General features: G+C 70.1%; 89 protein-coding genes and 1 pseudogene (1 of these 90 only partly in view). 51 read left to right on the top strand and 39 right to left on the bottom strand.

Translation table 11 applies throughout. The annotated features are described in order from the left end of the window. A partial coding sequence (locus tag DFR72_RS33380) for a hypothetical protein (protein ID WP_211335625.1) occupies window positions 1-244 on the bottom strand: 244 nt, incomplete at its 3' end. Between the two features lie 43 nt (window positions 245-287). Next, window positions 288-1,160: an Rv0361 family membrane protein gene (locus DFR72_RS45885; protein ID WP_170176511.1), complete on the bottom strand. Its 873-nt coding sequence runs from the start codon at window positions 1,158-1,160 to the stop codon at window positions 288-290. 713 nt (window positions 1,161-1,873) lie between these two features. Between DFR72_RS45885 and arc the strand changes: the two genes are divergently transcribed. Further along, window positions 1,874-3,673: a proteasome ATPase gene (arc, locus tag DFR72_RS33370; protein WP_090070210.1), complete on the top strand. Its 1,800-nt coding sequence runs from the start codon at window positions 1,874-1,876 to the stop codon at window positions 3,671-3,673. A gap of 63 nt (window positions 3,674-3,736) precedes the next feature. Here arc and DFR72_RS33365 read toward each other — a convergent pair whose 3' ends face one another. From DFR72_RS33365 to DFR72_RS33355, 3 genes are all read right to left on the bottom strand, one after another. Continuing rightward, the gene (locus tag DFR72_RS33365; protein ID WP_143086902.1) at window positions 3,737-4,609 is read right to left on the bottom strand and encodes a hypothetical protein; all 873 of its coding nucleotides are present in this window, start codon (window positions 4,607-4,609) and stop codon (window positions 3,737-3,739) included. A 263-nt stretch (window positions 4,610-4,872) separates the two neighbouring features. Beyond that, window positions 4,873-5,499 carry a response regulator gene (locus DFR72_RS33360; RefSeq protein WP_090070213.1) on the bottom strand — a complete coding sequence of 209 codons (627 nt, stop codon included), beginning with the start codon at window positions 5,497-5,499 and terminating at the stop codon, window positions 4,873-4,875. Beyond that, window positions 5,496-6,563, bottom strand: coding sequence for a sensor histidine kinase (locus DFR72_RS33355; RefSeq protein ID WP_211335624.1), 1,068 nt, complete (start codon window positions 6,561-6,563; stop codon window positions 5,496-5,498). Before DFR72_RS33355 ends, DFR72_RS33360 begins: the two co-directional genes overlap by 4 nt. Window positions 6,564-6,674: 111 nt before the next feature. On the opposite strand from DFR72_RS33355, the pseudogene DFR72_RS33350 reads away from it, so the two are divergent. The 5 genes and pseudogenes from DFR72_RS33350 to DFR72_RS33330 all read left to right on the top strand — a co-directional run. After that, window positions 6,675-7,316 (top strand): annotated as a pseudogene (locus tag DFR72_RS33350) (ABC transporter ATP-binding protein); the annotation flags it as partial. Window positions 7,317-7,372: 56 nt separating this feature from the next. Then, window positions 7,373-8,128, top strand: a complete 756-nt coding sequence (locus tag DFR72_RS33345; RefSeq protein WP_090070215.1) for a hypothetical protein — start codon at window positions 7,373-7,375, stop codon at window positions 8,126-8,128. 96 nt (window positions 8,129-8,224) lie between these two features. Beyond that, window positions 8,225-9,280, top strand: a complete 1,056-nt coding sequence (locus DFR72_RS33340; protein ID WP_090070217.1) for a glycoside hydrolase family 5 protein — start codon at window positions 8,225-8,227, stop codon at window positions 9,278-9,280. Window positions 9,281-9,353: 73 nt separating this feature from the next. Then, window positions 9,354-10,232, top strand: coding sequence for an aldo/keto reductase (locus DFR72_RS33335; RefSeq protein ID WP_090070218.1), 879 nt, complete (start codon window positions 9,354-9,356; stop codon window positions 10,230-10,232). A 13-nt stretch (window positions 10,233-10,245) separates the two neighbouring features. Next, on the top strand, window positions 10,246-10,581 hold the full coding sequence (locus DFR72_RS33330; RefSeq protein ID WP_090070220.1) for an antibiotic biosynthesis monooxygenase family protein: 336 nt from the start codon (window positions 10,246-10,248) through the stop codon (window positions 10,579-10,581). On the opposite strand, the gene DFR72_RS33325 is transcribed toward DFR72_RS33330, so the two are convergent. Next, a complete protein-coding gene (locus DFR72_RS33325; protein WP_090070222.1) occupies window positions 10,568-11,059 on the bottom strand; it encodes an NUDIX hydrolase in 492 nt (163 codons plus the stop codon). The two genes, DFR72_RS33330 and DFR72_RS33325, sit on opposite strands and share 14 nt — an antisense overlap. 107 nt (window positions 11,060-11,166) lie before the next feature. Between DFR72_RS33325 and DFR72_RS33320 the strand changes: the two genes are divergently transcribed. The 5 genes from DFR72_RS33320 (at window position 11,167) to prcA (ending at window position 17,128) form a co-directional block, all read left to right on the top strand. Further along, a complete protein-coding gene (locus DFR72_RS33320; protein WP_090070224.1) occupies window positions 11,167-13,566 on the top strand; it encodes an FtsX-like permease family protein in 2,400 nt (799 codons plus the stop codon). A gap of 97 nt (window positions 13,567-13,663) precedes the next feature. Then, window positions 13,664-15,157, top strand: a complete 1,494-nt coding sequence (gene dop / locus DFR72_RS33315) for a depupylase/deamidase Dop (RefSeq protein ID WP_090070226.1) — start codon at window positions 13,664-13,666, stop codon at window positions 15,155-15,157. Between the two features lie 79 nt (window positions 15,158-15,236). Next, a complete protein-coding gene (locus DFR72_RS33310) occupies window positions 15,237-15,431 on the top strand; it encodes a ubiquitin-like protein Pup (protein ID WP_030471529.1) in 195 nt (64 codons plus the stop codon). Between the two features lie 49 nt (window positions 15,432-15,480). Beyond that, window positions 15,481-16,329: a proteasome subunit beta gene (gene prcB / locus DFR72_RS33305; protein WP_030477125.1), complete on the top strand. Its 849-nt coding sequence runs from the start codon at window positions 15,481-15,483 to the stop codon at window positions 16,327-16,329. Window positions 16,330-16,363: 34 nt separating this feature from the next. Next, the gene (gene prcA, locus DFR72_RS33300) at window positions 16,364-17,128 is read left to right on the top strand and encodes a proteasome subunit alpha (RefSeq protein WP_090070228.1); all 765 of its coding nucleotides are present in this window, start codon (window positions 16,364-16,366) and stop codon (window positions 17,126-17,128) included. Window positions 17,129-17,547: 419 nt separating this feature from the next. On the opposite strand, the gene DFR72_RS33295 is transcribed toward prcA, so the two are convergent. After that, window positions 17,548-18,180, bottom strand: a complete 633-nt coding sequence (locus tag DFR72_RS33295; protein WP_090070230.1) for an alpha/beta fold hydrolase — start codon at window positions 18,178-18,180, stop codon at window positions 17,548-17,550. Window positions 18,181-18,424: 244 nt separating this feature from the next. On the opposite strand from DFR72_RS33295, the gene DFR72_RS33290 reads away from it, so the two are divergent. Further along, window positions 18,425-19,012, top strand: a complete 588-nt coding sequence (locus tag DFR72_RS33290) for a GNAT family N-acetyltransferase (RefSeq protein ID WP_211335623.1) — start codon at window positions 18,425-18,427, stop codon at window positions 19,010-19,012. Here DFR72_RS33290 and DFR72_RS33285 read toward each other — a convergent pair. Continuing rightward, a complete protein-coding gene (locus DFR72_RS33285; protein ID WP_090070231.1) occupies window positions 19,002-19,610 on the bottom strand; it encodes a maleylpyruvate isomerase family mycothiol-dependent enzyme in 609 nt (202 codons plus the stop codon). The genes DFR72_RS33290 and DFR72_RS33285 overlap by 11 nt on opposite strands. Before the next feature lie 78 nt (window positions 19,611-19,688). Here DFR72_RS33285 and DFR72_RS33280 point away from each other — a divergent pair, with 78 nt between their 5' ends. Both DFR72_RS33280 and DFR72_RS33275 read left to right on the top strand, forming a co-directional pair. Then, window positions 19,689-20,108, top strand: a complete 420-nt coding sequence (locus tag DFR72_RS33280; protein WP_090070233.1) for a MarR family winged helix-turn-helix transcriptional regulator — start codon at window positions 19,689-19,691, stop codon at window positions 20,106-20,108. 5 nt (window positions 20,109-20,113) lie between these two features. Further along, a complete protein-coding gene (locus DFR72_RS33275) occupies window positions 20,114-20,941 on the top strand; it encodes a hypothetical protein (protein ID WP_211335622.1) in 828 nt (275 codons plus the stop codon). A 161-nt stretch (window positions 20,942-21,102) separates the two neighbouring features. Here DFR72_RS33275 and DFR72_RS33270 read toward each other — a convergent pair whose 3' ends face one another. The 4 genes from DFR72_RS33270 to DFR72_RS33255 are packed head-to-tail and all read right to left on the bottom strand — an operon-like array spanning window position 21,103 to window position 26,316. Beyond that, window positions 21,103-22,623: a glycerol-3-phosphate dehydrogenase/oxidase gene (locus tag DFR72_RS33270; protein WP_090070235.1), complete on the bottom strand. Its 1,521-nt coding sequence runs from the start codon at window positions 22,621-22,623 to the stop codon at window positions 21,103-21,105. Continuing rightward, entirely contained in the window at window positions 22,616-24,106 is a 1,491-nt protein-coding gene (gene glpK / locus DFR72_RS33265; RefSeq protein WP_090070237.1) for a glycerol kinase GlpK, read from the bottom strand. Before glpK ends, DFR72_RS33270 begins: the two co-directional genes overlap by 8 nt. 46 nt (window positions 24,107-24,152) lie before the next feature. After that, window positions 24,153-24,911, bottom strand: a complete 759-nt coding sequence (locus DFR72_RS33260; RefSeq protein ID WP_090070239.1) for an IclR family transcriptional regulator — start codon at window positions 24,909-24,911, stop codon at window positions 24,153-24,155. Between the two features lie 40 nt (window positions 24,912-24,951). Next, window positions 24,952-26,316 (bottom strand): bifunctional phosphatase PAP2/diacylglycerol kinase family protein, encoded by a 1,365-nt coding sequence (locus DFR72_RS33255; RefSeq protein WP_090070498.1) that lies wholly within the window; start codon window positions 26,314-26,316, stop codon window positions 24,952-24,954. A gap of 116 nt (window positions 26,317-26,432) precedes the next feature. Here DFR72_RS33255 and pafA point away from each other — a divergent pair, with 116 nt between their 5' ends. The 14 genes from pafA (at window position 26,433) to DFR72_RS33185 (ending at window position 42,231) form a co-directional block, all read left to right on the top strand. Continuing rightward, complete coding sequence (pafA, locus tag DFR72_RS33250; RefSeq protein WP_090070241.1) at window positions 26,433-27,791, top strand: Pup--protein ligase; 1,359 nt, start codon at window positions 26,433-26,435, stop codon at window positions 27,789-27,791. 157 nt (window positions 27,792-27,948) lie between these two features. Then, complete coding sequence (locus DFR72_RS33245) at window positions 27,949-28,950, top strand: beta propeller repeat protein (protein ID WP_090070243.1); 1,002 nt, start codon at window positions 27,949-27,951, stop codon at window positions 28,948-28,950. Between the two features lie 13 nt (window positions 28,951-28,963). Beyond that, complete coding sequence (locus DFR72_RS33240; protein ID WP_090070244.1) at window positions 28,964-29,602, top strand: uridine kinase family protein; 639 nt, start codon at window positions 28,964-28,966, stop codon at window positions 29,600-29,602. Between the two features lie 58 nt (window positions 29,603-29,660). After that, a complete protein-coding gene (locus DFR72_RS33235) occupies window positions 29,661-30,512 on the top strand; it encodes an alpha/beta fold hydrolase (protein ID WP_342768697.1) in 852 nt (283 codons plus the stop codon). A 61-nt stretch (window positions 30,513-30,573) separates the two neighbouring features. Next, window positions 30,574-31,539 carry a helix-turn-helix transcriptional regulator gene (locus DFR72_RS33230; protein WP_090070246.1) on the top strand — a complete coding sequence of 322 codons (966 nt, stop codon included), beginning with the start codon at window positions 30,574-30,576 and terminating at the stop codon, window positions 31,537-31,539. Beyond that, window positions 31,536-32,516 carry a helix-turn-helix transcriptional regulator gene (locus DFR72_RS33225; protein ID WP_090070247.1) on the top strand — a complete coding sequence of 327 codons (981 nt, stop codon included), beginning with the start codon at window positions 31,536-31,538 and terminating at the stop codon, window positions 32,514-32,516. The genes DFR72_RS33230 and DFR72_RS33225 overlap by 4 nt, the downstream gene beginning before the upstream one ends. 9 nt (window positions 32,517-32,525) lie before the next feature. After that, window positions 32,526-32,798, top strand: coding sequence for a bacteriophage holin (locus DFR72_RS33220; protein ID WP_143086903.1), 273 nt, complete (start codon window positions 32,526-32,528; stop codon window positions 32,796-32,798). Continuing rightward, complete coding sequence (tatA, locus tag DFR72_RS33215; protein ID WP_090070250.1) at window positions 32,791-33,078, top strand: Sec-independent protein translocase subunit TatA; 288 nt, start codon at window positions 32,791-32,793, stop codon at window positions 33,076-33,078. The genes DFR72_RS33220 and tatA overlap by 8 nt, the downstream gene beginning before the upstream one ends. 112 nt (window positions 33,079-33,190) lie before the next feature. Continuing rightward, entirely contained in the window at window positions 33,191-34,099 is a 909-nt protein-coding gene (gene tatC / locus DFR72_RS33210) for a twin-arginine translocase subunit TatC (protein WP_090070502.1), read from the top strand. Beyond that, window positions 34,096-34,956, top strand: coding sequence for a diacylglycerol/lipid kinase family protein (locus DFR72_RS33205; RefSeq protein ID WP_090070252.1), 861 nt, complete (start codon window positions 34,096-34,098; stop codon window positions 34,954-34,956). Before tatC ends, DFR72_RS33205 begins: the two co-directional genes overlap by 4 nt. A 45-nt stretch (window positions 34,957-35,001) precedes the next feature. Then, entirely contained in the window at window positions 35,002-36,846 is a 1,845-nt protein-coding gene (htpG, locus tag DFR72_RS33200; RefSeq protein WP_090070254.1) for a molecular chaperone HtpG, read from the top strand. A gap of 560 nt (window positions 36,847-37,406) precedes the next feature. Continuing rightward, entirely contained in the window at window positions 37,407-40,148 is a 2,742-nt protein-coding gene (locus tag DFR72_RS33195; RefSeq protein ID WP_090070256.1) for a DEAD/DEAH box helicase, read from the top strand. A 109-nt stretch (window positions 40,149-40,257) separates the two neighbouring features. Then, window positions 40,258-40,953 (top strand): DUF4333 domain-containing protein, encoded by a 696-nt coding sequence (locus DFR72_RS33190; RefSeq protein ID WP_090070258.1) that lies wholly within the window; start codon window positions 40,258-40,260, stop codon window positions 40,951-40,953. Window positions 40,954-41,061: 108 nt separating this feature from the next. Beyond that, the gene (locus tag DFR72_RS33185; protein ID WP_170176525.1) at window positions 41,062-42,231 is read left to right on the top strand and encodes a GNAT family N-acetyltransferase; all 1,170 of its coding nucleotides are present in this window, start codon (window positions 41,062-41,064) and stop codon (window positions 42,229-42,231) included. On the opposite strand, the gene DFR72_RS33180 is transcribed toward DFR72_RS33185, so the two are convergent. Then, entirely contained in the window at window positions 42,228-43,172 is a 945-nt protein-coding gene (locus DFR72_RS33180; RefSeq protein ID WP_090070262.1) for a 5'-3' exonuclease, read from the bottom strand. The two genes, DFR72_RS33185 and DFR72_RS33180, sit on opposite strands and share 4 nt — an antisense overlap. A gap of 127 nt (window positions 43,173-43,299) precedes the next feature. Between DFR72_RS33180 and DFR72_RS33175 the strand changes: the two genes are divergently transcribed. Both DFR72_RS33175 and DFR72_RS33170 read left to right on the top strand, forming a co-directional pair. Beyond that, on the top strand, window positions 43,300-44,421 hold the full coding sequence (locus DFR72_RS33175; RefSeq protein ID WP_090070264.1) for a M24 family metallopeptidase: 1,122 nt from the start codon (window positions 43,300-43,302) through the stop codon (window positions 44,419-44,421). Next, window positions 44,418-44,864 (top strand): Lrp/AsnC family transcriptional regulator, encoded by a 447-nt coding sequence (locus tag DFR72_RS33170; RefSeq protein ID WP_090070266.1) that lies wholly within the window; start codon window positions 44,418-44,420, stop codon window positions 44,862-44,864. The genes DFR72_RS33175 and DFR72_RS33170 overlap by 4 nt, the downstream gene beginning before the upstream one ends. A gap of 55 nt (window positions 44,865-44,919) precedes the next feature. On the opposite strand, the gene DFR72_RS33165 is transcribed toward DFR72_RS33170, so the two are convergent. Genes DFR72_RS33165 through DFR72_RS33120 form a run of 11 tightly spaced genes read right to left on the bottom strand, consistent with a single transcriptional unit; the run spans window position 44,920 to window position 55,037 of the window. After that, window positions 44,920-45,516: an ABC transporter ATP-binding protein gene (locus DFR72_RS33165; RefSeq protein ID WP_090070504.1), complete on the bottom strand. Its 597-nt coding sequence runs from the start codon at window positions 45,514-45,516 to the stop codon at window positions 44,920-44,922. After that, window positions 45,513-46,088, bottom strand: coding sequence for an ATP-binding cassette domain-containing protein (locus DFR72_RS33160; protein ID WP_245983725.1), 576 nt, complete (start codon window positions 46,086-46,088; stop codon window positions 45,513-45,515). The genes DFR72_RS33165 and DFR72_RS33160 overlap by 4 nt, the downstream gene beginning before the upstream one ends. A 20-nt stretch (window positions 46,089-46,108) precedes the next feature. Beyond that, on the bottom strand, window positions 46,109-48,553 hold the full coding sequence (locus tag DFR72_RS45880) for an ABC transporter permease (protein ID WP_170176523.1): 2,445 nt from the start codon (window positions 48,551-48,553) through the stop codon (window positions 46,109-46,111). A gap of 39 nt (window positions 48,554-48,592) precedes the next feature. Further along, window positions 48,593-49,237, bottom strand: coding sequence for a VOC family protein (locus DFR72_RS33155; protein WP_090070268.1), 645 nt, complete (start codon window positions 49,235-49,237; stop codon window positions 48,593-48,595). Further along, on the bottom strand, window positions 49,238-50,104 hold the full coding sequence (locus DFR72_RS33150; RefSeq protein WP_090070270.1) for a hypothetical protein: 867 nt from the start codon (window positions 50,102-50,104) through the stop codon (window positions 49,238-49,240). It lies immediately after the preceding gene. A 35-nt stretch (window positions 50,105-50,139) separates the two neighbouring features. Continuing rightward, entirely contained in the window at window positions 50,140-51,132 is a 993-nt protein-coding gene (locus DFR72_RS33145; protein ID WP_090070272.1) for a proline racemase family protein, read from the bottom strand. After that, window positions 51,129-52,022, bottom strand: coding sequence for a dihydrodipicolinate synthase family protein (locus DFR72_RS33140; protein ID WP_090070273.1), 894 nt, complete (start codon window positions 52,020-52,022; stop codon window positions 51,129-51,131). Before DFR72_RS33140 ends, DFR72_RS33145 begins: the two co-directional genes overlap by 4 nt. Further along, a complete protein-coding gene (locus tag DFR72_RS33135; protein WP_090070275.1) occupies window positions 52,019-53,209 on the bottom strand; it encodes an NAD(P)/FAD-dependent oxidoreductase in 1,191 nt (396 codons plus the stop codon). The genes DFR72_RS33140 and DFR72_RS33135 overlap by 4 nt, the downstream gene beginning before the upstream one ends. Then, window positions 53,206-53,388 carry a 2Fe-2S iron-sulfur cluster-binding protein gene (locus tag DFR72_RS33130; RefSeq protein ID WP_090070276.1) on the bottom strand — a complete coding sequence of 61 codons (183 nt, stop codon included), beginning with the start codon at window positions 53,386-53,388 and terminating at the stop codon, window positions 53,206-53,208. The genes DFR72_RS33135 and DFR72_RS33130 overlap by 4 nt, the downstream gene beginning before the upstream one ends. After that, window positions 53,385-54,464: an NAD(P)/FAD-dependent oxidoreductase gene (locus DFR72_RS33125; protein WP_090070508.1), complete on the bottom strand. Its 1,080-nt coding sequence runs from the start codon at window positions 54,462-54,464 to the stop codon at window positions 53,385-53,387. Before DFR72_RS33125 ends, DFR72_RS33130 begins: the two co-directional genes overlap by 4 nt. A gap of 27 nt (window positions 54,465-54,491) precedes the next feature. Next, window positions 54,492-55,037 carry a helix-turn-helix domain-containing protein gene (locus DFR72_RS33120; RefSeq protein WP_090070278.1) on the bottom strand — a complete coding sequence of 182 codons (546 nt, stop codon included), beginning with the start codon at window positions 55,035-55,037 and terminating at the stop codon, window positions 54,492-54,494. A gap of 30 nt (window positions 55,038-55,067) precedes the next feature. Here DFR72_RS33120 and DFR72_RS33115 point away from each other — a divergent pair, with 30 nt between their 5' ends. After that, on the top strand, window positions 55,068-55,454 hold the full coding sequence (locus DFR72_RS33115) for a hypothetical protein (protein ID WP_090070280.1): 387 nt from the start codon (window positions 55,068-55,070) through the stop codon (window positions 55,452-55,454). Between the two features lie 13 nt (window positions 55,455-55,467). On the opposite strand, the gene DFR72_RS33110 is transcribed toward DFR72_RS33115, so the two are convergent. Next, complete coding sequence (locus tag DFR72_RS33110) at window positions 55,468-56,337, bottom strand: DUF4231 domain-containing protein (protein WP_090070282.1); 870 nt, start codon at window positions 56,335-56,337, stop codon at window positions 55,468-55,470. Between the two features lie 183 nt (window positions 56,338-56,520). On the opposite strand from DFR72_RS33110, the gene DFR72_RS33105 reads away from it, so the two are divergent. Continuing rightward, complete coding sequence (locus DFR72_RS33105; RefSeq protein ID WP_245983724.1) at window positions 56,521-57,351, top strand: oxygenase MpaB family protein; 831 nt, start codon at window positions 56,521-56,523, stop codon at window positions 57,349-57,351. Here the strand turns inward: DFR72_RS33105 and DFR72_RS33100 are convergent. Further along, entirely contained in the window at window positions 57,341-58,105 is a 765-nt protein-coding gene (locus tag DFR72_RS33100; protein ID WP_090070286.1) for an alpha/beta fold hydrolase, read from the bottom strand. The genes DFR72_RS33105 and DFR72_RS33100 overlap by 11 nt on opposite strands. Before the next feature lie 94 nt (window positions 58,106-58,199). Here DFR72_RS33100 and DFR72_RS33095 point away from each other — a divergent pair, with 94 nt between their 5' ends. After that, window positions 58,200-59,696 carry a chitinase gene (locus DFR72_RS33095; RefSeq protein ID WP_425459926.1) on the top strand — a complete coding sequence of 499 codons (1,497 nt, stop codon included), beginning with the start codon at window positions 58,200-58,202 and terminating at the stop codon, window positions 59,694-59,696. 36 nt (window positions 59,697-59,732) lie between these two features. Here the strand turns inward: DFR72_RS33095 and DFR72_RS33090 are convergent, their stop codons facing one another. Then, entirely contained in the window at window positions 59,733-60,374 is a 642-nt protein-coding gene (locus DFR72_RS33090; protein WP_090070289.1) for a thiaminase II/PqqC family protein, read from the bottom strand. A gap of 69 nt (window positions 60,375-60,443) precedes the next feature. Between DFR72_RS33090 and DFR72_RS33085 the strand changes: the two genes are divergently transcribed. Next, on the top strand, window positions 60,444-60,770 hold the full coding sequence (locus DFR72_RS33085; RefSeq protein WP_090070291.1) for a DUF6204 family protein: 327 nt from the start codon (window positions 60,444-60,446) through the stop codon (window positions 60,768-60,770). Window positions 60,771-60,837: 67 nt separating this feature from the next. Here the strand turns inward: DFR72_RS33085 and DFR72_RS33080 are convergent, their stop codons facing one another. After that, window positions 60,838-62,967, bottom strand: a complete 2,130-nt coding sequence (locus DFR72_RS33080) for an RICIN domain-containing protein (protein WP_090070293.1) — start codon at window positions 62,965-62,967, stop codon at window positions 60,838-60,840. A gap of 104 nt (window positions 62,968-63,071) precedes the next feature. Here DFR72_RS33080 and DFR72_RS33075 point away from each other — a divergent pair, with 104 nt between their 5' ends. Together DFR72_RS33075 and DFR72_RS33070 are read left to right on the top strand one after the other, a co-directional pair. Further along, window positions 63,072-63,569: a winged helix-turn-helix domain-containing protein gene (locus DFR72_RS33075; protein ID WP_211335620.1), complete on the top strand. Its 498-nt coding sequence runs from the start codon at window positions 63,072-63,074 to the stop codon at window positions 63,567-63,569. After that, window positions 63,562-64,143 carry an SRPBCC family protein gene (locus tag DFR72_RS33070; protein ID WP_090070297.1) on the top strand — a complete coding sequence of 194 codons (582 nt, stop codon included), beginning with the start codon at window positions 63,562-63,564 and terminating at the stop codon, window positions 64,141-64,143. The genes DFR72_RS33075 and DFR72_RS33070 overlap by 8 nt, the downstream gene beginning before the upstream one ends. Here DFR72_RS33070 and DFR72_RS33065 read toward each other — a convergent pair. Beyond that, window positions 64,107-65,318: an FAD-binding protein gene (locus tag DFR72_RS33065; protein ID WP_090070299.1), complete on the bottom strand. Its 1,212-nt coding sequence runs from the start codon at window positions 65,316-65,318 to the stop codon at window positions 64,107-64,109. The two genes, DFR72_RS33070 and DFR72_RS33065, sit on opposite strands and share 37 nt — an antisense overlap. Window positions 65,319-65,397: 79 nt before the next feature. Here DFR72_RS33065 and DFR72_RS33060 point away from each other — a divergent pair, with 79 nt between their 5' ends. Beyond that, window positions 65,398-66,384: a methyltransferase gene (locus tag DFR72_RS33060; RefSeq protein ID WP_245983723.1), complete on the top strand. Its 987-nt coding sequence runs from the start codon at window positions 65,398-65,400 to the stop codon at window positions 66,382-66,384. Here the strand turns inward: DFR72_RS33060 and DFR72_RS33055 are convergent. Then, window positions 66,374-67,156 carry a siderophore-interacting protein gene (locus DFR72_RS33055; RefSeq protein WP_211335619.1) on the bottom strand — a complete coding sequence of 261 codons (783 nt, stop codon included), beginning with the start codon at window positions 67,154-67,156 and terminating at the stop codon, window positions 66,374-66,376. The genes DFR72_RS33060 and DFR72_RS33055 overlap by 11 nt on opposite strands. Further along, on the bottom strand, window positions 67,153-69,411 hold the full coding sequence (locus tag DFR72_RS33050) for an ATP-binding cassette domain-containing protein (protein ID WP_090070302.1): 2,259 nt from the start codon (window positions 69,409-69,411) through the stop codon (window positions 67,153-67,155). Before DFR72_RS33050 ends, DFR72_RS33055 begins: the two co-directional genes overlap by 4 nt. Window positions 69,412-69,503: 92 nt before the next feature. Between DFR72_RS33050 and DFR72_RS33045 the strand changes: the two genes are divergently transcribed. The 4 genes from DFR72_RS33045 to DFR72_RS33030 all read left to right on the top strand — a co-directional run bounded on the left by DFR72_RS33045 (window position 69,504) and on the right by DFR72_RS33030 (window position 73,389). Then, complete coding sequence (locus tag DFR72_RS33045) at window positions 69,504-70,277, top strand: TetR/AcrR family transcriptional regulator (RefSeq protein WP_090070304.1); 774 nt, start codon at window positions 69,504-69,506, stop codon at window positions 70,275-70,277. A 46-nt stretch (window positions 70,278-70,323) separates the two neighbouring features. Further along, window positions 70,324-70,686, top strand: coding sequence for a hypothetical protein (locus DFR72_RS33040; protein WP_143086904.1), 363 nt, complete (start codon window positions 70,324-70,326; stop codon window positions 70,684-70,686). A gap of 45 nt (window positions 70,687-70,731) precedes the next feature. Beyond that, complete coding sequence (locus tag DFR72_RS33035) at window positions 70,732-71,766, top strand: alpha/beta hydrolase (protein WP_090070308.1); 1,035 nt, start codon at window positions 70,732-70,734, stop codon at window positions 71,764-71,766. Window positions 71,767-71,841: 75 nt separating this feature from the next. Next, on the top strand, window positions 71,842-73,389 hold the full coding sequence (locus DFR72_RS33030) for an outer membrane protein assembly factor BamB family protein (protein ID WP_090070310.1): 1,548 nt from the start codon (window positions 71,842-71,844) through the stop codon (window positions 73,387-73,389). On the opposite strand, the gene DFR72_RS33025 is transcribed toward DFR72_RS33030, so the two are convergent. Together DFR72_RS33025 and DFR72_RS33020 are read right to left on the bottom strand one after the other, a co-directional pair. After that, on the bottom strand, window positions 73,369-75,948 hold the full coding sequence (locus tag DFR72_RS33025; RefSeq protein ID WP_143086905.1) for an AfsR/SARP family transcriptional regulator: 2,580 nt from the start codon (window positions 75,946-75,948) through the stop codon (window positions 73,369-73,371). The genes DFR72_RS33030 and DFR72_RS33025 overlap by 21 nt on opposite strands. A 31-nt stretch (window positions 75,949-75,979) precedes the next feature. Continuing rightward, window positions 75,980-77,056: an epoxide hydrolase family protein gene (locus DFR72_RS33020; protein WP_090070313.1), complete on the bottom strand. Its 1,077-nt coding sequence runs from the start codon at window positions 77,054-77,056 to the stop codon at window positions 75,980-75,982. A gap of 43 nt (window positions 77,057-77,099) precedes the next feature. On the opposite strand from DFR72_RS33020, the gene DFR72_RS33015 reads away from it, so the two are divergent. Both DFR72_RS33015 and DFR72_RS33010 read left to right on the top strand, forming a co-directional pair. Further along, on the top strand, window positions 77,100-78,038 hold the full coding sequence (locus tag DFR72_RS33015; protein WP_090070315.1) for a helix-turn-helix transcriptional regulator: 939 nt from the start codon (window positions 77,100-77,102) through the stop codon (window positions 78,036-78,038). A 70-nt stretch (window positions 78,039-78,108) separates the two neighbouring features. Further along, window positions 78,109-78,768, top strand: a complete 660-nt coding sequence (locus DFR72_RS33010; RefSeq protein WP_090070316.1) for a PP2C family protein-serine/threonine phosphatase — start codon at window positions 78,109-78,111, stop codon at window positions 78,766-78,768. Here DFR72_RS33010 and ku read toward each other — a convergent pair. Continuing rightward, entirely contained in the window at window positions 78,761-79,564 is an 804-nt protein-coding gene (gene ku / locus DFR72_RS33005; protein ID WP_090070317.1) for a non-homologous end joining protein Ku, read from the bottom strand. The two genes, DFR72_RS33010 and ku, sit on opposite strands and share 8 nt — an antisense overlap. 71 nt (window positions 79,565-79,635) lie before the next feature. Here ku and DFR72_RS33000 point away from each other — a divergent pair, with 71 nt between their 5' ends. Continuing rightward, entirely contained in the window at window positions 79,636-80,133 is a 498-nt protein-coding gene (locus DFR72_RS33000) for a metallophosphoesterase family protein (protein ID WP_245983722.1), read from the top strand. On the opposite strand, the gene DFR72_RS32995 is transcribed toward DFR72_RS33000, so the two are convergent. The 3 genes from DFR72_RS32995 to DFR72_RS32985 are packed head-to-tail and all read right to left on the bottom strand — an operon-like array spanning window position 80,055 to window position 86,313. Further along, window positions 80,055-80,843, bottom strand: coding sequence for an alpha/beta hydrolase (locus DFR72_RS32995; protein ID WP_090070514.1), 789 nt, complete (start codon window positions 80,841-80,843; stop codon window positions 80,055-80,057). The two genes, DFR72_RS33000 and DFR72_RS32995, sit on opposite strands and share 79 nt — an antisense overlap. 50 nt (window positions 80,844-80,893) lie before the next feature. After that, entirely contained in the window at window positions 80,894-83,767 is a 2,874-nt protein-coding gene (locus tag DFR72_RS32990) for a discoidin domain-containing protein (protein ID WP_090070318.1), read from the bottom strand. After that, a complete protein-coding gene (locus DFR72_RS32985; protein ID WP_090070319.1) occupies window positions 83,761-86,313 on the bottom strand; it encodes an NPCBM/NEW2 domain-containing protein in 2,553 nt (850 codons plus the stop codon). The genes DFR72_RS32990 and DFR72_RS32985 overlap by 7 nt, the downstream gene beginning before the upstream one ends. A 119-nt stretch (window positions 86,314-86,432) precedes the next feature. Between DFR72_RS32985 and DFR72_RS32980 the strand changes: the two genes are divergently transcribed. From DFR72_RS32980 to DFR72_RS32960, 5 genes are all read left to right on the top strand, one after another. Next, window positions 86,433-86,723, top strand: a complete 291-nt coding sequence (locus DFR72_RS32980; protein WP_090070321.1) for a hypothetical protein — start codon at window positions 86,433-86,435, stop codon at window positions 86,721-86,723. A gap of 1 nt (window position 86,724) precedes the next feature. Next, window positions 86,725-88,020 carry a sensor histidine kinase gene (locus DFR72_RS32975; RefSeq protein ID WP_245983721.1) on the top strand — a complete coding sequence of 432 codons (1,296 nt, stop codon included), beginning with the start codon at window positions 86,725-86,727 and terminating at the stop codon, window positions 88,018-88,020. After that, window positions 88,017-88,670, top strand: coding sequence for a response regulator transcription factor (locus tag DFR72_RS32970; protein WP_090070322.1), 654 nt, complete (start codon window positions 88,017-88,019; stop codon window positions 88,668-88,670). The genes DFR72_RS32975 and DFR72_RS32970 overlap by 4 nt, the downstream gene beginning before the upstream one ends. Window positions 88,671-88,731: 61 nt before the next feature. Then, entirely contained in the window at window positions 88,732-90,096 is a 1,365-nt protein-coding gene (locus DFR72_RS32965) for an SLC13 family permease (RefSeq protein WP_245983720.1), read from the top strand. 8 nt (window positions 90,097-90,104) lie between these two features. Then, on the top strand, window positions 90,105-91,241 hold the full coding sequence (locus tag DFR72_RS32960; protein ID WP_090070325.1) for a glycerate kinase family protein: 1,137 nt from the start codon (window positions 90,105-90,107) through the stop codon (window positions 91,239-91,241). On the opposite strand, the gene DFR72_RS32955 is transcribed toward DFR72_RS32960, so the two are convergent. Continuing rightward, window positions 91,231-91,842 (bottom strand): hypothetical protein, encoded by a 612-nt coding sequence (locus DFR72_RS32955; RefSeq protein ID WP_090070326.1) that lies wholly within the window; start codon window positions 91,840-91,842, stop codon window positions 91,231-91,233. The genes DFR72_RS32960 and DFR72_RS32955 overlap by 11 nt on opposite strands. 19 nt (window positions 91,843-91,861) lie before the next feature. On the opposite strand from DFR72_RS32955, the gene DFR72_RS45875 reads away from it, so the two are divergent. Continuing rightward, window positions 91,862-92,026, top strand: a complete 165-nt coding sequence (locus DFR72_RS45875) for a hypothetical protein (protein ID WP_169745998.1) — start codon at window positions 91,862-91,864, stop codon at window positions 92,024-92,026. On the opposite strand, the gene DFR72_RS32950 is transcribed toward DFR72_RS45875, so the two are convergent. Further along, window positions 91,971-93,344 carry an MFS transporter gene (locus tag DFR72_RS32950; RefSeq protein ID WP_090070519.1) on the bottom strand — a complete coding sequence of 458 codons (1,374 nt, stop codon included), beginning with the start codon at window positions 93,342-93,344 and terminating at the stop codon, window positions 91,971-91,973. The genes DFR72_RS45875 and DFR72_RS32950 overlap by 56 nt on opposite strands. An 84-nt stretch (window positions 93,345-93,428) precedes the next feature. Between DFR72_RS32950 and DFR72_RS32945 the strand changes: the two genes are divergently transcribed. Then, window positions 93,429-93,713: the 5' portion of a TetR/AcrR family transcriptional regulator gene (locus tag DFR72_RS32945; protein WP_114773847.1), read on the top strand. It continues 270 nt past the right edge of the window; only the first 285 of its 555 coding nucleotides appear in the window; it begins with the start codon at window positions 93,429-93,431; its stop codon lies off the right edge, out of view.

Here is a 93,713-nt window from a genome sequence, read left to right as displayed (position 1 = left end):
GCTGGCCGTACTGACCCTGCTGCTGCCCGTACTGGCCCTGCTGCTGGAAGCCGCCGCTGGGCGGTCCCTGCTGGCCGAACGGGTCCTGCTGCGGCTGGCCGTACTGGCCCGGCTGCTGCCCGTACCCGGGAGGCGGCTGCTGGGCGTACCCCGGCTGCTGCCCCGGCGGCGGCTGCTGGCCGTAGCCGGGCTGCTGCGGCGGCTGCTGGCCGTAGGGGCCCGGCTGCTGTGGCGGGTAAGTCATGGAGTTCCCCCGAAGTGGATGAAGCGGACCGGCCGGCTGACGACTAGCGCGTCGTCGGGATCTTGATGTCCTTGGCCAGCGTGCAGACCTTCCAGTCGCCCGACTCCTTCTTGAACTTCAGCTCGGAGTCGATGGTCTGGGGCGTGCCACCGTAGTCGCCGCTGATGGTGAGCTTGACGGTCGCCTCGTCACCGGAGACGGTCGCGCCCTTGTAGGTCATCTTCGGCACCGGCAGCTTCTTGGCGTCCTCGGCCAGCTTCCGCTGCTCGGGGGTCAGCTTCTTCTCGAGCTCGGCCGCCTCGTCGAGCATGGCCTTGCAGGCCATCGACTTGGCCTTGCTCTCGTTCTTCGAGGTCACGACGGCGATGTACTCCTCGACGGCCTCCTTGACGTCGGCCTCGTCGCCGCCGCTGTTGTTGCCGTTGTTGCTCGAACCGGGTTCCGGCGACGAGCTGCTGGAGCTGTTGCCGGTGAGCATGACGGCCGCCGTGATGCCACCGCCGAGGAGCACCAGCACGCCGACGATGACGCCGACGACCAGGCCGGTGTTGCTCTTCTTGGGCGGAGGACCGCCGAACCCGCCGGGCTGGCCGTACGGCTGCTGACCGTAGGGCTGCTGGCCGTACGGACCGGGCTGGCCGTACTGACCCTGCTGCTGCCCGTACTGGCCCTGCTGCTGGAAGCCGCCGCTGGGCGGTCCCTGCTGGCCGAACGGGTCCTGCTGCGGCTGGCCGTACTGACCGGGCTGCTGCCCGTACCCGGGAGGCGGCTGCTGGCCGTATCCGGGCTGCTGCGGCTGGCCGTGACCCGGCTGGGGCTGCTGGCCCTGACCCGGCTGCTGCGGCTGCTGCCCGTACGGCCCACCGGGCTGCGGCTGCTGCCCGTAGGGACCGGGCTGCTGCGGCGGGTAGGTCATCGAAACTCCCCCGATGGGATGAGGTGATCTTTCTCTGGACATTGTGGTGCTTCGCCGTGCGACTCGCGGGCGAAAGGCGTCTATCGACACCCGTGAGTGGTCATGCACACGCCCCGAAGTCGCGATCTGGTCGCGCGAAGGTCGTGTCTGATAACGATTGTGGCAACTCCACCGGGAATCGAGTGCGATGCACTGCGCTGTCGGGGTGGTGCGCCGGACGCGTCGGTGGAACCACCCGGTTGGCGGCACGCCGGCCGGTCGCACCGGAGCCCCGCTCGCGCGGGTCCTCCGACCGACACGAACGAGGTGGGTAGCGGTGCGTGACCACCGAACGGATCAACCGCTGGTCCACCTGGTGGGACGACGGCGGATCGCCGCCTGTCGCCGGGCTGTGAGCTATACCAGGTGTGTCCGTGGTCGCCCGAGGGGGGTCGCGGACCGTAGGGACCGGGCTGCCGCCCTGGTGCTCCCATGACCCTCTCCTCGGACTTCTCGCAGGTCGTTTGGCGTGTCGAGACACGAAACGCCGGTCGTGGTTTCTGGGACGCACCGTAGCGGTTGGGCGGTCGAACCGGACACCGAGATGGACCAGTTGACCTCTGTTGGAGGCCTCACCGTTGCACCACACGAGCGAAGATGATGTTGTGAGTACCCCATTTTGTCGGTGATCGCCGGTACCGTAATCGGTACGAACACGGGAGGAGGGTGCCGACATGCAGCACGGTCATCCCGGCAGCCAACCCGATGAGGGTGGCGAGCTGAACCAAGGCAACATTTCTGCTGAGCTGACTGCGCAGATCAGGTTCCTCGAGGACGAGATCGCGTCGTTGCGTCGCAAGCTGACCGAGTCCCCGCGGCACACGCGGTTGCTCGAGCAGCGCTTGGCTGAGGCGACAGAGCGCGTCAGCCAGCTGACCGAGCGAAACACGAAGCTCATAGACACCCTCCGCGAAGCACGAAGCCAGTTGCTCGCGCTGCGTGAGGAAGTCGACCGGCTGGCGCAACCGCCCAGCGGGTACGGCGTCTTCATGGCACGTTTCGACGACGGGACCGTGGACGTCTTCACGTCCGGCCGCAGGATGCGCGTAGCCGTGTCCCCCGCGGTCGAGCCGGAGAAGATCGCCTACGGCCAGTCCGTGCGCCTCAACGAGGCGCTGACGGTCGTCGAGGCCGGCGGGTTCGAGCGTTCCGGCGAGGTCTGCTCTCTGCGGGAGGTGCTGACCGACGACGACGGTCTGGACACCATTTCTCGCGCGCTGGTCGTCGGCCACGCGGACGAGGAGAGGGTGGTCTGGCTCGCCCAGCCGCTGCTCGACTCGCCGCTGAAGCCCGGCGACTCGCTGCTGGTCGACTCGAAGGCGGGTTTCGCCTACGAACGGGTCCCCAAGGCCGAGGTCGAGGACCTCGTGCTCGAGGAGGTCCCGGACATCGACTACAGCGACATCGGTGGCCTCTCCAGGCAGATCGAGCAGATCCGCGACGCCGTGGAGCTGCCGTTCCTGCACGCCGACCTGTTCCGCGAGTACGAGCTGCGCCCGCCCAAGGGCGTTCTGCTCTACGGCCCTCCCGGCTGCGGCAAGACGCTCATCGCCAAGGCGGTGGCGAACTCGCTGGCCAAGAAGGTGCGGGAGATCCGCGGCGAGACCGACAAGCAGGCCAAGTCCTACTTCCTCAACATCAAGGGCCCCGAGCTCCTCAACAAGTTCGTCGGTGAGACCGAGCGGCACATCCGCCTGATCTTCCAGCGGGCTCGTGAGAAGGCGTCCGACGGCACCCCCGTGATCGTGTTCTTCGACGAGATGGACTCGATCTTCCGCACCCGTGGTTCGGGCGTGTCGTCCGACGTCGAGACGACGATCGTGCCCCAGCTCCTCGCCGAGATCGACGGCGTCGAGGGCCTGGAGAACGTCATCGTCATCGGCGCCTCCAACCGTGAAGACATGATCGACCCGGCGATCCTCCGCCCCGGCCGACTCGACGTGAAGATCAAGATCGAGCGACCGGACGCCGAGGGCGCGAAGGACATCTTCAACAAGTACCTGACGCCCAACCTCCCGCTGCACGCCGACGACCTCGCCGAGTTCGGCGGGGACCCGAAGGCCTGCATCGAGGGCATGGTGCAGCACACCGTGGAGCGCATGTACGAGGAGTCCGAGGACAACCGGTTCCTGGAGGTCACCTACGCCAACGGTGACAAGGAGGTCCTGTACTTCCGGGACTTCAACTCCGGCGCCATGATCCAGAACATCGTCGACAGGGCGAAGAAGGCGGCGATCAAGTCGCTGCTGGACACCAAGCAGCCCGGACTCTCCGTCCGGCACCTGCAGGCCGCCATCCTCGACGAGTTCGCCGAGAACGAGGACCTGCCGAACACGACGAACCCGGACGACTGGGCTCGCATCTCGGGCAAGAAGGGCGAGCGGATCGTCTACATCCGCACGCTCGTCACCGGGAAGAACCAGGACGCCGGCCGCGCGATCGACACGGCCACGAACACCGGCACGTACCTGTAGCACCGCTCGACACGAATCGCCCCGGCCGCTCAGCGGCCGGGGCGATTCGTGTTCCGAGGGAGGTCAGCGGTAGCCGTACCGCGCCGCCATTTCTCGTCGTTTCGCGAGTGCCTCCTCGCGGTCCCCACAAAGCCAGGCCTGCCAAGTAGTCCAAGTCAGCCCTCCGTTGTGCAAGCGCTTCACGTGAGTCCTGAAGTGATAGGTCATCCCGACGTGCACCGGTTTCCCGGCGCCATCGAACAAGGCGTATGCGACGTGGATTCCTCGGGCGGGCAGCACTGAGCTGTCCAAGCGGTCCCAGCCCGTGTCACCCCGCCACATTCCATCAGTGTTGCGCGGCGTGGTCTGTGCGAACCGGAGCAACGTCCGCCGGTCGTGTCCGATCAGCTCCCGCCAGTCGGAGAAACCCCTGAAGTTCCAGGACATCACCTGGTCGTATGCCTCCAGCAGGCGCCACCAGTCGGGTGGTCGGGAGTTGAGCAGAGCAGCCGCTCGGCGGATGAACTCCCGTTGTGCCGCCTTCTGCTGTTCCATCAGGGCCAGACGCTGCGTGTGCAGCGACTGCGTGGTCCTGGCGGCGGCATCGATTCCTGGATCGCCCGAGGTGAAGACTTCGTCGTCGGCGGTGCGAGCCTCTTGCCACAGACGATCGAAGTCGTCCAGACCTAGGTAGAGTTGCTGGCCCCTGGTGGAACTAGTCAGAACCAACGCGATCGCCATGACGTGGGAGAGCTTGGGAAGTTTCGGATCGCTCAACGCGGCGCGAACGCTCGTGTGTGAGATGGGGTCGCAGTCGGACCTTGCCGCGATCTCGTCGGCGATCTTCCTGCAGCTCAACCGCCCTGATCTGGCATGGAGGTCGTGTAGGGCGTCATTCAGGTCGCGCAGCGGGCCCTGAGGAAGCGGCGGCTTTCGCCAGCCTGGTCCAGGCTTCACAGTTCAAGTGTAAGAAACTGTAAAGCAGCAGTTCAGGGCAGGTGCAGACTGTTTGTTGTGAAGATCTTCGACCTGGTGCTCGGCAAGTACTTCTGGCGCCTCTACCTGGTGCTGGTAACTCTCGTGGCCACAGTGGTGGCTCTCAGCGCGTCGCTGGGGCCACTCGCGACCCTGGGTATGGGTGCGGTTGCTGGCGGAAGCGCGTTGCCAGCCGCGCGCCGGTGGTCACGCAGGACGAGGCGTCGGCGCGCGGCAGGTGCGATTCAGACCAGACCGGACTCGTAGGCCGCGATCACGAGCTGCGCGCGGTCGCGGGCGTGCAGCTTCGCCAGCAGGTTCCCGACGTGCGTCTTCACGGTGCCGGTGCTGACGTGCAGCTCCGCCATGATCTCCGCGTTGGACCGCCCGCGGGCGATCAGCAGCAGCACCTCCTTCTCCCGCTCGGTCAGGCGCTCCAGCCCGCGCACCGCGGGTGCGGCGGGGTGCCGGACGAACTCCGAGATGAGGCGGCGCGTGACCGTCGGCGAGAGCAGCGACTCGCCGGACGCCACGACGCGGATCGCGGCCAGCAGTTCGGCGGGGGGCGTGTCCTTGAGCAGGAAGCCCGAGGCGCCGGCCCGCAGCGCGCCGAAGACGTACTCGTCGAGGTCGAACGTCGTCAGCACGAGCACGCGCGGTCCGTCGAGCAGCCGGGTGGCCTCGATGCCGTCCATCTCGGGCATGCGGATGTCCATCAGCACGACGTCCGGCGCCAGTTCGGACGCCAGAGCGACGGCCTCGGCGCCGGTGCCGGCCTCGCCCACGACGGCGAGGTCCGGTTCGTGGTCGACCAGCATCCGGAAGCTGGCGCGCAGCAACGCCTGGTCGTCGGCGATCAGCACGCGGATCATCGCTGGGGGAGTTCCGCGACGACCCGGAAACCGCCCTCGGAACCGGGGCCCGCGCTGAACGTGCCGCCGTAGACGGCCACGCGTTCGCGCATGCCGATCAACCCGTGCCCCACTCCGAGCTCCTTCACCCCAGGCCCGTCGTCCGCCACCTCGACGCGGACGGCTTCCGGTGTCACGTCCACCAGCACCTTGCACGACGCGGGTGCCGCGTGCTTCACGACGTTCGTCAGCGCCTCCTGCACGATCCGGTACGCCGACAGCCCCAGACCTTCCGGCACAGCGGCGTCGCCGCGCACGTCCAGCGTGACGCGCACGCCCGCGAGTGACGCGCGGTCGGCCAGACCGGCGAGCCCGCCGAGGCCGGGGGAGGGTGCCAGGCCGGCGTCGGAGCGCAGCACGCCCAGCAGCCCGCGCATCTCGGTCAGCGCCGCCCGGCTCGTCTCCGAGATCACCCGCAACGCCTCGTACGCGTGCTCGGGTGATCGCACGTGTGCGGCGTTGGCGGCCTGCACGGTGATCAGGGAAAGGTTGTGCGCCACCACGTCGTGCAGTTCGCGGGCGATGCGCATGCGTTCGTCGGCGAGTGCCTGCTCGGTCCGCTGGGCGGTCTCGCGATCCAGGAACGAACGACGCAACCGCGTCGTGTAGCCGATCACCCACACCGCCCCGAGCACGGCGATGCCGACCAGCACGGTCTCGGCCTCTCCTCCCGACACACCGGAGCTGGCGACGACGGTGACCACGAGGCCCGTCAGGGACCACGAACGCGGGCGCTCGACCGCCACCGTGTAGAGCGCGAAGCAGATCGCGCCCATCGGGGCTCCGAGCGCCTGGACCGGGAGCACCTGGCCGATCACCACGGCCACCGTCGCCAGCGTGGTGACCACCAGCGTGGCCACCGGCCACAAACGGCGCACCGCGACGGGCAGGGCGACGAGCGCTGCTCCCGGCAGGACCAGCCACCACGGCTTGTCCTGGTTCTCCACCATGGCGTAGGCGACGAGCACGCCGATCACCAGTGCGGCGGTCAGGTCGACCAGGTAGAGGTGCAGTCTCGCGATCACGGCTCCGACGGTATCGAGTGCGCAGCGCGGGTGCCTCGGACCACGGGCCGATTCCGGAGCTCGGACCTGCGGCCGATCCGCCCGAGGTCTCCCGGCGCGACTCTCTTCCCCATGATCGAGGTGCGGAACCTGACGAAGAGATACGGGGACACGACGGCGGTCCGGGACCTGTCGTTCACCGTCCACCCCGGACTGGTGACGGGCTTCCTCGGCCCGAACGGCGCCGGAAAGTCCACGGCCATGCGGATGATCCTCGGCCTGGACCGCCCCACGGGTGGTGAGGCCCTGATCGCCGGCCGGCGCTACCAGGACCTGGACCGGCCGTTGCGGCACGTCGGCGCGTTGCTCGACCCCGCCGCCGTGCACCACGGACGCAAGGCGCTCGACCACCTGCGCTGGCTCGCCGCGAGCAACGGCATCGGCGAGAAGCGCGCGGTCGAGCTGCTGGAACAGGTCGGCCTGGGAGGCGTGCGGCACAAGAGGATCAGGGCGTTGTCGCTCGGCATGAAGCAACGACTGGGTGTCGCGGCGGCCCTGCTCGGCGACCCCGGGGTCCTGATGTTCGACGAGCCGGTGAACGGGCTCGACCCCGAGGGGGTGCGGTGGATCCGCGACCTGATGCGCGGGCTCGCGAAGGAGGGCCGCACGGTCTTCGTCTCCAGCCACCTGATGAGCGAGATGGCGCTGACCGCGGACCACGTCGTGATCGTCGCAAGAGGACAGCTGGTCAGGGAGACGCCGATGGAGGCGTTGACCCGCAACGGTTCGCTGGAGGACGCCTACCTCGAACTCACCTCCGGGAGGGGACTGTGAAGAACGCGCTCGCCGCGGAGTGGCTGAAACTCCGGACCGTCCGCGCTTCGTACGGACTGGTGGGCACCGTCGGCCTGATGGTGGTCGCGGGCGCGCTGCTGTCGTGGCTGATCGTGCAGGACTACGACACGTCCCCGGCCGCCGAGCAGGCGCGGTTCGCGTCCGCCGACAACAGCGTGGTGATCACGCCGGTCGTCCAGTTCCTCGTGGCCGCGCTCGGCGCCCTGGTCGCCACGTCCGACCCGAGGCTGACCGCGCTGACCGCGGTGCCGGACCGCACACGGCTGCTGGCCGCCAAGACCGTGCTCGTGGCCGCCGCGGCCGTGGTGATCGGTGTCGTCACGCTCGCCCTCAGCGTGGGCGGCAGCTGGCTGATCATGGGGGACCGGCCGCCGCCGATCGCGCCCTGGGACGGCCTGGGCGACGTGCTGCCGTGGGCCGGTGCCGCCGTGCTGTCGATCCTGGTGACAGGTCTGGCCGGCCTCGGGATCGGTCTCGCGGTGAGGTCGACGGCCGTCACGATCGTCGTGGTGGGCGTGCTGCTGTGGGGTCTGCCCGCGATCACGCCCATGCTGCCGGAGCCCTGGAACGTGGACGCGTCCGCGGTGATGGTGCCGTACCTGGTGTGGGAGGTCGCGGGTGTTGTCGACGACGCACCGCTGGGCCCGCCGGCCGCCGTCGCAGTTTTGGCCCTTTACGTACTGGTGACTCTGGGTACCGGAACAGTGACCCTTCTGCGACGAGATGCTTGACTCGCCCTGGGGGCGGCCCTATGGTCGTCTATACCTTTAACGGTAAGGAAACTTACCTAACTAATCCGCCGCCAGCAGTCCGAGAGGAGACGCTGTATGTCTTGGCAGAAGTCTGTGGTGGCGTTCGCCGCGGCAGTTGTGCTCCCGCTGACCGGTGCGATGGCGGGCAGTTCCGTCGCCGCCGCTCCCGAGGGCGACTTCGCCGCTGCCGCGCTGCCGCCGGGTTCGCCCGCGGCGGTCAACGGTCAGCTCAAGGTCTGCGGCGTCAAGCTGTGCAACAAGAACGGCAAGCAGATCCAGTTGCGCGGCATGAGCACGCACGGCATCCAGTGGTACTCCCAGTGCGTGAAGACCGCGTCCCTGGACGCGCTCTCCAACGACTGGAAGGCGGACGTGCTCCGCATCTCGATGTACATCCAGGAGGGTGGCTACGAGAGCAACCCCCGCAAGTTCACCGACATGGTGCACGGGTACATCGAGGAGGCCACGAAGCGCGGCCTGTACGCGCTCGTCGACTGGCACCAGCTCTCGCCGGGCGACCCGAACCACAACACCGCGCGCGCCAAGACCTTCTTCAAGGAGATCGCGCAGCGGCACAAGGACAAGACGAACATCATCTACGACATCGCCAACGAACCGAACGGCGTGACGTGGTCGCGGGTCAAGACCTACGCGGAGGCCGTCATCCCGACGATCCGCGCGGAGGACCCGGACAGCCTCGTGCTCGTCGGCACGCACGGCTGGTCGACGTTCGGCCTGTCCGACGGCAGGAACATCAACGAGGTCAGCCAGAACAAGGTCAACGCCTCGAACCTGATGTACACGTTCCACTTCTACGCGAAGGACCACCGCGACTCGTACCTCAACGCGTTGCGCACGGTCTCGAGCCAGGTGCCGGTCTTCGTCACCGAGTTCGGTTCGCAGGAGGCCTCCGGTGATGGTCCCAACGACTTCACCATGGCGAACAAGTTCATCGCGTTCATGAAGGAGGCGAAGATCTCCTGGACGAACTGGAACTTCTCCGACGACCACCGCACGGGTGCGGTGTTCAACAGCGGTACCTGCTCCGGCAGCAACTTCTCCGGTGAGGCTCCGCTGAAGGAGGCCGGCAAGTGGGTGCGCAACCACATCCGCACGGCTGACGACTTCTGATCTGCCTGAACGACCGGCCCCGGCGGGTCACGTGAGCGGCGGTCCTCCGGGGCCGCCGTTTACCGTTGTCGGCATGGCTCAACTCGCACTCGGTCTCGCTTCGCTCGGTCGCCCCGCCTACATCAATCTCGGGCGTGAGGGCGCGCTACCCGCCGTGCGCGATGTCGAGTCCATGCGAGCGCAATGCCATCGCGTCCTCGACGCGGCCTACGAGCTGGGGATCCGCTGGGTCGACGCGGCCCGTTCGTACGGGCTGTCGGAGGACTTCCTGTCGTCGTGGCTGCCCGGCCACGACGACGTGACCGTCTCCAGCAAGTGGGGCTACGCCTACACCGCGGACTGGCGCCCGGACGCCGAGGTGCACGAGGTCAAGGAGCACTCGCTCGCGCGGTTCAGCCTGCAGTGGCAGGAGACCTCGGCTCTCCTGCCCCAGGTCGCGCTCTACCAGGTGCACTCGCTGACGGCAGACAGCCCGCTGTTCGCCGACCGCGCGCTGCAGGAGGCGATGGCCGGGATCGGCGTGCCGCTGGGGTTCTCGACCTCCGGGCCGCACCAGGCCGACGCGATCCGCAAGGCACTGGAGCTCGGGATCTTCCAGTCCGTCCAGTCCACCTGGAACCTGCTGGAGACGTCGGCGGGGGAGGCCCTGCGGGAGGCGCACGACGCCGGGCTGCGGGTGATCGTCAAGGAGGGCGTGGCCAACGGACGGCTCGTCGTGGAGCCTCCGCAAGCGGTTGCGGCACAGGCGAAGGCGCTGGGCGTCGGACCGGACGCGGTCGCCCTGGCGGCGATCGTGCGGCAGCCGTGGGCGGACGTCGTGCTGTCCGGCGCGGCGAGCCCGGAGCAGCTGCGGTCCAATGTGGATGCCTTGCGCGTCGACGTGGACCTGCCGGACCTGGCCGAACCCGCCGGGCAGTACTGGAAAATCCGTTCCGGGCTCACCTGGAACTAGTTACGGTGACGCCGTGAGCGATGTGCCCTTCGAGGCTTGTGAACCTCCGTACTACGCGGTCGTCTTCACCACCGTGCGGACGCAGGAGCAGAACGGCTACCCCGAGACCAACGCGCGCATGGAGGAGCTGGTGCAGGACGTCCCCGGTTACCTGGGGATGGACCACGCGCAGAACCCCGGCGGGCTCGGCATCACCGTCGCGTACTTCCGCGACGCCGACGCCCTCACGCAGTGGCGGACCAACGCCGAGCACCGGGCGGCGCAGAACCGCGGCCGGGCCGAGTGGTACCAGAACTACACCCTGCACGTGGCGAAGGTGGAGCGCAGCCACACGTTCAAGCGCTCCTAGACAGCCACTCCCGGCCGATCGCCCTGCCGTCCGGCACGAGCGGCCAGCCGGGGTCCTCGATCTTGCCGCGCAGCTCGGCCACGTCCATCCACCCGCCCCACGCGACCTCCTCGGGCTGGTGGGTGAACGGGCCGTCGCTGCGCGTCTCGTAGACCCACGCGTGGTAGCGCGTCAGCTCGTCGACGTAGGTGGTCCGGAAGAGCGGGGTCAGCGGCGCCTCGACGCCGAGCTCCTCGCGCAGCTCGCGCACCGCCGCCTCGTCCGGGGTCTCGCCCGCGTCGATCACGCCGCCCGCCGAGAAGTCGTACAGGCCGGGGAAGATGTCCTTGGTGTCCGTGCGGCGGTGCACGTAGATCCGGTCGCCGTCGCCGGAGAACACGACGGTCAGGACGCAGCCGTGCCAGAGGTTCTCCGCGCGCATCCGCTCGCGGGACACCTCGCCGATCACGTTCGCGGCCTCGTCGTAGAGGTTGATCATCCCCGTGTCCTCCTGTGGTCGTACGCGAGCTTGCTACCCCAGTCCGACGCCCGCTGATCGCCCTCCTTCCTACCTTCGTGAACGTCAGACGTCACCGAGGAGGATTCGTGTCCACTTCCCTGCGGCTCGGCGTCGCCGAGTTCCGCGCCCGGCCGGGCCGCGCGCTGCTGCCCGGCGTCGCGCTCGTCGTCGGCGTGGCCTGCCTGCTGGCCGCCCTGGTGCTGAGCGACGCGCTCACCCGGTCGGTCGACGAGGGCGCGCCCCTCACACCGTCGTCGGTGAGCCACGTGGTGGACACCAAACCCGCCGAGTACGGCACCACCGAGGCGAACCGGCCGAAGCTGGACGACGCGGTGCTGGCCAAGCTCTCCGCCGTCGGCAGGGCGGTGCCGGTGCAGGTGGCACAGGCCGACCTGCTCGACGCCAACGGCCGTGCGGGACAGCACCGGGCCGAGGTGCACGTCCAGCAGCCGGACCTGGTGCGCTGGCCGCTGGCCGAGGGCAAGGCCCCGGCGGCGAACGGCGAGGTCGCCGTCGACAAGATCACCGCCTACGAACGTGGCCTGAAGCCCGGCGACAGGATCAAGCTCGCCGCCGCGGACGGCAAACCGGTCGAGGTGACCGTCAGCGGGGTCATGAAGAAGGGCGGCATGGACGCGCGGCCGATCCTGGTCGCCGGTCCGGACCTGGCACGCGCTCTCGACCCGGAGCCGTTCACCAAGGAGATCTGGGTGCTCGGCGGTGGCCGTGACGCCGTCAAGGCCGCGGCGGGTGCCTCGTACGTCGTGTGGGACCCGGCGCCGGACGCCGACAGCATCGGCAACGACCTGACGTTCATCCTGCTGCCGTTCAGCGTGCTCGCACTGGCCACGGCGGTCTTCGTCGCGGCGGCCACGTTCCGCGCGGTCTACGCGCAACGGCAGCGGCAGACGGCGCTGCTGCGGTGCATCGGTGCCCAGCGCGGCCCGCTGGTGCGCAGGAGCCTGTTCGAGGCGTTCGTGACGGGCGCGGTGGCCGGCGTCGGTGGTGCGTTGCTCGGCGGGCCGATGGCCTGGCTGCTCGCCAGGACGTTCGACACCACCGGCATCTCGGTGCTGTTCGGCGCGGTGGAGCTCAGTCCCGAACTGCTGCCGTCGCTCGGCTACGTCATCCTCGGAGTCGTCGTGGCCGCCCTTCTGAGCGTGATGGCGGCCGTTCGTCCCGCGATCAACGCCGCGCGGGTGTCGCCGTTGGCCGCACTGCGTGACGCCGACAGCGAGGTGCCGACCCGCTCCGTTCGCCGCCTTCGGTTCGTGTTCGGCGTCCTGTTCACCGGTGGTGCCGCGCTGCTCGCGATGATGGCCATCGCCGCCAAGGGCACGGTCGCGGCTCCTCTCGCCGTGACGTTCTCCGCGATCGCCGCGGTGACCGGGCTGTTCTGGATCCTCGGCCCCGTCACGGTGCCGTTCATCGCCCGGCTGTTCGGCAAGATCGGCGGTACAGGTTGGACACAGTGGAAGCTCGCCGGCGCCGAGGTGCGCCGGATGCCGCAGCGGTCCGCGTCCGTCGCGCTGCCGTTGCTGCTGGCCAGCTCGATGGTCACGTTCTTCCTGGTCCTGCTGGGTGGCGCGCAGGAGATGACGTACCAGTACGCCAACGAGGAACGCCCGGACGCGACCGTGGTGGACGCGGGCGAGCGGCCGTTGCCGGCGATCCCCGCACAGCCGGACGTGGCCGCGAGCGTGGTGCTGCACAAGACCTCGGACAGCGCCGCGAGCGTCGACCCCGAGGAGTTCAAGGCCTGGCTGAAGGCGCAGAACGTGCCCGGTGCCGAACAGCTCGTCGCCGGGACCGCGATCGTGCCGCCGCACTGGGAGGACAAGCCTTTCGTCGAGGCCGACGGCAAGCAGTACAAGGTCGTGGGCACGGTCCCCGGCAGCATCACCGGCTACCTGCCGATCATCGCCGGCCCCACCTCGGGACCCGCGGAGAAGGTGCTCGTCGCGTTGAAGCCCGGTGCCGACCCGGCCCGGTTCCGGGCGGGACTGCAGGCCGCGCTGCCGAACAACCCGACCGTGATCGTGCAGACCGACGCGGACGAGCGCGCCGAGGCGGACCGGTACATGCACCTGGGCACCGTGCTGATGATGGTCCTGCTCGGACTGTCCGTGGCGGTCGCCGTGACCGGCATCGGCACCGCGCTGACCATCTCCGTGCAGGAGCGACGCAAGGAGCTCGCACTAAGGCGCGCCTTGGGCGTTACTAGGGGCGGACTGCAGGGCGGAGTCATCGCTGAAGCGATCATGCTGGCCCTGGTCGGCGTGATCGGGGGCGGCGTCCTCGGGTTCGTCTACGCGGAAATCGCGATCCTCTCGACCGGCATCGAGATGTCGCTGCCCGGCCTGCAGGTCGTGTTGCCGCTGGTCATCGGTGCGATGGCGGTCGTGGTGCTCGCGGTGCTGGCGGCGTTCGGGCCCTCCCGCGGCGCGTCGCGGATCCGTCCGGCCGCCGGACTCGCCTCCGGCTGAACCCCCGGATCGGGCATCCGGGTGAATAGGGTGGGGGGAGCTTCAACGCGAGGCTCCCCACACGCTTGTGCCGGGGTCAGGTCATAAGGTGTTGCGCATGCGGCGGATCATGGGAACCGAGGTCGAGTACGGCATCTCAGTGCCGGGTGACGCGACCGCGAACCCGGTGCTCACTTCGACACAGGTGGTGCTCGCGTACGCGGCGGCGGCGGACATACCGCGCGCCAGGCGGGCGCGCTGGGACTACGAGGTGGAGTCCCCGTTGCGCGACGCGCGCGGGTTCGACCTGGGGTCGCCCGGCGGGCATCCCGCGGACTCCGACGTCGAGGACCTGGGCGCGGCGAACGTCATCCTCACCAACGGCGCGCGGCTCTACGTCGACCACGCGCACCCCGAGTACTCGGCGCCCGAGGTCACCAACGCGCGTGACGCGGTGATCTGGGACAAGGCGGGGGAACGGATCATGGAGGAGGCGGCGATCAAGGCCGCGTCCGTCCCCGGCCAGCCCCGCCTGCAGCTGTACAAGAACAACGTCGACGGCAAGGGCGCGTCGTACGGCACGCACGAGAACTACCTGATGCAGCGCTCGACGCCGTTCACGGCCGTCATCGCGGGCCTCACGCCGTTCTTCGCGTCGCGCCAGGTCATCACGGGTTCCGGCCGCGTGGGCGTCGGGCAGTCCGGCGAGGAGGCCGGCTTCCAGCTCTCGCAGCGCTCCGACTACATCGAGGTCGAGGTCGGCCTGGAGACGACGCTCAAGCGCGGCATCATCAACACGCGCGACGAGCCGCACGCGGACGCGGACAAGTACCGCCGCCTGCACGTCATCATCGGCGACGCGAACCTGGCCGAGTACTCCACGTTCCTCAAGGTCGGCACCACCTCGCTGGTGCTCGACATGATCGAGGCCGGGCAGCGGTTCGACGACCTGCGCATGGTCGACCCGGTGCGCGCGGTGCACCAGATCAGCCACGACCCGACCCTGAAGACCAAGGTCGAGATGACCGGCGGGCGCAAGTTCACCGGCCTCGACGTGCAGTTCGCCTACCACGAGCGGGCGCTGGCGTTCGTCGAGAAGGAAGGCGTCGGGGACCGGGAGGTCCTGCGGATCTGGGGCGAGGTGCTCGAGGCGCTGGCCCGCGACCCGGCGGAGTGCGCCGACCGGCTCGACTGGGTCGCGAAGCTCCGGCTGCTCGAGGGCTACCGGCAGCGCGACGGCCTGGAGTGGGGCGCGGCCCGGCTCAACCTGGTCGACCTGCAGTACTCCGACGTCCGCCTCGACAAGGGCCTCTACAACCGCCTCGTCGCGCGCGGCTCGATGAAGCGCCTCGTGAGCGAGGAAGAGGTCCGCGCGGCCATCACCTCGCCGCCCGAGGACACGCGTGCGTACTTCCGCGGCCGGTGCCTGGAGCGCTACCCGACCTCGGTCGCGGCCGCGTCGTGGGACTCGGTGATCTTTGATCTCGGTCGAGAATCCCTCGTGCGAATTCCGACGCTGGAACCGCTCCGCGGGACAAAAGCGCACGTCGGAGCCCTTCTGGAGGCCTCCGACACCGCCGAGCAGCTGGTGGACGCGCTCACTCGCGGGTGATCGTCTACCCGAGTGGCTCAGGGTTTTTGTCGGTGCCGCTGGGTAGTGTTCTTGTCAGGCGAGTCAGTGGGAGGCCGAGATGTCCCAGGAACAGAAGCAGCGCCAGGGTGGTGGCGACGGCGACGACGGCGCGGATGACGCCGCCGGCGCAGGTCAGGAACGCCGCGAGAAGCTCGGCGAGGACGTGGACGCGATCCTCGACGAGATCGACGACGTGCTCGAGGAGAACGCGGAGGACTTCGTCCGCGCATACGTGCAAAAGGGTGGTCAGTAGGCCTTCGGGGGCCTGTTGACCAACTCGGGGACGGGAGAACAACCAACACATGGACAACAGCTCGACCGGGCGTTACCCGGCCGCGGCGCTGCCCTCGGCGTACCTCACGCCGGGCTCGTCGTCGTTCACGGACTTCCTGCGGGCACAGGCACCCGACATGCTGCCTAGTGGCCGGAAGCTCCCGGAGGGGACCGTCCAGGCCCCGCACGGGACGACGATCGTCGCGGCCACCTACAAGGGTGGGGTCGTGATCGCCGGCGACCGGCGCGCGACCATGGGCAACGTGATCGCCCAGCGCGACATGAAGAAGGTCTTCGTGACCGACGACCACTCGGCCGTCGGCATCGCGGGCACGGCCGGCATCGCGATCGAGATCGTGCGCCTGTACACGGTGGAGCTGCGCCACTACGAGAAGATCGAGGGCGTGCCGCTGTCGCTGGACGGCAAGGCGAACCGCCTCTCGGCGATGATCAGGGGCAACCTCGACGCGGCCATGGCCGGCCTCGCCGTGGTGCCCCTCTTCGCCGGGTACGACACCTCGGCCACCGACTCGGACCGCGCCGGCCGCATCGTGTCCTACGACGTCACCGGCGGCCGTTACGAGGAGTCGCAGGGCTACCAGGCCGTCGGCTCGGGCTCGCTGTTCGCGAAGTCGGCGCTCAAGAAGCTCTACGACCCGGACGCGGACGTCGAAGCCGCGATCCGTTCCGTCGTCGAAGCTCTCTACGACGCGGCGGACGACGACTCGGCGACGGGCGGCCCGGACCCGGTCCGCCGCCTCTACCCGATCGTGGTCACCATCAACGGCGCCGACGGTGCCGTCGAGGTGCCGGAACCCCAGGTCGCCACGATCGCTAACGCGGTCGTCGAAGGCCGCCGGTCCCGCCCCGCAGGCTGAGTCCCCCACAGGTTCGACGTCAGGAGCACCACCCATGACGATGCCGCTGTACGCATCGGCGGAGCAGGTGATGCGCGACCGCTCGGAGTACGCCCGCAAGGGCATCGCCAGGGGTCGCAGCGTCATCGTGCTCAAGTACGCCGACGGCATTCTCTTCGTCGCGGAGAACCCTTCCAGCACGCTGCACAAGGTCTCGGAGATCTACGACCGCATCGGCTTCGCCGCGGTGGGCCGCTACAGCGAGTTCGAGAACCTCCGCCAGGCCGGGATCAGGTTCGCCGACGTCCGCGGGTACCAGAACGACCCGCGCGACGTGACCTCCCGTTCGCTGGCGAACGTCTACGCCACGACCCTGGGCACGTACTTCACCGAGCAGATCAAGCCCTTCGAGGTGGAGATCGCGGTGGCCGAGGTCGGGGATTCTTCTGCCTCCGACACGTTGTACCGGTTGACGTACGACGGGTCCATCGTGGACGAGCCCCAGTACATCGTGATGGGTGGCGCTGTCGACGCTCCCAACACGGCTTTGAAGGAAGCCTTCGCTGACGGGTTGTCGTTGGCTGAGGCTGTTTCCGTTGCGGTCAAGGCTTTGTCCGCCGGGTCGCCTTCTACCGGGAACGGGTCTGCTGAGCTGCTTCCGGCTGCCAAGCTGGAGATCGCGGTGTTGGAGCGGGCTCGGCCTCGGCGGGCGTTCCGGCGGATTGCCGGGGCTGCTTTGGACGCGCTTCTGCCTGCTCCTGTGAAGGACGGCAAGGCGGTTGAGGATGTTGAGCTGCCTCCTGGGGACGAGTCCAAGTAGGTGGTTTGTGATTGGCCCCTGGCTTTTGCTGGGGGCCTTTTGCGTTGGTGGGGTGTGACGCGACCTGGCGGGTGGGTCACTTTGCGGGCGACGGGCTTGCGGTTGCGTGCGTTTTCCTGGGGCTCTGCCCCAGACCCCGGCAATCTGATCAGGGGGTCCACGCCACGGGTGGGTTGATGGCACGCCTGTTGCGTTGGGCGGCTGCCTGTTGGTTAGAGAGTGCGTTCGGCGGTGGGGTCCCATCACGAGCCGAGCCAAGAGCGGGCCACACCTGAGGGGTGAGGTCAAGTCGACGAAAAGCGTGTCGACTTGACCTCACCCCTCAGGTGCAGCAAGAGCTATGGCGCGACTCGTGATGGGACCCCACCGCCCTTGCCTTGCGGTAAGGACGGCTCGCCTTCGGCTTCGCTGTGGGGTGGCTACCTCGCGTAGTTCGCCAGTAGGTCTGCCAGCTCGTTCGGTTTGCTCAGTGAGGCGCAGTGGCCTGCGGCCAGTTCCACCGGCTCGACGCCCAGGCGGTCTGCCACCACCTTGCGCATGAAGTTCGGGGTGAAGAACCGGTCTTCTGTGCACAGGATGAAGTGCGTTGGTAGGTCTGGCATCTTGTCCAGCGGCCACGGCTTTGCCATGGGGGACTCGGCCATGCCTCGTTCCCGTTTCTGCGCCTCTGCGGCCAGGGCTGGCGGGACGTCGTGGAAGAACGCGTCTTCCAGGCCTGGGTCTTCGTAGCCGGTGTTCGCCCACCAGTCGCCTGGGTTTTCGCCTGGGCTCGGGATCATTGCTGTTACGTAGACCAGCGCTTTGGCGTTGACCCGGGCTGCTGCCAGTGGAGCGACGAAGCCGCCGAAGGAGTGGCCCACCACTACCACGTCCTCTGTGGACGGTAGGGCTTCTGTCAGCGCTTGCGCCCAGTCTGTGAGGTCTTTTGCCTCGTCTTCGATGGGGAGGTCTGGGGCGACGACTGTGTGGCCCTTGGCCTGCAAGGCTTCTGCTACCAGGTGCCACGACCAGCCTACGTCGCCCCCTCCGTGCGCTATGGCGAAGGTCGTCATGGGGGGAGCCTAGGCGCGGCGCTCGGCTGGTAGGCGGGAACTGGTGAAGAGGCTGCGTCCAGAGGCCGCCTGGTTCGGCAACGTCGACGCCCGGCGTCATGTCCCTGGCAAATGGTGACGCGGAAACAGGCGTGCGAGCGGTCCTCGCATCAGGGAGCCTGGGTCGTGCCGGAGACGTCCGGCGGGCAGTGGAACTGGGGGACGAGTGGTGGACGCCGCACGGGGGCGACCAGGGGAAGTGCGCTTGCTGGGAGCATCGGGCAGGTCTCGGGGCACGCCGGGGCGGCCGGCGGAGATCAGGGACTACGAACCGGACGACGAGGCGTCCTGGCTGAGGTGCCGGGTGCTCGGGTTCCTCGCGACGAGCTACTTCGACGACGTCTGGCAGGCCAAGCGGCGTGCTGATCTGGAGCTCGTCGCGATCGACGGTGACGAGGTGGCCGGAATCCTGGACGTGTCGGTGCCTGGCTCGGACGCCACGATCGACACGGTGGTGGTGCATCCTGATCGCCAGGGTGAGGGGATCGCGACGGCGCTGCTCGCGGAGGCGGTGCTGCGGCTGGAGCGGTGTGGGACGCGGACGCTCGACGCCTGGACCCGTGACGATGGGCCCGCGCTGAACTGGTACGCGCGCAACGGTTTCGTGGAGTCGGAGAGCTGCCTGCACGTGCACGCGTCCGCCGACGAGCTCGGCACGGTGGTCACCGCGAAGCACGGGCTGGTGCCGGCCGGGGCGTTCCTGCACGCGCGGATCGAGCGGGAAGCCGAGATGCGCCAGCGGTTCGAGCGCGTCCACGTGTGCCGCAGGATGGTGCGCGAACTCAGACCGTGATGCCGGTCAGCCGCGGGATCGTCGCGGTGCGCCCGGCGAGCAGCATCACGAGCGCCTCGATCGGTCCGCTGATCTCGGCTCCCTCGCCGACGGCCCAGTCGGTGTCGGTGGCGACGAGCCGGTGGCCGGCCAGCTTGCGGCGCGCGTGGAACGGGAACCCGATCCGCCACAGGTCGTCCGCCGCGACCACGGCGGCGTCGAGGGGCATGTGGCGTTCGACGCCGAGCGGCAGCGCGATGTCCTGGGTGTGGACCATGGTGTCCATCAGCGCGTTCTTGAGGCTTTGGCCGGGTGCGAGCCGGTGGTACCCGACGGCGCCGCGCAGTTCTTCGACGAGTTCTGCGACCGGTCTGCGTGCCTCGTCGCGCGCGGTCTGGTCGACCATGCGGTTGAAGCTGCCGCGAGCCCGGACGAACGCCTTGAACGCCCCGCCGGCGCTGATCCGGTGCGCGAGCGACAGGTGGGCGGCGACCTCGCGCACCGTCCAGCCCTCGCAGAGCGACGGGTAGGTCCACTCGACGTCGGTCAGGCCCGCCAGCAGGTCCGCGGTCGCCGCACGTTCGGAGTCGATCGTCTGCCAGATCTTTGTGTCATCCATCGCCCTCTCCTCTTGATTTAGTTCGAGAGGCTGACTACTTTAATCAGAGTATCTGACTAAAACAAGGGGAGCCAACGGGTGAACATCGGTCTGCTGCTCTTCATCCCGAACCGTGATGTGGAGAACCGCGTCCTGGCGGCGGTCAACGCGGCGGGCTTCGACGTCACCCAGGCGCAGGCACGGGTGCTCATGCGGGTCGACCCGCGGGGAACTCGGCTGACCGTGCTCGCGGAGGCGGCCCAGGTGACCAAGCAGACCGCCGGTTTCCTGGTGGACCAGCTGGAGAAGGCCGGGTACGTGGAACGCGTGCCCGACCCGGCGGACGGCAGGGCGCGGCTGGTGAAGGTCACCGAGAAAGCGCTGGGCGCGGTGCCCGTCGCGAACGAGGAACTGGCCAGGATCGAGGCGGAATGGGAACGACACCTGGGCAAGCGGCGCATGGGCCAGCTGCGCGAGGCGCTCGAGATGCTCGGCGAGATCACCGATCCGTACCGCTGACCCGCGTGGTGCCGGTGCCGTTCGACCCGGTCGCGCTGACGACCGCCGCGGTCTACCGGGTGGTGTCGGCGGGGGAGCCGGCGTTCGTGAAGGTCCTGCGGCGGCCGCACGTCCCGGACGAGTTCAAGGACGTGGTGGGCGATCTGCCGTGGCGCGACGAGGTGGAGTTCCTGCTGTCCGACTTCGTGCTGCCACCGGGGATGCGCCGGCCGCGCGTGCTGCGGGTGGACGACTTCGGCGACCGGATCGCGCTGTGGCTGGAGGACGTGCGCTGCGCGGACGTGGAGTGGGACCTGCCCCGCTTCCGGCGGGCCGCGCTGGGGCTCGGCCGCTGGGCGGGGCGCAGGTTCGGCGGCGCGCCGGGCAGGGCGTTGCGGGTGCTGTACGAGGGAAGGCTCGTGCGGGACGCGTTCCTGCGGCCGCACTGCTCGGCCCTCGCGGAACGGATGCCGGGGCTCCTGGCACGGCTCGAAGCGCTGCCGCAGGCGAACGGGCACAACGACGCGTGCCCGCAGAACCTGCTGGTGCCGCTCGACGACCCGGAGTCGTTCGTGGTGATCGACGTGACCTGGCAGTGCCCGAACCCGGTCGGCGCGGACCTCGGTCAGCTGCTCGTGGGGCTCGCCCAGGCCGGACGGATGGCCGTCGCGGACCTGCCGCCCGTGCGCGAGGCGATCATCGATGCCTACCTCGAGGGGCTCTGGCTCGAACACCGTGCTGTGTCACGGGAAGAGGTCGTGCTCGGCTGTGACGGGACGCTCGCGCTGCGCAGCGCGTTCCACTCGGCACCCGAACTGGCCGAGTACCTCGTGGAACGCGCCATGGCCCTCTAGTGGTGTGACCCGGCCCGTTGGCGAGCGTGTCCACGCTCAGCAGGGCGCCTCGCGGCACCGCCCCCACGCCCCCATACGACTCCGGTATGAGGACGTGGGGGCGGCACCACGATGCACCCGTCTGACCGCGGACACGCCCGGCAACGCTCCAGGCCACACCACTAGGAAGCCAGCAGCTCCGAGACCCGCGAACGGACCTCGGGGGAGTCGAGGCCGCGCACCATCACGGTGGTGCGGCGGCGCAGCACGTCGTCCACTTCGGACGCCCATTCGGTGCGGCGGGCGTGCTCGACCTGGGCCCAGATGTCCGGGCCGTCCGGGTGGACCCGCTCCAGCAGCGCCGGGTTCTCCAGGCCGAGGGCCACGACCTCGTGCGACGTCGTGCCGTAGTGCGTGGCGAGGTGACGGACCACGTCGTCGGGCAGCGCGGCGAAAGCGTGGCCCAGCACGGAACCCACGGTGTCAGGCGATGCCGAACCGGGGAGCGCGACGCCGTCCAAGGGCCCGTCGGAGGTGCGGCCTAGCTCGGCGTTCACGCGGGCCAGGACGGTGCCGCCGATCTTGCGGAACGTCGTCCACTTGCCGCCGGCCACGCTGATCATGCCGCCGGAGCCCGCGGTGATCACCGTCTCGCGCTTGGCGTGCGAGGTGTCGCCGGGGCCGCCGGGCAGGACCCGCAGGCCCGCGAACGTGTACGCGATCCGCGAACGGTCCAGACCGGACACCGCGACGCCCGCCTCGCTGAGGATCTGGTCGACGTCGGCGTCCGTGCACGCGACCGCGGCCGGGTCGCCCTCGTAGGCCTCGTCGGTGGTGCCGAGCAGGAGGTGGCCCTCCCACGGGATCGCGAACGACACGCGCACGTCGTCGACCGGGATCGTCAGCGCGGCCTTCCACTCCGAGGTCTGCTTGAGCACCAGGTGCGAGCCCTTGGACAGGCGGATCGACGGGTCTGCGGCCGGGTCCTCCATGCGCCGCAGCACGTCGAGCCACGGGCCGGTCGCGTTCACGACGACCTTCGCGTCCACGCCGAACTCGCCGAGCGAGTCGCGCAGGTCGACACCGGTGACCTTCGCGCCGGTCTTGCGCAGGCCCACGACCGAGATGTGGTTGAGCAGCACGGCGCCGGCCTCGGCGGCGGCGCGGGCGGCGGTGATCGCCACCCGGCTGTCGTTCATCTGGTGGTCGTAGTACATCGCGGCACCGCGCAGACCGTCGGCGCGCAGGTCAGGCACCCACTCCACAGCCCTGCGCGCCGACAGCACCTTCCCCATGCCGTCGCCGAAGCCCGACAGCGCGGAGTACAACGTGACGCCCGCGCCCAGGACGAACCGGCTGTGCGGGCCGCCCTTGTAGACGGGGACGAGGAACGGCAGCGGACGCACCAGGTGCGGGGCCAGGTGGTCGCCCAGCGCGCGGCGTTCCTTGTGGTTCTCGTGCACCATCGGCACGGCCGACGGGCCCATCGCGAGGTAGCGCAGGCCGCCGTGCACGAGCTTCGACGACGCGGACGACGTGGCGCCCGCGAAGTCGCCGCTCTCGACCAGCGCGACCCGCAGTCCCGAACGGGCCGCGGCCCACGTGGTCGCGATGCCCAGGATGCCGCCGCCGATCACGACGACGTCGAACTTGCCGTGCTGCAGCTCTTCACGAGCCCTGTCGCGCTGAGAAAGGTCAGTCATCGTCCTCGTCCATCCACCCGACGGTCCGCTCGACCGCCTTCTTCCACTTCCGGTAGCCGCGAGCCCGCGCCGCCGGTTCCATCGACGGCTCCCACTCGGCCGCCTTGTGCCAGTTGGCTTTCAGTGCCTCAGTCGAGGGCCAGTAGCCCACCGCGAGGCCTGCCGCGTACGCCGCGCCCAGGCACGTCGTCTCGGCCACGATCGGGCGCACCACCGGCACGTCCAGCACGTCCGACAGGAACTGCATGAGCAGGTTGTTGGCCGTCATGCCGCCGTCGACGCGCAACGTCGTGAGGTCCGCTGCCGAGTGGGCATTCACAGCGTCGGCGTTCATCGCGTCCACGACCTCACGCGTCTGCCACGCCGATGCCTCCAGCACGGCCCGTGCGAGGTGCCCGCGCGAGATGTAGCCCGTCAGGCCGGCGATCACGCCACGCGCGTCGCTGCGCCAGTGCGGTGCGAAGAGGCCGGAGAACGCGGGCACGAAGTACGCGCCGCCGTTGTCGTCCACCGTGCGGGCGAGGGTCTCGATCTCGGCCGCCGACGAGATCAGCCCGACCTTGTCGCGGAACCACTGCACCAGCGCGCCCGTCACCGCGACGGCGCCTTCCAGCGCGTACGCCGCCGGCTCGTCGCCGATCTTGTAGCCCACGGTGGTCAGCAGGCCGTTCTGCGAGCGCACCGGCTCGTCACCGGTGTTGATCAGCAGGAACGCGCCGGTGCCGTAGGTGCACTTGCCCTCGCCGGGCTCGAAGCAGGTCTGGCCGAACAGCGCGGCCTGCTGGTCGCCGAGCGCCGATGCGACGGGCACGCCCTCGTAGGTGCCGTAGACCTCGGAGGAGGACCGGATCTCGGGCAGCATCTCGCGCGGGACGTCCATCGCGCCGACCAGCTCCTGGTCCCAGTCGAGGGTCTCCAGGTTCATCAGCATGGTGCGCGAGGCGTTCGTGACGTCGGTGACGTGGCGGCCGGTCAGGTTCCAGATCAGCCAGGTGTCCATGGTGCCGAACAGGACCTCGCCGCGTTCGGCTCGTGCGCGCAGGCCTTCGACGTTGTCGAGCAGCCACCGCAGCTTCGGGCCGGAGAAGTAGGTCGCCAGCGGCAGGCCGGAGCGTTCGCGGAACCTGTCCTGGTCGCCGAGCTGCCTGATCAACGCGTCCGTGCGCGTGTCCTGCCAGACGATCGCGTTGTGCACGGGCTCGCCGGTCGCCTTGTCCCACACGACCGTGGTCTCGCGCTGGTTCGTGATGCCGAACGCGGCTATGTCGCCGAGCGAGAGAGAGGCGTGAGAGAGGGCGTCGCGCACGACGGCCTGCACGTTCGTCCAGATCTCGGACGCGTCGTGCTCCACCCAGCCCGGCTTCGGGAAGATCTGGCGGTGCTCGCGCTGAGCGACCGACACGATCCCGCCGGCCTGGTCGAACACGATGCACCGGGACGACGTCGTGCCCTGGTCTATCGCCGCGATGTAAGCCACGTGCACACTCCCTTGTGCGAACCATTCGACAATGTCGAACGATTCCACAGTACTACCAGGAGAGTCCGCCGAGCTCCCTCGAAACGCTGCGAGCTGCCTCACGTACGTAGGACACGAGCTCGAGACGCGGCGGCTGGTCGGGTGAGTCGCACAGCCTCTCGACCGGCCCGGAGATGCCGATCGCCCCGACGACCACACCCCGCCTGTCCCGCACCGGAGCGGCCACCGATGCCTCGCCCTCGACGAGTTCGTGCAGGTCGTAGGCCCAGTCGCGGTCGCGGACCAGGTTCAAGTCGGCGTGCAGCTGCTCGGGATCGAGCGTGTGGCGGGTGAACGCCTGCAGGTCGCCGTCGGGCCAGTTGTCGCCGAACGCGACCAGGGCCTTGCCCAGTGCCGTCGCGTTCCACGGCAGCAGGGCGCCGGTGTCGAGCGTCTGCCGGCTGTTGTCCGGGCGGAACACGTGATGCACGACGAGCACGTGCTTGCCGTGCATCACGCCGATGCGCACTGCCTCGCGCGCCCGCATCGCCAGCGTGTCCGACCAGTTCAGCGCTTTGGCGCGCAGCTCGTTGCCGTCGAGGTACGAGGTGCCGATCTGGAACAGCGCGGCGCCCAGGCGGTACTTGCCGCCCTCGACCTCCTGCTCGACGAACCCGACCTCCTGCAACGTCCGCAGGATGCCGTGCACTGTCGGTTTCGCCAGGTCGAGGGCGCGCGCGATCTCGCCGACGCTCAGCTGGTGCGCGCCGCCGTGGGCGAGCAGCTTCAGGACCTCGGCTGCGCGCTGGATGGACTGAATGGGCCCGGGCACGCACCCCACTCTAGCTGCGCGTGTTCGACAATGTCGAACACTAGGGACGATATATTCCCAGTGCGGCCGCACGCGAACGGAACTTGAAGTGGTTGGCCCGCTCGCGCACCTCGCCGTCGGTCGCGATCGAGATCGGTGCGCCGTGCACCTCGACGTTCAGCGAAGCCACTTCGAAGTGCTTGTACATGCGCGAGTGCTCCAGCGCGCCGAGCAGTGCGCCCAGGAAGAACCTGGTCCGCGAGTACTTCCGGTCCGCCCGGACGAAGCGCACGTCGAGCAGGCCGTCGTCCAGCCTGGGCCGCATCGTCGGCGCGAAACCCTTCGGCCGGTACGGCCCGTTGCCCACGAACAGCATCCACACGAGGTGCTTGTCGCCGTCGATGGTCATGTGCAACGGCTTCGCGCGCTGCAGGACGCGGAACATCGCGATCGCGGCCGCGGGCCACTTGCCCCAGCGCTTCTCCAGCTTCTCGCGGATGCGCACCATGTCGGGGTAGCCGCCGAGCGACGCCGTGTTGATGAACCACTGGTCGTTGACCTGCGCCATGTCCACCCGCACACCCACGCCGTCCGCGACCGCCTGCGCCGTGTCGTGCAGGCCGGTGATGCCCACGTCCCGTGCGAAGTGGTTGAGCGTGCCGGAGGGGATGAGCACCAGCGGAAGGTCGCGTTCGGCGGCGAGGGCGGCCACGGCGGCCACGGTCCCGTCGCCACCGGCCACTCCCAGCGCTTTCGCGTCCGGCAGGTCGTCGAGCTCCTCGATCGAGACGATCTGCGCCTTGGGCCACTCCTCGGTGATCTGCGGCGTCGGGTCCGGCCCGATGCCCGAGAACGGGTTCACCACCACGACCAGGCCGTCGCCGTCCTGCAACGACGTCAGGTCGGCGTGCTCGTAGGCCGAGGCGGGCTCGTTCATCCCGAGAGGCCACCACCGGCGCGTCAGCAACGCGGCACCGACGCCCACGGCCGCGCCGGCCGCGACATCCGTCGGCCAATGAACGCCCGTGTGAACGCGTGAATAGGCGACGGCGGCGGCGATCGGCGCCATCACCACGCCTGCTTTGGGTGATTCCATCGCCACCGCCGTGGCGAAAGCGACCGCTGACGCGGAGTGACCGGACGGGAATGACGAGGACGTCGGCCGCTTCGACAGCCGGCGCCGCATCGCGAGCAGGTCGGCGGCGGGCCGGCGGCGTGGGAAAAGTGACTTGCCGACCAGGTTCGCGCTGGCAGAGGCCCCGGCGATGGCCGCAAGGCCTCTCATCGCACCACGCCGGTACGGGCCTTTCCTCGTCGCCAGAATCGCCGCGATGACGAACCACAGCAGGCTGTGGTTCGCGGCTTTCGAAAGTCTCTTCAAACCGGTGTCGAGCCTGCTCGGACGTAGTCCGGCCGAGGAGCTCATGAGCTTCTTGTCGAGAGCGCTGACCCGTTTCCACACGCCACCGACACTAAACCGCAACCGGCGTGCCGCCCGAACGGATCACCCTGCTCCGCCTGGGAGTCGCCTACTGTTGAGGCATGCAGCGGCGGATCTTCGGCATTGAGACAGAATTCGGGGTGACCTGCACCTTCCACGGGCAGCGTCGTCTGTCCCCGGACGAGGTCGCGCGGTACTTGTTCCGCCGCGTCGTCTCGTGGGGACGTTCTTCCAACGTCTTCTTGCGCAACGGCTCCCGGCTCTACCTCGACGTCGGCTCCCACCCGGAGTACGCGACGGCCGAGTGCGACGACCTGGCACAGCTCGTCACGCACGACAAGGCCGGTGAGCGGATCCTCGAGGACCTGCTCGTCGACGCCGAGCGCAGGCTCGCCGACGAGGGCATCGGCGGGGACATCTTCCTGTTCAAGAACAACACCGACTCGGCGGGCAACTCCTACGGCTGCCACGAGAACTACCTGGTCGCACGGGCCGGCGAGTTCTCCCGCATCGCGGACGTGCTGCTGCCGTTCCTGGTCACCCGCCAGCTCATCTGCGGTGCCGGCAAGGTGCTGCAGACCCCGCGCGGCGCCGTGTACTGCCTCTCGCAGCGCGCCGAGCACATCTGGGAGGGCGTGTCGTCCGCGACCACGCGGTCCCGCCCGATCATCAACACCCGCGACGAGCCGCACGCCGACGCCGAGCGCTACCGGCGCCTGCACGTCATCGTCGGCGACTCGAACATGTCCGAGGTGACGACGCTGCTGAAGGTCGGCAGCGCGAACCTGGTGCTCGAGATGATCGAGCAGGGCGTCCAGTTCCGCGACTTCTCCCTCGACAACCCGATCCGCGCCATCCGCGAGATCAGCCACGACCTGACGGGCCGCCGCACGGTGCGCCTCGCGGGCGGCAAGGAAGCGTCCGCGCTCGACATCCAGCGCGAGTACTTCGAGAAGGCCGTCGAGCACTGCGCCAAGCGCTCGCCGGACCCGATGGCGGAGCGCGTCCTCGAACTCTGGGGCCGCACCCTCGACGCCGTCGAGGCGCAGGACCTGACGAAGATCGACCGCGAGATCGACTGGGCCATCAAGAACCGCCTGATGAACCGGTACATGGAAAAGCACAACATGGACCTGTCCAACCCGCGCATCGCCCAGCTCGACCTCGCCTACCACGACATCCGCCGTGGCCGCGGCGTGTTCGACCTGCTGCAGCGCAAGGGCCAGGTCGAGCGCGTGACCGACGACGGCGAGATCGAGGCCGCCAAGGACACCCCGCCGCAGACCACGCGGGCCAAGCTGCGCGGTGACTTCATCGCCGCCGCGCAGGCCGCCGGTCGCGACTTCACCGTCGACTGGGTGCACCTCAAGCTGAACGACCAGGCGCAGCGGACCGTGCTGTGCAAGGACCCGTTCCGGGCGGTGGACGAGCGCGTGGAGCGCCTGATCTCCTCGCTCTGACCGAACGAATGCCGAGGGGCGCGCTCCGGACCGGAGCGCGCCCCTCGTGCCGTTATTGGCGCACGACAGCTTCGAACACAGGGTGGACTGGCCCGGAGCGCGCCCTGACCGCCGATCGGGGCTAGGAAGCGATCACCGGCTCGACCAGAGTGGCCGCATGAGGATCATCGCGGCGGCGCTCGCCGCACTTCTGGTTCTTCCCGGGGTGGCGTCGGCGACGGACACCTACTGGGAGCTGAAGCCGACCGGCACCGACGCCCGCCTGCGCGGACTGTCCGCCGTGTCCGGTCAGGTCGCGTGGGCGAGCGGCTCCAAGGGCACCGTCCTGCGCACCGTGAACGCCGGCCGGACGTGGGAGTCGGTCGGCCCGCCCGGCACGGAGGCGCTCGAGTTCCGCGACATCGAGGCCTTCGACGCGCGCAACGCCGTGGCGCTGTCGATCGGCGAGGGCGAGTCGTCGCGGATCTACCGCACGTCCGACGGCGGCAAGTCCTGGCAGGAGGAGTTCCGCAACACCCACCCGAAGGCGTTCTACGACTGCATGGCGTTCTTCGACCGGTTCCGCGGACTGGCGCTGAGCGACCCCGTCGACGGCAAGTTCCGGGTGTTGCGGACGTGGGACGGCGGACGGTCGTGGCACGTCGACGACCCGAAGGGCATGCCGGACGCGCTGCCGGGCGAGTTCGCGTTCGCGGCGTCCGGGCAGTGCGTGACGACGAGCGGCAACCACGCGTGGATCGCGACCGGCGGCGGCGCGAAGGCACGGGTGCTGGAGTCGCGCGACGGCGGCCGGTCGTGGAAGGCGAGCGAGGTGCCGCTGCCGTCCGGTGAGGCGGCCGGGGTGTTCGCGGTGGCGTTCAAGACGCCCTGGCGCGGTGTGGCGATCGGTGGCGACTACCTCAAGCCGACCGACCCGACGCCCGCGTTCGCGACCAACGACGGTCGCGGGTGGACGGCGGGCGAGCAGGCGCCCGTCGGTTACCGGTCCGGCATCGCCTACCGCGGCAACGGCCTGGTCGCGGTCGGTCCGTCCGGGACGGACACCAGCAAGGAGGGCAAGACCTGGAAGATCGCGGACACGGGGAGTTTCGACACCGTGGACTGCGTCGGGCACACCTGCTGGGCGTCCGGTGAGAAGGGACGCGTCGGCCGCACCTGAGGGGAGACGGGGAATGCGTCTGCATCCGGGTGAGCCCGAGGCCCCGGGGTGGCGGGTCGTGCAGCTGACCGACGTCGTGCGGCGACTGCGGGAGGAGGCGTCCGGTGTGACCGGCCGTCCTCTCCTCGTCGCGGTCGACGGGCGCGGCGGTGCAGGGAAGTCCACTCTCGCCGAACGGCTGCGCAGCCTCGTTCCGAGGTCCGAAGTGGTGCACACCGACGACGTCGCCTGGAACCACGCGTACTTCGACTGGGGAGGTCTGCTGGTCGAGAACGTCCTGGTGCCCCTGCACCGGGGCGAGGCGGTGGCGTTCCGGCCGCAGGCCTGGGCCGAGCACGACCGGCCCGGCGCGATCGAGGTCGCGTCCGGGATGGACGTCGTGTGGATCGAGGGCACCGGCGTCATCCGGGAGCAGTGCGCTCCGTGGATCGACGCCTCGATCTGGGTGCAGGGCGACCTGGACGAACAGGAACGCCGGCTGTCCGCCCGCGACGGTGACTCCGCGGAGCAACGACGGCACGTCACCGCGTGGCTGGCCGAGGAGGTGCCGTTCCTGTCGCGCGAGCAGCCGTGGCGCAGGGCGACCGTCGTCGTCGCAGGTACGAGCGGACTCCGCCACGATCCCGAGTCCGAGATCGTCGTCGCGGTGTAACGCCCGCGAGGCCTCTGGCGAAAAAGCACGTGTCGGCCGCTCCCGCGCGGGGTAACCGATGCAGGTGTTCGACGGATTCTCGTTGCGTTGCAGGGACGTTGGCGAGGCCAATCTGCGAGTGAGGACCGGTGGTGCAGGGCCACCGGTCCTCCTCTTGCACGGACACCCTCGAACCCACACCACCTGGCACCGCGTCGCGCCACTGCTCGCCGAGGACCACACGGTCGTGTGCCCGGATCTGCGCGGTTACGGCAAGTCCAGCAAACCCGGTGACTACTCGAAACGGGCGATGGCCCGCGACTTCGTGAACCTGATGCAGGGGCTCGGTCACGAGGAGTTCGCCGTCGTCGGCCACGACCGCGGGGCAGCCGCGGCGATCCGGCTGGCGCTCGACCACCCGGACCGGGTCACGCACCTGGCCGTGCTGGACGGACTGCCCATCGGCGCTCACCTGGCCCGCGCGGACGCCCGGTTCGCCCAGGCCTGGTACCACTGGTTCTTCCTGGCCCGGCAGGAACTCGCCGCCGCGATGATCAACGAGAACCCCGGCCTCTGGTACGGCGGCCGCTACCACGACACCCCGCTCGCGATGGGCGTGGAGAACTGGGCCGACTTCCAGCGGGCGATCCACGACCCCGAGACCGTGGTCGCGATGTGCGGTGACTACCGCGCCGGGCTGGAGGTCGACCGCCACCACGACGACGAGGACCTGGCCGCCGGACGCAGGATCACGTGTCCCGTGCTCGCTCTCTGGTCGGCCAAGGACGACCTGGGCGAGCTGTACGGCGACCTGGCGGCGATCTGGGCCGAATGGGCGGACGACGTGCGGGTTCGTTCCCTCGACTGCGGGCACCACATGGCCGAGGAAGCACCCGTCGAACTGGTCCGCGAGTTACGTGAGTTGTTCTGAACGGACCGTTCACAACAGGTGGTGATGAGGTTTCGGCGCGCGCACGCGTTAGGGTCTGTCCGTGGCCATCGCACGTGCCGAACGCCTTGTCAACCTGGTGCTGTGCCTGCTGTCGACCCGTCAGTACCTGACAGCGGAGCGCATCCGCGCCATCGTCCCCGGCTATCACGAAGCGCCGACGGACGAGGCGTTCTTCCGCATGTTCGAACGGGACAAGTCCGAGCTGCGTGATCTCGGCGTGCCGCTCGAGACCGGGCGGCAGTCCAACGCCGAGGGAGCGGAGGACGGCTACCGGATCGCGCGGCGCGACTACGAGCTGGGCGACATCGACCTCGAACCCGACGAGGCCGCCGCGGTGGCGCTGGCCGCCCGGCTGTGGGACTCGCCGCAGCTCACGGGTGCCGTGCACGGTGCGTTGATCAAGCTGCGGGCCGCCGGTGTGGACGTCGACCAGGACACGCCCGCGGCCGTCGAGCCCAAGGTGCGGGCCAACGAGCCCGCGTTCCCGCCGCTGCTCCAGGCCGTGCAGGCGGGGCAGGTCGTCGCGTTCGACTACCGCAAGCCGCCGCCGGGCGGGCAGAAGGAACGAACGGTCGAACCGTGGGGCGTGGTCGCGTGGCGGGGCAAGTGGTACCTCGTCGGCTGGGACCGTGAACGCCAGAACACGCGGTGCTTCCGGCTCTCCCGCGTCGTGGGCGCGGTCCGGACCGTCGGCAAGCCCGGCGCCTTCGCCGTGCCCGAGGGCACGGACCTGATGAGCCTCATCGCGCGCACGCAGGCCGATCCGCACCACACGGCGCCCGCCAAGATCTGGGTGGCCAAGGACCGGGCGCAAGGCCTGCGGCGGCACGCGAAGGTCGTCGAGGAACGCGACGGCGGCGACGTCGTCGAGATCGACCTGAAGTTCCCCGACTCGGCGGCCAAGTGGCTCGCCGGGTTCGGACCCGATGTCGTGGTACTGGAACCCGAGGTCCTGGCCAAGTCGGTCCGCGACCGCCTGCAGGGCGCACTGGAAGGAGCGCGGTGACCGCGTCCAACGAACGGCTGCCGCGGCTGCTCGCACTCGTGCCGTACCTGCTCAACCGGCCCGCGATCACCGTCAAGGAGGCCGCGGCCGACTTCGGCATCACGCCCAAGCAGCTGCGCAAGGACCTCGAGCTGCTGTGGATGTGCGGCCTGCCCGGTTACGGGCCGGGCGACCTGATCGACCTGTCGTTCGAGGGCGAGACGATCACCGTCTCGTTCGACGCGGGCCTCGACCGGCCGCTGCGCCTCACCGCGGCCGAGGCGGCGTCGCTGCTGGTGGCGCTGCGCGCGCTGGCGGACACACCGGGCGTCGTCGACACCGACGCGGTGCAGAGGGCGCTGGCCAAGATCGAGGCGGCGGTCGGCAAGGCGCAGCCGGCGGGCATGGTCGTCGGGCTCGGCGGGTTCGAGCGCGGGGAGACCGCAGAGATCCGCGAGGCCGTGCAGAGCGCTGTGAAGCGCGAACGGGCCGTGCGCATCCGTTACTACTCGCAGTCGCACGACGCGATGAGCGACCGAGTGGTCGATCCGATGCGTCTGCTGCTCGTCGAAGGGCGCGGCTACCTCGAAGGATGGTGCCGCTCGGCGCTCGGCGTGCGCCTGTTCCGGCTCGACCGCATCGACGACGTGCAGGTGCTCGACGAGCCGTCGTCGCCTCCGCCGCACGCCCAGCTGACCGATACATCGGAGGGGTTGTTCCACCCGAGGGACAACCAGAAGATCGCGGTCCTCCTGCTCGAACCGGACGCGCACTGGGTCGCCGAGTACTACCCGGTCGACCACGCGGCGGAGCTCTCGGACGGCCGCACGCGTGTCCTCATGCGCTACGACGACCCGTCCTGGATGGTTCGCCTGCTCCTCGGGCTCGGCGGCGACGTGCACGTCGAAAAGCCGTCGGAACTCGCGGAGGAGGTTGTTCGCCAGGCGGCAGAGGCATTGCGCCGGGCAGATCACCTGCTGTCCACCCAAGACGTATAACGTGTGCTTGTGCCGTCCACACCGACCCTGGCGCTGATCGCGCTCGGCCTGATCGTGCTCGTCGCGATCGCGATTCGAGTCATCCGATCCTTGCGCCGATTCGCCCGCGCCCGCACTCTGGTGGGGGACGGGGTCGGCAACGGAGTCGGTCTGCTCAAGGCGCGATCCGCGGCGCTGAAGGTGGCCATCGCCGAGCGGCGGCCCGACGAACAGGCCCGCACCAGGGCAAACCCCGCGTACGATCGTCGTAGCGGGGCAGACAGGAGGATCACCAATGGGTAACCTCGGACCCACCGAGCTGATCATCATCGCTGTGGTGATCATTCTGCTGTTCGGTGCGAAGAAGCTTCCCGACATGGCCCGTTCGCTCGGCAAGTCGGCGAAGATCTTCAAGGCTGAGACCAAGGGCCTGCGCGACCAGGACGCGGACGACGCGCCGGTGCAGCAGCAGCCCGTGCAGCAGCCGGTCCAGCAGCTCCCGCCCGCCCAGCCGCAGCCGGTGCAGCAGCCCCAGGTCGCGCCTCCCATCGAGCAGACCACCCAGAACAAGGCGAACAACTGACCTTCCGGTCTCCTGACTTGTAAGGACGGTCGACGCGGTGGCAAGTCCGTTCCGGTGGGTCGCTGAACGCCGGGAACGCGGCAGGCGCCGTCGGGGCAACGCCGACGGCACGATGTCGCTCAAAGAGCACCTCTACGAGCTGAGGTACCGGCTCGGCCTCGCGATGCTGGTCATCGCCGTCGGTGCCGTCCTGGGCTTCATCTGGTTCCAGGTGCGGCTCGGCCCGATCCCGTCGCTGGGTGACATCCTGACGGGCCCGTACTGCCAGCCCGATCTGGAGAAGTACCGGGCGAAGATCACCAACGACGGCAAGTGCGCGTTGCTGCAGACCGAACCGTTCGAGATCTTCCTCGTGCAGTTGCAGGTCGGTGCGGCGGCGGGCGCGGTGCTGCTCAGCCCGTTGTGGCTCTACCAGATCTGGGCGTTCATCACGCCCGGTCTGTACCTGAAGGAACGCAAGTTCGCGCGCGTCTTCGTCGGCGCCGGCGCGCTGCTGTTCGTGGCCGGTGCGGTGCTCGCCTACCTGGTGGTGCCCGAGGGCCTGAAGGTGCTGCTCGGCTTCGGTGGCGACAACTGGGTCACGGCGCTCACCGGTAGCAAGTACATCAACTTCGTCATCACCATGCTGTTCATCTTCGGCGTGAGCTTCCTGCTGCCGCTGGTGGTGGTGATGCTCAACCGCGCGGGCGTGCTGTCCTACGAGCGGCTGGCGAAGTGGCGGCGCGGCCTGATGATGGGCCTGTTCGTGTTCGCCGCGATCGCGACGCCGGGCACCGACCCGATCTCGATGGTCGTGCTGGCCCTCGCGCTGTCGGTGCTGTTCGAGATGGCGATCCAGATCTCCCGCGTCCACGACAAGCGCAAGGCGAAGCTCCGCAGCGCCGAGGGCTGGGACGCGCTGGACGACAACGAGGCGGCGCCGTTCAACTACGTCGCGTCCGACGCCGACGGCAACGACCCCGGTGAGAAGGCCATCGCCTCGGAGCCCCCGAAGCGCGTGAACTACGACGACGCCACGTGACGCGGGCCGCCTTGCTGGTCTGCCCCGCGTCGGGCAAGGGGCGGGCGGCCCGGATGGCCGGGTCGACCGCCGCGGCGCTGAGGCCGCACGTGTCGTCGTTGACGCAACTGGTCGCGCACGACGCCGAGGGCACGCTGGCGATGGCGCACCAGGCCGTCGCGGACGGTGCCGACCTGCTGGTCGTCCTGGGCGGTGACGGAGCCGCCCACCTGGGCGTCCAGGCGGTCGCGGGTACGTCGACGGCGCTGGGCATAGTCCCGGCGGGCACCGGCAACGACCTGGCCGCGGCCGTGGGCTCGCAGTCGGTCGAGGACGTCGTGCACGGCACCCGCAGGCAGCTCGACCTCGGGCGGCTGTCGACGGGGCAGTGGTTCGCGACGGTGCTGTGCGCCGGGTTCGACTCCGCGGTGAACGAGCGGGCGAACGCGATGCGCTGGCCCGCCGGTCCGCGCCGCTACGACCTGGCGATCGTCGCCGAGCTCGCGTCGCTGAAGCCCGCGCCGCTGGTCGTGACCACCGAGTCCGGGACGTTCGAGCTGGACGCCACGCTGGTCGCGATCGGCAACACGCCGAACTACGGCGGCGGCATCCCCGTGTGCCCCACGGCCGACGCCGGCGACGGGTTGTTCGACGTCACGGTCGTCGAGGGCGGCAGCCGCTCGATGCTGGTCCGGATGCTGCCGACGCTGCGCACGGGCAAGCACACCGAGCACCCCGCCGTGCGGACGTTCCGCGCACGTGAGGTCTCGTTGTCCGGCGGCAACGGCTGGATCGCTTACGCCGACGGCGAACGCCAGGAGGCGTTGCCGATCACGGTTCACACGGTTCCCGGCGCCCTCACGGTCGTGGGTCGCTAAATTATGGGGCTGTTCGGTTCGTTTCACTGTTTTCGGTAGGGATTCATGGAGACGCTGGAGTTTCAGTCCGAGGCGCGTCAGCTGCTGCAGCTGATGATCCACTCGATCTACTCGAACAAGGACACGTTCCTGCGAGAGCTGGTCTCGAACGCCTCCGACGCGCTCGACAAGCTGCGGCTGGAGTCGTTCCGCGACAAGGACATGCAGGTCGACGTCGACGACCTGCACATCGTGATCGAGTCCGACCCGGCCGAGCGCACGCTGACGGTGCGGGACAACGGCATCGGCATGACGCGCGAGGACGTCGTCCGGCTCATCGGCACGATCGCGAAGTCCGGTACCGCGGAGTTCCTGAAGCAGCTCAAGGAACAGCAGTCCGGCAGCGCGTCCGACCTGATCGGCCAGTTCGGCATCGGCTTCTACTCGTCGTTCATGGTGGCGGACAAGGTCACCCTCGTGACGAAGTACCCGCACGCCGAGAAGGGCGTGCGCTGGGAGTCGACCGGCGAGGCCACGTACACGATCGACGACGTGGACGACGCCCCCCAGGGCACCTCGGTCACGTTGCACCTCAAGCCGTCCGACGACGAGGACCGCCTGCCGGACTACACCGAGCCGGCGAAGATCCGCGAGATCGTCAAGCGCTACTCGGACTTCATCACCTGGCCGGTGCGCCTGGGCGGCGAGGACATCAACTCGCGCAAGGCCCTGTGGGCGCGCCCGGCCTCCGAGGTGACGGAGGAGGAGTATGCCGAGTTCTACCGGCACATCAGCCACGACTGGAACGCGCCGCTCGAGACCATCCGCATGCAGGCGGAGGGCACCTTCGAGTACCAGGCCCTGCTGTTCCTGCCCGCGCAGGCGCCGATGGACCTGTTCATGCGCGACGGCAAGCGCGGCGTCCAGCTCTACGTGAAGCGCGTCTTCATCATGGAGGACTGCGCCGAGCTGATGCCGGAGTACCTGCGCTTCGTGAAGGGCGTAGTCGACGCGGCGGACCTCTCGCTGAACGTCTCGCGCGAGATCCTGCAGCAGGACCGCCAGATCCAGCTGATGCGCCGCCGCCTGGTCAAGAAGGTGCTGTCCTCGATCAAGTCGCTGATGGGCACCCGCCCGGACGACTACGCGAAGCTGTGGGGCGAGGTCGGCGCGGCCCTGAAGGAGGGCCTGCTCTCCGACTCGGACAACCGCGACGCGATCCTGGAGGTCTGCTCCTTCGCGTCCACGCACTCCGACGAGTCGCTGACCACGCTGGCCGAGTACGTCTCCCGGATGAAGGAAGGCCAGGAGCACATCTACTTCATGACCGGCGACTCACGCGTCGCCGTCGAGAAGTCGCCGCACCTGGAAGCGCTGCGCGCCAAGGACTACGAGGTGCTGATCCTCACCGACACGATCGACGAGATGTGGGTCGACTCCGTCCCCGCCTTCGACGGCAAGACGTTCCAGTCCGTCGCCAAGGGCCAGGTGGACCTGGAGACCGACGAGGAGAAGTCGGCCAACGAGGCCAAGGCCGCGGAGTACGGCGACCTGCTCACGTGGATGAAGGAGCAGCTGGAGGACAGCGTCAAGGAGGTCCGCCTCTCGTCGCGCCTGACGACCTCCCCGGCGTGCGTCGTCGGCGACTCGTACGACATCACCCCGACGCTGGAGAAGATGTACAAGGCGATGGGGCAGGAGCTGCCGAAGATCAAGCGGATCCTGGAGCTCAACCCGTCGCACCCGCTGGTCGAGGGCCTGCACAGGGCGTTCGCGGCCGGCGAACGCGACGGGCTCGCCGACACCGCGGAGCTGGTCCATGGGCTGGCGCTGCTGGCGGAGGGCGGCGAGCTCGCCGACCCGTCCCGGTTCGTGAAGCTGGTGGCGGACCGGGTGCAGCGCACGTTCTGACGCTGGTGGCCGTGCGGGGCGGCTTGCGGGCGGGTGTTCCAGCGGAGGGGGCGCCTGCCGTGCGGGTGATCGCCTCGCGTGGGTGGCTGCGCGGGTCGTGATGGAACTGCGCGGGGTGGTTGCGATGGGGCTGACCTTGAGGGCGGGATGCTGCCTCAAGGTCAAGCCCCAATCGCGTTGAGGAGCCCGAACCGCTTCCCTGCGCTTCTAGGATCCGGACGGCTCGCCTCGCATCGCCACGCCGAGCTGCGTGCGCGGTTGCCTTGTGAGGGTGGGCGCCGGTTGGCACCGCGCGGGTCAGGTTGCGATGGCGGGCGCCGGTTTCGGCGAGGGGGTCGCCTGCCGTGCGGATGGTCGCCTTGCGAGGGTGGTTGCGCGGGCCGACGGAACTGCGCGGGCAGGCGTCTGCCGCGCGACCGCCGCCCGCCCAAGTCGGCATCTGACGTGAAACCGCAGGTAGAGGGCGATGTCCAAAGGACATCGCCCTCTATAGCTTCAGTGCAGCCTGAAGTTAATCTATCTCGGCGGCGATTGTCGGTGTGATGTGAAAGCCTGAAGGGGTGTCAAGTGCTTCGCGGTCCCCGGCCGAGGCCTACGCCCACTCCCGGCGCAACGCCCAGCGGCCCAAGCTGACCGATTTCCTGTCCGTGATCTCGTTCGAGCTGGACCCGTTCCAGCGCCAGGCCTGCGAGGCCCTGGAGGACGGTCACGGAGTGCTCGTCTGCGCCCCCACCGGTGCCGGTAAGACGGTGGTGGGCGAGTTCGCCGTGCACCTCGCGCTGACCGAGGGCCGCAAGTGCTTCTACACGACGCCGATCAAGGCGCTGAGCAACCAGAAGTTCGCCGACCTCACCGCGCGGTACGGGGCGGACAAGATCGGCCTGCTCACCGGCGACACGAGCATCAACGGCGGTGCGCCCGTGGTCGTCATGACGACCGAGGTGCTGCGGAACATGCTGTACTCGGGTTCGTCCACTCTGGACGGACTCGCGTACGTCGTGATGGACGAGGTGCACTACCTCGCGGACCGCTTCCGCGGGCCGGTGTGGGAAGAGGTCATCCTGCACCTGCCGGAGCACGTGCAGGTGGTCGGCCTGTCCGCGACGGTCAGCAACGCCGAGGAGTTCGGCGAGTGGCTGGTCGAGGTCCGCGGCGACACCTCCGTCGTGGTCGACGAGCACCGGCCCGTGCCGCTGTGGCAGCACATGATGGTCGGCAACCAGATGCTCGACCTATTCGAGGGCGACCAGACGCACGCGCGGATCAACTCCCAGGTGCTGCGCAAGACCGAGGAGCTCGTGCGGTACCACGTGCCGTTCAGCCGCGGGCGCAACCGCAGCGGTGGCACGGGGCGGCCCGCGCGCAACAGCGGGTTCAAGCCGACGTCGCGCATCGACATGATCCAGCGGCTCGACGCTGCGTCGCTGCTGCCCGCGATCGTGTTCGTGTTCAGCCGTGCGGGCTGTGACGCGGCGGTCACGCAGACGGCGCGGGCGGGGCTGCGGCTCAACACGCCGGAGGAGACCGAGCTGGTCCGCCGGATCGTCGACGAGAAGACGCGCGACCTGCCCGAGGCCGACCTGACGGTGCTCGGGTACTGGGAGTGGCGCGAGGCGCTGGAGCGCGGCATCGCGTCGCACCACGCCGGGCTGCTGCCCGCGTTCAAGGAGACGGTCGAGGAGCTGTTCGTCCGCGGGCTGGTCAAGGTCGTGTTCGCGACCGAGACGCTCGCGCTGGGCATCAACATGCCCGCGCGCACGGTCGTGCTCGAGAAGCTCGTGAAGTACAACGGCGAGGCGCACGTCGACCTCACCCCGGGCGAGTACACGCAGCTCACGGGTCGTGCGGGGCGTCGCGGCATCGACGTCGAGGGGCACGCGGTCGTCGTCTGGCAGCCGGGGATCGACCCCAAGGCGGTCGGCGGGCTCGCGTCCACCCGCACGTACCCGCTGCGCTCGTCGTTCCGGCCGGGCTACAACATGGCCGTCAACCTCGTGCACCAGCTCGGCGCGGCGTCCGCGCGCGAGATCCTGGAGCAGTCGTTCGCGCAGTTCCAGGCGGACAGGTCGGTCGTGGGCCTCGCGCGCCGCATCGAGCGCAACAAGGAGGCGCTCGCCGGCTACACCGAGGCGATGACGTGCCACCTGGGCGACTTCACCGAGTACGCGGCACTGCGCCGCCGCATCGGTGACCGGGAGAAGCAGCTCTCGAAGCAGAACACGAACTCGCGCCGCATCGAGACGGCCAAGTCGCTCGAACGGCTGCGCAAGGGCGACGTGATCGCGGTGCCGTCCGGGCGCCGCAGCGGCCTCGCCGTCGTCGTCGACCCCGGCCTCGAGCCGATGGGCGAGGCGAAGCCGCTGGTCGTCACCGAGGACCGCTGGTCGGGCCGCCTGACGTCGGCGGACTTCCCGTCGCCGGTCGAGGTGCTGGGCCACATCCGGCTGCCCAAGCAGGTCGACGTGCGCTCGCCCAAGTCGCGGCGAGACCTGGCGTCCACGATCCGCAACACGGGCATCACGGTGCCGTCGCGCGGCCGCAGGCAGACCACGGCGGACGACGACCCCGAGCTCGCGACGCTGCGCCGCGCCCTGCGCGCCCACCCGTGCCACGGCTGCGACCAGCGCGAGGACCACGCCCGGTGGGGCGAGCGGTACCACCGGCTGCTGGCCGAGAACCAGCAGCTGGAGCGCAAGGTCGCGGCGACGACGCACTCGCTGGCGCGCCAGTTCGACCGCATCCGCGCGCTGCTGCGCGAGCGCGGCTACCTCAGCGAGTCCGAGGAGGTCACCGCCGACGGCAAGCGTCTGACCAGGCTCTACAGCGAGTCGGACCTGCTCGCCGCCGAGTGCATCCGTCACGGCGTGTGGAAGGGCCTCAAGCCGGAGGAGCTCGCCGCCGTCGTGTCGTCGCTGGTCTACGAGGCGCGGCGGGACGGTCCCGTCGAGGCACGCCTGCCGCAGGGCCCGGTGGCCGACGCGATGCTCAAGACCGTGCGGCTGTGGGCGGAGATCGAGGACGACGAGCGCCGCCTCAAGCTCGAACGCATCACCCGCCAGCCCGACCCCGGTTTCGCCTGGCCGGTGTATCGCTGGGCGCGCGGGGAGTCGCTGGAGAAGGTCCTGAGCGCCGCCGAGGCCGGTGGCAACGAGCTCGGAGCGGGTGACTTCGTGCGCTGGTGCCGGCAGGTGATCGACCTCCTGGACCAGATCCGCGAGGTCGTCGGCCGCCAGGACCCGGTCGGCGCGGCCGCCGCCAAGGCCGTCGACGCGCTGCGGCACGGAGTCGTGGCGATGATGTGACCCCGAGTTGTGACCAGGCCCTGACGAAGGTTTTGCGAGTCGGAGTAAAGACTGACGTCAACGGTGTGATTGGATTTCGCCGCAACGTCGTACACACGGAGGTCGACTGATGAGCAGCCCGTACGGACCGTCCGGAGGGAACGATCCGCAGCAGCCGTGGGGCCAGCAGCCGCAACCGCCGCAGCAGCCTTATGGAGGCGGTTTCCCTCCCGGCACCCCGTCTGGCGGCTTCCCGGCGCAGAACCCGTACGGCCCGCCGCAGCCCCAGCCGGGCCAGCAGCAGCCGTACCCGGGTTTCGACCCGTCGCAGCAGCAGACGCAGCAGTACGGCGTGCCCGGTCAGCAGCCGCAGTCGAACCCGTACGGCACTCCTGCCCAGGACCCGTACGGCCAGCAGACGCAGCAGTACGGCATGCCCGGCCAGCAGCAGCCGAACCCGTACGGTCAGCAGCCTGGCTACGGGCCGCCGATGCCGCCGAAGAAGAAGTCCAGCGCCGCGATCTGGGTGGCGGCGGTCGTCGTCGTCCTGCTCGTGGGCGGCGTGCTGTTCACCGGCTTCGTGTCGCCGGCCTTCTTCAAGAAGAAGATCTTCAACAACACCGAGGTCCAGAAGGGCGTCGTCCAGATCCTGAAGGACGAGTACAAGATCTCGGACGTCGGCGCGGCGACGTGCACCGGTGAGAACGAGGTCAAGCCCAACACCTCGTTCGAGTGCAAGGTGCAGGTCGGCGGCAAGGACAAGAAGGTCAAGATCGTCGTCAAGACCGAGGACGGCGAGTACGAGGTCGGCCAGCCCACCGGCTGATCCCAGTTCCTCCCGGAAGGCGCCTCGCAGGATCTCCTGCGAGGCGCCTTCCGCGTCTCGCGGGAAACTGAGGTGCGTTCGCCGCCGCCCTGAGCGACGATCGCGGGCGTGACCGAGATCCGCGTTCTCACCGACGAAGCGCAGTACCGCGCCCACAACACGCTCTTCCGCCGGGCGATGCACTGGGGCCCGCCCACGGACGAACAGTGGCCGGCGACGCTGCCGTCCTACGAGCCCGGTCGCGTGCTCGCCGCGTTCGAGGGCGACGAGATGGTCGGCACGACCCAGTCGTTCGCCTGCGCCATGGTGGTACCCGGTGGCGCGGTCGTGCCGCATGCGGCTGTGTCCCGCGTGGGTGTGCGTCCGGACTACACGCGTCGTGGCGTGCTGAGCGGCCTGATGCGCGAACAACTCTCGACGCTCTCCGAACCCGTCGCGACGTTGCGGGCGTCGGAGGGGCGCATCTACGGCCGTTTCGGCTACGGCCTGGCCGGACGAGTGCGGTTCCTGCGGATCGACGCGCGCAAGGCCGTGATCCCGGGCTCGCCGGCCGGACAGGTGCGGATGGTCGACCCCGACACCTCGGACGAGCTGCTGCCGGAGCTGCACGCCCGGTTCGGGCTGGACCGGCCGGGACAGATCTCCCGCTGGCCGGGCTGGTGGGCCAGGGCGCTGGACCGCAAGACCGAGGCCGAGAACCGCGTCATGGTCGTCCACAGTGGACCGGACGGCGACGACGGCTACGTCTGCTACAAGGTGTCCGAGGACAAGGACTTCAAGCACCACATGGAGGTCCAGGACTTCGCGTGGGCCAACGCCGACGCGTGGCGCGACCTCTGGATCTACCTGACCAGGCTGGACCTGGTCGACACCATCGAGGTCGACGCCGCACTCGACGACCCGCTGCACTGGCTCTTCGAGGACCCGCGCGTCGTGTACACGAAGGACGTCTACGACCAGATCTGGCTGCGGCTCGTCGACGTGCCGCGCATGCTCGCCGCCCGCACCTACGGCACCGCCGGCCCGGTCGTCATCGAGGTGCGCGACAGGCTGCTGCCCGCCAACGACGGCTGCTACCGCGTCTCGCCCGACGGCGCCGAACGCGTCGAGGCGAAGCCCGACATCACGATCCCGGTCGACCTGCTCGGAGCCGTCTACCTCGGTGACACGAAGTTCTCCGACCTCGCGGCCGCCAGGCGCATCGAGGGTTCGCGGTTCGCGGAGGCCGACGCGTTGTTCGCCGGCCCCGTCGCCCCGCTCTGCTCGACCTTCTTCTAGGCCCGCCGCTCCATCGCGTTCACCAGGCGCGGCACCGAACTGCCCAGGCCCCAGCGCTGCGTGAGCTCACGCAGCCGCTCGGGGTCGGCGGGCACGCGCGGCACGTCGTCGGCGCGGTCCAGCACGACCGGGGCGTCGAGCGCGGTCCGGACGACCACGGGCGCCACCGCCAGGTAGTCCTCGGCCGCGATGAGCGCGTTGCGGGCCTTGGTGGTGAGCTTGCGGTCCATCGGGTCGGTCACGGCCTCGAGGACGGCGTCGAGCGAGCCGAACTCGGTGATGAGCTTCGCCGCGGTCTTCTCGCCGATGCCCGCGACGCCCGGCAGGCCGTCGGACGGGTCGCCGCGCAGCACGGACATGTCGGCGTACGCCGAGCCCGCGTTCTCGACCGGCAGCGAGTACTTGGCGGCCAGCTCCTCGGGGCCGAGGACCTCCGCCTTGCTCCAGCCGCGGCCGACGTACACGACGTGCACGGGCGTCGGCTCGAAGCGCACGACCTGGAACATGTCGCGGTCGCCGGTGACGACCTCGACGGGCGACTTCTTCTCACGGTGGGCGAGCGCGCCGATCACGTCGTCGGCCTCGTGTCCGGCCGCCTCGGCGGTGCAGATGCCGGCGGCGTCGAGCACGTCGAGGATGATCGGGATCTGCGGCGTCAGCGTGTCCGGGACCTCCTCCGAGCCGTCGGTGGCGTCCTGGGCGACCCGGTGCGCCTTGTAGGTCGGCAGTGCCTTCACCCGGAACTCGGGGCGCCAGTCGGCGTCGAGGCAGGCGACCAGGCGGGCGGCGCCGCGTTCGGTGATGACGCGGGCGATCGTGTCGACGAACCCGCGCACGGCGTTGACGGGCGTGCCGTCGGGCGCGGTCATCGAGTCCGGCAGCGCGTAGTACGACCGGAAGTAGAGGCTCGCGGAGTCCAGCAGCACCAGGGGAGAGCTCACGAGCGAACAAGCTACTAGTGATCGGGCCCCTGACGCCTGCCGGGCGCGTTCCGTGCTCAGCAAGGTGTCGTGCCGGGTGCCGAACGCGCCCGGCGAGCGGTGCCGTCCACGCACTAGGCTTTGGGCCATGGCAACGATCACCGGGCCCATCGACGTGTCCGCGCTGCGTGCGCGGCTCGACCGCGCTTCCGCCGCCGCCGAGCAGGCGGGCGTCGACGCCCTCCTCATCTCGCCCGGTTCGGACCTGCGGTACCTGATCGGTGCCGGTGGCGACTCCTTCGAACGCCTCACCTGCCTCGCGCTGCCCGTGGGCGGCACGCCGACGCTGGTCGTGCCGAAGCTGGAGCAGCCGGGTTACGCGGCCATCCCGACCGACGAGCTCGGCGTCGAGGTCGTCACGTGGGTCGACGGCGAGGACCCGTACGCGCTGGTCAAGGCCGCGCTCAAGGGCAGCAGGACGGCCGTGGCGGACATGATGCCGGCCCTGCACACCATCAAGCTCGGCCAGGCGATCGGCGGCACGCAGTCGCTGGCCGGCCCGATCATCCGCGAACTGCGCATGCGCAAGGACGCCGCCGAGATCGACGCCCTGCGCAAGGCGGGCGCCGCGATCGACCGCGTCCACGCGCGCATGGGCGAGTTCCTGCGGGTGGGCCGCACCGAACGCGAGGTCGCGCACGACATCGCTCTCGCGATCGTCGAGGAGGGCCACACCGTCGCCGAGTTCGTGATCGTCGGCTCCGGCCCGAACGGCGCGTCCCCGCACCACCGCGACTCCGACCGCGTGGTCCAGGCGGGCGAGGTCGTCGTCATCGACATCGGCGGCCCGGTCGCCGAGGGCTACAACTCCGACTCGACCCGCACCTACGTGATGGGCGAGCCCACTTACGACGACGTCCGGGACACCTACGCCGTCCTGCAGGCCGCTCAGCAGGCCGCGGTGGACGCCGTGAAGCCGGGCGTGACCTGTGAAGAGGTGGACGCCGCCGCCCGCACCGTCATCGCGGACGCGGGCTTCGGCGAGTTCTTCGTCCACCGCACCGGCCACGGCATCGGCCTGGACGTGCACGAGGAGCCCTACATCGTGAGCGGCAACTCGCTGCCGCTCGAAGCAGGCATGGCGTTCAGCGTGGAGCCCGGCATCTACCTGCCCGGCCGCTGGGGCGCCCGCATCGAGGACATCGTGGTCGCCACCCCGGACGGCGTCGAGTCCTTCAACAACCGACCTCACGACCTGGTGGTGCTTTGACCCTCGAGCAGATCGACAGAGCGATACTGAAGGAACTCGCCTCGGACGGCCGGTGCAGCTTCACCGACCTGGCCGAACGCGTGGGCCTGTCCGTCTCGGCCGTGCATCAGCGCGTGAAGCGCCTTGAACAGCGCGGCATCGTGAAGGGCTACGCGGCCCGGCTGGACGGCGCCGAGATCGGCCTGCCGATGTCCGCGTTCATCTCGCTGTTCCCGATCAACCCGGCCGAGCCGGACGACTACCCGAAGCGCCTGGAGCACCTCCCGGAGATCGAGGCCTGCTACTCGGTGGCGGGCGACGCCTCCTACGTCCTGCGCGTCCGCGTCGGCTCGCCGGTCGCGCTGGAGGAGCTCCTGCAGAAGATCCGGGAGTCGGCGAACGTGTCGACGAGGACGACGGTCGTGCTGTCCACGCCGTACGAGGACAGGCCGCCCGCGGTCTGACCGAGGCCTGCTCGCTGCGGTGGGGAGAACCCGCCGCAGCACCGGCCGGAAGCCGTCAGCGGACCTGTCCGTCGGCGAGCACCAGCACCCGGTCGGCGACGGCGTGCACGGCGTCGTGGTGAGTGGCGATCAGCACCGCGGCGCCCTCGTCCGCGACCCGCCGCAGCAGTCCGACGGCGGCCTCGGCGCTGGCGGCGTCCAGGTGCGCGGTGGGCTCGTCGGCCAGCAACGCCGAAGGCCGCGCCACCACGGCCCGCGCCAGCGCCGCCCGTTGCTGCTGCCCGAACGAGACCTGCCCCGGATACCGGGCACCCAGCTCGGAGATCCCCAGTTCCGCCAGCAACTCTCGGACACCGTCCACGTCCCGTCCCGCGAGCCGCAACGGCAGGGCGACGTTCTCCTCCAGCGTCAGCTCGGAGGCCAGCCCGAGCGACTGCGGCAGAACGGCGCACGCGGACCACGAGGCGAGTCCGGGCAGCACCGATCCGCTGTCCGGGAAGTCGAAGCCGCACAACAGGGACAGCAACGCGGTCTTGCCCGACCCGGACGGCCCGCTCAGGGTCACCAGCTCGCCGGAGGAGACCTCCAGGTCCACCCCGCGCAGCACGGACACACCGCCGAACGTCCGGTGCACCCCGGCCGCCCGGATCATGACGCGGCCAGCGGGACGCACAGGTCCGCCAGCGCCACCAGCCGCGGGTCGTGCGACGCCACCACGGCCGGCACCGGCAGCGAACCGAGCGTCTCCAGCACGAGATCGGCCGACCGCGCGTCGAGCTGCGAGGTCGGTTCGTCGGCCACCACGACGGACGCGCCGCGGGCGAGCGCGCACCCGAACGCCAGACGTTGTTGCTGGCCACCGGAAAGAGCGCCGATGCGCCAGGTCGCGGACCCGCCCAGCCCGAGCCGGTCCAGCAGGGAGAAGTCCGCGGCACCGGCCGCGCGCAGGTTCTCGCCCACGGTCAGGTGCGAGATCAGGTTGTCGGCCGGGTTCTGGAAGACGACCGCGATCTCCTTGCGCCGCAACACCCGCAGCTCCGACCACGACAACGACGAGGTCGGCACGTCGTGGACGTACACCTCGCCGAGCGAGGGGCGTTCGACCAGCGAGAGGACGCGCAGCAGGCTCGACTTGCCCGAGCCGGACGGACCGGACAGGACGGTGAGGCCGGGCGCTATCGACAGCGACACGTCCGCGACGGCGTGCACGGAACCGTAGGTCACCCCTACGCCACAAGCACGGATCACCTGAGCAGTTCTCCCATCCGCGCGGTGCGGACACCGCGCAAAGCAAGCCAGGCCGCCACGACGACCACCAGCGCGCCGCACGTCACCATCGATCCCAGCAACGGCAGCAGGTCCGGCAGCATCGGCGCCGGGTTCAGCCAGGGCGCGGGGTCCAGGCGCGGTACGGCCGCCCCGGCGCTCACGAAGGAGGCCACCACGCCGATCCCCGTGGCCAGCAACGCCAGTGCGCCCACTTCCATGAGGTGGCTCGACCACAGCACGGACGGGCGCATGCCCATGCGGGTCGACAGGGCGCCCGAGACGGCGTTCTGGCGGCGGCGGACCTCGACGGCCAGCAGCAGCGCCACGGCGGCGACCACGGCCAGGACGACGCCGATCGCCGCCACGAAGCCGAAGGTCCACTCGACGGTCAGGAACGGCAGGCCGTCGAGGACACGGGCCCGGTCGGCGACGTTCGTGTAGTGGATGCCATCGGCCTGCAACGCGGAAGTCAAGGCGGACAACGGAAGCGTGGACCACAGGTGCCACGATCCGACCTGCTCGACGGCGGGCACCGAGTCACGGGCGAGGACGTACCCGCGGGTGCCGAGCTTCGGGAACGACGGCAGCGCCGCCACGGGTTTGAGCAGCGGCAGGCCGGCGATCTGGATCTCCTGGTTCGCCGAGCGGCCGATCCGCAGGGCGGGCGCGACCTCGCCGGTGCGCTTCAGGCCCGAGAGAAGCGAGCGCACCTCTGCGGCGTCGTTCAGCACGGCGGCGTCGGTGAACGTCGCCGGGTCCACGACCAGCGCGCCCGTGCTCACCCCGACGAGAGTCGTGTTGCCCCGCAACGCCGAGGGCAGCGCGACCCGGCCCAGCGCGACGTCCTGCGACACCTGCACCGTGCTGTTGGCGCCGACGAACACACCGGACTTCGAGTCGAGCGCCGACTGCTGCGCGCCCGCCACCGCGCTGCCGACGGCGATGGTGCCGACCGCCAGCACGCCCACGAGCAGCACACCGGTCACCGGTCCCGCTGCCGCGGCCAGGCGGCGCAACGCGAGCTGCGCGGCCGGGACCCGCCACCACTGCACGTGGTGCGACCACCCCAGCGACCAGCGCAGCAGCCGCGTCGCGAGCAACGCCGCCGCCAGCACCACGAGCAGGGGGAACGCCAGCGCGGCCACGTCGACGCGGGGCAGCGATCCGGGCTTGAGCGACGTGCCCAGTCCGTTGTGGGACAGCCGGACCCACGCGAGCACGGCCAGCCCGGCGACGACCAGTTCCCACGGCACCAGCCCGAGCCGCCGCGAACGGGCCTGCCGCTGGAACGTCCGGTGCGCGCGCCAGGACGCCACCAGCACCGTCACAGCGAGGCTCAGCACCACCACGGCCAGCACGAACCCCAGCGCCACCCAGAGCGTTCCGGGAGCCAGCACGACACCCGGCGCGTACAGCGGCAGCAGCAGCCGGGCGGCCACCAGCCCGAGCACACCGCCCAGGACCAGCGGCAGCCCCAGTTCCAGCACGCCGCGGAAGCCCAGCGACAACGGACTCGCCCCGCGCACCCACAGCAACCGCAGCTCGGAATGCCGCCGCTGCGCCCACTGCACCGTCACGGTGCCCACGCCCGCGAGCCCGACCAGCACGCTGATGATCACCAACGGCAGCAGAGCGGAGGAGACGTTGCGTTCCGAGGTTCGCGCCGCCACGACCGCGCCGGACAGCAGATCGGTCCGCGTCAACGGCAGCCCGAGCGCCGCCAGCCGCGCGTTGCCGTTGTCCCGCAACGCTTCTGCCTCGGCGAGCGTCGAGGGCGCGTCAACCGGGAAGCGCAACGACACCGTGGCGTTCGGCGCGAACTCCGGCGGCAGCGCGGAGAGGTCGTCCGCGGAGGCCACCCAGATCACCGACGTGCTGGCGCCGTCACCGGCCAGCGGGTTCGGCACCACGGTCTTCGCCTCGGAGCACCACCAGCCGTCGACGGGCTGCGTGAGGTCGGCGTAGATCGCGGTCACCACCAGCGAGGACCCGGTCAGCCGGTCGCCGACCTCCACCTTGGCGGCCGTCGCGATCGTCTGCGGCACCCACAACCCGGTGCCACCGCCCCGCACCGCGGTCAGGTGCGACAACGCGTCCGGCCGGTAGCCGAACCGGCCGTAGGTCGCGATGCCGCCGAAGTCGGGCCTGCCGATCCGCGAGTAGGCCCCGCCCAGGTCACTGCGCGCCGCCAGCGAGACGGCTGTGGACAGCGGGAGCCCGTCCCCGTCCAGCGAGGGATGCACGGAGTGCGGGCACATCCGGCTCTGCTGGTAGGCCAGAGCGGCGCTGCCCGCGGCGGAGGAGTGCAGGGCGGCCGCGGCCACCACGAAGCCCAGCAGCAACGTCGTCGCGATGCTCACGACCAGCGTGAGCGGACTCGACAGCGCCGCCCTGGGCGCGGCTCTCCACGGCAACTGCACCTGCGCACGCTAACCGCCGATCCCCGTTTTGGGGAGCCTTCAGGAGGTAACGGAACACATGACGCCGAACCGGGCGCCGAACGGATCGACGAGCACCGCGATCCTGCCGACTCCGTCCAGGTCGTGGGGTGCGAGGAGCACCGGCACCGAGGCCGCCACCTGATCCACATCGGCCACCTCGAAGTACGGCAGCCAGAAGGCCTGCGAGTCCGCGACGATCGCCCCGAACATCCGGCCCTCTGCCGTGCCCGCGGGCTGCAGGAACTGGCCAGGAGCGCCTGGGATCACCTGGATCTCCCAGGCGAACAGCGAGCGGTAGAAGTCCGCGGACACCGCCGGAGCGGGGGAGTGGAGCTCCAGCCACGTCAGCGACCCCGGGACCGACACGGCGCCGAGTCCGGCGGGGCCCTGCCACACGCCGAACTCCTCACCGTGCGGATCGGTCAGCCGGACCTCCGCGGCGGGGGAGGTCCCCGCGAAGTGGACGGTCCACGAGCCGGGCCGCGAGGTCACGTGCCCGGCGACCGCCCGGCCGGCGCGGGTGAAGACGCCGGTGCCCGGCGTGTCGAGCGGCTGGTACTCCCAGCCGAGCACGCCGCTGTAGAACTCGGCCGCCTTCGCCTCGTCCGAGGTGCCCAGGTCGATCCAGGCCGGCGCTCCGGGCACGTACTCAGTGGTGATCAATCAGGCCCACCTCCAGCGGATACCTACCCAGTTCACCGACACATCAGTCTCGAAGTGGTGCACGGAGTTCGTGTGGTCCGGCACCAGGTCGATGATCCGGTGCGGTTCCCGCTCCTCCCAGTCCTGCAGGTACACGTGCGGGTCGACGGGCAGCGCAGCCGGGTCGAAGTGCACCTCGATCAGGCTCTGCGCGAGGAAGCAGCGCACGCCGTGCGCGTACTCGATGCTGTCGATCCGCGTGGCGTCGTGCGCGACGAACTCGAAGACCCAGGTCTCGCCCTCCCGCAGCGGCTTGTCGAAGAGCAGCTCGTGGACGACCACGCGCTCGGCGTCGTGCCGCGTGGACCGGCCGAGACGGCAGTTGCGGACGGGCTCCTGCCGCAGCTGCGCGGTCTCCACCGAGTCGTCGCAGAAGTAGTGCGAGTAGAATCTGTCGACACCGTCGTTGCGCGCACGGACGACCATCTGCGCGTGGACGCGGGACGCGTGCCGTTCCGCGTCCACGAAGACCCTGTCGTGCCGGGACAGGATCTCCAGGTCGTTGGCGTTGAAGCCGGGCATCATGCCGGGCACGACGTCCGGCCAGCCGCTCGGGCCGGTGTGCTCCAGCAGGGTCAGCAACGAGCGGGGTGGCACGTCCAGCAGTTCCTCCAGCACCGCCACGGCCCTGAGCGACTTCGGGGAGACCGGCCGCACCCGGCCCTGCTGCCAGTCGCTCAGCGTCGACAGCGCGACCGCCACGTCCTGCTGCCCCAGGCGCAGCCGGAGCCGTTCCAGCGTCAGGCCGCGCCGGCGGATGGCCGCGCGCAGCGCCGAGTGGAACGGTCCGATGCGCAGCAGCGCTTCCAGACTGGGCGTCGTTGTCACGCACTTGACTCTAGTGACAGAGCTCGGCGGCCTGACTACAGCGCGAACCCCTCCGGGAACGGATCGGTCTCGTCCAGGAGGTACTGGCCCATGCCGGTGATCCACGCCCGCCCGGCCACCGTGGGCACGACGGCCGTGCGGTCGCCGAGCGCGACCTCCTCCAGCAGCCGGCCGACGAACCTCGTGCCGATGAACGACTCGTTCACGAAGTCCTCGCCGATGCCGAGCTCGCCGCGGGCGTGCAGCTGGGCCATCCGTGCGCAAGTGCCCGTGCCGCAGGGTGATCGGTCGAACCAGCCGGGGTGGATCGCCATCGCGTTGCGCGAGTGGGCCCCGTCCTGGCCGGGTGCGACGAACTGGACGTGCTTGCACCCGCCGATCGCCGCGTCCACGGGGTGCACCGGCCGGTTCACCGCGTTGATCTCGTCCATGATGGACAGTCCGGCGGCCAGGATCCGGTCCTTCTCCGCGCGGTCGAACGGAATGCCGAGGTCCGCGAGCGGCACGATCGCGTAGAAGTTGCCGCCGTACGCCATGTCGTACCGCACTTCGCCGAGGCCGGGCACGGTCACCACGGCGTCCAGTTCGTGCGCGTACGCCGGGACGTTGCGGATCGTCACGAGCTTCGTGCGGGTGTCGTAGTCGGCGAGCACCAGCCCGGCCGGGGTGTCCAGGCGCACGGTCGTGACAGGTTCTGTCATCTCGACCATGCCGGTCTCGACCAAAACCGTCGCGACGCCGATCGTGCCGTGCCCGCACATCGGCAGCAGGCCGGAGACCTCGATGAACAGCACGCCCCAGTCCGCGTCCTGGCGGGTCGAGGGCTGCAGGATGGCACCGCTCATGGCCGCGTGGCCGCGCGGTTCGTTGACCAGCAGCTTGCGGACGTGGTCGTGGTTCTTGATGAAGTTCAGCCGCTTCTCGGCCATGGTCTCACCGGGGATCACGCCGACCCCGCCCGTGATCACCCGCGTCGGCATGCCCTCGGTGTGCGAGTCGACGGCGCTGAAGTACTTGGAGAACCTCACGACGTCGCCAGCTTCATGTCCGCGTCGACCTGGGCGAGCTGCTCGGGGCTCAGCGGGCCGCGCGGGGGACGGCACGGACCGCCATAGCGGCCGACGTAGTCCATCGAACGCTTGATGGCCTGCACGAACTCGGTGCGCGAGTCCCAGCGGAACGCCGGCACGAGCTTCTCGTACAACGCCCGCGCCTCGTCGAGGCTGCCCCCCAGCGCCAGGTCGAACAGCTGCTTGCTCTCGGCCGGGAACACGTTGGGGTAGCCCGCGAACCAGCCCGTCGCGCCCATCAGCAGGCTTTCCAGCACGACGTCGTCCGCACCCGCCACGACGGTGAGGTGCGGGGCGGCCGCGCGGATCTCCAGCACCCGCCGGACGTCGCCGGAGAACTCCTTGACCGCCACGACGTTCTCGATCTGGCCGAGCTCGGCCAGCAGGTCCGGCGTCAGGTCGACCTTGGTGTCGATCGGGTTGTTGTAGACCATGATCGGCAGTCCGGCCTTCGCGACCTCGCGGAAGTGGTGCACCACCTCGCCGCGGTTGGCCCGGTACATCGTCGGCGGCAGGCACAGCACGCCGTCCGCGCCGTCCTCGGCCGCGAGCTCGGCCCAGTGCCGGGCCTGGTGCGCGCCCACGCCGTGCACGCCGATGACCGCGATGCCGCGCCCCTTGACCGCCGCGATGGCGGTCTGCGCGACCTCACGCCGTTCCGCGTCGGTCAGCGACGAGTACTCGCCCAGCGACCCGTTCGGGCCGACGCCGCGGCAGCCGCTGTCGACGACCCACCGGCAGTGCTCGGCGAACTTCTCCAGGTCGGGACGGAGCCCGGCCGGGGCCTTCGGGTCTTCCGCGTAGGGGAGCGCGGTGGCGACGATGACGCCGTCGAGGCGTTCGGTCATGACTTCTCCTCCGGGAGTGCGGCGAGTTCGCCGAGGGGGATCGGGACAGCGATCACGCGGCGCTGGCCGTCGAACGGGACGCCGGTCAGGTCGGCTGCGTTGCGGGCGCAGATGCGGCCCTGGCAGCGGCCCATCGCGACACGGCTGCTGAGCTTGAGCTCGCGCATGCTCGTGGCATCGGTCAGGTCTTCGAGGCGGACCTTCTCGCAGCGGCACACGGTGGTGTCCGGGTCGAGCCACGTCCGCCAGCCCGGCTGCACGGCGTGCGCCCTGGCCAGGGCCCCGGCGAAGAGGCGGCCTCTGCGCACGGCCTCCACGGCCTCGCGCGGTGGCTCCTGCCCCGCCGCGGCGGCTCCGGCGACAACGCCCTCGGCTTCGGCGAGGTCGGCGCCGCCGATGCCGGTGACCTCGCCGGCCGCGAAGACGTTCCCGACCGACGTCCGCTGGTGTTCGTCGACGTCGTAGAAGTCGCCGGTGCGCAGGGCGTCCGGCAGGAGGTCGGTGCGGGGCAGGAAGCCGTAGCCGACGCAGACGAGATCGGCCTGCACGATGCGGTGGCTGACCGGGCGCCACTGACCGTCGAGCTTCGCGACCGTCACGCGGTCACCGTGCTTGGCGATCACGGCGGTGCGGGTTTCCAGCCGTGGCAGCACTGTCCGGTAACGCGCGAGCTCACCGATCTTGTGCCGGTTCGCGGTGATCGCCCTGGCCTCGCGGAGCCACCTGGTGGGGGACGACGCCTCGTAGACGCCGACGAGGGTGGCGCCGAGGTCCTGCAGCGCGGTGGCGACGGGCAGCAGGAACGGGCCGGTGCCCGCGACGATCACGCGTTCGGCCAGCGTGACGCCCTGTTTGGCGAGGGCCTGGGCGGCGCCCGCGGTGATCACGCCGGGGCCGTCCCAGCCGGGGAAGGGCAGGGGGCGGTCGTAGGCGCCGGTGGCGATGATCAGCGCGTCGAAGCGCAGTTGCTCCGGTCCGCGCAGGTGGAGCGTGTCGCCCTCGACCAGCCAGGCCTCGGTGTTCTTGAGGTGCGTGACCCCGGCGTGGCTGAACCTGGCCCGGCCGCGCAGGTACTGGCCGCCGGCCTCCGGTTCCGAGTCGACCATGACGACCTCGGCGCCCGCGTCGGCGGCGGTCCGGGCGGCGGCCATCCCGGCGGGGCCCGCCCCCACGACCACGATCCTCATGACGTCGTCCTGATCACGTCGCCGTCGCTCAGCGGGTGGCGGCACGCGCGCACCTCGGGCACGCCGTTGATCTCCGCGACGCAGCCGAAGCACACGCCGATGCCGCAGAAGTACCTGCCGGGCAACAACTCCGCGACGTGCGCGACCTCGCGCGGCAGGCCGTTGAACGTCACCTTCACACCAACACCTCCGGCCGGTCCACGCGGAACGGGCGGGGATCCACCAGGGGGTCCTCGCCGGTGAGCAGCTGGGCGAGCAGGCGTCCCGTCGCCGGGGCGAGGCCGACGCCCGCGCCCTCGTGACCGGTGGCGTGCCACAGGCCGGGCGTGCGGGGGTCCTCGCCGATGATCGGCAGGTGGTCCGGCGCGTAGGGGCGGAAGCCGCCGTACGCGCGCATGACCGGGACGTTCGTCAGCATCGGGAACATCGCGATCGCCTTGCGCGCCAGTGCTTTCAGCACCTTGCTCTCGATCGTGCCGTCGAAGCCCTTGCGCTGGCGGCTCGACCCGATCAGCACGGTACCGCCCTGCGTCGACTCGACCACGCCGGACGTCTGGAGGTCGGCGTCGCCGCTCGCGACGGCGCCGACGTAGTCCGCGTCGTAGACCTTGTGCCGGATCGTGCCGGGGATCGGCGTCGTCACCAGCACGACGCCACGCCGGGGCAGCACGTTGACGCCGAAGTTCCCGGCCCACGGGCCGGTGGCGTTGACGACCGCGCCGCAGCTGATCACGCCGTCCGTAGTCGTCACGCTCCGTCCGTCCGTCGTGGACACCTCGGTGCGCCTGACCTCGATGCCGCGCAGCAGGGTCCGGGTCGCCTTGACCGGGTTGAGCTGGGCGTCCTGCAGGTAGTGGACGGCGGCGGTGATCTCCGGGTTGAGGTGCGGCTCGCGGGCCAGCGCGTCCGCCGCGGTGATCTCGCAGGCGTCGACGCCCGCCGCGCGCTGGGCGGCGGCGAAGGCCTGCAGCGGGACGACGGCCCCCGAGGTCGTGGCGACGACGAGTCCGCCCTTCTCCTCCCACTCGGCGTCGTCCGCGAGTTCCGGCCACAGGTCGCGGCTCGCCAGGGCGAGGTCGAGCTCCGGGCCGGGCTCCTTGTCGCTGACCAGCACGTTGCCCTCACCGGCCGAGCTGGTGCCCGACGCCGGTCCGTGGCGGTCGACGACGAGCACACCGAGGCCGCGCGCCTTCAGGGCCTGGGCGCACGCGGCCCCGATGATGCCCGCGCCCATGACCACGACGTCCGGCTGCATCGCCACCTCCGTTCAATAGAATGAACGTTAGTGCTTCGGGTACTCCAGCACCAGTACCGAGCTGACCTCATCACCGACGGTCTCGTACGAGTGCGGCATCGAGCCGGGGAAGGAGACGTAGTCGCCCGGCCCCAGCTCGTACGGCGCGTCCACCGGGCCCACGCGCAGCCGGCCGCTCGTGACCAGCACGTGCTCCCTGCCGGGATGACCTTCGCTGGTCTGCGTCGCGCCGGGCCGGACGCGCTGGTCGTAGATCTCCAGCACGGTGTCCCCGATGTCCATCCGCCGCATCAGCCGCAGGTCGACCGCGTTGCTGCTGAGCACCTCGACGTCACGGGCGCGCACCAGCACGACGTCCGGCGTCGTCCGCTCGGTCACCAGCTCCGACACCGGCACGTCCAGAGCGTTCGACAAACTGAACACTGTTTCGATCGTCGGGTTGCCCGCGCCGCTCTCCAGCTGGGACAGCGTGCCCTTGGCGATGGACGACCGCCGCGCGAGCTCCGACAGCGACAGCCCGCGTTGCTCGCGGAACGCCCTGATGTTGGCGCCAAGCACCTGACCCGCACTCATGGTCGCTGATCGTTGCATAGGCTTGCGCCCATGACTGCGTACACGGAGGTGGAGGGGCAGACCCTCCGCACGGCCGTTTTCGGTGCCATGGTGCTGGTGTCCACTGCGGACCCCGGCTCGGTCGACGAGGAGAGCCAGGCCGGCGTCAGGGCGATCACGCTGCTCTCGGACGACCTGCGCGCCATCATCGCCGCCGCCCCGCCCTCGTTGCCGAAGGGCTCGACGTCCGAAGTGGAGTCCGGTGTCCTGGCCGCGCTGCGGGACTCGGTGGCGATCATCAACGCCCACGAGCCGCGTGATGTGGCGATCTTCCGCGCCGCCGTGTCGGAGATGTGCCGCTCGGTGGCCGGAGCGGACGGCGAGGTGGCGGCCGCGGAACGCGCGATGGTGACCAAGGTCGTCGAGGCGCTCGGCTGACGGGACGCGCCGGTCAGGTCGCGCTGGGCCGCGTCGCGAGCCAGGTGGAGTGCTCCTTGCCGATCACGGCCTCGGCCTCGGCGACCACGGAGGCCCAGTCGCTCTCCAGGGCGTGGGGGAGCCGGCGGTCGACGTCCGCGAGCTCGCCGGCCGCCGCCGCGTAGCCGACGCTGAGGTTCTCGTACTGCCGCAGCGCGATCCACGCCGCACCGCCCGCGACGGCCGCGGCCATCACGCCGGACAGGTCGACGTCCCAGACGCCGTTGATGCGCAGGATGGCGAAGACGATCGCGACGAGCTCGCCGACGATCATCAGGACGCGGAACACGTTGGCGCGGGTCTCGTTCATCGCCGACCTGTCGCGGTACCACTGCAGCTGCGGTCGCACGCGGGCTTCGCGGTAGGTGGTCCTGCGCTCGTCGAACGGCTTGGTGCGCAGCTCGGCCATGACCTGCTCGCCCGTGTCGTTCGCGCTGGTAAGCATGACCTCCCTGCGGTGGTCCCTGACCGCGGCGGCGATGGCGAGGTCCAGCTCCCTGCGGGGGTCCTGGGCACCGCCGTGGAACGGCTCGCCCGCCACGGCGTAGCGCCACGACAGCGACTTCACCCGCTCGGCGACGGTCCGGCCCGCGTTCCACTTCAGCTCCGGGTGCATCACCCACAGCAGCAGTTCGCCGAACAGCGCGGTGAGGAACCCGCCCAGCGCCACCCACGCCCAGACGTCGACGCCGGTACCGCCGATCTGCCACTTGAACGCACCGCCCACCGCCGCGACCACCGCGCCGATCAGCCGCACCCGGCTGAACAGCAGCGTGAGCCGTTGTCCGAGCCGGGAGACCGCCTCCGCATCGTGGTAGAAGCCCGGCAGGTGCTCGTCGTTCATCCAGGTCCTGCTCTCGTTCGCCGAAGTTGATCGTGGTCAGCCCAGGCTTGATTATCACGGCGGCGACCGTCCTCGTGGGTGATCTTGGAATGCTCCAGGTGAAGTTCACGCCGGCGCGGGCGGCTGAAAGGCACCCTGCGTGCGCGGGTGCCTTTCTCAGGGACCGGCGCGCATCATGGGGTGGTGCTGAAGTCATTGCGACGGCAGGTGAGTGAACGGCTCTTCGAGAAGGTCGCGGGTCCTGAGCGGCGCAAGCACGCTCACCGCATCCACGACGCGCCCGGCCCGCGGCTGTTCGCGGACGACCGGCCGATCCGGCACGTGCACGCCGATCACGCCATGTTCATCGGCGGGCTGCGGGCGTTGCTGCTGCAGTCGTTGCACCCGCTGGCGATGGCGGCGGTGGCGCAGCACTCCGACTACCGGACTGATCCATGGGGCCGCTTGCAGCGCACGAGCCTGTTCGTCGGCGTCACCACCTTCGGCACCGCCGAGGACGCGCTCAAGGCCGTCGAACGGCTCGGGCGCGTGCACCGGCACGTCCACGGCACCGCGCCGGACGGCCGCCAGTACCGCGCCGACGACCCGCACCTGCTGGGGTGGGTGCACGTGGCCGAGGTCGACAGCTTCCTGCACTGCCACCGGCGTTACGGCGAGAAACCGCTCGACGACTACGACGGGTACGTCGCCGACATGGCGGTCATCGCGGACGCCATGGGCATCCCCGACCCGCCGCGCACGACCGCCGAGCTCGAAGCGAAGCTCGACTCGTACCGGGCCGAGCTGAAGGGCACGCCCGAGGCCAGGGAAGCGGCGAGGTTCCTGCTGCTCAAGGCCCCGCTGCCACTGCTGGCGCGGGGACCGTACGCGATCCTGGGCGCGACGGCGGTCGCCAGTCTGCCGGTGTGGGCGCGGGTCCCGCTGCGGCTGCCCTACCTGCCGATCACGGAGGCCACCGGCGTGCGGGTCGCGGGCCATGCGTTGATGCGCGGCCTGCGGTGGGTCACGAGCTGAGGAAGTCCATCACCAGAGGCGACGCCTCGGCGCGGAACTCCTCGAAGTAGCCGTGCCGCGCGCCCTCGACCAGGTGCATGCGAGCGCCCGGGACGCGTGAGGTGATCAGGGGAGCGTTGGCCGTCGGGTTGAAGACGTCCTCGGTGCCGTGCACCACCAGGGTCGGCGCGGTGATCGACGGCAGCACGGCCCACGCGTCGTGCTCGGCGCTCGCGAAGAGGTGCCGCTTGCGCGCGTACGGCGGCATCTGCGGGTCGCCGAGCGTGTTGTACGGGCCGCGGTAGGCCGGCGTGTACATCAGCTCTTCCAACGCCCTGCGCGCTTTCATCGGATCGACCTGCGCCAGCGACTTGCGCACCTCGGCGCTGCGCTCGATGCCGTGCGCGCCGCCGGGGGAGGTGCAGCCCAGCACCAGGCGGTCGACGTGCTCACCGTGCTCGGCCGCAATCCACTGCGCGATCCGCCCGCCCATCGAGGTACCGTAGACGTGCGCCCTGCCGATCCCCGCGTCGGCCAGGACGGCGACGCAGTCCGACGCGAACGTCCGCGTGCTGTACGGGACGTCGGGCTTGTCGCTGGAACCGGTGCCGCGGTGGTCGGTGACGATCGTCGCGAACCGCGCCGAGAAGTCCTCCCGGACCTGTGACCACCAGCGAGACGAGTTCGCCTGGCCCGCGATGAGCAGCAGGGGAGGCCCGGAGCCCTCGATCGAGTAGAAGAGCCGGGTTCCGTCGGCGGCACGAGCGTGGGGCACGACCGAGAAGTCTAGGACCTTGACTTCCAGATAGATGGTCTAGTCCAATTCGGGTGACCCCCTGCCGGCCGCCAACGCGTGAGGGATGGAACCCATGCTGTTGTTCGCTCGAATATCCGCGGTGGCCGCACTGGTGCTCGGCACCGTGATCGTGAGCCTCGCCCCCGCCAACGCCGCCGGAGTCACGGCGACGTTCGCCAAGAACGGCTGGGCCACCGGCTACACCGCGACGGTGACGATCAAGAACGAGACCAGCGCGGCCATCAGCTCCTGGAAGGTCGAGTTCGACTACCCGGCCTCGACCACCGTCGGTGCCTACTGGGACTCGCTGCTCACCAAGAGCGGCAACCACCACACCTTCGTCAACCGGGAGTACAACGGCTCCGTCGCGCCCGGCGCCAGCGTGACGTTCGGCTTCAACGCCGCCGGCACCGCCGACCCGTCGAACTGCACGATCAACGGCGCCGCGTGCACCGGTGGCACCGGCCCGACGACCAGCTCGACCACGAGCACGACGACGACCACCACGACCACAACAACTACGACCACCACCACGACCGGTCAGCCGCCCACAGGGCAGTTGCCGCGCAAGGTGCTCGTCGGCTACCTGCACGCCAGCTTCGCCAACGGCTCCGGCTACATCCGCATGAAGGACGTGCCGGACGAGTGGGACGTCATCAACCTCTCGTTCGCCGAGCCCACCAGCGCCACGAGCGGTGACCTGCGGTTCAGCCAGTGCCCGGTGGCGGAGTGCCCGAACGTCGAGTCCGAGGCCGAGTTCATCGCCGGCATCCGCGCCCAGCAGCAGAAGGGCAAGAAGGTCAACATCTCCATCGGCGGTCAGAACGGCCAGGTCCGGCTGGAGACCACGGCGGCGCGCGACGCGTTCGTGCGTTCGGTGGGCGCCATCATCGACAAGTACGGCCTGAACGGTCTCGACGTCGACTTCGAGGGCCACTCGCTGTCGCTGAACCCCGGCGACCTCGACTTCAGGAACCCGACCACGCCCGTGGTCGTGAACCTGATCTCGGCACTGCGGACGCTCAAGGCCCGCTACGGAGCCAACTTCGTGCTCACGATGGCGCCGGAGACGTTCTTCGTGCAGGTCGGCTACCAGTTCTACGGCGGCACGGGCACCGGTGACGCGCGCACGGGCGCGTACCTGCCGGTGATCGAGGCCATGCGCAACGACCTGACGTTGCTGCACGTGCAGGACTACAACTCCGGACCCGTGATGGGCCTGGACAACCAGTACCACAACATGGGTGGCGCGGACTTCCACGTGGCGATGACCGACATGCTGCTCGCCGGGTTCCCGGTGCGCGGGGACGCGTCGAAGGTCTTCGCGCCGTTGCGCCAGGAGCAGGTCGCGATCGGCCTGCCCGCCGCGCAGTACGCGGGCAACGGGTTCACGTCCGTCGCGGACGTCCAGACCGCGCTGGACTGCCTCACCAAGGGAACGCGGTGCGGCAGCTACAAGCCGAAGGGCGTGTACCCGAACCTGCGCGGCCTCATGACGTGGTCGATCAACTGGGACAAGTACAACAACTACGAGTTCTCCAAGGCCCACCGGGCCTATCTGCCCCGATGACGGTGTGGGGGCGGCACACCGCCGCCCCCATCCCTCTTACGCCAGGGTGGACCAGAACTGCAGTTCGTACGCCTGCAGCAGGCGGCCGTAGCGCCACGCGTGCTTCGGTTGCCAGCCGGCGTCGAGGGAGGCCTGGATCGCGGCGATCGCACGCTCCTCCAGTTGCGGCGCGGGCGTGGCGAAGAAGTCGACGAACGCGCACGCCTCGTCGCCGAACCCGTAGTGCTCGCGCAGCCCCTTCGCCATGCGCGCGCAGTACCCGCCCCACGCGGTGAAGTTCGCCAGGATCGCGAGGACCACGTCCGCCGGGTCGCCGTTGAGCGCCATCCACGCCTGGTACGCGGGGTAGGCCTGGCAGCCGGGGAACGGTTCGTAGTTCTGGAAGTCCTTGGCGGACATGCCCGCCGCCTCGGCCAGCGCCGGCAACATCGGCAGCACGAGCTCCTCACCGCCCGCGAGCAGCGTGAAGAACGCCCGCGCGTTCGGCTCCTCCGCCTTCGAGGCCAGTGCCAGGAATGTTCGCCAGTCCGACGACACGATGTGGTTCTCTTCCGCGGCGAACGTCTGGATCACGGCGCGCGGAGCCTGCCCGGTCTCGATCAGCTTCACCACGAGGTTGTCGTGGTCACCGGGGTGCAGCTCCGTACGGATGCGCGCGACCAGCTCTTTTGCGTTCATGGTCCAGATTCTTCCGCACGGGGGAAATCGTTCGCCAGACCGGCGGGGGATCAGGGAGCATCTTCGCTCGTGGCTGAACACACCTACCGAGTACTCGTCCGCGGGCGCTTCGCCGACCTCACCGACGACCAGCGCGCGACGTTGCGGGACCGTCTCGAGGGCTTCGACTTCATGCGGGACGCCGGCTTCAGCGAAGAGGGCGCGCTGACCTATGACGAGAAGCTCGACTTCTTCAGCTACCGCGTGATCCTCACCGCCGCCGAGAAGCCGGACGACGCGGGACTGCGCCGGGCCTCGACCGCGCTCGACGCGCTGGGCGTCGACTTCAAGGGGCTGAAGGCCAAGGTCACCGACATGGACGAGATGAAGATCAACCGGCCGAAGAGGCTGGGCTGACTCGAGGGTGCGGCCCCGCACTCCGGTGGAGTGCGGGGCCGTGGACTGCCATCGGTTCAGTGCGTCATCACGGGTAGTTGGCCAGGTAGGCCTCGGTCGACCCGGCGGTCGCCGTGCCGCCCGAGTTGTTGACGATCCGCTGGATGGTTCCCTTGCCGCCCAACGACACGGTCACCATGCTGTGCAACTTCACGCCGGGGGTGTTCGGCACCTCGAACGCCCGGTCGGCGACCACGGACGGGTTCGCGTTCATGAATGCGTAGCTGCCCAGGCCCCACGCCTCGTGCGTCGTGACGTTGTTGGAGACCTTGTACGCCGCGTAGCCGCGCGTCGAGCCGTTCATCCACGCCGCCTGGTTGGGCACCTCGTACGGCATCTCGTTCTGGTAGAAGTAGGTCCGGCCGCCCTGGCCGTTCCAGATGGTCTGGTACTTCTGGTAGTGCTCGACGAACAGGCCGTACATCGTCACGTTGTTGCCGTTGACGACCAGGCCGGTGTCGGCCGTGTTGAGGTCCCAGCCGACGCCGACGGAGTGGTCGCCGCGCCACAGCCACAGGTGGTCACCGATCACGTTGTGGCTGTTGACCACCAACGAGGTCGTGGCCCGCCCGACGGCCGAGCCGCCGATGCGCGCGTAGACGTCGTGCAGCGACGTCGGGTTGGCGGAGTGGTTTGCGTTGCTGCCCGGCGCGCCGATCTGCATCAGCAGCGGCGAGTTGGTCGGGGCCGCGTCGACGAGGATGCCGGCGATCTTCACACCGTCCACATCGGCCACGTCGAGTGCCATGTTGCCGTTGGTGGGCATCACGGTCGCGAGACCGAGACCCAGCACGACGGTGTCGGGGCGGGTGACGCGGATCGGCTCCGAGACCTGGTGGATCCCCGGCGTGAGCAGCAGGTGCTTGCCGGCCGCGAGCTGCGCGTTGATCGTCGCCGCGGAGGTGCCCGGCTTCGCGATGTAGAACTGCGACAGCGGGATGTTCGTGCCCTGCTGGTTGCCGGACGCCCAGGTGGTGCCGCTGGTGTTGGAGCGCAGCGCCGGGACGAACACGTTGTAGTTGCCGCCGCCGTCGACGTTCAGGAACGGCTTCTCCCGCACGACGGGGGTCTGCGCGACGTTCGTGTACGGCGGTTCCGGGAACGAGGTCTGCGGCGCGTTGCGCGCACCGACGAACACCATGTTCCAGTTCTCACCGGTCCACGAACCCCATTCGGTGTTGCGCGAGAGCCACTGCTGCTGCGAACCGGAGCGCACCTGGCCCGTGACCACGGAGTCGGCGAGGAAACCACCGCTGGACCAGCCGTTGTCGTCGAGCTGCATGTTGCCGTAGGTCTTGGTGCGGCGCATCGCGGACGCCTGCGACACGGCCCAGGTGTTGGTGCCCGACGGCGGCCGGATCGCGAGGTTCTCCGCGCCACGCCAGAAGTTGTGCGTCGCGTTGCCCTCGAACCAGTCGGCCTCGACGTGCACCTGACCGTTGATCGTCACGCCGTCCGGCAGCATGCCCAGGCCGAGGACCTGGGTGAAGAAGCCGATGTTGACGTCGACGTTGTAGTTGCCGGGCTTGAACATGATCGCGTACCGGCGCGCGTCGTACTGACCCTCCTCCTGCTGGCGGAAGACGTCGTTGAGCCGCGCCTGGATGGTGGACGCGGGCATCGACGGGTCGAAGACGAGCACGTTCGGGCCGAAGTCGGGCTGGCCGGGCTGCTGCGTGCCGCCGGTCAGGCGGAAGAGCTGGGCGTTGGTCCCGTTGCAGGTGTACTGGACCAGCTGGACGTCACCGGTGGACGCACCGGGCACGTCGAGGCACTTGGCGCTGTTGCGGTTCACGAACCGGTAGGTGTCCGTGCCGACCTGTTCGGGGCGCCATTGCTGGTTGTTCGCGTTGAACGACTGCCACATGTGGACAGCCGCGTTGTCCGCGACCGAGACGTTCGAGACGTCCCAGACCTGGCCCTGGCCGACGGTGAAGTACCCGTCGCTCGTGGGCGTGAAGGTCCAGGTCTGTCCCGAGCATCCTTGTTGGCGGAGCTGTGCGCCGTTGGCCGTTCCCAGCGACTCCACGCACTTTCCGCTGCCGACGTTCGTCACTTGATAAGCGGTTCCGGGCACCACGTCGGCCTGCGCCGCGACCGTCCACACAGGAACGATCGCCGCTGCTGCCAACGCTGCCACCAGCAGGGGGGTTCTCACGGCCCCAGGGTGGGACGATTTGTTGCAACCGTCAACGAACTTGCCTGTTTCCGGTCCCGTTCCGGTATTGACAGTCCATTTTGTCAAATGAGAGCGTGCTGGGCGTGGAGCTGTCACCGTTGCGCCTGTCGCTGCTGGAACTGCTGAAGTCGCCGGCCTCGGCGACGCAGCTCGCGGCGGCCCTCGACCTGCCTCGGCAGCGCGTCAACTACCACGTGCGGGCGCTGGAACAGGCGGGACTCGTCGAGCTGGTCGAGGAACGCCAGCGGCGCGGCTGCGTCGAACGCGTCCTGCGCGCGACGCCCGGCCGCGAGATCGCCACCGACGTGCAGGACCAGTTCGCCGCGACGCACCTGGTGTCGGTCGCGGAGGACACCGCGCGTGAGGTCGAGCGGATGTCCGGTGCGGCGGCCGACGCGGGAAAGCGGTTGCTCACCTTCACCGTGGAGGCGACGATCCGCTTCGGCGCGCCCGGCGACGTGCACGAGTTCACGAGTGATCTGGCCGAAGCGGTGCGGCAGATCGCGTTGAAGTACGACACCGATGCAGGCCGCCCGTACCGGGTGGTCGCGATGGGCCATCCCGGAGTAGCAGATGAGTGACGAAGGCGTCCGGATCGAGATCACCGTGGCCGCACCGGTCGACGAGGTGTGGCAGTCGTTCCGGGACAAGGAGAAGCTGCGCCACTGGCACGGCTGGGACCTGCCGGAGCTCGACGCCGAGATCGACAACATCTACTTCGAGAACGCCGAGGAGGGCGACGGCGCCACGCTGGTCGTCCAAGGCCACGACACCTTCGTGCTCACCCCGGTCCCCGAAGGCACCCGAGTCGTGCTCACCCGCGCGCCCGTGGGCACCTCACCCGAGTGGGACGCCTACTACGACGAGATCACCGAAGGCTGGATCACGTTCCTGCACCAGCTGAAGTTCGCTCACGAGTACCACCCCGGGGAGAAGCGCCGGACGCTGTTCTGGTCCTGCGAGGTCGATCTCGGCGTGAGCGGCAAGCCGTTCTTCGAGTCGGCGAACCAGCGCGGCGTGGTGGTCGAGGAGTTCGGTCCTGGCCTGGTCGTCACCAGCGCGCAGATGACCGTCGTGACGACCTACGGGTTCTCCGATGCCGAGTTGGAGGCGCTGCGTCAGAGGGGACCCGCCGACGTGGCCGACCCGAAGTAGCGGGTCAGGAACTCGTTGCGGAAGACGCCTTTCGGGTCGTGCTCGCGCAGCAACCCCCGGAAGGCGTCCCACTGCGGGTAACGTGCCGCCAGCAAGGCCGGCGGCACGGTGAAGAGCTTGCCCCAGTGCGGCCGCGGCGCGATCGCCTCCTCCAGGCGGGGCAGCAGCCGCAGCACGGCCGGGGTGTCCGGCACCCAGGTGAAGTGGATCGCGATGCTGTCGCGCTCGAAGGCGGGGCTGAGCCACTGCGGTTCGGCGTCGATCGTGCGGATCTCGCAGGCCTGCACCAGCGGCGAGATCACCGTCGACATCTCGGCCAGCGCCCGCAGCGCCGTCACCGCGCGGGTCCGGGGCACGAAGTACTCCGTCTGCAGCTCCTCGCCGACCGACGGGGTGAACTCGGCGCGGAAGTGGGGCAGCCGCTCGTGCCACGGGCCGGGCACGCCGCCCTGCAGCGTGCAGCGGGAGGCGGGCTGACCGGGCACCGGGTGCGCGGGCTCGGACGCCGGCCTCCCGGGGAAGGCGAACTCCTCGTCGCCCACGCGGTGCTTCGCCCACAGCGTCGCACCGCCCTGCCAGTCGACGAACGCGCTGACGCTGTACGCGCCGTCGAAGATCTGCTCCAGCCGGACGAGCAGCGTCGTCCAGGCGACGTCCTCGTAGACCGTCTGCGCGATCTGGAACGACGGCACCACGTCCAGTGTCACGGTGGTGACGACGCCGAGGCCGCCCATGGACACGGCCGCGCCGGGGGACGTCAGCTCGACGACCGAGCCGTCACCCCGCATGACCTCGACGGACCGCACGGCGCCGGCCAGTGACCGGGCCCCGGAGCCGTGGGTGGCGGTGGTGATCGCACCGGCCACGGTGATGTGCGGCAACGACGGCAGGGTGTGCAGGGCGAGGCCCGCCGCCTCCAGCCGGACCGCCAGCGAGGCGAGAGTCATGCCCGCGCTCACCCGGACCGTGTGGCCGGACACCTCGAAGACCTCGGGCATGGCCGCCAGCGACACCAGCGTGCCGGTCGTGTCGGCGATCGTGCTGAACGAGTGTCCCGAACCGACGACGTGCACGGCCGATGAGCCGCGCACGAGTGCACGCAGGTCGTCGGCCGAGGCCGGGGCCACGGCCTCGGCCGAGCTGAAGGTGACGTTGCCGGCCCAGTTGGTCCTCATATGCACCACGTTAGGCGCCATAGCGCCGTGAGTCATTCTCGCTATTGCTTCAGTGTTGACCAAAATTAAGTTGCGCACGGTGGCAGGGTGGACCTACGTGGACACCGACGTACAACGGCTTCGACAGATGTCCGGGCTGATCACGCCGATGGCGCTCCGGGTCGCCGTGACCCTGGGACTGCCGGACCGCCTGCGTGACAACCCCGCCACCGCCCGCGAACTCGCGCCCGAACTCGAGGTCGACCCGCTCGCACTCGACCTGCTCCTGGCCCACCTGACGACCCTCGGCGTGGCCGAACGAACAGCCTCGGGCTACCGCACGACGGACTTCGGCGCCCTGCTCGGCGCCGGTGCGGGCAACGGCCTGAACAACCTGCTGCACCACGACTCCGCCGCCGGCCGCGCCGATCTGGCGTTCGTCGACCTGGTCCACAGCGTCCGCACCGGCGAACCGGCCTACCCGGTGCGCTACGGCCAGGACTTCTGGACCGACCTGGCCGGACAACGGCATCTGCGTGACGCGTTCGACCAGCAGATGACCGACCGCATGCGGAACTGGGTACCGCAGATCGTCAGGAACTACGACTGGTCGCGGTTCGGCACGCTCGTCGACGTCGGTGGCGGGCACGGCAGCCTGCTCGCCGCGATCCTCACGGCGAACCCGGCGATGCGCGGCCACCTGGTCGAACTCGAGGACACCGCGGCAGGCGCACGCGCGGTGCTCGGCCTGTACGGCCTCGGGGGACGCACCGAGGTGACCGGCGGCAGCTTCTTCGATCCTCTGCCGACCGGCGGTGACGCCTACCTGCTGTTCGACGTCCTGCACGACTGGGACGACGAGCAGGCGCACCGGATCCTGGCCCGGTGTGCGGAGGCGGGCGACAGGGTCCTCGTCGTGGAGTCCCTCGGCGAGAGCACGGAGTTCGACCTCGTCATGCTCGTGCACTTCGGCGGGCGCGACCGAGGGCTCCACGACTTCGAGAGGCTGGCGTCGGCGCACGGGCTGAAGCTGGAGTCCGTGACCCAGGTGACCGGTGGGCGCAGCCTGCTGGAGTTCACTCGCTGAGCGCGGCGATCCGTTCCTGGGCCTCGGCGAGGTCGTCGGAGGTAGGGGCGTCGTCCTGGGTGAGGGCGCGCCGCCAGTAGCCGGCGAACTCGATGTCCTTCTTGGACACTCCGAGGCCGACGAAGTGCCTGCGCAGCGCACGAACCGAGGAGGCCTCGCCGCCGAGCCACACCCACGCCGACGGTGGCACCCCGGCCGCCGTCACCACCGGCACCAGGTCCTCCCCGGCGCTGCGGTGCACCCACCGCACGCCGGGGACGTCCTGTTCCTCCGCCGGATCCGCGACCTCGACGAACACGAGCCGTCGCTGTGTCTCCGGCAGCAGTTCCAGCAGCGAGCCGATCGCGGGCAACGCCGTCTCGTCGCCCGCGAACACCAGCAGGTCCGCGGTGCCGAGCGGCCGGGCGTAGTCGCGCGACGGTCCGAACCTGCCGATGACGTCACCGACTCGGGCGGTGGCGGCCCAGCGGGAAGCCGGTCCGCTGTCGCCGTGCAGCACGAAGTCGACGGTCAGCACGCCCTCGCTCAGCGACCGGACGGTGAAGCTGCGCATCCACGGCCGTTCGGGCTCGGGCATGGCCAGGTAGGCCTGGTACCAGGTGCCGACGTCCGCGGCGTCCGACACGTGCGCCGATCCGCCCGGCCGCGGGAAGAGCAGCTTGAGCTGCTGGTCCGGCCAGGTGCCGATCTCCTGCAGGCCGGGACCGGTGAACGTCATCCGCGTCATGCGCGGGGTCAGCGGCACGACGGAGGTCACCGTCAGCAGGCTCACGACAGGTACTCCTTCAGGTGCCGGGCGGTGAGGGTTTCCGAAGTGGACACGAGGTCACCGGGCGTGCCGGAGAAGACGACCTGACCGCCGTCGTGGCCCGCGCCGGGACCCATGTCGACGATCCAGTCGGCGTGCGCCATCACGGCGAGGTGGTGCTCGATCACGATCACCGTGTTGCCGGCGTCGATCAGCTGGTCGAGCAGCCCGAGCAACTGGTCGACGTCCGCGAGGTGCAGGCCGGACGTCGGTTCGTCCAGCACGTACGTCGAGGCCTTCTCGGCCATGTGGATGGCGAGCTTCAGCCGTTGCCGCTCACCGCCGGACAGCGTCGTGAGCGGCTGGCCGAGCGAGAGGTACGACAGGCCGACGTCGTGCAGGCGGCTGAGCACGGCGTGGGCCTGGCCGGAGGGGAAGAACTCGCGCGCCTCGGCGACGGACATGCCGAGCACCTCGCTGATGTTCTTGCCCCGCAACGTGTAGCGCAGCACCTCGGGGGTGAAGCGCTTGCCCTCGCACTTCTCGCAGACCGTGGCGACGCCGGCCATCATCGCGAGGTCGGTGTAGACGAGCCCGATGCCCTTGCAGTTCTCGCAGGCGCCCTCGGAGTTCGCGCTGAACAACGCGGCCTTCACGCCGTTGGCCTTGGCGAAGGCGGTCCTGACCGAGTCGAGCAGGCCGGTGTAGGTGGCGGGGTTGGAGCGCCGCGAGCCGCGGATCGGCGACTGGTCGACCGTCACGACGTCCGGGCCCCTGCGCAGCGACCCGTGGATCAGCGACGACTTGCCGGAACCCGCGACGCCGGTGACGACGGTCAGCACGCCCAGCGGCAGGTCGACCGAGACGTCCTTGAGGTTGTTGGTGCGGGCGCCGCTGATCGTCAGGAAACCCCTGGGGGAGCGGAACTCCGGCCGCAGCTTCGCCCGGTGGTCGAGGTGGCGGCCGGTCAGCGTGCCTGACGCGCGCAGCCCGGCCACGTCGCCGGAGTAGCAGAGGTGACCGCCGTTGACGCCCGCGCCGGGGCCTAGGTCGACGACGTGGTCGGCGATCTCGATGGTCTCCGGCTTGTGCTCGACGACGAGGACCGTGTTCCCCTTGTCCCGCAGCAGGAGCAGGAGGTTGTTCATCCGCTGGATGTCGTGCGGGTGCAGTCCGACGGTCGGCTCGTCGAACACGTAGGTGATGTCGGTGAGCGAGGAACCGAGGTGCCGCACCATCTTCACGCGCTGCGACTCGCCGCCGGACAGCGTCCCGGACTCGCGGTCGAGCGAGAGGTAGCCGAGGCCGATCTCGACGAGCGAGTCGAGCGTGCCCCGCAGGGTGGCGAGCAGCGGCGCGACGGACGGGTCGTCGATGGCGTGCACGAACTTCGCGAGGTCGCTGATCTGCATCGCGCAGCAGTCCGCGATGTTCAGGCCGCGGATCTTCGAGTTGAGCGCGGCCTCGTTGAGACGCGCGCCCTCGCAGCTGTGGCAGGTCGCGAACGTGACGGCCCTGTCGACGAACGCGCGGATGTGCGGCTGCATCGCCTCGCGGTCCTTGGACAGGATCGTGCGCTGCAGCTTGGAGATCAGGCCGTCGTAGGTGACGTTGGTGCCGCCGATGTTCAGCTTCGTCGTCGGTTTGTAGAGGAAGTCTTCGAGCTGCTGCTCGGTGAACGCCGAGATCGGCTGGTCGGCGGGGTAGAGGCCGGAGTTCGCGAGGACCTGCCAGTACCAGGTGCCGACGCCGTAGTTGGGGGCGTCGATCGCGCCGTCGTTGAGCGACTTGCTCCGGTCGACGATGGCGTCCACGTCGATGGTGGTGACCTTGCCCAGGCCCTCGCAGGCCGGGCACATGCCCTCGGGCAGGTTGAAGCTGAACGCGCCGGACGTGCCGACGTGCGGCTCGCCCAGGCGGCTGAAGACGATCCGGAGCATCGTGTGCGCGTCGGTGGCGGTGCCGACGGTGGAGCGGGAGTTCGCGCCCATGCGTTCCTGGTCGACGATGATCGCGGCGCTCAGGTTGTGCAGCGCGTCCACGTCGGGGCGGCCGATCGAGGGCATGAAGGACTGCAGGAACGCGGTGTAGGTCTCGTTGATCATGCGCTGGGACTCGGCCGCGATCGTGCCGAAGACCAGTGAGGACTTGCCGGAGCCGGACACGCCGGTGAAGACGGTCAGCCGGCGCTTGGGGACGTCGAGCGACACGTCCGCGAGGTTGTTCTCCCTCGCTCCGCGGACCTGGATCACGTCATGGCTGTCTGCGACAGCGTTCAAGGCTGCTTCCCCCTGCGTATTTTCAAAGCGGCTTCTTTATGCCGTAAAGTATCGACCGGCAAGGTTACTTTACGTTGTAAGGAGTCGCAACCGTGGTCGTCTACGCAGGTCAGGGCGACCCACGCCGGTCCATCGAGCTGCTCTGGCGGGCGTCGGTCGCGGAGAAGCGTCCCGGCCCGAAGCCCGGTCTGAGCGTGGACGCGATCGTCGACGCGGCCATCGAGGTCGCCGACGAGCAGGGCATGGCGTTCTCGATGCGCGCGGTGGGGGAGCGGCTCGGACGCACGGCCATGGCGCTCTACACGTACGTGCCGGGCAAGAACGAGCTGGTCGACCTCATGTACGACCGCGCGATGGCCGAGCTGCCGGCGTCCTATCCGCTCGACGACGGCTGGCGGCCCGCCGTCACGCGCTGGGCGCACGACATGTGGGAGTTCTACAGCCGTCACCCGTGGATGCTGCAGGTGTCGCAGGCACGCCCGGTGCTCGGGCCGCACGAGTTCGCGGTGATCGAGGCGCTGGCCGCGATCCTGGTGACCACCGGCCTGCCCGGCCGGGAGCTGCGGGGCATCGTCGGCGCCGTGAACTACTTCGTGCGCGGTGCGGCGCAGACCGTGTCCGAGGCCCGTGCCGCGGGCGGCGCGACCGGGGAGGGCGACGAGGAGTGGTGGTACGCGCGGTCGGCCGTGTTGCTGGAGGTCGAGCCCGACCTGGAGAAGAAGTTCCCGATGCTGCACGTGCTGGAGAGCGACAGGGAACCCGTCGATCCGGAACTGCCGTACCTGGAGAACGACGCCGTGGAGAACTTCCGCAGCGGGTTGAAGGTCCTCCTCGACGGCGTCGAGGCCGCTGTAGCGAAACCGTGACGAAGTCCGGACGCGCACGGCACACGGGCTCGATGAGATCGTCGCCATGGCAATCGTCAGAGTCCTTGTGGCCGTCGCGTGCGCCCTGGTGCTGACGGCGCCGAGCACGGCGGCCGCTCCCTCGCAGGACGACCACCGCCCCGCGACCATGACGATGAGTTACCGGGCCGGAGATCTCGTCGCGGTGGTGCACGCGCCGCGCACCCTCACCGGTGTGCGGCCGCTGGTGTTCACCCACGACGTCTCCGCCACGGTGCTGGTGCGGCGCGGTGCCGTGGTGGTGCTGGTGCACGATCCGTCGTCGCTGACGCGGCACCACGGGCTGTGGCGTGAGCTGAGTGCGGGCACCGGGCCGCTGGCGGAGCGGTTCGCCGGGTTCGCCGGCCACTTCGTCGTGGCACAACCGTGACGGCGTCCTCACAGGACGCCCACAAGTTCCCGATGGGATCACCTCATGGCAATCGGAAAAGCCGCGGCCGCCGTCGCGATCGCGATGGTGCTGGCCGCCCCTACGACCTCCGCCGCCCCGGACGGCCACGGGTCCGGCGTCAGAAGGGTCGAGTACTCGCTCGGTGACCGGGCATTTCAGGTGCCCGGCTTTCACACCGGACCGGGCGGTCCCGTCGCGGACCTCGAACTCACCGCGGTCGTGCATGCGCCGCGCACGCTCGTCGGCGAACGGCCGCTGGTGCTGCTCGCGCACGGTTACTGGAAACCGTGCGCCGACGACCAGTGGGTCTGGCCGTGTCCGTCCGGGAACGCGTTCCCGAGCTACCGCGGGTACGACTACCTCGCCGAGGATCTGGCGCGGCAGGGTTTCGTGGTCGTGTCGGTGAGCGTGAACGGCGTCAACGCGGGCGAGATGGGCGAGATCGCGGACGTTGCGCGGGCGGCGGTGATGAGCAGGCACCTGCGGTTGTGGCGTGACCTCAACGAGGGCAAGGGGCCGCTGAAGCTGCCGGGGTTCCGCGGGCACGTCGACCTGACCAACGTCGGCACGCTCGGCCACTCACGCGGTGGTCGTGGCGCGGTGTACCAGGCGTCGGACAAGCACGCCGCCGAACTGCCGGCGGGCGTGAGGATCAAGGCCGTGCTCCCGCTGGCGCCCGCCGACTACTACGCACCGGATCCGGAAGCGCCGGAGAACCTCGACTACCGCATCACGAAGACCCCGTTCGCGGTCATGACAGGCGGCTGCGACGGCGCCGTCAGCGGCACCACGTTCATCGAGAACGCCAAGGGCCGCAACGTCGTCCCGATCCACGCCGTCACGCCGAAGAACGCGAACCACAACTACTTCAACACCGAATGGTCCTACGACAACGACAGCACCTGCCCGGCCACCGCGCTGACCCCCGAGCAGCAGCGCAAGGTCGCCACGACCTACGTCCCGGCGTTCTTCCAGCAGTACCTCAACGGCCGGAAGAACCCGATCGTCGGCAAGGGCTTTCCGGGCGTCGACGTCGTGACGCATCAACCGATCGGTTAACCCTGAAGGAGACTTTGGGGGGACGTTTCGCTCTTCCGCCGCTGCCAGGCTGGGTGGCGGAAGGGGGAAAATTCCATGCTCAGAACAACTGCGCTGCTCACCGCGGCGCTCGTGGTGCTGACCGCGGCACCCGCCACCGCGCACGCCGGCGGCGACTGGACCGGGTGGGCGAAGGACCTCGACGGTACGCGGCACCAGGCCGCCGAATGGCGGATCAACGCGGGCAACGCCGGGAAGCTCGAGCTGAAGTGGGCGTTCGCCTATCCCAAGGGCGACTACAACGGCGTCCGCAGCCAGCCCGCCGTCGTGGGCGACACGATCTACTTCGGTGGCCCCGACGGGAAGTTCTACGCCCGTGACGCGCGCACCGGCCGTTCCCGCTGGGAGTTCACGCTCCCTCAGGCCGACCGGTACGCGTTCAACTCCGACGGTCCCACTGTGGCCGACGGCAAGGTGTTCTTCGGGGACAGCGCGAGCAGGTTCTTCGCGCTCGACCAGCGCACCGGCCGCCTGAGGTGGCAGGTGCAGCTCGACACCGGCATCGCGTCGATGACCACCAGCTCACCGATCGTCCACAACGGACTGGTGTACGTCGGCACCTCCAGCAGTGAGAACGTGCTGCCGAACACGCACGCCTGCTGCACGTTCCGCGGTCACATCGACGCCTACGACATCGACACCGGCGCGCTGGTCTGGCGCCATTACACGGTGCCGGAACCGGTCGAGGTCGGCACGTGGCCCAACGGCGCCAAGCGGTTCGAGCCGTCCGGTGTCGGTGTGTGGAGCTCGCCGGTGGTCGACCGCAGGACCGGCACGCTCTACGTCGGCACGGGTCAGAACTACACGGGCAAGGGCGGTGAGTTCGACTCGCTGCTGGCGCTCAACGCCCGTACCGGCGCGGTGAGGTGGACCAACCAGGTCACCGACGCCGACACGTGGCGCGACGCGTGCAACCAGCCCGACGCCGAGGGCTACTGCCCGGGGCTCAAGGACGGCACCAACCTCGACTACGACATCGGCGCCACGCCGAACCTGTTCACCGTCAACGGCCGCCGGCTCGTCGGCGTCGGCCAGAAGTCCGGTGTGTACCACGTGTTCGACGCGTCGACGGGGCAGGTCGTGTGGCGTCGTCAGCTCGGCGTGCCGCTGCCCAGCGGTGGCATCTCTGGCATCCAGTGGGGATCGAGCTTCGACGGCAAGCGGCTCTACATCGCGACCTACTACGCAGGTCCCGGCAAGCTGTTCGCGGTGGATCCCGGCACCGGCACCGTTCTGTGGGAGACCCCGGCACCCGCCGACGGCTGCTCCACGGGCGGTGCGGCCGGTCAGCCCGGGTGCTACCAGGCGCACGGCGTGCCCGTGTCCAGCTCGCCCGGCGTGGTGTGGCTGGGCGCGCTCGACGGCAAGTTCCGCGCCTACAACTCGAAGACCGGCCAGATCATCTGGGCGCACGACACCATCCAGGACGTGCGCGGTGTCAACGGGCTGACCGGGCGCGGCGGCACGCTGGCCGGGCCCGGTGCCGGTGCGGTGGTGTCGGACGGCATGGTCTACGTGCAGTCGGGTTACTCATCGGCCTACGAGAACCCGCATGGCCACGTGCTACTGGCGTTCGGCTTGTAGCTTCGCGCGCACCTTGTCGGCAGGCAGGCCTGCCTGGGTGCGCAGCTCGACCGCTTTGCGCCAGGCCTCCCGGGCCAGTTCGGCGGCACCCGCGGCAGCGTGGGTGTCGCCGAGCTGTTCGTACGCACCGGCTTCGAGCGGGAGGTCGCCGCCGAGCCGGAACATCTCCGACGAGCGGGTGAACGCCTCGGCGGCCCGCACGTGGTCGCCCAGCCCGAGGTAGCCGGTGCCCAGGTTGTCCCACGCCTCGGCCTGGCCGATGAGGTGGTCCATCTCCCGCCACCTCAGCATCGCGCGCTCGGCGTACTCGATCGCCTCCGCGTACTCGCCGAGTTTGCCGTGGCCCCAAGCGAGCCCGGTCAGCGCGTTGGCCTGGCCGTAGGAGTCGCCGCACTGCTCGAACAACGCGAGCCCGCGCCGCGTGTGCTCCATCGCCTCGCCGATCCGGTCGTCCGGGCACAGCATCGCGATGTTGAGCAGCACCCCGGCCTGCCCGGCCGGATTGCCCTCGTACACCTCGAACGCCCGGTTCAGCGCGGCGGTGGCCTCCTCGGGCCGGCGCATGCGGCTCAGGCCGCGGCCGAGGTTGATCAGCGTGCGGCCGAGGCCGTCGGCGTCGTCGAGCTGTTCCACGGCGGCGACCGCGAGTTGTTGCGACGTCAGGAGGTCCTGGTAGTGGGCCTGGCGGGCCAGGGCGTCGGCGAGCGACCAGCCCATCAGCCACGTCTGCGCCGGCGTGCCGTGCGGCATCGCCGCCATCAGTGCCGGGTGCTCGGCCAGCAGCCACGCCAGCGCTTCCTCGTGCGTGCCGAACCGCAGGACCACGACGCCGGGAGCCGGTGGCGGGGTGGCCGGGCGGTGGCGGCTGGGCGTGTACACGACACCGGCCTCGACGGCCGTCAGCGCGAGGTGGTCGAGCAGCCGGTGCAGGGCCTCGTCGCGTTCGCCGGCGTGGGTCAGTTCGGCCGCGTAGTCGCGCAGCAGGTCGTGGCAGGTGAACCGGCCCGGCTCCGGCTGGTCGATCAGGTTCGCCGTCGCGAGTTCGGCGAGCAGCGCCTCGGTCTCCCGCACGTCCAGCGCCGCCAGGGACGCGGCTCCGGCGAGGCTGATGTCCGAGCCCGGCATCAGGCCCAGCAACCGGAACAGCCGCAGCGCCGCGGGGCTCAACGCCTTGCAGGAGTGGGAGAACACCGAACGCAGGTCCGCGGTGACGTCATCGTCGTCGGCGAACGCGTCGAGGTCCGCGAGTTCGTCCGCGAGCGCCGCCAGCGGGAACTCCGGCTGCGTCGCCGCCCGAGCACCTGCCACCGCGAGGGCGAGCGGCAGGCGCGCGCAGCGGCGCACCACGGTGTCGACGGCGTCCGGCTCGGCCCGCGCCCGGTCGTGCCCGATGCGGGCGGCCAGCAGTTCGCGGGCGTCCTCCGGTGGCAGCAGGCCCAGCGGCAGGGCCTTGGCGTGGGCCGGTCTGAGCGAGGTGCGGCTCGTGATCACCACGTGCGCGCTCGGCGAGCGCGGCAGCAGCGGTTCGACCTGCTCGGCGTCCGTCGCGTTGTCCAGCAGCATGAGCACCCGCTTGTCCGCGAGCGCGTCCCGCAGCAGCGCCGACTGCCCCGCGAGGTCGTGCGGCACCTGGGCGCGTGGCACGTCGAGCGCCGAGAGGAACCGCAGCAACGCGTCACCGGGGCTGACCGCGGCGCCGCTCGGGCCGAAGCCGTGCAGGTTCACGTAGAGCTGGCCGTCGGGGAACCGGTCCATGGCCTGGTGCGCCCAGTGCACGGCCAGCGAGGTCTTGCCGACCCCGCCGGTACCGGTGATCACCACGACGCCGTTCGGTGCCTGGTCCAGTTCCGCGAGCTCCAGCGCCCGGCCGGTGAACGGCTTGGGCGCGGCCGGCAGCTGGCGCGGTGCCGAGGCCGCCTGCAACCGCCGGTGCAGGGTCGCGAGGTGCCGCGACGGTTCGGCGCCCAGCTCGCCGGCGAGCCGGGCGCGCACGAACTCGAAGTGCCGCAACGCTTCCGCCGCGCGTCCGCTGCCCTGCAACGCCTCGATGAGCTGGGCGGCGATCCGTTCGTCCAGCGGCCGTCCGGCGGCCAGGGCGTGCAGTTCGGGCACCAGCTCCGCGTGCTCACCATTCGCCATCCGCTGGTCGACGTGGTCGAGCCGGGCCGCGAGCAGCTCGTCCGCGAAGTCCGCGCGCAGCTGCCGGGCCCACGGCGTGTCCAGTGTGGACAGCGGCTCGTCCCGCACGAGCGCCAGCGCGTCGGTCGTCCTCCCGGTGCGCACCAGGTGCCGGAACAGGTGCAGGTCGACCTCCAGCGGGTCGACCCGCACCACGTACCCGTTGCCGTCGCGTTCGATGAGGCCGGGCAACGTCTGCCGCAGCCTGGTGAGCCACGTCTGCATCATCGCGCGGGCCCGCGGCGGAGGGGCGTCGCCCAGCACGCGTTCGACCAGTTCCTCGGCTGTCACGACCTGACCCGCGCCGGCGAGCAGCACGCCGAGCAGCGCACCGACGCGGGTCGGACCGAACTCGGTCGTGCCGAAGATCGTGTACCGCACGGTGATCACCGTAGCCGCTCCGGCGACACCCTCACAAAAGAAACGCCTCTCGCAGTTCCGCGACCATCAGCTCCGGCACCTCCAGCGCGGCGAAGTGCCCGCCCCGCGGCATTTCGGTCCACCGCACGATGGTGTGGTTGCGTTCGGCCATCCGCCGGATCGGCACCCCCACGTCGTGCGGGAACAGCGCGACCGACGTCGGTGTCGCGGACATCGGCTCCAGCTCGCCCCACGTCTCGTCCCCCTCCTGGTAGTACCGCGCCGACGAGCCCGCGGTCCGGGTGAACCAGAAGATCGACGCGTTCGTCAGCAGCGCGTCGAGGGGTACCCCGATCTCCGGGTCGCTCCACGTGTGGAACGCCCATTCGATCCACTCGAGCTGGGCGAGCGGCGAGTCGGTGAGCGCGTGCGCGACCGACTGCGGCCGGGTGCTCTGCATCGACACGTACCCGAACTGTTCGTACTCGTACTGGAAAGCCTTTTCCACTGACCGCCGCTCGGCGTCGACGCTCATGTCCGCCGTCTCCTGGGTGACACCGGCGGAGAAGATCTGGTTGACGTGCACGGCCTTCACCTCGTCCCGCATCCCGAGCTGGCGGGTGAGCATGGCGCCGAAGTCGTAGCCGTGCGCGAGGTAGCGGTCGTAGCCCAGGCGTCGCATGAGCTCGGCGACCACATCGGCCACGCGCGGGATGGTCCAGCCGAGCTCCGCGGTGGGGCCGGAGAACCCGAAGCCCGGCACGGACGGGATCACGAGGTGGAAGTCGCGGCTGAGCGGTTCGAGCATCTCCTCGAACGCGAAGCACGTCGTCGGCCAGCCGTGGATGAGCAGCAGCGGCTCGGCGTTCGCCTTGGGGCTGCGCACGTGGAGGAAGTGCAGCGGGGTGCCGTCGATCTCGGTGACGAACTGCGGGATCTTGTTGAGCCGCCGTTCCCGCTCGCGCCAGTCGAAGTCGCGCCAGTGGGCCACGAGCTTCCGGAGGCGGTCCTGGGGTGTGCCCTGCGCCCAGCTCGCGCCCGCCGGTTCGCTGGGCCAGCGCGTCTGGTCGAGGCGGCGGTGCAGGTCGTCGACGTCGGACTGGGGGATGGTGATCTCGAACGGCTTCATGTCGGCGACGCTATGACCCCTATAGGACAGTTATGGTCCTACAGTGGCCTCTGCTCGTTTGCTGAAGTTGCTCGGTCTGCTGCAGTCGCGCCGTGAGTGGTCCGGTTCGGAGCTTGCGGACCGGTTGGGCGTCACCACGCGCACGGTCCGCCGTGACGTCGACCGGCTTCGTTCGCTGGACTACCCGGTGCACGCCTCGATGGGCACGTCCGGCGGCGGTTACCGGCTCGGGCCGGGCGCGCGGTTGCCGCCGTTGCTGCTGGACGACGACGAAGCCGTGGCCGTGGCGGTCGGGCTGCGGACCGCGAGCGGTATCGAGAACATCGGTGAGACGGCCGTGCGCGCGTTGCTGAAGGTCGAGCAGGTGCTGCCTTCCGCGCTGCGGCACCGGGTCGCGGCGCTGGAGATCGCGACGGTGCCGCACACCTCGGCGCCCGCCGCGGTCGACGCCGGGCTGCTGACCCTGGTCGGGACGGCCTGCCGCGACCGGCAGCGGATCCGGTTCGGCTACGCCGGGCACTCGGGGGAGGAGTCGCAGCGCGAGGCCGAGCCGCACCGGCTCGTGACGTGGGGCCGCCGCTGGTACCTGGTCGCCTGGGACCTGCTGCGGGAGGACTGGCGCACTTTTCGACTCGATCGGATGAACGTGCGGACTCCGTTCGGTGCCCGTTTCACGCCCCGTGAGATCCCGGGCGGTGACGCGGGGGCGTTCGTGGCGGCGCGCGTGGCCGATCGGTGGCCGGTGCAGGGCGTCGTACGACTGAGCGTGCCCGCCTCGGAGGCCGTGGGGTGGCAGAGCTACGGCGAGGTTTCGGCTGTGGACGAAACCTCGTGCCACGTGCGGGTCGGAGGCGAGACGATGGACGACGTGGTGTTCATGCTCGCGAGCATCACCGTCGAGTTCGAGGTCGTCTCCCCGCCGGAGCTGTCCGCCGCGTTGCTCCGGGCGGCGGACCGGTTTCGCAGGGCGGCGAAGTTCTAGAGAATTTCTCAGGGTCCTGACAGCAGACTCCTAGGCGGACAGGGCTTAGTGGAGGTCAGGGAGGTCCGCCATGCTGATCGATCACACCAGGCCGCTGGACACGGTTCCGCTGGGCACCGAGCTCACCGCGACCCACTCGTCGGACCGTGGACCGCGCAGGTACAACGCCGATGCCTTCGCCGTGGGCCGCCGCACGTTCGTGGTCGCCGACGGGGTGGGTGACTCCGCGGCCGCCGCCGAAGCCGCGTGGGCCGCCGCACGTGCCGCGGCGCTGCTGGCGGACCCGGTCGCCGCGATCCTCGCCGCCCGCGACGCCCTCCAGGTGCACTCGGGTGACGCCGTGGTCGTCGTGGCCACGGCCCGCCCGGACGGCGGTTTCACCGTGGCGTGGGCAGGCGACGCCCGCGCGTACGCCTCCGACGGCTCGGACCTCGTCCAGCTCACCACCGACCACACGGTCGCCGAGTACTTCCGCGAGCGCGGCATCAAGCCCGAACCGCGGCTGGAGCACGTCGTCACCAACACCGTCCGCCACGCGACGCCGGAGAACATCGGCCGTGCGGCGACACGGGCTCCCCAGCTCGTCCTCGTGTCCGACGGCGTCTACGGGCCGTTGGGGCACAACGGGATCGAGGCGATCATGTCGGGGCACGCCACGGCGGAGCGTCTGGTGCGTGCGGCGCTGTACGCGCGCGGCACCGACAACGCGACGGCGCTCGTGGTCAGCTGACCTTCTTGCCGCGCTTCTTCTTGCTCGCCTCGACGCTGCGCTGCAACGCCTCCATGAGGTCCACGACCCCGGTTGCCGCCGCGGGCTCGTCCTCGACCTTGACCTTGCGGCCCTTCTGCTTGGCCTTGATCAGCTTGTTGACACGCTCGGTGTAGGTGTCGCGGTAGTCCTTGGGCCGCCAGTCGTCGGCCATGGACTCGACCAGCGACACCGCCATGTCGAGCTCCTTGCCGCGCGGCGCCCGGCCCTCCGGCGTCACGTCCAGCACGTCCTTGGGCTTGCGGATCTCGTCGGCGAAGAACAGCGTGTGCACGGCGAGGATGCCCTTGTCCTCGGTGAGTGCGGTCAGGTACTGCTTGCCGCGCATGACGAACATCGCGATGCCCGCGCGGTTCGTCTTCTTCATCGCCTGCGCCAGCAGCAGGTACGGGCGGGAGAACTCGGGCTTGGCCGGCCCTAGCCAGTAGGTCTTCTGGAAGTGCACCGGGTCGATCTCGTCGATGTCCACGAACGCCTCGATGTCGAGGGTGCGGCTGCGGCCCGGCGCGATCTCGTCCAGTTCCTCGGGCTCCACGACCACGTACTCGCCGTTCTCGACCTCGTGCCCCTTCACGATCTTGTCGTAGGGGACCTCACGGCCGGTGCGCTCGTTGACGCGCTTGTACCGGATGCGGTCGGAAGTGCCGCGCTGGAACTGGTTGAAGTGCACGGTGTGGTCCTCGGTGGCGCTGTACAGCTCCACCGGGATGCTCACGAGTCCAAAACTGACAGAACCGCTCCAGATCGCCCTCGCCATGCAGGTCAAGTACCCGCCACACGCCACTGTTACTCGTCGATCGGCCTTCGTCACCCGCTCTTGCTACCGTCATGGGCGTGAGAGTCGTGGTGCTGTCCGACACCCACGCGCCGCGGTTCTGGAAGCGGTGCCCACCGGCCGTGGCCGAGCACCTGCGGTCAGCCGACCTGATCCTGCACGGCGGGGACGTCTGCGTCGCTCCCGTACTGGACGAGCTGGCGCAGTACGCGCCCGTCGTCGCCGTGTGCGGCAACAACGACGGCCCGGACGTGGTGGCGTGGGGCGCGCCGGACGTGGTCGAGTCCGACATCGAGGGCCTGCCGTTCGCGATGATCCACGACAGCGGCCAGAAGACCGGCCGGATGGCGAGGATGCGCCGCCGGTTCCCCGCCGCCCGGCTCGTCGTGTTCGGGCACTCGCACATCCCGTGGGACGAGCAGCAGGACGGCGTCCGCGTGTTCAACCCCGGCTCGCCCACGGACAAACGGCGTCAGCCGCACGGCACGATCGGGCTGCTGGACGTCGCCGACGGAGTCCTGCTCGACGCCCGGATCGTGCCGATCTCCTGAGCCCAGGCCGCGAGCCGGAGGCGGAGCACCTCATAGACGTCGGGGTCGAACCCCATACTGGTGTGCGTGCTGCGCACCTCGACGCACTCGGCGCAAGGGTCCTGGCACAGCTCCCACGGCACGACGCCATCCGAACGCGAGAAGATGGAGATCGCGGGAACGCGCAACGGCTCAGCGAGCGCCTTGATGTGCTCGTCGAAGCACGGCCCGCGCAGGCAGTCGTCATCGAGCAGTCCGGGCACACCCGCGGCGGCGAGACGGGTGAGGAATCGGACGGAGCGCATGAGGCTGGGGCGGACGCCCATCGGGTCGAGCACTGGGCTGCCCATCATCACCAGGCCGTGCACCAGGTCGGGGCGCCGGGCGGCGGCGAGCCGACCGAGCCAGCCGCCGCGGCTCTGGCCGAGCAGCACCACCGGACGTCCGGTGCGCTCGGCATGCTCTTCGGTGTTGCGCAGGAGTTTCGCGAGCAGGTCGGTGGTGCAGCCCACGGTGAACCCGAGACCCGCGCTCGTCGGCAGGTAGCCACGGGCGCGCAACCACGACGCGACCGGTAGGAGGCTCATGTCTCCCACGCCGAAGCCGGGCGCGAGGACGACGCCCAGACCTTTGCCGTGGCCCCGGTCAGCGCCGCCCCACACCGGGTGCCGCAGCAGCTTCGGCACGCTCCACACCGCGCGGACGATGCTTTCCCGCGTGCCAGAACGCATTCCTTCGAACATGTTCTCGGTTTGCCTGGCGTGCGCCGGTTAAACCCGCGTCACCCGCCGGAAGTCACCACGATGCTCCGCAACGTTGCGTGACCTGGTCGCCATTGAGTCGACACCGCGACGTAGCGGGCGGATCGAGCTTCCCCGTAGGCCTTGCCGTCCACGCTGTACGTGACCGTGTGCGGCGGTGGCGTTCGGTGCGTCCACTGCAGAGTGACGTCGCCGATGGCGTGCACGGCGCCGAGGTCGACCACCATGCGGCCGTCACGGCCCGGTGTCCACGCGGTGTGCTGCTCACCGTCCACAGCGGCGGCGGGGTCGCTCATGCCGGGCGGCAGCACGGAGTTCGGGAACGTGACACGCCCGAGCGCGAGGTCGTTGATGGGGAACGGCCGGACGCCCGGCATGCTCACCGTGCGCTCGGCACGGCCCAGCACGACCGGCAGGCTGCGGCCGTCGCGGTGGACCAGCACGAACATCGCCGGGCCGCCGCGGAACGTGACCCGCTGCGCGTCGTGCACGACGGCGGTGATGCCCGGCGGGATGCCCCGTGCGCTGAACCACGGCGCCTCGACCCGTGCGGTGGCGGCGGGCAGGCTGAGCGCGTACTCGGTGCCGTCGCGCGTCGTGATCTGCGTGCCCCGGTACAGCCGGAAGCCGCGCAGGCGGACGGTTCCGGTGACGTCGGCGCCGGAGAGGTTGAAGAGGCTGAGGAACCCGTCCGCGGTGCTCGCGCGCACTCCCTCGGGGCACTGCGGCGCCGGTTCCGCCGCGATCTCGCGCAGGTCCGCCCGGACGTACCCCTCCACGATCCCGGCCGGCACGGTGATCGTGTCGCCCTGCACGGTGATCGGCCCGGCCGACCGCGCGACGAACCCGGCCCGGCCGTCCACGTCGAGCCAGCCCGCGGTGCCGAGGTCCGGGCGCGGGTACGTGGCCACCGTCGTCCACGCGGCGCCGTCCGTCGAGGTCTCGACGCGGTAGGCGCCCGCGGCCGCTGTCTCCCAACGCAGGCGCACGCGGTCCACGGTCGTGGCGGTGCCGAGGTCGACGGCGATCCAGCTGTCCGCGCGGCCGCGTTCGGCGCGGGCGACCGCCCAGCGCGTGGCCGGATCGCCGTCGACCGCCTTCGCCGGTTCGTAGCCGGGGTCGAACGACGACGCCGTCACCGTCCCCGGACCTACCTCGAACTCGAACAGCGAGTAGCCGTAGGTGGGGTGCGGGGTGACGCCGGTCATGCGGACGTGGCGGGCCGTCGTCGCCGGGAACGTCAGGTCGTCGACCCGGAACCCCTCGCGTGCCGGGACCGTGACGCGTCCCGCCGCTCCGGTGTAGGTGCGGGAACCGCTCAGGCCGGGCATCCCGGGCATCGCGAGGTTGTGCACGTCGACCCGGCCGGGGCGGGGCAGCGCGCACACGATCGTGCCGGTCGGCAGGGTGGCGGTGCCGGCGAACCCGTCCGCGAACCGCAGCAGGCTCGCCGTCGCGTCGAAACCGTCGCGCACCTGCTGGTAGGCAACGGCGTTGCGCCCGGTGACGGTCGCGGGCGGCAGCAGCACCGGGGTCGCACCGCTGATCTTGAACAGCCAGTCGTCGTGCGCCGGCTGCCACGCGAGCTTCGTGAACCCCGGCTTGGTCACCGTGCCCGCCCAGGCCGCCGCCGACTGGTGCGTCAGCAGACCGGGGTCGGCGCCGTGGTCGATCGTGATCGCCGCGCGGGTGAAGAACTCCTGCTCGGACACCGGTTTCGCGGGCGGGCGCAGTTCGTGCAGCAGATAGGAGATCGCGAGCTCCGCGCGTGCCTCCGGCTCGTACTTGGCCTCACCGGAGAACTTCGCCAGCCGGTGGATCGGCGGATGTGCCTGGTAGGCGAGCAGCCGGGACGCGAGCGCGGCCTCGGCGCGGGCGGCCATCGGGTCGCGCAGGACGGTGGAGCGGAACGCGAGCGGGATGACGTCACGGCCGTAGAGGTGCTCCCGGTCGTTGACCATCGGCATCAGCGGCTCGCCGGCGTCGCTCATCGTGGCGAGGATGGTGCGCCACAACAGTTCTCCGTTGGGTTGCCTGGTCAGCACCTCGGGCAACGGTCGTCCGGCGAGCAGGAAGTGCACGGCGTTGCGGCCCGACGTGCGCCAGAGCTCTTCCTGGTAGTGCGGGCCGAACGACCCGTGGTTCTCGACGATGAACGTGTCGTGCAGGTTGGTCGCCGTGTTGGCGGAGATCGGCACACCGTCCACTGTGGAGGGGTTGGCGAGGTCGGCGGCGGGAAGGCCCGCCTCGTTGCGGCTCCACCGGCAGAACGCCTCCCGCCAGCCCGGTCCGTCGCCGTGCCAGGCCAGGCCGGGCGCGAGTGCCTGGGCGTAGACGCCCATCTCCTCCAGCTTCGTGTCGCCCCGGTGACCGCCGACGAGCCCGTTGGGCGTCCAGCTGCCGGAGCGCGGATCGTTGCCGGTGCCGAGCGACGTCGTGTACTCGGCCTGGCCGCGGGCGATCGCCTCGACGTTCGCGCGGGTGGCCGCGTCGAGGTCCGGCCAGAGCAGCCGGGCGGCCAGCACGAAGTAGGACTGGAAGGTGGTGTCCCAGAACAGGGTCTTGCCCCACTCCGTGCCGCCCGCCAGCACGTTGCTCGCCGCGAAGTGCCTGATCGTGGCGAGCGTGTGGTCGCGCAGGACGTTCTTCTCGACGCCCGCCAGTGCCGCGTCGTAACTGCCCCTGGTGAGCAGGACGGCGTTGCCGAGCACGACCGCGAACCCGAAGTCGGTGCGCCGGTAGCGCCCTGCTGTGGCGTCGTACTGCGTCTCGGCCCACCTCGTGTGCCTGAGCAGCACCTCGTAGTAGGTGTCCTTCAGTTGTGCTACCGAGACTTTCGGCGCGACTGTCAGCACACCCGTGGCGTAGAGGAACGTTCTGCGGTTGATCAGCATGTCAGGGCTGCCTCCGCCCAGTCGGCGTGGTCGAAGTTGCGGCCGTCGCCGCCGTCGGTGACGCGGAGGCTGAGCATCCGGACACCGCTGACGTCGACGTCGATCGGGACAGCCGCGCCCTTGCCGCTGATGACTCCGCTGTCGTACAGGGGTTTGTCGTCGCCGAACACCTGGAACACCACCGAGCCGGGCTGTTCGGTCTCGTCGTCGAGGCCGATCTTCGCCGCGATCCGTTCGCAGCCTCGGCCCAGGTAGACCGAGACCTCGGACGGCGCGTGCGTGCCGAGGCCCTTGGCGTAGGTGACGCCGCCGATGGTCAACGGCGCGCCGTCACCGCCGGTGTTCTCGCCGTTGGACCTGTCCCGCTCGACCGGGCCCCAGCCGTTGGTCTCGCTCATGAACGGCAGATCGCTGACCTGCGCGCCGTTGCCCGGTACCGGGGGAGGGACGAACGCCTTGACGGCCTGCTCGACGTGCACACCGGAACCGAAGGTGGCGACGACCGGCAGGTCCACCGGGCCGACCCGCGTTCCGGCGGTGAGCCGCCAGCGCCCGCTGACCGACTCGCCCGGCGCGAGCGTGCGGCGCTGGACCGCGGCACCCGTGACGGACCAGCCCTCGGGCGCGGTCGCCGTCAGCCTGACGTCGCGGATCTCCTTGTCGCCGTTGGTGAACGTGCCGGAGACCTCGATCGCCGTACCCGCCGGGGTGTCGGTCGTGCCGGTGGGCCCGACGGTCAGCGTGGTCTTCGGGACCTGGCGGATCGGCTGGTCGCACGTCCGCAGGCCGGGCCGGTAGCGGCAGACGACCGCCGCGAACCCGCCGTTGCGCTTCGCGGCCACGCTCAGGGTGTCGGTGTTGCGCAGGACCTGCGTGTCGCGCACGACGTCGGCCCTGGTGGCGGGGTCGCGCACGGTCTCGACCAGCCACTGACCGCCGCCGGCGAAACTCAGCGGCGCCCGCAGCGTGCGTTCCTGGGTGGCGATGCCGCCGACGAACCACCTGTCGCCGTTGCGGCGTGCGACCACCGCGTGCGAGTCGGGGTCGCCGTCGAGCAGGCGGCTCTCGTCCCAGACCGTCGGGACCTGGTCGAGGTAGCGCAACGCCTGCGGATGCCGTTCGTAGGCCTCGGGCTTGTCCGCGAAGTGCGTCCAGCCCGACTCGTAGACGACCGGCAGCGCGACCTCGTGCGCGATCGACGCCTCCTTCGTGCCGACTTCGAGCGACACGGGCGTGTAGTCCATCGAGCCAGCGACGTTGCGGGTGAAGAACTGCACGGGGTTGTTCGCGGCGGGCGGGTAGTTCTCGGCGCCGCGCACGGCCTCCATCGTGAGCACGTGCGGCCACGTGCGCGCGAGGCCGTGCGGGATGGTGGAACCGTGGAAGTTGACCATCAGCTTCAAGTCGGCCGTCTTCTGCAGCACCGCGTCGTACCAGCGGTAACGCTCCTGCGAGTCGGACTCCATGAAGTCGAGCTTGACGCCCTTCGCGCCCCACTGCTTGATCCTGGGCAGCACGGTGTCGCGTTCCTGCGCCGTGTCCAGATCGCTCCAGTGCAGCCACAGCAGGATCTCCACGCCCTGCGCGCGGGCGTGGCGGATGAGCTCCGGCACCCACGCGGCGCTCCAGCCCTCGTCGACCAGCGCGTACTCCCAGCCGTTGCGGGCGGCGAAGTCGACGTACTGCTTCTGCCGCGCGAAGTCGCTGGGGCTGGAGTGCTCGCTCAGCCACGACCAGGCGACCTTGCCCGGCCTGACCCAGCTCACGTCCGCGAACTTCGCCGGGCTCGCCAGGTCGTCCACCAGCGTGGACGTGCTCACGGTGCCCAGGTCGCCGACGATCGCGGTGCGCCACGGGGTCGTGCCGGTCGAGGCGACCTGCGCGTCTGCCAGCACGACCTGGAAACCGTCGCCGCTCTTGCGCAACCTGCTGCCCGCGTACCCGCCGTCCACATCGGACTCGGTGAGCAGCGCGAAGTCCTGCCCCGTCTGGAACAGCGACGGGTAGCCGAAGTCGCCGGTGGCCTCACCCGCGGTCGTGCGCACGCGGTTGGCCTCGTACCAGGCGTTGTAGGGGAGCAGCCACGCCTTGGAGTCGGCGGCGACGCTGAAGGCGGACGCCTCCGCCGTGACCGTCGCCGGCGCGGGCAGCACGTAGCGGTAGGCGACGCCGTCCGCCGCGGCGCGCACGACCAGGTCGAAGCTGCCGGCGGCGTTGCGGAAGCCGAACCTCGCCTCGGTCATGCGGGCGGAACGGTGCAGCCGTTTGCCGTGGGGCATCGTGTAGTGATCGATGACAACGCGGTCACTGCGCCCCGTGAACGTCAGGCCCTCGGTGAGATCCGCGGTGGTCGTGGTGAGGCCGACGCGCGCCGGCTTGAGCACGGTTCTACCCTGCCTGCTCACGTCCAGAGTCAGGTTTCCGCTGTTCAAGGACAGTCTCGCGGTGACCTGCCCCGGTCCGGCCACGGTCCAGCCGGTCGGCGCGGCCGTCGCGGGCACGGCGGGCAACAGCAGGGCGAGCACGAGTACGAGCAGTCGTGACATCGTTGTCAGCTCCTGGGTGTGGGACCGCTCTCATCGTGTTGGTCCGCACGATCCCGGTCAAGGGGCTGATGGTTATCAGTCGATTTGCGGACAGATGAAGAGATCTTCATCTTGGTCTCATGCGGCACTTCGCGAGGGACGGCAGGCTCGGTCGCATGCTGCCGTCCGCCCGCACCGGCACGGTCCTCGTGGCCGTGCTCAGCGTGGCGTGCGCGCTCGCGGCGGTGCTGCTCGTGCTGACCGTGGTGCGGCCGGTACCGCCTGACGTGCGCACGCCGGAAGTGCGGATAGGACGCTCCGCTCCGCCGACGACCTCCTCGGTGGTGCCCACTCCCGGGCCGGTGCTACCCACTCCGGGGTCGGTGCTGCCGCCGCCACCGCCGGGTGATGACGACGACGAGGACGACTGACGTGCCCGCACGCATGAAGATCATGTGCTGGCTCCTCGGCCTGATGACGCTCGTCCTCGCGACCGTCGTGGTCGTGGTGTGGCGCCTGCTGCTCGTCGACGTCGACGACCGCGTCAACCGCGCCCTGGAGCAGGAGACCACCGAGTTCGGCGCCTACGCGGAGACCCACGCCGGTGACGCCGGCGCCGTCGCCGAGTCCCACCTGCGCCTGCAGTACCCGGACGAGCACGAGCTCCACCTGGCCGTGCTGTCCGGCCGAGTGCTGGTGCAGCGCTCCGAGGTGACCTATGCGCTGGAGCACGACCGCGCCGTGCTGGGCGCGATCACGTCCTCCGGTGCGCCGTGGGGCGTCGCGGCCACCCCGGCCGGGCCGTTCCGGTGGGCGAAGGTGCACACGGCCGCGCCGCAGGAGATGTGGTTCGTCACCGGCTACTTCGAGGACGGCGTGCGGGCACCGGTGCACTCGACGGTGCGCGTTCTGGTCCTGGTGTCACTGGCCGGCCTGCTGATCGCCGCGCTGATCGCGTGGTTCGTGGCCGGGGTGGTCCTCGCTCCGATCCGCGTGGTCCGCCAGGCCGCCGCCGAGATCACCGAGGACGACCTCACCCGCCGCATCCCGGTGTCGGGCAACGACGACGTGGCGGCACTGGCGAAGCAGTTCAACTCGATGCTCGACCGCCTCGACCGCTCGTTCCGCCTGCAGCGCCAGTTCCTCGACGACGCCTCCCACGAGCTGCGCACCCCGATCACCATCGTGCGCGGCCACCTGGAACTGCTCGGCGACTCGCCGCAGGAGCGCGCTGAAGTGGTGCGGCTGTGCACCGACGAGCTCGACCGCATGGCCCGCCTGGTCGAGGACCTGCTGCTGCTCGTCAAGTCCGGACGCCCCGACTTCCTGCGTCCCGTCACCGTGAGCCTCCCGGAGCTCACCAGCGACATCGACGCCCACCTGCGCGCTCTCGGCGGCCGCCGCTGGGTGCTCGACTCGATCGCGGAAGGCGAGGCCGTGCTGGACCCGCAACGCGTCACCCAGGCCGTTCTGCAGCTCGCCTCGAACGCCGTCCGCCACACCACCTCGGGTGCGACCATCCGTTTCGGATCCTCTGTGGACTCCGTGGTCTCGTTCTGGATAGCCGACTCCGGGCCCGGCGTGAGCGACGAGTCGTTGCTCTTCTCCCGGTCCACCGGCCTCGGCCTGCCGATCGTGAAAGCCATCGCCGAAGCCCACGGAGGCGCGGTGCGGGTGCGGTCGGTGGCGGGCGAGGGCGCGACGTTCGTGGTGGAGGTGCCCCGATGACCGGCCGGATCTTGATCGTCGAGGACGAGGCGCGCATCGCCTCGTTCGTGGAGAAAGGCTTGCGGGCCAACGGTTTTACCACCTCCGTCGTGGCCTCCGGGGCGGACGCGCTGTCGTGGGCAGCCTCGTTCGACCTGGTGGTGCTGGACATCGGCCTGCCCGACCTCGACGGCTTCTCGGTCCTGAAGGCCCTGCGCGAGCAGGGCGTGGCCACCCCGGTGATCATCCTGACCGCCCGCGACTCCGTGCACGACACCGTGGCGGGGTTGTCCGGCGGCGCCGACGACTACATGACCAAGCCGTTCCGCTTCGAGGAACTGCTGGCGCGCGTCCGGCTCCGCCTGCGCCCGCCCGGCGTGCCGGAGGCCACCGTGCTCACCGCCGGTTCGCTGTCGCTGGACCTGCGCACCCGCCAGGCCGTGCTGCCGTCCGGCTCGGTCGACCTCACCGCCCGTGAGTTCGCCCTGCTGGAGCTGTTCCTGCGGCATCCGGGGCAGGTGCTGGTGCGCGAGCAGATCCTGTCCCACGTGTGGGGGTACGACTTCGACCCCGGGTCCAACGTGGTCGACGTGTACGTGCGGTCGTTGCGGCGCAAGGTCGGGGCGGAGCGGCTGGAGACGGTGCGCGGCATGGGGTATCGCTTGGTGTAGATGAAAGCTCCTTCATCCGGGCCTCACCCGGGGGTCAGGGTGGCCGCGCAGGATCGTTCTCGTGATCCTGACGCTGGTGGTCTTCGCGGTGGCGGTGGTGCTGTGGACGTGCACACCGCTGGACGACACGTTCGTCGCCCTCGCCGCCGTCGTGGCCCTGCTGCTGTCCGGCGTCCTGCCCGCCTCGGCACTGGCGGTGCTGGGCGGTTCGACGACGTGGCTGCTCATCGCGGCCTTCGTGCTGGCCGCCGGGGTGTCGGCGTCGGGCCTGCCCGCACGCCTCGCCAGCTCGCTGGTGGGGCGTGCCCGTTCGGTGCGCGGGCTGATGCACCTGACCGCGTTCGCGTTGCTGCTCACGGCGTTCTTCGTGCCGTCCACCTCGGGCCGTGCCGCCCTGGCCCTGCCGGTCCACCGGGCACTGCGGGTGAACGCGCGGGTGTCGCGGGCGCTCGGGGTGCTGTTCCCGTCGGTGATCCTGCTGACCGCGGTGGCGACGCTCGTGGGGGCGGGCGCGCACCTGATCACCAGCGCGTTGCTGGAGCAGGCGACGGGGCAGGGGATCGGGTTCGGGCAGTGGATGCTGCTCGGGCTCCCGCTCGCGGTGGTCAGCGCGCACGTGACGGCCGAGGTGGTGTTGTGGCTGTTCACGACCCGTGCGGACCGCGCGGAAGCGTTGGCGGGCCGCGTGGAGCCGTTGGCGGGCCGCGTGGAGCCGCTGGACGTGAGCGACGAGCCCACGGTCCGTTTCGCAGCGCGGAGCGAGGGTCCCCTCCCAGGGGACCCCTGTTCTAATTCTCCCAGACAGCACCGACAGTTTTCGGCGCTCACCAGGCCGGAGATCACTTCGCTGGCCATCGTCGGCGTCGTCTCGGTGGGGTGGCTCACCGAGTCCTGGCACCACGTCCCGCCCGAGGTCACCGCCCTCGCCGGTGCCGTCGCCATCACCGCGCCACGCCTCGGCACCACGACGCTCAAAGCCGCGTTCGCCGACATCCCGTGGTCGCTGCTGCTGTTCATGGCCGCCACCACGATGCTCGGCTCGGCCCTGGTCAGCTCCGGCGCCGCCCACACCGTCGCCACCCTGATCAGCCCGTCGCACCTGCTGCCGACCGTGATCGCGGTGAGCCTCCTCGCGCACCTCCTCATCCAGTCCCGCTCGGCCCGCTCCTCGGTCCTGGTGCCGATCGTCATCCCGCTCGCCGCGGCGGCGGGCATGAACCCCGCCGCGCTGGCGTTCGCCTCCACCGCGGCCGCCGGTTTCTGCCACACCACCACGGCGTCCGCGAAACCGGTCGCCCTCTTCGCCGGCGCCTACCGGCCGCGGGACCTGCTCAAGCTCGCCGCGGTCCTGGCGCCGATCACCGGCGCACTCGTGCTCGCCTGCGCCGTTCTCCTCTGGCCGCACCTCGGCCTGCCACTGAAATGAGGTCACCGATGCGTTTCCTGGTAGCTCCCAGCGGTTTCAAGGAGTCCCTGGACGCCTGCGACGTCGCCGACGCGATCGCACGAGGCATCTACCGCGTCGTGCCCGGCGCCATCGTGGACAAGGCACCGCTCGTGGACGGCGGCGAAGGCTCGGCCCGAGCGCTCGCCGAAGCCACCGGCGGCACCCTCGTCCCCGCGCTCGTCACCGGGCCGGTCGGCGAGGAGATCCCGTCCCACTTCGCGTTGCTCGGCGGTCCCGGTCCCCGCACGGCCGTGGTCGAGATGGCCGCGGCGGCGGGGTTGCGGCTCGTCCCGAAGAACCACCGCGACCCGGCGACGACCACCACGTACGGCGTCGGCGAGCTCATCCGCGCGGCGCTGGACCTCGGCGTCGACCGGATCCTGGTCGGGTGCGGCGACTCCGGCACGTCGGACGGCGGCGCGGGCGCGTTGCAGGCACTGGGAGCCCGCATCACCGACGCGCACGGCCGCGAGATCGGACGCGGGGGAGCGGCACTGGCCGGAGCCACCGCGCTCGACCTGTCCGAAGTGGACCCGAGGCTCGACAAGGCCGAGATCACCGTGGCCTGCAACCAGCACAACCTCCTGTGCGGAGACCGTGGCGTGGCAAGGGTGTTCGGTCCGCAGAAGGGCGCGACACCCGACCAGGTCGACCTGCTCAGCGACGCTCTGGACAACTGGGCCGACCTGCTCGGCCCCGGCGTCCGCACCATGCCGGGCGGCGGCGCGTCCGGAGGGCTCGGCGCCGGCCTGCACGCGCTGGGCGCCACCCTGCTGCCGCGCTTCGACGTCGTCCTGGAGCACTCCGACCTCGACGCCCGCCTGCCGGACGCCGACCTGGTGATCACCGCGGAAGGCGCCATCGACGGCCAGACCCCGCACGGCAAGGTGCCCGCGGAGGTGGCGCGCCGGGCCAAGAGGCACGGCAAGCCCGTCATCGCGCTCGCCGGCACGATCGGGGAGAACGCCCGCGCCAACCACGATGCCGGCATCGACGCCTACGCCAGCATCATCGCCGCACCCGTCACCCTGGACACCGCGATGGCCAGAACGGCGGAACTGCTCACCGACGCCACGGAACGCACGCTGCGACTGCTCCTCGTCGGCGCGGCCCTCACACGATGATCTCGACCTCCTTGCGGAGCTTGGCTCCGTCCAGCAGCTCGAGGTCGTCGCCGCTCCAGAAGCGGCCTGGGTCGTACCAGTTGGGCCTGCGCCTGGGCAGCAGCCCCATCTCCTCGTACGTGACGGCCACGATCTCCGCGCAGAACGCGCTCTCGATGGTCGCGTCGCCCTTGGGCCCCAGCGGAACCCGCCCGCGCAGCCACCGCGAGGCGAGCTTGGCGGTGGACGGGAACGGCGTGCCGTCGAGACGTGCCACCGTCCGCAGCGCCGCGTCCTCCATCTCGCGCGTCACCTCGTGGTCGAGCTGCCGCAACCAGGCCCGCTGCTTGTACTTGTCGTGCCAGGTCACGACCGCGTCGCGCAGGTCGTGCAGCTGGGCACCGCGCTGGTGCGTGCCGCTCCACACGTCCTTCAAGGACTTGCCGAGCTCGGCGTGCCACATCAACGGCGGCATGTCGTCGATCACGATCGCCATGCCGACGTGGTTGACCGGGCTGTTCGTCATGGCCTGGATCGCCCGGTCCGCCGCACTGCGCCCGCGGAACACCCACACGTCGCCGGTGCGGGTCATCTCCACGGCTTGGTCCAGTGTTGTCGCCATGGGCCAGTAGCCTAGGCACATGAAGCTGTGGAAGGTGATCGGTATGGCCGCTTTCGCGGGTGTCGCGGCGAGCGGCGTGGTCGTCGCCCGCAACCAGCGCCGCCGCGCCGCCTACACCCCGGACCAGATCAGGGAGCGCCTGCACGAACGGCTGGCCGAGGCGTCCGCTCCGCGTTCGGAATGAGCCGGTAGGCCACAAAGGACGCCACGACCAGCAGCACGGCGGCCACGAGCGCCGTCCCCTGCATCGCCTCGGTGAAGGTGCCCGTGCGGGCCCATGCCGACAGCACGGTCCCGAGCACCGCGATGCCCAGCGCCGCGCCCAGTTCGTAGGCCGTCTCCGACACGGCGGACGCCGCACCGGCCTTGTCCGCCGGCACCGCGGACACCACGGCGTCCGTCGTGAGCGTGAGCGCCAGGCCCACCCCTGCTCCGAGGACCACCAGCGCCACCGCGATGGCGCCATAACCTGACGAGAAACCGACGATCGTCAGGCCGCCCGCGCTGACCAGCAACCCCAACGCGATCGCGCGGCCACTGCCGAGCAGCCGGGCGACGGGACCGATGACCACGACGACCAGCACCCCGGCGAGACCCAGTGGCAGTTCGCGCAGGCCCGCCTCGAGCGGCGAGTAGCCCAGCACGTTCTGGAAGTACTGCGACAGGAAGAACACCAGGCCGGTCAGCGCGAAGATCGCGATCATGCTGGCACCCACCGCACCGCTGAACGCCGGTTTGCGGAACAACGCCACGTCGATCATCGGGTGCTCCGAGGTCCGCTGCCGCCGCACGAACAGCCACAGTCCCGCCACACCGGCTCCGCCCGCCCCGAGCGCGGTCCAGTTCGGGCCGACCAGGGCGAGCTCCTTGACCGCGTAGACCAGCGGCACGACCCCCGCCGCCGACAGCAGCGCCGACACCAGGTCGAACGGGCCGGGGTTCGGGTCACGGGACTCCGGCAGCCACCACGCGCCGAACACGAGCAGCGCCGCCATCACCGGCAGGTTGATGACAAACACCGAACCCCACCAGAAGTGCTCCAGCAGCGCGCCGCCGACCAGCGGGCCGAGAGCGGCACCGGCCGTCGCCGTCGCCGCCCAGATCGCCACCGCCCGCGTGCGCTCGGCGGGATCGGTGAACAGGTTGCGGATGATCGACAGCGTGGACGGCATGATCGTCGCGCCCGCCACGCCGAGCAGGGCGCGGGCCACGACCAACCAGCCCGCGGACGGGGCGAAGGCGGCCAGCAGCGAGGCGAGACCGAACCCGAACGCGCCCGTGAGCAGCAGTTTCTTCCGCCCGATCCGGTCGCCGAGCGTGCCCATCGTGATGAGCAGACCGCCCAGCACGAACGAGTAGATGTCGCCGATCCACAGCACCTCCGCGGTCGAAGGCCCCAGGTCCCGCTGCAACGCGGGAATCGCGAGAGCCAGCACCGTGCCGTCCACGGCGATCAACAACAGCGCGAGCGCGAGCACGCCCAGCGCTGCCCACTTCCGCATCACGAACCCCCTTAGCCGACCATCTGGTCTGTAAACTAACGTACCGTCCAGACGGTCGGCTAAGCAAACGATAGGTTGATCACCATGCCCGGAGAGCAGCGCAACGCGCCCCGCACCCGCCGTGAGGTGCTCGCAGCCGCCGCGCGCACGTTGATCGAGCAAGGCCCGAACGTCAGCCTCGACGCCGTAGCCAAGGAAGCGGGCGTTTCGAAGGGCGGCCTGTTGCACCACTTCCGCAGCAAGCAGGCGTTGATCGTCGGCCTGATCGAGGAGTGGTTCGACCACTACGACGCGACGGTCGAAAGCCTGCTCGAACCGGAGGACACACCCGGCCGCTGGACCCGCGCGCACATCAGGGCGACCTTCGTG

This window comes from Lentzea flaviverrucosa, from assembly GCF_003350445.1.
Classification (GTDB): domain Bacteria; phylum Actinomycetota; class Actinomycetes; order Mycobacteriales; family Pseudonocardiaceae; genus Lentzea; species Lentzea californiensis.
This window is presented reverse-complemented; position numbering and strand designations above follow the sequence as displayed.

Excerpts from the sequence above, each read along its gene's own strand:
- DFR72_RS45885 (WP_170176511.1), bottom strand. The coding sequence starts at position 1,160 with ATGACCTACCCGCCGCAGCAGCCCGGTCCCTACGGGCAGCAGCCGCAG.
- arc (WP_090070210.1), top strand. The coding sequence starts at position 1,874 with ATGCAGCACGGTCATCCCGGCAGCCAACCCGATGAGGGTGGCGAGCTG.
- DFR72_RS33360 (WP_090070213.1), bottom strand. The coding sequence starts at position 5,499 with ATGATCCGCGTGCTGATCGCCGACGACCAGGCGTTGCTGCGCGCCAGC.
- DFR72_RS33340 (WP_090070217.1), top strand. The coding sequence starts at position 8,225 with ATGTCTTGGCAGAAGTCTGTGGTGGCGTTCGCCGCGGCAGTTGTGCTC.
- DFR72_RS33335 (WP_090070218.1), top strand. The coding sequence starts at position 9,354 with ATGGCTCAACTCGCACTCGGTCTCGCTTCGCTCGGTCGCCCCGCCTAC.
- DFR72_RS33325 (WP_090070222.1), bottom strand. The coding sequence starts at position 11,059 with ATGATCAACCTCTACGACGAGGCCGCGAACGTGATCGGCGAGGTGTCC.
- dop (WP_090070226.1), top strand. The coding sequence starts at position 13,664 with ATGCGGCGGATCATGGGAACCGAGGTCGAGTACGGCATCTCAGTGCCG.
- DFR72_RS33310 (WP_030471529.1), top strand. The coding sequence starts at position 15,237 with ATGTCCCAGGAACAGAAGCAGCGCCAGGGTGGTGGCGACGGCGACGAC.
- prcB (WP_030477125.1), top strand. The coding sequence starts at position 15,481 with ATGGACAACAGCTCGACCGGGCGTTACCCGGCCGCGGCGCTGCCCTCG.
- prcA (WP_090070228.1), top strand. The coding sequence starts at position 16,364 with ATGACGATGCCGCTGTACGCATCGGCGGAGCAGGTGATGCGCGACCGC.
- DFR72_RS33295 (WP_090070230.1), bottom strand. The coding sequence starts at position 18,180 with ATGACGACCTTCGCCATAGCGCACGGAGGGGGCGACGTAGGCTGGTCG.
- DFR72_RS33285 (WP_090070231.1), bottom strand. The coding sequence starts at position 19,610 with ATGGATGACACAAAGATCTGGCAGACGATCGACTCCGAACGTGCGGCG.
- DFR72_RS33270 (WP_090070235.1), bottom strand. The coding sequence starts at position 22,623 with ATGACTGACCTTTCTCAGCGCGACAGGGCTCGTGAAGAGCTGCAGCAC.
- DFR72_RS33255 (WP_090070498.1), bottom strand. The coding sequence starts at position 26,316 with ATGAGCTCCTCGGCCGGACTACGTCCGAGCAGGCTCGACACCGGTTTG.
- pafA (WP_090070241.1), top strand. The coding sequence starts at position 26,433 with ATGCAGCGGCGGATCTTCGGCATTGAGACAGAATTCGGGGTGACCTGC.
- DFR72_RS33245 (WP_090070243.1), top strand. The coding sequence starts at position 27,949 with ATGAGGATCATCGCGGCGGCGCTCGCCGCACTTCTGGTTCTTCCCGGG.
- DFR72_RS33240 (WP_090070244.1), top strand. The coding sequence starts at position 28,964 with ATGCGTCTGCATCCGGGTGAGCCCGAGGCCCCGGGGTGGCGGGTCGTG.
- DFR72_RS33235 (WP_342768697.1), top strand. The coding sequence starts at position 29,661 with ATGCAGGTGTTCGACGGATTCTCGTTGCGTTGCAGGGACGTTGGCGAG.
- tatA (WP_090070250.1), top strand. The coding sequence starts at position 32,791 with ATGGGTAACCTCGGACCCACCGAGCTGATCATCATCGCTGTGGTGATC.
- tatC (WP_090070502.1), top strand. The coding sequence starts at position 33,191 with ATGTCGCTCAAAGAGCACCTCTACGAGCTGAGGTACCGGCTCGGCCTC.
- htpG (WP_090070254.1), top strand. The coding sequence starts at position 35,002 with ATGGAGACGCTGGAGTTTCAGTCCGAGGCGCGTCAGCTGCTGCAGCTG.
- DFR72_RS33190 (WP_090070258.1), top strand. The coding sequence starts at position 40,258 with ATGAGCAGCCCGTACGGACCGTCCGGAGGGAACGATCCGCAGCAGCCG.
- DFR72_RS33175 (WP_090070264.1), top strand. The coding sequence starts at position 43,300 with ATGGCAACGATCACCGGGCCCATCGACGTGTCCGCGCTGCGTGCGCGG.
- DFR72_RS33165 (WP_090070504.1), bottom strand. The coding sequence starts at position 45,516 with ATGATCCGGGCGGCCGGGGTGCACCGGACGTTCGGCGGTGTGTCCGTG.
- DFR72_RS33140 (WP_090070273.1), bottom strand. The coding sequence starts at position 52,022 with ATGACCGAACGCCTCGACGGCGTCATCGTCGCCACCGCGCTCCCCTAC.
- DFR72_RS33135 (WP_090070275.1), bottom strand. The coding sequence starts at position 53,209 with ATGAGGATCGTGGTCGTGGGGGCGGGCCCCGCCGGGATGGCCGCCGCC.
- DFR72_RS33125 (WP_090070508.1), bottom strand. The coding sequence starts at position 54,464 with ATGCAGCCGGACGTCGTGGTCATGGGCGCGGGCATCATCGGGGCCGCG.
- DFR72_RS33120 (WP_090070278.1), bottom strand. The coding sequence starts at position 55,037 with ATGAGTGCGGGTCAGGTGCTTGGCGCCAACATCAGGGCGTTCCGCGAG.
- DFR72_RS33115 (WP_090070280.1), top strand. The coding sequence starts at position 55,068 with ATGACTGCGTACACGGAGGTGGAGGGGCAGACCCTCCGCACGGCCGTT.
- DFR72_RS33110 (WP_090070282.1), bottom strand. The coding sequence starts at position 56,337 with ATGAACGACGAGCACCTGCCGGGCTTCTACCACGATGCGGAGGCGGTC.
- DFR72_RS33095 (WP_425459926.1), top strand. The coding sequence starts at position 58,200 with ATGCTGTTGTTCGCTCGAATATCCGCGGTGGCCGCACTGGTGCTCGGC.
- DFR72_RS33090 (WP_090070289.1), bottom strand. The coding sequence starts at position 60,374 with ATGAACGCAAAAGAGCTGGTCGCGCGCATCCGTACGGAGCTGCACCCC.
- DFR72_RS33070 (WP_090070297.1), top strand. The coding sequence starts at position 63,562 with ATGAGTGACGAAGGCGTCCGGATCGAGATCACCGTGGCCGCACCGGTC.
- DFR72_RS33065 (WP_090070299.1), bottom strand. The coding sequence starts at position 65,318 with ATGAGGACCAACTGGGCCGGCAACGTCACCTTCAGCTCGGCCGAGGCC.
- DFR72_RS33040 (WP_143086904.1), top strand. The coding sequence starts at position 70,324 with ATGGCAATCGTCAGAGTCCTTGTGGCCGTCGCGTGCGCCCTGGTGCTG.
- DFR72_RS33035 (WP_090070308.1), top strand. The coding sequence starts at position 70,732 with ATGGCAATCGGAAAAGCCGCGGCCGCCGTCGCGATCGCGATGGTGCTG.
- DFR72_RS33030 (WP_090070310.1), top strand. The coding sequence starts at position 71,842 with ATGCTCAGAACAACTGCGCTGCTCACCGCGGCGCTCGTGGTGCTGACC.
- DFR72_RS33020 (WP_090070313.1), bottom strand. The coding sequence starts at position 77,056 with ATGAAGCCGTTCGAGATCACCATCCCCCAGTCCGACGTCGACGACCTG.
- DFR72_RS33010 (WP_090070316.1), top strand. The coding sequence starts at position 78,109 with ATGCTGATCGATCACACCAGGCCGCTGGACACGGTTCCGCTGGGCACC.
- ku (WP_090070317.1), bottom strand. The coding sequence starts at position 79,564 with ATGGCGAGGGCGATCTGGAGCGGTTCTGTCAGTTTTGGACTCGTGAGC.
- DFR72_RS33000 (WP_245983722.1), top strand. The coding sequence starts at position 79,636 with ATGGGCGTGAGAGTCGTGGTGCTGTCCGACACCCACGCGCCGCGGTTC.
- DFR72_RS32995 (WP_090070514.1), bottom strand. The coding sequence starts at position 80,843 with ATGCGTTCTGGCACGCGGGAAAGCATCGTCCGCGCGGTGTGGAGCGTG.
- DFR72_RS32990 (WP_090070318.1), bottom strand. The coding sequence starts at position 83,767 with ATGCTGATCAACCGCAGAACGTTCCTCTACGCCACGGGTGTGCTGACA.
- DFR72_RS32985 (WP_090070319.1), bottom strand. The coding sequence starts at position 86,313 with ATGTCACGACTGCTCGTACTCGTGCTCGCCCTGCTGTTGCCCGCCGTG.
- DFR72_RS32980 (WP_090070321.1), top strand. The coding sequence starts at position 86,433 with ATGCGGCACTTCGCGAGGGACGGCAGGCTCGGTCGCATGCTGCCGTCC.
- DFR72_RS32970 (WP_090070322.1), top strand. The coding sequence starts at position 88,017 with ATGACCGGCCGGATCTTGATCGTCGAGGACGAGGCGCGCATCGCCTCG.
- DFR72_RS32960 (WP_090070325.1), top strand. The coding sequence starts at position 90,105 with ATGCGTTTCCTGGTAGCTCCCAGCGGTTTCAAGGAGTCCCTGGACGCC.
- DFR72_RS32955 (WP_090070326.1), bottom strand. The coding sequence starts at position 91,842 with ATGGCGACAACACTGGACCAAGCCGTGGAGATGACCCGCACCGGCGAC.
- DFR72_RS45875 (WP_169745998.1), top strand. The coding sequence starts at position 91,862 with ATGAAGCTGTGGAAGGTGATCGGTATGGCCGCTTTCGCGGGTGTCGCG.
- DFR72_RS32950 (WP_090070519.1), bottom strand. The coding sequence starts at position 93,344 with ATGCGGAAGTGGGCAGCGCTGGGCGTGCTCGCGCTCGCGCTGTTGTTG.